91 protein-coding genes (2 of these 91 cut by a window edge) are annotated in these 114329 nt (G+C 71.2%); 34 read left to right on the forward strand and 57 right to left on the reverse strand.

What is annotated here, in order from left to right; all coding sequences use genetic code 11:
• A protein-coding gene (locus OV427_RS34760; RefSeq protein ID WP_267860514.1) for a serine/threonine-protein kinase crosses the window boundary here: on the forward strand, positions 1-3484 show its 3' portion. It extends 128 nt beyond the left edge of the window; the window shows 3484 of its 3612 coding nt (coding positions 129-3612); its start codon lies off the left edge, out of view; the stop codon is at positions 3482-3484.
• A 789-nt stretch (positions 3485-4273) separates the two neighbouring features.
• On the opposite strand, the gene OV427_RS34765 is transcribed toward OV427_RS34760, so the two are convergent.
• Both OV427_RS34765 and OV427_RS34770 read right to left on the reverse strand, forming a co-directional pair.
• A complete protein-coding gene (locus tag OV427_RS34765) occupies positions 4274-5872 on the reverse strand; it encodes a sigma 54-interacting transcriptional regulator (RefSeq protein ID WP_267860515.1) in 1599 nt (532 codons plus the stop codon).
• Between the two features lie 316 nt (positions 5873-6188).
• Positions 6189-6896, reverse strand: a complete 708-nt coding sequence (locus OV427_RS34770) for a hypothetical protein (RefSeq protein ID WP_267860516.1) — start codon at positions 6894-6896, stop codon at positions 6189-6191.
• A 249-nt stretch (positions 6897-7145) separates the two neighbouring features.
• Here OV427_RS34770 and OV427_RS34775 point away from each other — a divergent pair, with 249 nt between their 5' ends.
• Entirely contained in the window at positions 7146-7271 is a 126-nt protein-coding gene (locus OV427_RS34775; protein ID WP_267860517.1) for a hypothetical protein, read from the forward strand.
• Positions 7272-7290: 19 nt separating this feature from the next.
• Here the strand turns inward: OV427_RS34775 and OV427_RS34780 are convergent, their stop codons facing one another.
• Both OV427_RS34780 and OV427_RS34785 read right to left on the reverse strand, forming a co-directional pair.
• The gene (locus OV427_RS34780) at positions 7291-9087 is read right to left on the reverse strand and encodes a DUF885 domain-containing protein (protein WP_267860518.1); all 1797 of its coding nucleotides are present in this window, start codon (positions 9085-9087) and stop codon (positions 7291-7293) included.
• 92 nt (positions 9088-9179) lie between these two features.
• Entirely contained in the window at positions 9180-9887 is a 708-nt protein-coding gene (locus tag OV427_RS34785) for a sulfite exporter TauE/SafE family protein (RefSeq protein WP_267860519.1), read from the reverse strand.
• A 48-nt stretch (positions 9888-9935) separates the two neighbouring features.
• Between OV427_RS34785 and OV427_RS34790 the strand changes: the two genes are divergently transcribed.
• Genes OV427_RS34790 through ccoG form a run of 6 tightly spaced genes read left to right on the forward strand, consistent with a single transcriptional unit; the run spans position 9936 to position 17067 of the window.
• On the forward strand, positions 9936-12353 hold the full coding sequence (locus OV427_RS34790; RefSeq protein WP_267860520.1) for a heavy metal translocating P-type ATPase: 2418 nt from the start codon (positions 9936-9938) through the stop codon (positions 12351-12353).
• Positions 12350-12538, forward strand: a complete 189-nt coding sequence (locus tag OV427_RS34795) for a cytochrome oxidase (RefSeq protein ID WP_267860521.1) — start codon at positions 12350-12352, stop codon at positions 12536-12538. The genes OV427_RS34790 and OV427_RS34795 overlap by 4 nt, the downstream gene beginning before the upstream one ends.
• Before the next feature lie 4 nt (positions 12539-12542).
• Positions 12543-14906: a cytochrome-c oxidase, cbb3-type subunit I gene (gene ccoN / locus OV427_RS34800; protein WP_267860522.1), complete on the forward strand. Its 2364-nt coding sequence runs from the start codon at positions 12543-12545 to the stop codon at positions 14904-14906.
• Positions 14906-15085, forward strand: coding sequence for a CcoQ/FixQ family Cbb3-type cytochrome c oxidase assembly chaperone (locus OV427_RS34805; protein ID WP_267860523.1), 180 nt, complete (start codon positions 14906-14908; stop codon positions 15083-15085). Before ccoN ends, OV427_RS34805 begins: the two co-directional genes overlap by 1 nt.
• A complete protein-coding gene (locus tag OV427_RS34810) occupies positions 15078-15626 on the forward strand; it encodes a c-type cytochrome (protein ID WP_267860524.1) in 549 nt (182 codons plus the stop codon). The genes OV427_RS34805 and OV427_RS34810 overlap by 8 nt, the downstream gene beginning before the upstream one ends.
• A gap of 28 nt (positions 15627-15654) precedes the next feature.
• Positions 15655-17067 (forward strand): cytochrome c oxidase accessory protein CcoG, encoded by a 1413-nt coding sequence (ccoG, locus tag OV427_RS34815; RefSeq protein ID WP_267860525.1) that lies wholly within the window; start codon positions 15655-15657, stop codon positions 17065-17067.
• 707 nt (positions 17068-17774) lie between these two features.
• On the opposite strand, the gene OV427_RS34820 is transcribed toward ccoG, so the two are convergent.
• Genes OV427_RS34820 through OV427_RS34830 form a run of 3 tightly spaced genes read right to left on the reverse strand, consistent with a single transcriptional unit; the run spans position 17775 to position 25209 of the window.
• Positions 17775-18647, reverse strand: a complete 873-nt coding sequence (locus OV427_RS34820) for a hypothetical protein (RefSeq protein ID WP_267860526.1) — start codon at positions 18645-18647, stop codon at positions 17775-17777.
• Positions 18644-24055, reverse strand: a complete 5412-nt coding sequence (locus OV427_RS34825; RefSeq protein ID WP_267860527.1) for a FlgD immunoglobulin-like domain containing protein — start codon at positions 24053-24055, stop codon at positions 18644-18646. The genes OV427_RS34820 and OV427_RS34825 overlap by 4 nt, the downstream gene beginning before the upstream one ends.
• Entirely contained in the window at positions 24055-25209 is a 1155-nt protein-coding gene (locus OV427_RS34830) for a peptidylprolyl isomerase (protein WP_267860528.1), read from the reverse strand. Before OV427_RS34830 ends, OV427_RS34825 begins: the two co-directional genes overlap by 1 nt.
• 598 nt (positions 25210-25807) lie before the next feature.
• Here OV427_RS34830 and OV427_RS34835 point away from each other — a divergent pair.
• On the forward strand, positions 25808-27970 hold the full coding sequence (locus OV427_RS34835; protein WP_420718308.1) for a PA14 domain-containing protein: 2163 nt from the start codon (positions 25808-25810) through the stop codon (positions 27968-27970).
• A 77-nt stretch (positions 27971-28047) separates the two neighbouring features.
• Here the strand turns inward: OV427_RS34835 and OV427_RS34840 are convergent, their stop codons facing one another.
• The gene (locus OV427_RS34840; RefSeq protein ID WP_267860530.1) at positions 28048-28437 is read right to left on the reverse strand and encodes a hypothetical protein; all 390 of its coding nucleotides are present in this window, start codon (positions 28435-28437) and stop codon (positions 28048-28050) included.
• A 314-nt stretch (positions 28438-28751) separates the two neighbouring features.
• Between OV427_RS34840 and OV427_RS34845 the strand changes: the two genes are divergently transcribed.
• Positions 28752-29339 carry a tetratricopeptide repeat protein gene (locus OV427_RS34845; protein ID WP_267860531.1) on the forward strand — a complete coding sequence of 196 codons (588 nt, stop codon included), beginning with the start codon at positions 28752-28754 and terminating at the stop codon, positions 29337-29339.
• 15 nt (positions 29340-29354) lie between these two features.
• On the opposite strand, the gene OV427_RS34850 is transcribed toward OV427_RS34845, so the two are convergent.
• From OV427_RS34850 to OV427_RS34935, 18 genes are all read right to left on the reverse strand, one after another.
• Entirely contained in the window at positions 29355-30116 is a 762-nt protein-coding gene (locus OV427_RS34850) for a hypothetical protein (RefSeq protein WP_267860532.1), read from the reverse strand.
• Positions 30117-30129: 13 nt separating this feature from the next.
• Positions 30130-31815, reverse strand: coding sequence for a hypothetical protein (locus tag OV427_RS34855; RefSeq protein ID WP_267860533.1), 1686 nt, complete (start codon positions 31813-31815; stop codon positions 30130-30132).
• Positions 31816-31818: 3 nt separating this feature from the next.
• A complete protein-coding gene (locus OV427_RS34860; RefSeq protein WP_267860534.1) occupies positions 31819-32025 on the reverse strand; it encodes a hypothetical protein in 207 nt (68 codons plus the stop codon).
• Complete coding sequence (locus tag OV427_RS34865) at positions 32022-33458, reverse strand: tail fiber domain-containing protein (RefSeq protein WP_267860535.1); 1437 nt, start codon at positions 33456-33458, stop codon at positions 32022-32024. The genes OV427_RS34860 and OV427_RS34865 overlap by 4 nt, the downstream gene beginning before the upstream one ends.
• Positions 33455-34843: a hypothetical protein gene (locus OV427_RS34870; RefSeq protein ID WP_267860536.1), complete on the reverse strand. Its 1389-nt coding sequence runs from the start codon at positions 34841-34843 to the stop codon at positions 33455-33457. The genes OV427_RS34865 and OV427_RS34870 overlap by 4 nt, the downstream gene beginning before the upstream one ends.
• The gene (locus tag OV427_RS34875; protein ID WP_267860537.1) at positions 34840-36360 is read right to left on the reverse strand and encodes a baseplate J/gp47 family protein; all 1521 of its coding nucleotides are present in this window, start codon (positions 36358-36360) and stop codon (positions 34840-34842) included. Before OV427_RS34875 ends, OV427_RS34870 begins: the two co-directional genes overlap by 4 nt.
• Positions 36357-36839, reverse strand: coding sequence for a hypothetical protein (locus tag OV427_RS34880; RefSeq protein WP_267860538.1), 483 nt, complete (start codon positions 36837-36839; stop codon positions 36357-36359). The genes OV427_RS34875 and OV427_RS34880 overlap by 4 nt, the downstream gene beginning before the upstream one ends.
• 58 nt (positions 36840-36897) lie before the next feature.
• Positions 36898-37311 carry a DUF2634 domain-containing protein gene (locus OV427_RS34885; RefSeq protein ID WP_267860539.1) on the reverse strand — a complete coding sequence of 138 codons (414 nt, stop codon included), beginning with the start codon at positions 37309-37311 and terminating at the stop codon, positions 36898-36900.
• Positions 37311-37961 carry a hypothetical protein gene (locus OV427_RS34890; RefSeq protein ID WP_267860540.1) on the reverse strand — a complete coding sequence of 217 codons (651 nt, stop codon included), beginning with the start codon at positions 37959-37961 and terminating at the stop codon, positions 37311-37313. The genes OV427_RS34885 and OV427_RS34890 overlap by 1 nt, the downstream gene beginning before the upstream one ends.
• A gap of 3 nt (positions 37962-37964) precedes the next feature.
• Positions 37965-38600: a phage baseplate assembly protein V gene (locus OV427_RS34895; protein ID WP_267860541.1), complete on the reverse strand. Its 636-nt coding sequence runs from the start codon at positions 38598-38600 to the stop codon at positions 37965-37967.
• Positions 38597-39118, reverse strand: a complete 522-nt coding sequence (locus OV427_RS34900) for a hypothetical protein (RefSeq protein WP_267860542.1) — start codon at positions 39116-39118, stop codon at positions 38597-38599. Before OV427_RS34900 ends, OV427_RS34895 begins: the two co-directional genes overlap by 4 nt.
• Positions 39118-39999 (reverse strand): hypothetical protein, encoded by an 882-nt coding sequence (locus OV427_RS34905; RefSeq protein ID WP_267860543.1) that lies wholly within the window; start codon positions 39997-39999, stop codon positions 39118-39120. The genes OV427_RS34900 and OV427_RS34905 overlap by 1 nt, the downstream gene beginning before the upstream one ends.
• Position 40000: 1 nt before the next feature.
• A complete protein-coding gene (locus OV427_RS34910; RefSeq protein ID WP_267860544.1) occupies positions 40001-41029 on the reverse strand; it encodes a hypothetical protein in 1029 nt (342 codons plus the stop codon).
• Positions 41030-41033: 4 nt separating this feature from the next.
• Positions 41034-41450, reverse strand: coding sequence for a hypothetical protein (locus tag OV427_RS34915; RefSeq protein WP_267860545.1), 417 nt, complete (start codon positions 41448-41450; stop codon positions 41034-41036).
• Between the two features lie 896 nt (positions 41451-42346).
• Positions 42347-43210 carry a hypothetical protein gene (locus OV427_RS34920; RefSeq protein WP_267860546.1) on the reverse strand — a complete coding sequence of 288 codons (864 nt, stop codon included), beginning with the start codon at positions 43208-43210 and terminating at the stop codon, positions 42347-42349.
• Positions 43211-43213: 3 nt separating this feature from the next.
• On the reverse strand, positions 43214-43603 hold the full coding sequence (locus tag OV427_RS34925) for a hypothetical protein (RefSeq protein ID WP_267860547.1): 390 nt from the start codon (positions 43601-43603) through the stop codon (positions 43214-43216).
• Positions 43604-43618: 15 nt separating this feature from the next.
• Positions 43619-45205 carry a phage tail sheath protein gene (locus tag OV427_RS34930; RefSeq protein ID WP_267860548.1) on the reverse strand — a complete coding sequence of 529 codons (1587 nt, stop codon included), beginning with the start codon at positions 45203-45205 and terminating at the stop codon, positions 43619-43621.
• Between the two features lie 177 nt (positions 45206-45382).
• Positions 45383-45868 (reverse strand): hypothetical protein, encoded by a 486-nt coding sequence (locus tag OV427_RS34935; protein ID WP_164002678.1) that lies wholly within the window; start codon positions 45866-45868, stop codon positions 45383-45385.
• Between the two features lie 302 nt (positions 45869-46170).
• Here OV427_RS34935 and hemN point away from each other — a divergent pair, with 302 nt between their 5' ends.
• The 4 genes from hemN to OV427_RS34955 all read left to right on the forward strand — a co-directional run bounded on the left by hemN (position 46171) and on the right by OV427_RS34955 (position 49425).
• Positions 46171-47541, forward strand: a complete 1371-nt coding sequence (gene hemN / locus OV427_RS34940; protein WP_267860549.1) for an oxygen-independent coproporphyrinogen III oxidase — start codon at positions 46171-46173, stop codon at positions 47539-47541.
• 8 nt (positions 47542-47549) lie between these two features.
• Complete coding sequence (locus OV427_RS34945; protein ID WP_267860550.1) at positions 47550-48125, forward strand: hemerythrin domain-containing protein; 576 nt, start codon at positions 47550-47552, stop codon at positions 48123-48125.
• A gap of 117 nt (positions 48126-48242) precedes the next feature.
• Positions 48243-48779, forward strand: coding sequence for a peroxiredoxin family protein (locus OV427_RS34950; RefSeq protein WP_267860551.1), 537 nt, complete (start codon positions 48243-48245; stop codon positions 48777-48779).
• 91 nt (positions 48780-48870) lie between these two features.
• Positions 48871-49425, forward strand: a complete 555-nt coding sequence (locus OV427_RS34955) for a DUF2378 family protein (RefSeq protein WP_267860552.1) — start codon at positions 48871-48873, stop codon at positions 49423-49425.
• A 91-nt stretch (positions 49426-49516) separates the two neighbouring features.
• On the opposite strand, the gene OV427_RS34960 is transcribed toward OV427_RS34955, so the two are convergent.
• The 5 genes from OV427_RS34960 to OV427_RS34980 all read right to left on the reverse strand — a co-directional run bounded on the left by OV427_RS34960 (position 49517) and on the right by OV427_RS34980 (position 53495).
• Positions 49517-50176 carry a DUF4476 domain-containing protein gene (locus OV427_RS34960; RefSeq protein ID WP_267860553.1) on the reverse strand — a complete coding sequence of 220 codons (660 nt, stop codon included), beginning with the start codon at positions 50174-50176 and terminating at the stop codon, positions 49517-49519.
• A 55-nt stretch (positions 50177-50231) separates the two neighbouring features.
• Entirely contained in the window at positions 50232-51236 is a 1005-nt protein-coding gene (locus OV427_RS34965) for a M28 family peptidase (protein ID WP_267860554.1), read from the reverse strand.
• 87 nt (positions 51237-51323) lie between these two features.
• Positions 51324-51932: a 2,3-bisphosphoglycerate-dependent phosphoglycerate mutase gene (locus OV427_RS34970; RefSeq protein ID WP_267860555.1), complete on the reverse strand. Its 609-nt coding sequence runs from the start codon at positions 51930-51932 to the stop codon at positions 51324-51326.
• Positions 51933-52008: 76 nt separating this feature from the next.
• Positions 52009-52470, reverse strand: coding sequence for a YaiI/YqxD family protein (locus OV427_RS34975; RefSeq protein WP_164002756.1), 462 nt, complete (start codon positions 52468-52470; stop codon positions 52009-52011).
• A complete protein-coding gene (locus OV427_RS34980) occupies positions 52467-53495 on the reverse strand; it encodes a serine hydrolase domain-containing protein (protein ID WP_267860556.1) in 1029 nt (342 codons plus the stop codon). Before OV427_RS34980 ends, OV427_RS34975 begins: the two co-directional genes overlap by 4 nt.
• Positions 53496-53702: 207 nt before the next feature.
• Between OV427_RS34980 and OV427_RS34985 the strand changes: the two genes are divergently transcribed.
• A complete protein-coding gene (locus OV427_RS34985) occupies positions 53703-54035 on the forward strand; it encodes a hypothetical protein (protein ID WP_267860557.1) in 333 nt (110 codons plus the stop codon).
• Positions 54036-54042: 7 nt separating this feature from the next.
• Here the strand turns inward: OV427_RS34985 and OV427_RS34990 are convergent, their stop codons facing one another.
• The 6 genes from OV427_RS34990 to OV427_RS35015 all read right to left on the reverse strand — a co-directional run bounded on the left by OV427_RS34990 (position 54043) and on the right by OV427_RS35015 (position 61278).
• Positions 54043-55185 carry a LamG domain-containing protein gene (locus OV427_RS34990; protein WP_267860558.1) on the reverse strand — a complete coding sequence of 381 codons (1143 nt, stop codon included), beginning with the start codon at positions 55183-55185 and terminating at the stop codon, positions 54043-54045.
• Between the two features lie 198 nt (positions 55186-55383).
• Positions 55384-56715 carry a serine/threonine-protein kinase gene (locus OV427_RS34995; protein ID WP_267860559.1) on the reverse strand — a complete coding sequence of 444 codons (1332 nt, stop codon included), beginning with the start codon at positions 56713-56715 and terminating at the stop codon, positions 55384-55386.
• Positions 56712-58562: a sigma 54-interacting transcriptional regulator gene (locus tag OV427_RS35000; RefSeq protein ID WP_420718309.1), complete on the reverse strand. Its 1851-nt coding sequence runs from the start codon at positions 58560-58562 to the stop codon at positions 56712-56714. Before OV427_RS35000 ends, OV427_RS34995 begins: the two co-directional genes overlap by 4 nt.
• 51 nt (positions 58563-58613) lie before the next feature.
• Entirely contained in the window at positions 58614-59339 is a 726-nt protein-coding gene (locus OV427_RS35005) for a class I SAM-dependent methyltransferase (protein WP_267860561.1), read from the reverse strand.
• 50 nt (positions 59340-59389) lie between these two features.
• Complete coding sequence (locus tag OV427_RS35010; protein ID WP_267860562.1) at positions 59390-60346, reverse strand: ARPP-1 family domain-containing protein; 957 nt, start codon at positions 60344-60346, stop codon at positions 59390-59392.
• 125 nt (positions 60347-60471) lie between these two features.
• A complete protein-coding gene (locus OV427_RS35015; RefSeq protein ID WP_267860563.1) occupies positions 60472-61278 on the reverse strand; it encodes a phosphodiester glycosidase family protein in 807 nt (268 codons plus the stop codon).
• Between the two features lie 206 nt (positions 61279-61484).
• On the opposite strand from OV427_RS35015, the gene OV427_RS35020 reads away from it, so the two are divergent.
• The gene (locus OV427_RS35020) at positions 61485-63950 is read left to right on the forward strand and encodes an ABC transporter permease (RefSeq protein WP_267860564.1); all 2466 of its coding nucleotides are present in this window, start codon (positions 61485-61487) and stop codon (positions 63948-63950) included.
• Positions 63951-63986: 36 nt separating this feature from the next.
• A complete protein-coding gene (locus OV427_RS35025) occupies positions 63987-66449 on the forward strand; it encodes an ABC transporter permease (RefSeq protein WP_267860565.1) in 2463 nt (820 codons plus the stop codon).
• Positions 66450-66524: 75 nt separating this feature from the next.
• On the opposite strand, the gene OV427_RS35030 is transcribed toward OV427_RS35025, so the two are convergent.
• Positions 66525-67769, reverse strand: a complete 1245-nt coding sequence (locus tag OV427_RS35030; protein WP_267860566.1) for an acyltransferase family protein — start codon at positions 67767-67769, stop codon at positions 66525-66527.
• Between the two features lie 98 nt (positions 67770-67867).
• Between OV427_RS35030 and OV427_RS35035 the strand changes: the two genes are divergently transcribed.
• The 3 genes from OV427_RS35035 (at position 67868) to OV427_RS35045 (ending at position 72992) form a co-directional block, all read left to right on the forward strand.
• Entirely contained in the window at positions 67868-68785 is a 918-nt protein-coding gene (locus OV427_RS35035) for an RluA family pseudouridine synthase (RefSeq protein ID WP_267860567.1), read from the forward strand.
• A 77-nt stretch (positions 68786-68862) separates the two neighbouring features.
• Positions 68863-70188, forward strand: a complete 1326-nt coding sequence (locus OV427_RS35040; RefSeq protein ID WP_267860568.1) for a hypothetical protein — start codon at positions 68863-68865, stop codon at positions 70186-70188.
• Between the two features lie 260 nt (positions 70189-70448).
• A complete protein-coding gene (locus OV427_RS35045) occupies positions 70449-72992 on the forward strand; it encodes a hypothetical protein (protein WP_267860569.1) in 2544 nt (847 codons plus the stop codon).
• A gap of 62 nt (positions 72993-73054) precedes the next feature.
• Here OV427_RS35045 and OV427_RS35050 read toward each other — a convergent pair whose 3' ends face one another.
• The 7 genes from OV427_RS35050 to OV427_RS35080 form a co-directional block, all read right to left on the reverse strand.
• Positions 73055-73537: a hypothetical protein gene (locus tag OV427_RS35050; RefSeq protein WP_267860570.1), complete on the reverse strand. Its 483-nt coding sequence runs from the start codon at positions 73535-73537 to the stop codon at positions 73055-73057.
• A gap of 170 nt (positions 73538-73707) precedes the next feature.
• Positions 73708-75750, reverse strand: coding sequence for a hypothetical protein (locus OV427_RS35055; protein WP_267860571.1), 2043 nt, complete (start codon positions 75748-75750; stop codon positions 73708-73710).
• Positions 75737-76861, reverse strand: coding sequence for a DUF3142 domain-containing protein (locus OV427_RS35060; RefSeq protein ID WP_267860572.1), 1125 nt, complete (start codon positions 76859-76861; stop codon positions 75737-75739). The genes OV427_RS35055 and OV427_RS35060 overlap by 14 nt, the downstream gene beginning before the upstream one ends.
• Before the next feature lie 145 nt (positions 76862-77006).
• On the reverse strand, positions 77007-77627 hold the full coding sequence (locus OV427_RS35065) for a hypothetical protein (RefSeq protein ID WP_267860573.1): 621 nt from the start codon (positions 77625-77627) through the stop codon (positions 77007-77009).
• Between the two features lie 33 nt (positions 77628-77660).
• Positions 77661-78365, reverse strand: a complete 705-nt coding sequence (locus tag OV427_RS35070; protein ID WP_267860574.1) for a hypothetical protein — start codon at positions 78363-78365, stop codon at positions 77661-77663.
• Between the two features lie 39 nt (positions 78366-78404).
• Positions 78405-80447 carry a YgiQ family radical SAM protein gene (locus OV427_RS35075; protein ID WP_267860575.1) on the reverse strand — a complete coding sequence of 681 codons (2043 nt, stop codon included), beginning with the start codon at positions 80445-80447 and terminating at the stop codon, positions 78405-78407.
• Positions 80448-80565: 118 nt separating this feature from the next.
• Entirely contained in the window at positions 80566-81345 is a 780-nt protein-coding gene (locus OV427_RS35080) for an EcsC family protein (protein WP_267860576.1), read from the reverse strand.
• Positions 81346-81549: 204 nt separating this feature from the next.
• On the opposite strand from OV427_RS35080, the gene OV427_RS35085 reads away from it, so the two are divergent.
• Positions 81550-85020 (forward strand): AAA family ATPase, encoded by a 3471-nt coding sequence (locus OV427_RS35085; RefSeq protein WP_267860577.1) that lies wholly within the window; start codon positions 81550-81552, stop codon positions 85018-85020.
• 63 nt (positions 85021-85083) lie between these two features.
• On the opposite strand, the gene OV427_RS35090 is transcribed toward OV427_RS35085, so the two are convergent.
• The 4 genes from OV427_RS35090 to OV427_RS35105 all read right to left on the reverse strand — a co-directional run bounded on the left by OV427_RS35090 (position 85084) and on the right by OV427_RS35105 (position 90512).
• Positions 85084-85617, reverse strand: a complete 534-nt coding sequence (locus tag OV427_RS35090) for a hypothetical protein (protein ID WP_267860578.1) — start codon at positions 85615-85617, stop codon at positions 85084-85086.
• A gap of 29 nt (positions 85618-85646) precedes the next feature.
• Positions 85647-88598 (reverse strand): CHAT domain-containing protein, encoded by a 2952-nt coding sequence (locus tag OV427_RS35095; protein ID WP_267860579.1) that lies wholly within the window; start codon positions 88596-88598, stop codon positions 85647-85649.
• Complete coding sequence (locus OV427_RS35100) at positions 88595-89170, reverse strand: RNA polymerase sigma factor (RefSeq protein ID WP_267863522.1); 576 nt, start codon at positions 89168-89170, stop codon at positions 88595-88597. The genes OV427_RS35095 and OV427_RS35100 overlap by 4 nt, the downstream gene beginning before the upstream one ends.
• Before the next feature lie 139 nt (positions 89171-89309).
• Complete coding sequence (locus tag OV427_RS35105) at positions 89310-90512, reverse strand: alanyl-tRNA editing protein (protein WP_267860580.1); 1203 nt, start codon at positions 90510-90512, stop codon at positions 89310-89312.
• A 148-nt stretch (positions 90513-90660) separates the two neighbouring features.
• Here OV427_RS35105 and OV427_RS35110 point away from each other — a divergent pair, with 148 nt between their 5' ends.
• Positions 90661-91305 carry a DsbA family protein gene (locus OV427_RS35110; RefSeq protein ID WP_267860581.1) on the forward strand — a complete coding sequence of 215 codons (645 nt, stop codon included), beginning with the start codon at positions 90661-90663 and terminating at the stop codon, positions 91303-91305.
• 32 nt (positions 91306-91337) lie between these two features.
• Here the strand turns inward: OV427_RS35110 and OV427_RS35115 are convergent, their stop codons facing one another.
• The 3 genes from OV427_RS35115 to OV427_RS35125 are packed head-to-tail and all read right to left on the reverse strand — an operon-like array spanning position 91338 to position 94630.
• Positions 91338-92570 carry a cytochrome P450 gene (locus OV427_RS35115; protein ID WP_267860582.1) on the reverse strand — a complete coding sequence of 411 codons (1233 nt, stop codon included), beginning with the start codon at positions 92568-92570 and terminating at the stop codon, positions 91338-91340.
• A gap of 27 nt (positions 92571-92597) precedes the next feature.
• Positions 92598-93938 carry a sensor histidine kinase gene (locus OV427_RS35120; protein ID WP_267860583.1) on the reverse strand — a complete coding sequence of 447 codons (1341 nt, stop codon included), beginning with the start codon at positions 93936-93938 and terminating at the stop codon, positions 92598-92600.
• Positions 93935-94630, reverse strand: a complete 696-nt coding sequence (locus OV427_RS35125; RefSeq protein ID WP_267860584.1) for a response regulator — start codon at positions 94628-94630, stop codon at positions 93935-93937. The genes OV427_RS35120 and OV427_RS35125 overlap by 4 nt, the downstream gene beginning before the upstream one ends.
• Positions 94631-94898: 268 nt before the next feature.
• Between OV427_RS35125 and OV427_RS35130 the strand changes: the two genes are divergently transcribed.
• The 8 genes from OV427_RS35130 to OV427_RS35165 all read left to right on the forward strand — a co-directional run bounded on the left by OV427_RS35130 (position 94899) and on the right by OV427_RS35165 (position 104991).
• Entirely contained in the window at positions 94899-95129 is a 231-nt protein-coding gene (locus OV427_RS35130; protein WP_267860585.1) for a helix-turn-helix domain-containing protein, read from the forward strand.
• Positions 95130-95204: 75 nt separating this feature from the next.
• Positions 95205-96404, forward strand: coding sequence for a TolC family protein (locus tag OV427_RS35135; RefSeq protein WP_267860586.1), 1200 nt, complete (start codon positions 95205-95207; stop codon positions 96402-96404).
• Entirely contained in the window at positions 96394-97467 is a 1074-nt protein-coding gene (locus OV427_RS35140; protein WP_267860587.1) for an efflux RND transporter periplasmic adaptor subunit, read from the forward strand. The genes OV427_RS35135 and OV427_RS35140 overlap by 11 nt, the downstream gene beginning before the upstream one ends.
• 5 nt (positions 97468-97472) lie before the next feature.
• Complete coding sequence (locus OV427_RS35145) at positions 97473-100487, forward strand: efflux RND transporter permease subunit (protein WP_267863523.1); 3015 nt, start codon at positions 97473-97475, stop codon at positions 100485-100487.
• A 187-nt stretch (positions 100488-100674) separates the two neighbouring features.
• Complete coding sequence (locus tag OV427_RS35150) at positions 100675-102174, forward strand: ABC transporter substrate-binding protein/permease (RefSeq protein ID WP_267860588.1); 1500 nt, start codon at positions 100675-100677, stop codon at positions 102172-102174.
• Positions 102171-102935, forward strand: coding sequence for an amino acid ABC transporter ATP-binding protein (locus OV427_RS35155; RefSeq protein ID WP_267860589.1), 765 nt, complete (start codon positions 102171-102173; stop codon positions 102933-102935). The genes OV427_RS35150 and OV427_RS35155 overlap by 4 nt, the downstream gene beginning before the upstream one ends.
• Before the next feature lie 107 nt (positions 102936-103042).
• The gene (locus OV427_RS35160) at positions 103043-103831 is read left to right on the forward strand and encodes an alpha/beta fold hydrolase (protein WP_267860590.1); all 789 of its coding nucleotides are present in this window, start codon (positions 103043-103045) and stop codon (positions 103829-103831) included.
• A 344-nt stretch (positions 103832-104175) separates the two neighbouring features.
• On the forward strand, positions 104176-104991 hold the full coding sequence (locus OV427_RS35165) for a DUF459 domain-containing protein (RefSeq protein ID WP_267860591.1): 816 nt from the start codon (positions 104176-104178) through the stop codon (positions 104989-104991).
• A gap of 18 nt (positions 104992-105009) precedes the next feature.
• Here the strand turns inward: OV427_RS35165 and OV427_RS35170 are convergent, their stop codons facing one another.
• The 4 genes from OV427_RS35170 to OV427_RS35185 form a co-directional block, all read right to left on the reverse strand.
• Positions 105010-106185: a tetratricopeptide repeat protein gene (locus tag OV427_RS35170; protein ID WP_267860592.1), complete on the reverse strand. Its 1176-nt coding sequence runs from the start codon at positions 106183-106185 to the stop codon at positions 105010-105012.
• A gap of 60 nt (positions 106186-106245) precedes the next feature.
• A complete protein-coding gene (locus tag OV427_RS35175; protein WP_267860593.1) occupies positions 106246-107178 on the reverse strand; it encodes a Circumsporozoite protein in 933 nt (310 codons plus the stop codon).
• A gap of 148 nt (positions 107179-107326) precedes the next feature.
• The gene (locus OV427_RS35180; protein WP_267860594.1) at positions 107327-108208 is read right to left on the reverse strand and encodes a general secretion pathway protein GspE; all 882 of its coding nucleotides are present in this window, start codon (positions 108206-108208) and stop codon (positions 107327-107329) included.
• Positions 108209-108295: 87 nt separating this feature from the next.
• Positions 108296-108664: a Spx/MgsR family RNA polymerase-binding regulatory protein gene (locus OV427_RS35185; protein ID WP_267860595.1), complete on the reverse strand. Its 369-nt coding sequence runs from the start codon at positions 108662-108664 to the stop codon at positions 108296-108298.
• A 59-nt stretch (positions 108665-108723) separates the two neighbouring features.
• On the opposite strand from OV427_RS35185, the gene OV427_RS35190 reads away from it, so the two are divergent.
• Positions 108724-110130, forward strand: coding sequence for a right-handed parallel beta-helix repeat-containing protein (locus OV427_RS35190; protein ID WP_267860596.1), 1407 nt, complete (start codon positions 108724-108726; stop codon positions 110128-110130).
• A gap of 19 nt (positions 110131-110149) precedes the next feature.
• Here OV427_RS35190 and OV427_RS35195 read toward each other — a convergent pair whose 3' ends face one another.
• Positions 110150-111037 carry a LysR family transcriptional regulator gene (locus tag OV427_RS35195; protein WP_267860597.1) on the reverse strand — a complete coding sequence of 296 codons (888 nt, stop codon included), beginning with the start codon at positions 111035-111037 and terminating at the stop codon, positions 110150-110152.
• Between the two features lie 212 nt (positions 111038-111249).
• Here OV427_RS35195 and OV427_RS35200 point away from each other — a divergent pair, with 212 nt between their 5' ends.
• The 3 genes from OV427_RS35200 to OV427_RS35210 all read left to right on the forward strand — a co-directional run.
• Positions 111250-112008 carry an outer membrane beta-barrel protein gene (locus OV427_RS35200; protein WP_267860598.1) on the forward strand — a complete coding sequence of 253 codons (759 nt, stop codon included), beginning with the start codon at positions 111250-111252 and terminating at the stop codon, positions 112006-112008.
• A gap of 328 nt (positions 112009-112336) precedes the next feature.
• Positions 112337-113050: a ribose-5-phosphate isomerase RpiA gene (gene rpiA / locus OV427_RS35205; protein ID WP_267860599.1), complete on the forward strand. Its 714-nt coding sequence runs from the start codon at positions 112337-112339 to the stop codon at positions 113048-113050.
• Between the two features lie 382 nt (positions 113051-113432).
• Positions 113433-114329 carry the 5' portion of a DUF1592 domain-containing protein gene (locus OV427_RS35210; RefSeq protein WP_267860600.1) on the forward strand. It continues 711 nt past the right edge of the window, so the window shows 897 of its 1608 coding nt (coding positions 1-897); its start codon is at positions 113433-113435; the stop codon falls past the right edge of the window.

A 114329-nucleotide genomic window follows, 5' to 3' on the forward strand; every position in this document is an offset into this window, starting at 1 on the left:
CCAAGTCTCCGAGGCGGCGTTCGCACTGCTGCGGCCCGGTGCGGCTGCTACTCCCGAACAGGACGCCGCCGCGACGATGATGATCGAGGGAGGGCCCCAGCTCACGGAGCGTCCTGGCGCGGGCCCCGCCTTCCCGGTGCCCGGGTGGGAGCGCTACCAGCCGGTGCGCTTCCTGGGCCAGGGCGGCATGGGCCAGGTCTTCCTCGCGTATGAGCCCCGCCTGCGCCGCCAGGTCGCCCTCAAGTTCGTCCTCGGCGGCGCACCCGAGCTGGTGCGCCGCCTGCTGTCCGAGGCCTCTGCGCAGGCGCGCGTGGAGCATGAGCGCGTGTGCAAGGTGTACGAGGTGGGCGAGGTCCAGGGCCATCCCTTCATCTCCATGCAGTACGTGGACGGACAACCCCTCCACCTGCTGGCGCCCGAGCTCACCGTGGAGCAGAAGGCGTTGGTGCTGCGCGATGTCACCGAGGGCGTCCATGCGGCCCACCGCGCCGGGCTCATCCATCGGGACATCAAGCCCTCCAACATCCTGGTGGAGCGCGCCGAGGACGGCCGCCTCCGGCCCTACGTCATGGACTTCGGCCTGGCGCGGGACTGGAAGGAGGGCGTCACCGCTACCGGCTCGGTGCTGGGCACGCCGCACTACATGGCCCCCGAGCAGGCCCGGGGCGAGGTGTCGCGCCTGGACCGGCGCGCGGACGTCTACAGCCTGGGCGCCACGCTGTACCACCTGCTCACCGGCCAGGCCCCCATCTCCGGAGCCAACGCCCTGGAGGTTCTCGCCAACGTGGCCACCGTGGAGCCCCGCCCGCCGCGCGCGCTGGACGCGGACATCCCCGTGGACCTGGAGGCCATCGTCCTCAAGTGCCTGGAGAAGGAGCGCGGCGCCCGCTACGGCTCGGCGCGGGAGCTGGCCGAGGAACTGGAGCGCTTCCTCTCCGGAGAGCCCGTGCGCGCGTGCCCCGTCGGATGGGGCTACCGCCTGGGCAAGCGGCTGCGCAAGCACCGGGTGCTCGCCAGCGTCGTCACCGTGGCGCTGGTGCTGATTGGCGCCGCGCTGGGACAGTCCGTGTACACCCGCCAGGAGGCCGCCCGGCGCGAGCGCCTGGCCCGGCGCTTCACCGAGCAGGTGGAGCGCATCGAGGCGATGGCCCGCTACTCCGGCCTGGCCCGGCTGCACGACACGCGGAAGGACCGGGAGGAGCTGCGCGCGCGCCTGGAGGCGTTGGCGAGAGAGGTGCGCGACGCCGGGGAGCTGGCCGCGGGGCCGGGCCAGTACGCGCTGGGGCGCGGCTACCTGGCCATGGGAGACGAGGCCACGGCGCGCGGGCACCTGGAAGCCGCGTGGCGCGAGGGCTACCGCGAGCCTCGCGTCGCCTGGGCGCTGGCGCTGGTGCTGGGGCACCTGTACCGGGAGGCGCTGCTGGAGGTGGAGCGCCTGCCGGACGCCACCCAGCGCCAGGTGCGCCGCGAGGCCCTGGCGCGCGACTACCGCGAGCCGGCCCTGACCTGGCTGCGCGCCAGCGAGGGCGCGGAGGTGCCCTCCACGGACTATGTGGCGGCCCTGCTCGCCTTCTATGAGGACCGGCTGGATGAGGCGCTGGAGCGGCTGGAGTCCACGGGGCAGGGGCACGCGTGGTCTCACGAGGTGCTCCTGCTGCGCGGCGACATCCTGCAGACGCGAGCCGCCCGGCGGTGGAACACGGGGGACCGGGACGGGGCGCTGGCGGACCTGGAGGCCGGACGCCGGGCCTGCTCGGACGCGGCCTCCACCGCCGAGAGCGTGCCCGACATCCACTTCGCGCTCGCGAAGCTGGAGTACACGGCGATGGTGATGGAGCTGTATGGCCGGGGGGACGTGCTGCCCCCATACACCCGGGGCCTGGAGGCGGTGGCGCGGGCGCTCGCGGTCGATGCCGGCTTCGCTCGGGCGAAGGTGTTGGAGGCGCGCTTCCACAACCGCCTGGCGGAGCATCGGATGGGCCGGGGCGAGGATGTGGAGGAGCCACTCCAGAAGGCGATGGCCGCCGCGCGAGAGGCGCTGGAGCTCCGCCCCGAGCCCGTCAAGGCGCGCATGGAGCTGGGGCAGAGCCTGTGGCGACGTGCTCGTGCCATGCAGGGCCGCGGGCTGGACCCGAGCGAGCCGGTGCGCCAGGCCATCGAAGTGCTCGAGGGCATTCCCGAGAAGGCGCGGGACTATGAGTTGCACGCCACGCTCGGCCTGCTCTTTCGCGTCCAGGCAGACCACGCGGAGGCCACGGGGGGAGACCCGCTGCCCGCTCGCGGGCGTGCCATCGACGCCTACCGCGAAGCCATCCGCCTGAACGAGACACTGCCGGATGCCTGGCTCAACCTGGGGATGACCTACCTGGCGCGGGCCTCGCTTCCGCGTGCTCCGGACGAGGAGCGGGACCTGGAAGGTGCCCGCGTCGCGCTGGAGAAGGCGCTGGCGCTCAATCCGCGGAACTTCGTGCCGTACTTCCTGGGCGGTACGCTTCACGCGACGCTGGCCGCGCGTCGCGTGCGCCAGGGTGGTGATGGCCGGCCGGAGCTGGAGGCGGCCCTGGACCTGTACCAGCGCGGCATTGCCATCAACGCGCGCGTCCCCCAGCTCCACAATGGCGTGAGCGCGGTGCTGCTGGAGTTGGCGCGCGAGACGTGGGAGCGGGGAGGAGACCCCTTCCCGCTGCTGGAGCGTGCGCGGACCGCCTGCAAGCAGGCCATCGTCGTGGCTCCGAAGCAGGGGTACGGGCAGAACAACCTCGGCGAGATGCATGCGGCGGGCGCCCAGTACCTGTGGCTTCTGGGCAAGGACCCGGAGGCCGATGTCCGCGCCGCCGAGGCCGCCTACCGCGAGGCGCTCTCGCTGCTGCCGGGCATGGCCCGGCCCTGGGTCAACCTGGCCGGGGTGCACCACCTGCGGGCCGTCCTGTTGCTGGAGCGCGGGCGGGACCCGGGTCCCGCGGTGGCCAGGGCGGATGAGGCCCTCCGGGAGGCCTTCGCGCGCAATCCCGAGGAGGCCGAGGCCTGGCTCTACCGGGGCCGGGTCCACGAGGTGCTCGCCCGAGGGCTCACTTCACGGGGGCAGCGGGAGCGTGCACGAGAGGCCTTCGACAGGGCGGCACGGGCCTTTGAAAAGGCGCTCGAGTTGATGCCCGAGCGCCAGGACTTCCAACTGGCTTTCGGCCAGTACTGCCGCGAGCGCGCACGTGTCGCGCCCACCTTCGGGGAGGCTCCCGGGGCATGGCTGGAGCGAGGGGAGAAGGTGGCGGATGCACTGCTCGCCGCGCGCCCGGAGTGGGCGGACGCGCTGCTGCTGCGCGCGGGCCTGCGGCGGCTGCGCGAAGCAGGAGCGCTTTCCGCGGAGGGCCCGCGAGCATGGCGGGAGCAGGCCCCGGAGGACCTGGACGCGGCGCTCGCGCGAAACCCTCAGCTGAAGCACGAGTGGTCGCGGCAGCTGACGCAGGGGCCCGGCTCCGCGCCTTGAGCGGACCTCATCTTCGCCCGGCGTCCCCCTCCTCTTCCGAGCGGTCGATGGTCGTGGCGACTTCCACGGTTCCCGTGATGGGCAATTGTTTACGGATGGCAGGTTCGGAGTCCGCGGGTTGGCAGGCAGAATGTGCCGTCCAGGTGAAGCTGCCCCTCGCGTTCGGCGCGATGCCCAACTGGCAAGCGTCCCCCAGGTTGGGGAGGGTAATGGTGTAGGTGCCTCCGTCATTCGTCACCGAGCCGGCATCGCTCGGGGTGCACACGGTTCTGTCATTCGAGAACACACTCCCATCGGGGGGCGTAGGGAATGTGAATGTGACTGTCCCCGCGTCGCAGTCCGATATGAACATCACTGCCCCGTCAGGGTCGACGCACGCGGCATTCGCGCCGACCCAGCCGTTCCGAGTGGCATCCAGCGCATAGAGGCTCCTGTCAGGGCCTCCGTCCTGGCAGCGATAGGGGTCCGCGTCCAGGGGGCTCCGGCTCGTCCTGGCGTCAGCGTCGACCTCCGGCGAAGGCCTGGGCCTTGGCGAGGGACAGCCTGCCAGCCCCACCATCATCACCGTCATCACCCAGTAGCGGCTCCGCGCCCTGGACCCGTCCGACATCCTCGTCTCGTCCCTGCTCATGTCTGTCCAACCCTCCCGTGGTGATGCCATTGCAATGGACGAGCCCGTCCGAGGCCCGGCGACCTCCGGCGTGGGGCGGTGGCGGGACACTCCTTCCACGCGTCGGGCCGTGGGCTTCCACACGTGGCGCCACGCGCCGGTGACACGCCGCGCGCGCTTCAGCCCAACCCCAGCTCCTTGAGCCGGCGGCCCAGCGCGCGCCGGGAGACCTCGAGCTGACGCACCATGGCGTCCAGGTCTCCCTGGCACGCGTGGAAGCAGCGCGTAATCTCCTCCACGCTCAGGTCCCCGGCGGTGCGCAGGTGGGGCACGCGCTCGATGAGGTCGTAGACGGAGGTGCGGTGGATGCCGAGCCTGTCCGCGGCGGCCTGGAAGTCCCAGCCTCCCTCCCGCAGCGCGGTGAGCAGCTCCTCCGGGGAGACGTCCGAGGGCTTGCGGCGGGGCACGGCGGGAGCGGGGCCGGGCATGGCGGTGGTGGCGGGGCGGCCGGTCGACGGGGGCCCGTCCGCCGAGAGCTCCTGCTCGAGCTGGGCGTCGAGCCTCAGGCGCGGCTGGCCGCGGTTGCCGATGACGAGCTGCCGCGCCACGTTGCGCAGCTGCCGGATGTTGCCCGGCCAGCCGTGACGCAGCATGCGGACCGCCAGCGGCGCCGGGAGCCACGGCTCGGTGAAGGGGTCCTCGGGACTCAGCCGGTGCGCCTCGCCCAGCACCTCCAACTCCTCGCGGGCGAAGTGGTGGAAGAGCGGCCCCACGTCCTCGGGCCGCTCACGCAGGGCGGGGACCCGGATGGAGTAGCCGGCCAGCCGGTGCAGCAGCGGCGCCTTGAAGCGGCCGTCGCGAATCCGCTCTTCCAGGTGCGCGTCCGTGGCGGCCACCAGCCGCACGTCCACGGCGATGGGCGTGCGCGAGCCGACAGGGTACAGCTCTCCCGTCTCCAGCACGCGCAGCAGCATCACCTGGACCTCGGGGGGCGCCTCCCCCACCTCGTCGAGGAAGAGCGTCCCGCCGTGGGCCGCCTGGAAGTAGCCGTCCTGGTCCTTCACCGCCCCGGTGAAGGCCCCCTTGCGCGCGCCGAACAGCTCGGAGGCGGCCAGCTCCCGGGGGATGGCGCCCAGGTTGACGCTGACGAAGGGTCGCTCCCTCCGGGGACTGAGCTGGTGGATGGCGCGGGCGATGAGCTCCTTTCCGGAGCCCGTCTCGCCGCGGATGAGCACGGGCACCCCCAGGTCCGCCACCTGCTCGACGTGGCGGCGGACCCGCTGGATGCCCGCGCTGGCGCCTACCATGCCCAGCGAGTCCCCTGCCCGTGGGGGCGCGGAGTCCGCCAGGTGGAGCAGCAGCACCACACGGCCGGCCAGCACCAGTGGCACTCCGGCGGCCACCTCCTTGGAGGACAGCTCCCAGGGGCCCTGCAGCGGCTCGCCACTGAGGGAGACCCGGGTGTCCGCGGCGGGCGTCAAGCGGAGGCTGCCCCCCGGGCCGGGCGCGAGGACCAGCGGCTTGCGACTGATGAACGGGTCGGCCAGGTGCGAGCCCAGCGCTCCCCCGGGAGGGACGAAGACCGGGGCATTGCGCGAGAGCGCCACGTCGCGGCCCGCGGCGAGCCCCTCCAGCAAGAGGCGGTCTCCCACGCGGTGGGGCAGGGGATGCGAGACGACGGTCAGCGCCGGCAGCAGGGGCGTGTCGTGAGGGTGAGGCTCCTCGCCCGACTCGCGCACGTTGGCCGTGGAGAAGTCCTCGAGGGAGGGCTCGCGCATGAGGGGCACCTGGCTGGATGGCGTGGATGGCGCCGACTCTACCCCATGGGCCTTGCACGCACCTTCCGCCTCGTTGGGGTGTCATCCGACCCGGAGGGTCGATGTCTGTCGAATGCGTCCGGCGAAGGCAATCACAGACGTGCGGCGATGGCTCGCCGCATTCCTCGGGACGGCGTTCACGCGTCATGGTTGGCTTCGACCTCTCAAAATCCCATGGAGCGTGTTCAGGAGGCATGCAACAGGCGGCCCGTGTTCGCACTCCACGGGCCGTCCAGGTCGGCATCAACCGGGCTGGGAATGCAGGGCGAGCTGGCGCTCAGCGGGCCAGCGCCGCGACCTTGCCAGGCGTGGACAGGTCTCCCCAGCGCGCCAGGGGGTTACGCGCCCTGGCCTTGAGGAAGTGCGCGTTCGCCTGGCCGGTCGGCAGCACCGTCCAGGTGTTGTCACTGTTCAGGATGGCGGTCATGGCGTAGATGTTCTCCGGGAAGGTGATCTCCGCCGGGTTGGTCATGGACTCGACGTCCACCACTTCCCCCTGCGTGAAGGTGCCGAAGGTGATCCAGTAGTTCGGGTGGGGGGTGAACATCTCGTTGAAGTTGGGCTGGGCCTGCACGGCGAATGCTCCGTTCCCGGACATGCCGATGCCGACAGCGGCCTGCATGGCGGGAATGGTGCCATCCTGGACGATGGTGAGGCTGCCCGGGGTGCCCGGCCCCTGGTTCGTGAAGGTGTAGGCACCGTTCTCGTTGGTGAACGTCACCTTGTTGGTGCTCGTCAGGTCCGCCGGCAGGACCTGGGAGGCCGAGAACAGGACCCCGGGCGCCAGCGCGCCCGTCTGGGACCAGATGAACGAGTAGTCGATGGTCCAGTCGAAGCTGATCTGCGTGCTCGGGGCCGCCTCCTTCGAGAACCACGCCAGCGACATCACGTCGTGCACCGAGGTGTCGGGAGCCTTCTGGTAGATACAAACGCTGCCAAGGTTCGCGCTGTGGTTCACGAAGGTCAGGGTATAGACCTGGGACATGGACTTCTCCTGGATGGGATGTCTGCGTTTCGCGCGATGATGTCTGTCTTTGTGTTGTCGCGCTTGAGCCCATGCAGTGCAGTCCGTGTGCCAGGAATTGGAAGGTGCTCTCTCGGGCGGAGCCGCGACCGCGGGAGTTGTTGGAACCCTGTTCGACGCGTCGAGGCCCTCCCTTCCACGCGTGGAAAGCCGCTTGCCAGCGCTACGGCCCCTACACGGCCACGGTGTCCAACGCGACGAGCGGCAGCAATGGCTCGCCCGCTCGCCCTCAACCTGGCTTTCGGTGGACAGTGGGCCGGGAGGTACGGCATCGACGACTCGAAACTCCCACGGGGCCTCGAGGTCGACTCCGTGCGCGTCTACAGGAAGCCGTAGACGCGCACGGGAGCAGTGCTCAGCGGGACGCGGAGGGCGCCGCGTCCTCACCCAGCATCAGCCACCGGACGATGGGCACGGGAGGGTATCCGTACGAGACGACCTGGTCATGGAAGCGCTGGAGGGTGAAGTCCTTGCCCCACTTTGCCTTCGCGTCCTCGCGCAGCTCCATCAGCAGCTTCTTGCCCAGTACGTACACGAGGTACGTCGGGTCCGACGTGCCCCGGCGCGCCTCGCGCTCCGCGTTGACGTGCGTCATGTACGCCTCCTCCTCGAAGAGGCGCACTGCCTGCTCGTACGTCATGCCGCGCGTGTGCAGCGAAAGCCCCGCCATGTAGCGCGCCAGCCGCTGGAGGTAGAGCGCGAGCTGGTTCAGCCGCAGCCGGTCCGCCTGCGCGCCCGTGCCGCCGTAGCCCTCGTCGAGCATCATCTGCTCGGTGTAGAGACCCCAGCCCTCGCTGAACGAGCCCGAGCCGAACAGCCGGCGCACCTTCGACTGGATGCGGCTCGTCCAGAGGAACTGCACGTAGTGCCCCGGGTACGCCTCGTGGATGGAGACGAGGGGCAGTGCGTAGCGGTTGTAGAAGCTCATGTGCTGCAGCGTCTGCTCCGCGTTCCACGCCGGGTCTGGCGGCGTCACGTAGTAGTACGCCTCCGTCGCCTTCGTCTCGAACGGGCCCGGGGCGCTCATGCTCGCGAAGGACAGCGCCCGGTTGAAGGCCGGCGTCTCCGCCACCCGCGCGCGGACTTCGCTGGGCACGGTGATGATGCGGTGGTCGATGAGGAACTGGCGGATGTCCTCCAGCGTCGCCGTCGTCGTGGACACCAGCTCCGCGGGCGCGGGATGGTCCTTGCCCAAATCCCTGTACACGTCCATGGGCGCCTTGCCCGGCGCGAGCCGTCCCGCCACCTCGCGGAACTGCTCCTGCGTGCGCTTCATCTCCGAGCGGCCCCAGGCCAGGAGCGAGTCGATGCTCTCGGTGACGCCCTCCTCGTACTGGAGCTTCTTGCGGTACGTCTCCTCACCGATGGCGAAGGCCCCGTTCGAGCGCGGAAGCAGGTCCTCCTTCAGGAAGCGGATGTAGCCGTCGATGGCCTCCAGGCAGCGGGCCTGCTCCTTCTTGAAGGCGTCCTGGAGCGCGGCGTCCTGCACCGGCGCGAAGGCCAGGGGCAGCGTCTGCGCGTAGAGCGCGCGGGTGCCCTTCACCTGTTCGAGGGCAATCTCCGTCCACAGCTTCGGCGGGTTCTGGAGGTTCGCCCGGGCCGCCGCGAAGACCTCCGGCACCACCGTCATGCGCTTCACCGCCGAGCGCATCCGGTCCTCCAGCGGCGCGAAGTCCCGGTTGATGAGCTGGAACACGGAGTTCGAGGCGAAGCCCAGGTACTGGTTGGGATTGCGCTCCCACGAGCGCACCGTTTCCAGGTCCAGGATTTTCGCCCGGAAGTGGTTCTCCAGCATGTCGTAGTCGGCCCGGTCCTCGGGCGGCAGCGCGGCGCGGTCCACCGTCTTCGGCAGCGCCGCGAGCCGGTCCTTCAGGTACGCCAGATTCGACGCCCGCTCTTCGGGCCGGAAGCCGCGCAGCTCTCCGTCGTAGGTGTGGACGCCCGCGGACGTGGCCGACATCGGCGAGCGGCGGAAGTGCTCCTCGAAGTGCGCGTCCACGAAGGCGCGCAGCGCCACCTGGGCGGGGGCCAGCGCGGGCGTGGCGGCGTGGGCGGCAGGGGACTCCACCTGCGCGGGCGGCCGCGAGGTGGTGCAGCCAGGGGAGAGCAGCAGCAACGCGGCGAGGACGCTTGTGGGGCGCAGTGCGTTCATGGAGCCTCGGGGGAGGGGACGCGGAAGGAGCGCCGGGAGCGTCGCCGAAGGCCCCTGATACGACAAGCGTCAGCCCGCTTCCCGGGCCGGGCTCAGTGGCAGCGTGCCGGGGCCACCGCGCGGTAGACGAGCACCGCCGCCGCGAGCAGCGGCACTGCCCGCTGGAGGACGAAGGCCGCGGCGCGGGGCCGGTGCCTCCACAGCCCCGCCTGGAGCTGCGCGCCGAGCAACGCTGGCAGCCCGCCAAGCGAGAAGGCCCCCAGCACCAGCGCGCCGCCACCGAAGGAGCCGCTCGCCAGCGCCGCCGCGAAGACGCCATACAGCAGACCACAGGGCAGCAGCGGCGTTACCGCACCCATTGCACCCGCGCGGCCCGTCCACGAAAACTTTGCGCCCCAGCGTGAGACGTGACGCACGACGTGCGACAGGCCCGGAAGCGGACGCAGCCTCTTGCCCACCTCCAGCGCGGAGGCCACCAGCGCGGCCGCCATCAGCCAGGGCAGCCAGGGCCGCGTGGACACGGCCAGCGCCCGCGTCACTCCGCCACCGAGCACGCCCAGCGCCCCGCCCACCAGTGTGTACGCCGCCACGCGCGCGCCCTGATACGCGAGCACCGCCCGGCGCCGCTCGGGGCCCGGCACCGCGGGCAGCCCCGCGCAGGCCAGCGGCCCGCACATGAGGAGGCAGTGCACGCTCCCGGTGAGCCCCACCGTCAGCGCACCCAGTGCGCCAGCCGCCACCGCCGGTGAGGGCGAGAGCGCGGCGAGCAGCGAGGAAAGGGCGGTCATTTCGAGCGGCATGTCCCCCTGCTTCGCAACAGGCATGCCGTTCGCAAGGTGACACCGTGCATGCCTGCCTCCTCGCAAGTCGCACCCGCTTCGGACGCCTGCCTCCACTGCGGCAGTCCCGTCCCCGTGGGCGCGGCGTCGCGCGACTTCTGTTGCGCGGGGTGCGAGGCCGTGTACGGCCTGCTGCGAGAGCAGGGCCTTACCCGCTACTACCAGCTCACGCAGGGGAAGGCGGCGCCCGCGCCAGAGCCTCGAAAGGACCGGGGCTTCTCGTGGCTGGAGCCGCTGATGGCTCGCGCGGAGGCCGTCCCAGGCCCGGTGTGCGCGCTGGAACTGGACGTGCAGGGCATCCACTGCGCCGCGTGCGTGTGGCTGATGAACGAGCTGTTCCGCCGGCAGCAGGGCGGGGCGGGGCTCACGGTGGACCCGGCGCTCGGCAAGGTGCGCATGCAGTGGCGGCGCGGCGCCTTCGACGTGGGCGGCTTCCTGCGCGCGGTGGAGGGCTTCGGCTACCTCTTCGGCCCCAGCCGCAAGCACCCGGAGGCCGCCAGTCTCGATTTGCCCATCCGCCTGGGCATCTGCGCCGCGCTGGCGATGAACGTGATGCTGTTCTCAGTGAGCTTCTATGTCGGGCTCACTCCCGAGGATGGCGACGTCTTCCGACTCTTCACGCGGCTGAGCCTGGCGCTGTCCACCGGTGTCGTCCTGGTGGGCGGGTGGCCCTTCTTCCGCTCCGCCGTGCAAGGGCTGCGGCGCGGCGTGCTGCACCTGGACCTGCCGATTGCGCTGGGCATCCTCCTCGTGTTCGGCACCTCGCTGGTGCAGGCCCGGGGCGGCCGTGGCGACCTGGCCTACTTCGACACGCTCAACACCTTCGTCACCCTGATGCTGGTGGGGCGCTGGCTCCAGCAGCGTGTGCTGGAGCGCAACCGCCGCTTCCTCCTGGAGGATGACGGCGCGGAGGGGCTGTTCGTCCGCAGGCAGGAGGGTGAGCGGCTCGCGACCGTGCGCGCCGCCGAGGTGGGCGAGGGCGACGTGCTCGTGATTGCGCCGGGCGACCTGGTGCCCGTGGACGCCGTGTTGCTCGAGGCGGACGCGCGCGTGTCCACCGACTGGATTACGGGCGAGCCCGGGGAGCGCACCGTGGCCCGGGGGGACTCACTGCCCGCGGGCGCGTTCAACGCGGGACGCGAGGCGGTGCGGGTGCGTGCGGCGCAGGCCTTCACGGACTCGTCGCTGGTGGCGCTGTTGCGGAGGGCCCCGGCTGGGACGGGGGGCGCCGCGGTCCACACGCGATTCTGGGACCGGGTGTCGCGCCGGTGGGTGGTCACCGTGCTGGGGGTGGCCGGACTGGGGCTCGCGCTGTGGTGGCCGGCCGGCCCGGACAAGGCGCTCGAGGTGGCGGTGGCGCTGCTGGTGGTGACGTGCCCGTGCGCCATCGGCATCGCCACTCCGCTCGCGTACGAGCTGGTGCAGGCGCGCCTGCGTCGCGGTGGCTTCTTCGTGCGGAGCCCGGACCTGATGGACCGGCTGCCCCGCGTGCGGCAGGTGCTCTTCGACAAGACGGGGACGCTGACGCTCGGGCGGCTGGAGCTGGTGGACCGTGCGTCGGTGGAGGTGCTGGCACCCGAGGCCCGGGACGTGGCCTTCGACCTGACCTCGCGCAGCAACCACCCGGCGAGCCGCTGCCTCAGCGTGGCGCTGGCTCGCGCGGGGGCGCGGTTCTCCGCGGAGGCACGGGTGACGGAGCACGCGGGGCAGGGCGTGGAGCTCACCCGCGACGGCGTGTGCTGGCGGCTGGGCCGTGCGCAGTGGGCCGTGGCGGGGCAGGGCGTCGCTTCCGCCGCGGGCCCCGTGCTCACCCGGGACGGTGTGCTCGTGGCCACCTTCGCCCTGCGCGAGTCGGTCCGCTCGGACGCGCGGCGCGAAGTCCAGGCGCTCCAGGACGAGGGCCGCGCGGTGTGGCTCATCTCCGGCGACGCCCCGGCGCGCGTGAGGGACATGGCCGAGGCGCTGGGCATTCCCCTCACACACGCGCTGGGTGGCCAGCGTCCCGAGGACAAGGCCTCGACGGTGGCTGCGCTGGACGCGGCGGACACGCTGTACCTGGGCGACGGTGTCAACGACAGCCTCGCCTTCGAGCGCGCCCTCTGCGCGGGCACGCCCGCCATCGACCGGCCCGTCATGCCGGGCAAGAGCGACTTCTTCCTCCTGGGCGAGGGACTCGCCTCCATCCGCGAGGCCCTCCGCCTGTCGCTGCGGCTGCGCCAGGTGGTGCGCAGGCTGCTGACGCTCGCCGTGGCCTACAACGTCGTGGCCGTCACCGTGTGCCTCGCCGGGTGGATGACGCCGCTGCGTGCCGCGCTGGCCATGCCCGCCACCAGCCTCGCCACCGTCCTCTTCACCGTGTGGAGCCTGTCTGCCGCCCGCGAGCGCCCGGCCTCCACTCCCACGCAGCTGCGGGAGGTGCCCGCATGAACGTCCTCGTCCTCCAGGTCTTCGTCAGCCTGATGCTCGTCGCCAGCTCGGTGCTGCTGTTCGCCTACAGCGTGCGCCACAGGGACCACGAGCACGCCGACCGCCTCTCCCTCTTCCCGCTCGAGGACGACGGCGCCCCGCCGCCCGCCGCCCCCGAGCCCCCGCCTTCCGCTTCCCAGGAGTGATTCCGTGCAACAGCAGCGAATCATCTACGACGACACCACGGTCCGGCGCTTCATCATCGCGTCGGTGCTGTTCGGCATCGTGGGCATGGCGGTAGGGGCACTGGTGGCCAGCCAGCTCGCGTGGTGGCAGGCCAACCTGGGCATCCCCTACACGACGTACTCGCGCCTGCGCCCGCTCCACACCAACGCGGTCATCTTCGCCTTCGTCGGCAACATGATGTTCGCCGGCATCTACTACTCGTCCCAGCGCCTGCTGAAGACACGCATGGCGTCGGACCTGCTCTCGAAGATCCACTTCTGGGGCTGGCAGCTCATCATCGTCGCGGCGGCGGTGACGCTCCCGCTGGGCATCACCACCTCCAAGGAGTACGCGGAGCTGGAGTGGCCCATCGACCTGGCGATTGCCGTCATCTGGGTGGTCTTCGCCATCAACTTCTTCTGGACGCTGAAGAAGCGGAACGAGAAGAACCTCTACGTCGCCATCTGGTTCTACATCGCCACCATCGTCACCGTGGCGGTGCTCCACATCGTCAACAGCCTGGCGCTGCCGTTCTCTCCGCTGAAGAGCTACTCCGTCTACGCGGGCGTGCAGGACGCGCTGGTGCAGTGGTGGTACGGCCACAACGCCGTCGCCTTCTTCCTCACCACGCCCATCCTGGGCATCATGTACTACTTCCTGCCCAAGGCGGCGGAGCGCCCCGTCTACTCGTACCGGCTGTCCATCATCCACTTCTGGGCCCTGGTCTTCATCTACATCTGGGCCGGCCCGCACCACCTGCTCTACACCGCGCTGCCCGACTGGGCGCAGTCGCTGGGCATGATTTTCAGCGTCATGCTCTGGGCCCCGTCGTGGGGCGGCATGCTCAACGGCCTGCTCACGCTCAAGGGCGCGTGGCACAAGCTGCGCGAGGACCCCGTCCTCAAGTTCCTCATCGCCGGCGTCACCTTCTACGGCATGGCGACCTTCGAGGGGCCGCTGCTCTCCATCAAGTCGGTGAGCGCGCTGGGCCACTACACGGACTGGATTGTCGGCCACGTGCACAGCGGCGCGCTGGGGTGGAACGGCTTCATGGCCGCCGGCATGTTCTACTGGCTGGTGCCCAGGCTGTACGGCACGAAGCTGCACTCCACGAAGGCGGCGGACACGCACTTCTGGCTCGCGACGGTGGGCATCCTCCTCTACGCGGTGTCCATGTGGGTCAGCGGCATCACCCAGGGGTTGATGTGGCGCGCCACCAACGCCGACGGGACGCTGCTCTACCCGAACTTCGTGGAGACGCTGCTGGCCATCCGGCCCATGTACATCGTCCGCTTCACGGGCGGCTCCATGTACCTGGTGGGCTTCATCATGATGGCGTGGAACCTGTGGAAGACGGGCCGCGCCGGCCAGCCCGTCAACGGCGAGGCCACCGTCGTCGTGGAGACGCCGGCCCCCGCGCCCGTGCCTGTTGCCGCGCCCGCGCCCGGCTGGGTGCAGGTGGTGACGGGGCGGCCGCTCCTCTTCGCCCTCGCCATCCTCACGGTGACGATGTTCCTCGGCTGGGCGAGGCCGGTGCGCGCGCTGGTGCTGATGGGCGCCATCATCGCCCTGGGCGAGTTCGCCTGGATTGTCACCCGGCGCGAGCGCGAGGCGGGCAAGCCGTCCTGGTTCGGCCTCATCGAGGGCCGGCCGCTCGCCTTCACCGTGCTGACGCTGGTGGCCATCCTCATCGGCGGCGTCGCGGAGTTGCTGCCCACCATCATGCTCAAGCAGGCGGTGCCCGCGCACGGCGAGGCACAGCAGCCCTACTCGCCGCTGGAACTGCAGGGGCGTGATTTGTACGTCCGCGAGGGCTGCTACACGTGCCACTCGCAGATGATTCGCCCCTTCGTCGCGGAGACGCAGCGCTACGGCGACGTGTCCCGCGCGGAGGAGTTCATCTACGACCACCCCTTCCAGTGGGGGAGCAAGCGCACAGGCCCGGATTTGCACCGGCTGGGCGGCAAGTACCCGAACCTCTGGCACTACACGCACATGCTGGACCCGCGCGCGACGAGCCCCGGCTCCAACATGCCGCCGTACCCGTGGCTGGCCGAGAATCAGCTCAAGACGAAGGACGCGCCGAAGAAGCTGTCGCTGATGCAGAAGCTGGGCGTGCCGTACACCAACGCGGACATCGACACCGCGGAGGCCCGGCAGAAGTCGCAGGCGGAAGGCATCACCGCGGACCTGGCCACGCAGGGTATCCACTTGAAGTGGGACTCGGAGCTGGTGGCGCTCATCGCCTACCTGCAGCGCCTGGGGCGCGGGCCGCAGGACGTGCCCGTGCAGCAGCCCGGCGGTCCGCCCACCGCCTCCGCCGATGACAGCCAGGGAGGGACGCGCTGATGTACAAACAATTCTACGAGGGGATGGCGCTGACGGAGCTTCCGCTCTTCGCGCTCTGGCTGTTCATCGCGGTGTTCCTGGGCGTCTGCGTCTGGGTGTTCGGCGCCCGGCGCAGCCAGGACTTCGACGCGCTCGCGCAGATGCCACTCTCCGAGCAGGGGGAGGCGGGCCATGAGTGAGAAGGCGCCGCTGCACTCCATCTACGACGGCATCGAGGAGCACGACAACCTGCTGCCCAACTGGTGGTTGGCCATCCTCTGGACGTCCATCGTCTTCGCCGCGGGCTACTGGTTCTGGTACCACATCGCGGAGCTGTCGCCAGGGCAGCTCGGTGAGTACTCCGGCGAGGCCGCGGAGGTGGCGAAGCGCAACGCGGACAACAAGCCCGTGTCGGACGAGACGCTGCTGGCGCTGGTGCAGGACCCGACAGCGGTGGGCAACGGCAAGGCCGTGTTCCAGGCGAACTGCGCCTCCTGCCATGGCGCGCAGGGGCAGGGGCTCATCGGCCCCAACCTGACGGATGGCTTCTGGCTGCACGGCGCGAAGCCCGTGGCCATCCACAAGGTGGTGGCCGAGGGCGTGGTGGCCAGGGGCATGCCCGCGTGGGAGCGCACGCTGGGGGCCGAGCGCGTGCGCGCGGTCGCCGCGTACGTGCTGACGCTCAAGGGGACGAATGCACCCGGTGGCAAGGCGCCTCAGGGCGAGCCCGAGCAGCCGTAGCGCAAGGCCACGGAGAGGACGCGTCGTCATGGCAGTAGCACCGCGGCAGGACAGCCCCCGCATCGACCAGCTCAGCTCCATCCGGGCGGATGGCTCGCGTCTGGCCATCCACCCCTCGGACATCCATGGCCGGTTCATCACCCGGCGGCGGGTGCTGTTCGCGGTGCTGATGGCCTTCTACGTGGCGCTGCCGCTGGTGGAGGTGGGCGGCCACCCGGCCGTGCACCTGGACGTGGCGGCGCGCCGCTTCTACCTCTTCGGGGGCACGTACAACGCGCAGGACTTCTGGCGCGTCCTCTTCCTCGTCACGTCCGTGGGCTTCGGCCTGCTCTTCGTCACCGCCTGGCTGGGCCGCGTGTGGTGCGGCTGGGCGTGCCCGCAGACGGTGTTCCTGGAGGGCGTGTACCGGCCAATTGAGCGCTTCTTCGACGGGCCTCGCGAGCGGAGGTTGAAGCTGGCGGGCTCGCCTTGGACGCCAGCCCGCGTGGTGCGGGCAGGGCTGAAGCATGGCGCGTACGTGGGCGTGTCGCTGCTCATCTCCCACGCGGCGCTGAGCCTCTTCGTGTCCGCGGGCGGGCTGGTGTCCATGGTGGCCGAGGGCCCGGTCGTGTCTCCGGTGGCCTTTACGTGGGCCATGGCCGTCACCGGCGCGCTGTACTTCAACTTCGCCTGGTTCCGAGAGCAGCTCTGTGTGGTGGTGTGCCCCTACGGCCGGCTCCAGTCGGCCATGCAGGACCGGGACTCGCTCATCATCGGTTACGACGTGAAGCGCGGAGAGCCTCGCGGGCGGATGCTGAAGGCAAAGGCTGGCGAGGTGGCGCCGCCGCGCGGGGACTGCGTGGACTGCCGCAAGTGCGTCATGGCGTGTCCCACCGGCATCGACATCCGCAATGGCTTGCAGATGGACTGTCTGGCCTGCGCGCAGTGCGTGGATGCGTGCGACGACGTCATGGACAAGGTGGGCCGGCCGCGAGGGCTCATCCGGTATGACTCGCTCAACGGGCTGGATGGCAAGCCCCGCCGCGTGCTGAGGCCGCGGCTGGTGCTGTATGGCGCGCTGATGGTGGCGGCCTTCACCGGCCTCACGCTGAGCCTCGTGCAGCGCGTTCCCTTCGAAGCCAACCTGCTGCGCTTCCAGGGCACGCCGTACCTCATCGAAGCAGGCACGGTGCGCAACCAGTTCGAGCTGCACCTGGTGAACAAGAACCCCGGCGAGACGACCTTCACCATTCGGGTGGACAGCCCCGTGCCCGCGCAGGTGGTGGTGCCCCAGGCGGAGGTGAAGCTGGCCTCGCTGGAGAGCTTCCGCGTGCCGCTGTTCATCACCGTGCAGCGGGAGCACGTCCGTGGGCCCTTCGTCTTCACGGTGGAAGTGAAGGACTCGGCGTCCGGCGAGGTGAAGCGGATGGAGGCGCGGTTCCTGGGGCCGGCGGGCGGGTGATGGCTCGCGGAGGGATGGCAGAAGAAAACCCCGGGGCACCTTGCTGGCGCCACGGGGCTTTCGCTTTTCAGCTTCTTCTACATGAGAGAGCGCCGGGGCTCATTTGGGGACGCAGGACTGGAACTCGCACGTCTCCTTGGCGCCGCAGATGACGGGGCCGCTTCCTCCGGCGCCGGTGCCCTCCTTGCAGCACACCGAGCCCGGCTCCACGCAGCCGTCAGCGCCGGGACCGCAGTGGATGCACATCAAGCCAGGCTGGCAGATGACCGGGCCACTTCCGCCCGCTCCCGTCCCCGGGGCGCAGCACACCGTGCCTTTGGGCTGACAGGAGAACTCCGAACCACAACTCAGGCACTCCTCACCTTCCTGACATTGAATCTCGCCGCAGTGCGCATTGCCGGTGTCCGGGCCCTGGCCGGGGCCAGTCCCGGTCCCCGTGCACGTGCCGAAACAACCCGGGAGCGAGAGCACCACCGCTCCCAACGCCATCATCAGGTACCGTCGCATCCGCGTCTTCATGGTTCCCCCTCATGGGACAGGGCAACGGTCACCGTTCGCCCAGAGCCACCATGGCTCCCTGTCGATGTAACGAGGGGGGCTGAAGATCTTCCCGCGCGTGAGCGGAAGGATGGACAGGGATGCGTCCGCCGCACTCCGGGGGCCATGAGACGGGGCCCATGGCGCCACCGGAGTGCCTGGCGTCCCTGCTACTCGGTGGCACCCCCATCAGGTTCCGGCCGCGGGTCGCACGCCATCCCCGGGCAATTCTTCGTCGCCGAGCACGTGATGCCGTCGCAGCAGCGGTACGGCTCATTGGCGGGACAGGCACAGGGGCAGAACATCGTCCCCCCGCACCCGTCCGAAAGCGTGCCGCACTGGCCGCCCTGCTGCGCGCAGGTGGTCTTCGTGCAGCACAGGTTGTCCGGCATGCAGGTCTGGTTGAACGAGCAGTACCCGCAGTCCACCGGCCCGAGGCGGGACTCGAGGATGGTCCCACACTGCTTTCCGAGCTCCTGCTCGCATTGCGTGCGCGTCAGCGTCTGCCGCTGCTCCGCGAACTTCAGCTCGTTGAGGGTGGCGAACTGCCGGGTCGGCGCGGTGGCCGAGGGCGCCGTGAAGGTGTACCAGTACCCCGTCGTCGACACCGCGCGCTGCCGTTCCTGCTCCAGGGTGGTGGCATTCAGGCTCGTCGCCACCACTCCAGGCAGCGGCAGCCACACGGTGGCCTGGCTCCCGGCCGGAGGCAGCGGCGCGAGGACACGGGCCTCCCCCATCGTCGCCAGGGGATTGACCACCACCTTCCCGATGGACGTGCCGACGATGAAGTCGGGCCGCGTCATCGCGCGCGGCTCGAACATCGACGGGTCCAGGCCGCTCACCCGGATGAGCACCCCGTCGTTGACCACCTGTCGCTGCCCTTCGGTGATGACCTCGAAGCCCGCCGTGACGCGGACCTTCTCGATGTTGGTGACCGAGATGACGCTCTGCTGCCGGGTCGCCACGGCCGGGGCCTGCGCCTGCGCCTTGCCACGTTCGGAGCACCCCGCCAGCAGGAGTGCAAGGATGAGGAAGCGTTTCATGGGTATTCAATCTCCACGTCATCGACCGCCAGGGTGCCGGACGAGGCCTCGCCGGCCTCACCGAGCCGCAGGCGGACCTTGGTGATGTTTCCGAGGTTCAGGGCAGACACATCGAACGCGTCCAGGGGCAGACGGTAGGTCTGGAACGCGCCAGAAGTCGTGTCATGCCTCTGGGCCAACGGATTGGCGCTGCCGTCCTGCTTCAGTTGGCGAGGCGACCAGATGGCCGCCAACGACACCGGGGCCACGAAGTCCTTCAGGCGGACGGACACCGCCTGGGTGCGGCCCGAGGCATCCTCCAGCTCGACCTGGAAGCTGCTCTGACCGGGAGCGCCGCGCAGCGGCTGCTGGGCCACCCGGAGGTTGAGCGAGCGCGCCCAGCCCAGGTTCCTGTCGCCCGGGGCCAGCGTGAACTCGTACGCCGCCTGAGCTGCCCAGGAGAAGAGGACGCCCTGCGTCTCGTTGAAGAAGCGGTTCTCCACCTCCACCTCCGATGCCAGGTTGCGGTCCAGCAACAGGCGCTCCTGCGTGCCCGTCACCGTGAAGGACACCGGCTGGCCGGTGCTGGACAGCGTCTGGCTCGGATTGACCTCGTAGTTGTCGATGGTCCGCGACGTCGCGCCGGTGCGCAGCTGGGACTGGGAGAGGAGCCGGAGCGTCGAAGGCACCCCCGTGGGCCGCAGCTGGGAGGGCGGCTCCAGGAAGTACTCCAACGCGCCCGGGTCCGCGTCGTTCACCGCCGCGAGGAAGGCCGTCAGGTACGCCGTCGCGACGGTCCGCTGGTCCGCGGCGGGGACGAGCTCCGCGGTGGGCTGCACCGGCTCGGGGAGGGCCATCCTGACGAGGTTGGTCACGTCGCAGCCGGGCACCCCCATGCAGCCAATCATCTCGGTCGCGTCGCTGTAGCCCCAGCTGGTGTTGAAGGCGTTGTGATTGCCTCCCATCAGCCGCAGGGCGAAGCGGTTGCCCGTGGCCCGGTCATAGTGGCGGAATGGCATCACGGTGGGGAATGCTCCGTTGACGTCGCCGTCGGCGCTTCCATACAGCAGGAAGTAGGGCACATCCGGAGCCGCGAAGCCGCCGTTCTCCAGGACGAAGGTGACCGGCGACAGGCTCACGATGCCCTTGATGCCGGAGGGCTGCAGCGCGGCCATCAGCGTGCCGCCCGGCGGGACGATTCCAGGCTGGGACACCGTCCCCGCGAGGTGCTTGAGCTGCGAGAGCATCACCTGCACCGCCTCACCGCCGCGCGAGTGCCCGACGAGGTAGATGCGGCTGAGGTCGATGCGGCCGCTCAGGCTCCCCGTGCCCAGCGACGCGGCGTGGGTGACGAGGTACTCGATGTTCTTCAGGGTGACCCAGGCGCGCAGGAGGATGCCGGGGCTCAATATCTCCGGGTACGGGTCTCCGGCGCCCGACATCTCGTCCTGGTCCACGCTCAGCGTCACGTAGCCGCGCTTCGCCAGGTGCTCCTGGAGGTAGGCATAGCCCCGGTAGTTCTCGTCGGACGTCAACGTCGCCGCGACGCGGACCAGCACGAGGTTGCCGGCGCTGTCCAGCTCGCCCAGGTGCAGCGGAGTGTGGTTGCCGTGCACGAAGACGACGAGGGGGCGGCTCACGCTCATGTCGGTGGGGTGGACGACCCGGCCCCGCAGCCGGAAGGGCTGGGGCGCTCCCACGTTGAGCCCGTCATAGCCGTTCGGCACCGTCACCGTCGGAGGCGGGGCCACCGCCGTGCCGTACTCGAAGGTGCTGATGGGCATGGGCCCGGCCGCCACGAGAGAGGCCTTCACCACGGCGGCGGGCGCTCCCCGCGGGCTCACGAGCACGTCACCCGGGTCCAGGCGACCGTCGTGTGTGAACCCGCCACTGTCGCGGGAGAAGTTCCCGAAGTCGTAGACCACGTCGTACGTCCCCTCGGGCAGCGAGATACCCAGGTCCGTGATGTTCACCCCGCCAGACGAGCCTCCGAGCGTCACGAGCCGCGGCCCACCCGCCACGTCGACGAGGCTCGGGTTCGCGGCCCACTGCGCCTGCGTCCGGTGCGCCACGACGTACACGCGGGCAGAGGCACCCTGCCGCTCGGCGTACGCGCGGGTGTCGAAGCCGGCGCGCACCGGCTCGCCGGTGTTGAACGTCCGCTCGGGGAAGAAGTACGGCGCCGCCGTGAGGGTCGCCACACCCGCGCTGGCGGGAGGCCGGGCGACCTGGTAGCGCACGGTGTCCTCGGCGAGGGTCCGCCCACCCACCGTGTACGCGAGCTTCAGCAGAGCATCGCCCGAGGGCCCGTTGCCGTAGGCCAGCATCCGGACGCCCGTCGCCGTCGTGCTGCCCACGCTCCAGCTCTTCGGACGGGCCACGGGGATGGGCCCGGCCGAGTCCTCGAACAGCTCGATGCTCGCGGCATTGCCCCGCACGTCCGACGTGGCGTCGGACACCGCGAGCGTCAGCGTACCTCCCGCCTCGGCAGGGCTGAGCTTCACGCGCACCGGCGTCATGCGCAGCCGGGCCGTCGCGAAGTTGCCAGCGGTGACGGCCGCCGCCGAGGGGCTGCCTTCCAGGTGGACCCAGCCCGTGGTCCCGGGCTCGGAGGGAAGCGCCACCACCGGGTCGAGCGCCAGGGAGTAGACGTAGAACGTGTATCCCGGCGTGGAGGTGACGGTGGCCCCGTTCCGGATGCAGTCGACCCGGAGCGTGTAGACGCCCGCGGGCACCGCGGTGCCGCCGTTCCTGCCATTCCAGGTGAAGGTGTACTGGGAAGCGCTGCCGCCCGGGGCGGTGCCGCTGGCGACGGAGGTTCCCGCCGCGTTCTTCACCTGCCAGCGCAGCTCCTGGAGCGACGCCAGCGTGCCGGACACGTCCACCTTGAAGGTGGCCTGCGCCCCCGCCGACTGCTGGACGGACTCGAGTCGCAGGTGTGTGTCGCTGGCGGAGGAGACCTGCGCCGCCGCCGCCTCGACGGTGATGACGCGCGGCCAGGCGTTGCTGGCCATCAGCGTGCCGTTGGCGTCGAAGATGCTCAGCACCAGGTCATAGCGGCCCGAGCCGCGCACCCCCGCATTGGACCGCCCATCCCACGTGGTCAGGAGGACCTGCCCGCGCCCGGGCTGGGTGATGGCGCCGATGTCCTGCATGTAGAAGACGCTGGTCGTTCCCGTCGGCAGCAGGGCCATCCGGACGAAGCCCCCGTCGGCGACCTGCGGCACGTCGTAGAGCGCCGAGTCGATGTGGAAGCCGATGAGCGGACCCACCGTCTGCTCCCCGTAGATGGTATCGGGGAACAGCGTCGACGGGGCGTCCAGGCAGACATTCGAGGCGCAGTTGCCCACGGCGACCTGGATGTTCGCCGAGGCACTCTTCGGCGTGGGGTCGTCATCGACCACGGTCAGCTGGACCGTCCAGATGCCCTGGCACGCGGGCGGAATGACGGTGCCGGCCGGGAACAGGGCGACGGCGCTGCTGTGCGGGAGCGTGGGCGGCGTGCACGCCAGGGACGGGGGAATGGCGGTCCACTGGTAGTCGGTGATGCCCGCGCCGAACGGAGCCGGGCTCCACCGCGTTCCGTTGTCCGCATCGCGGCTCTGCGAGGCGCTCAGCCAGAGGTCCTGTGTGGCCACGCGCTGGTTGACGTCCACCTCGATGCGCGGCACCGGCGCGGAGACGCGCGCCTCCGGAGGGATGAACGGGGGAAGGATGTCGATGCTCACCATGCGGCGGGCCTCATGGCCCTCGCCGTCGCGCACGCGCAGCTCGAAGTCCCACTGACCGTCGGGAAGGACGGTGTTCAGGAAGCTGAGGGTCGGGTTGAAGTCCAAATCGTAGGGGAACACGGTGCTCGCCTTGGACAGCGGCACGTCGTTGACGGTGCTCCCCACCCACCACTCGTACGTCAGGCCCGGCGAGAGCACCACCGGCTGCCCCGCGGTGAGGTGGCAGCCCAGGGGCTGGTCGGGGCACGGTGAGTCGGGGTCGACGGAGGCGGTGCCGTCGATGCGCAGCACGCCCTCGCCGTTGCGGTAGGTGGCCGGGGTGGAGGCGATGGACGCGACGGGCTGCCCGTCCACGAGCACCCGGGCCTCGCGCTGGATGCTCTCGCCCTCGTCATCCGTCGCCGTCAGGCGGAACACCCAGGTGCCCGCCTTCGCGGTCGAAGGGCCGAGGTCCAGCGCCGCGGACTGGGAAAGGATGACGGGGACGGACATCCCCGCCGAGGCCGGCGCCTGGAGGGCCTCCCACTTGAGCTGGAGCGCGCCGCCGTCGTCGTCTTCCGTCACGGCCGTGGTCAGGTGGAGGGCCGTGCCCTCGGGTACCTGCGTGGGCGCGCTGAGCTCGATGCGCGGCTTCGAGTTGATGACCTCGACGACGATTTCCTGGGAGAGCTCCGCCCCCTCGTTGTCGCGCCCCGTCACCTTGAACCGCCAGGTGCCGATGTCTGCGCGCGCCGTGGGCAGCGAGATGCTCGAGGCCGTGGAGTAGCCATTCCGAGGCTGCTGGGAGGCGCCCGTCGGCGCCACGAGGATGTCCCAGGTGAAGGTCAGGTTGCCGCCGTCCGTGTCCTGGGTGCTGGAGACACCGAGCGGGATGGGCTGGTTCACCACCACCTGCGTGGGGCCGGTGATGGTGAAGCCAGGCGGGACGTTGGGCACGGTGAAGCCGTGCAGGAACGTCTTCATCTCGCCCTCGTTGTCGTCCACCTCCAGCTTGAACTCCCAGGCCCCGATGTCCTTGTCGCTGGTGAAGGTGATGGTGGGCGTCGCCGAGGACGCGTTCACCAGCTGGGAGGTGGAGCCCGCCGGACGCTTCGACACGCTCCAGCGGTGGGTGATGGAGCCGGAGTCCGGGTCCGAGGCGTTGGACCTCAGCGTCACCAGCGAGTTCCAGGCGGGAGACGTCGGCGTGCGTGTGATGTTGGCGGTCGGCGCGCTGTTGACCGTGAAGTAGGTGGTCGTCGCGTGATACACCGTGTATCGGGGGGCCAACGAGTTGCACATGACGTTGCACGGGGGGTAGTTCGCCGACCAGCAGTTCGCGAAGTCCACCCAGATGGTCTCGCACTCCACGGTGCGGCGCCCCAGGTCCATCAGCGAGTTCGCGCCGACGTCCTGATACACCTCGTAGCGTCCGTCTCCGTCGGAGTCACCGAAGCCACATCCGCTGATGGGGCGCAGGAAGCCCTGGCTTTGGGTCACCGTCCGTGGGTCGTTGCTCGCGGGCGAGATGACGGCGGCGGGGCTCGACGGGCTGAAGGAGCTCACCGCGCAGCTTCCGCCCACGGGAATCCGGTACTGGACGACGTCTTCCCAGTAGAAGACGTTCCGGGTCTTCACCAGTTGGTTATAGGGACCCGAGGACTGCGCCTGGGCCGTGCTCCCCAGGAGCACGAGCAGCATCACGATTACACGGCGCATCACGGCACCACCTCCCCCACCAGCGTCCAGTTGCCACACTGTTTCGGAAGCGCATCCGCCCGGCGCAGCGAGGCAGGCGCGGGCATGAGGACGGGAGGTTGTGTCGCGGCCCCCGGCCGGGGGGCGTCACCCACCGTCGCGAGCTGCCCGAGCGCGTCCGGGCGAACGTCCGGCGAGGCCTTCAGCGAAGTGGTCTGGCGGGCGCCCGCTGCATCCTGGATGTCCGCGCCCTTGCGCAGCGCCTCCATGAACTCCCGCGCCCGCGCCTTCTGGGACAGGCGCTGGAGCTCTTCGACGAGCCCCTCGCGCACGGCGGCATAGGCGGGCCGCACGGCGGGGTGCCGCTTCACCAGCCGGACCACCGTGAAGCCCTCGGCGGTCCGGAGGACTGGCGTGAGCGCGCCCTCCTGGGCGTCCCTCAGCGCGTCGCGGAGCTCGGGTGTGAGCTCCGCCTCCGACACCCGTCGCACCCGTGGCGAGGCCGCGCCCTGGCCGGCCCGCTTCCCACCGGCCAACGCCTCGCGCGTCGCGGTGGCCTGGGACTGCTTGCGCGCCACGGCGTCCGCATCATCCGAGGCCTGGAGCTGAATCGTCGTCTCCTCGAGGGTGAACTCGGGGACCGCGAACGCGCCCACGGTCCGCTCGTAGAGCTCCTGCACCGCGGACTCCGGCAGCTCCGCCTGGGACTGCACGCCGGCCGTGCGCTCGAAGAGGAGCGCGATTCGCAGCTGGGTCCGCAGCTCGGCGATGTCCGAGAATCGGGCATCAATCAGCGTGCGCAGGCCGGAGGGCCCGCCCAGGTGTCGCGAGCACGCATCCAGCGCGGCGTCGACTTCCTGCTCCGTCACCCCCACGCCGGCCTTCTGGGCGGCGTTCTCGATGAGCTGCTCGTCCACCAACTGGGAGGAGACCTGCGCGCTCAGCGCCAGGTCCGCCGCCGTCCCAGGCTCCACGCTTCCGCCATGCTCCGCCCTGCGCGCGGTGAGCAACCGCTGGAAGCGGCTCCGGGACACCGCGTGGCCATCCACCGTGGCCACCGCATCCGAAGATGTCTGGGCCCGAGGCTCCGCCTCCGCGGCAGCCACCCAGGCCGCGAGCGAGAGACCCGCGACCGTGCCTCCCAGCCCCAACTGCAGTTGCGATAAGGGCCACACGCCCCGCGTCGCTCGTCTCACAAAGACCTCCAAATGGGAAGGCCAGACATTTCCGGGCGCCGGCGTCTGGCATTCGAAAGGGTCCGGCCAGCGCCTGTCAGTGAATTGGGTCGTGCGGGTTCGCGTGCAGCCTGTGCGCGCCGCGCGAATCGGGGCCAGACGGCACACGGGTGCAATGGCCTGGCGCAGCCTGGCGCAGCCACTGCCAGCGACTCCATGGAGCCGCCCGCCGCCCCGCAAGAGGGCTTCCATTCCGCCGACAAATACTTCTCGCAGGCAACGGGCGGACCCGTGCCTGTGCGCCTCGCGCCCTCAAACTGCCTCCGTGATGTGCGGGTGCGCGCGGAGCCCCCTGGGATGGTGGGTGGACGCGCCCCATTTGTCGGGGCGGGTCCGTTCCCGGGCTGCACCCGTAATTCATACGGAAAATGGATTGGAGTCTGGTCGTCCGGAGGCGCGTTCCCCTTCGGACCGTGCGTGCGCAGGCCAGACTTGTGCTGCTCGTACGCCTTCGACGCGCACCTTCCGTGCACGTCCCCGGGGCGCAGCACACCGCGCCGTTGGGTTGACAGGAGAACTCCGAACCACAGCAACACGGATGCCGTGCCTATGCTCCCGGGTCGTTCCCCCGAGGAGGTCTATCTTGGCAACAGCCGTTGCGAGGTGTTGGTCCCGCGGTCTGTCCTTAGGCGTCTGTCTTGCGGCGCTCTCCACCGGGCCCGCGCTGGCTGGCGCACCGGAGGCCGCGAGAGCGGAGGCCCCCGCGGTGCCGGGGCAGTTCCTCATCAAGTTCCGGGCAGGCTCACGTGCCGCCGACAAGGCGGCGCTGCTCCGGGAGAACGGCGGTGCGTTCTTCCACCGCAGCGAGGCGCTGGACATCGACGCCGCCGAGTTCCCCGCGCTGAAGGCAGCGTCCCCGCGCGCGGCGGAGGCCCTGCTGAACGCACTGCGGCGCCATCCGTCCGTGGAGGCAGTGGAGCCGAACTACATCTATCAGCTCGCCTATACGCCGAATGACCCGTACGCCAATCCGGCGACGCAGGGGAACGTCGACTACCAGTGGAACCTGGCGACGGTGCAGGCGTACAGCGCCTGGGACATCACGCAGGGCAGCTCCAGCGTCATCATCGCCATCGTGGACACCGGCATCCAGCTCAACCACCCGGACCTCGCGGCGAAGATGCTGGCCGGCTACGACTTCATCGCGCCGGGCACGCCGCCGAGCAATGACAGTCAGAGCGAGGACCATGGCACGCGTGTGGCGGGCGTGGCCGCCGCGGTGACGAACAACGGCACGGGTGTGGCGGGCATGTGCCCGCAGTGCCTCATCCTTCCGGTGCGTGTCTTTTCGACTTCTGGGGCCACCGCCACCAGCATCAGCGACGGCATCATCTGGGCGGCCAACCAGGGTGCCAGGGTGATGAACCTGAGCTTCGCTGGCCCGTCCAACTCCTTCGCCATCGAGAACGCCATCAACTACGCGTGGGGAAAGGGCGCCTTCATGGCGTGCGCGGCTGGCAACGACAACACCTCGGTGAAGATGTACCCGGCCGCGTCCGCCAACTGCTTCGCGGTGACGGCCAGCAAGGGCGATGACAGCCGCTACACCTGGAATGGCGGCGGTGTTACCTACGGCACGTGGGTGCACGTGGCGGCACCGGGGGACTACCTGCGCACCACGGACGTGGGCAGCGGCTATGCGAATCAGAGCTGGTCTTCCATCTCTGCACCCAACGTGGCGGGCCTGGCGGGACTGCTTGCCTCACAGGGGCTCACCAACCAGCAGATCAAGGACCGCATCTGTGCCACCGCGGACCGCACGGCCACCACCGGCACGGACTGGAGCTGCGGGCGCATCAACGCCGCGCGCGCCGTCAGTGCCGGTGGGAGTGGCACCGGGCTGAGGGGCGAGTACTTCGCCGACCCGTATCTCTCCACGCAGAACCTGAGGGTGACGCGCACGGATGCCACGGTGAACTTCGACTGGGGTGGCGGCTCTCCGGATGCGTCCCTGGGGGATGTCTTCTCCGCGCGGTGGACGGGGCAGGTGCTGACGACGGGCAGCGGCGGGGCGTACAACTTCTGTACCGTGGCCGATGACGGCGTGCGTCTGTGGGTGAATGGCGCGCTCGTCATCGACCGATGGTTCTATCGGTCCCCGATTGAAGACTGCGTGAATGTCACGCTCAACGCGGGCCAGCGCTACGACGTGAAGATGGAGTTCTACGACGCGGGTGGGCTGGCCCAGGCGAAGCTGCTGTGGACGCCGCCAGGTGGGGCCAAGGCCGCCATTCCGCAGAGCCAGCTCTTCCCTGCCACCAGCACCGTGGGGTCGGGACTGAAGGGCCAGTACTACGCGGACCAGTCCCTGGACAATGCGAACCTGAAGGTGACGCGCACGGATGCCACGGTGAACTTCGACTGGGGCGGTGGCTCTCCGGACGCGTCCCTGGGGGATGTCTTCTCCGCACGGTGGACGGGGCAGGTGCTGACGACGGGCAGCGGCGGGACGTACACGTTCTGCACCGTGGCCGATGACGGCGTGCGTCTGTGGGTGAACGGCGCGCTCGTCGTCGACCGATGGTTCTATCGGTCCCCGATTGAAGACTGCGTGAATGTCACGCTCAACGCGAGCCAGCGCTACGACGTGAAGATGGAGTTCTACGACGCGGGCGGGCAGTCCCAGGCGAAGCTGCTGTGGACGCCGCCAGGTGGGGCCAAGGCCGCCATCCCGCAGAGCCAGCTCTTCCCGGCGCCGTAGGTCCTGGCGGAGGGAGACGCGCCGGCTGTCGCCTCCTCAGGACGGCGGCCGGCGCGGTCGCCGCACCGTGAAGGGCGTCAGCGGCCCGGGCGAATCCATCTGACGGCGAGCCAGGTGGCCCCCACTCCCAGCGGAATGAAGAGCAGCGAGAACAGCGCCGCGGTCTCCAGCGCCCTGGCGACCGACTCGCCAAGAACGACACTCAAGAAGATGATGCCCGTGAGGACGTAGATGAGGACCATCGCGAGCTGTGCCCGCCACACCGCGCCGGGATGGTACGCGCCGGTGAGCACGGCCGCGGCTCCCACCAGTGCACCCGCGGGCACCGCGCACGCTGCGACCATGGGGAGCAGGAAGCCCACCGCCTCGAGGCGCTGGAATTGGAACAACGCGAATAGCGGCCCGGCGATGGCCGTATACAGAATCCCGAGTGCCGCGCCCTTGGCTGTCCCCAACCCGATGAACATGTGTCCTCCCCGTGTGAGCGGAAGGATGGACCTGGATGCGTCTGCCGTGAGGCTCGCGACGCTGAACGGCGCGTTTCCGCGGGTGAGCGGTCGCCTGGGGTAGCACGGTGCTCCTGCACCGGGTGGGGGTCTCCGGCTACGATTCGGGCGCCATGTCTCCTCAATGGACCCGTTTCGTGCTGTCGTGCGCCGTGCTCCTGGCCGGCTGCGCACGCAGTCCCCCGGTCCTGGCCTGTCCCAGGGAGGACCACGAAGCGCTGTGCGCCGGGGCGCTCGCCGAAGGGAACCTGCAACAAGCGGAGCCCCATTGCGCAATGGCGCTGGAGTTCGCGCCCGAGCGCGCGGACGCGTGGGCCAATTGGGGCATCGTCGCGCTCCTGCAGAAGGACACCGCGAAGGCGAAGCAGCGCCTCCTCCATGCGCTGCGGTACAACCCAGACCACCTGCGGGCGCATGCAAACCTGGGCATGACCTACCTGGAGGAGGGCGACTACGCGCAGGCGCGGGAGAGCTTCCGGAAGGCTCTGCGGGTGGACCCTGACAACCTCCACGCGCACTACCACCTGGGGTTGACCCTCTTGAAGCAGGACAAGGCAGCGGAGGCTCGGAAGGAATTCGACGCCGTGCTGGCCGCCAACCCCGACGTGGCCAGTGCCCACCAGGCCCTGGGCGTCCTGGACCATGCGGAGCGGAACCTGGAGGGCGCCTTCCAGCACCTCTCCCGGGCCACGCAGCTCACGCCGGATGCGAGTGACGCCTGGATGGAGCTGGGCACGGTGCTGTTGGACCTGCGCCGCTTCAGCGAGGCGGAAGCGGCCTTTGGCAGCTGCGTGCGTTTGCAGGAGACGGACATCGGCTGCCGCGACGGCCTGGAGAAGGCACGGAGCGCGGCGGCTCCGTGAGCGTGTGTCGAGCGGCTATTTCGCCCGCCGCACCTCGCGGATGATGCCCGTGGGCTCGGGCTCTCCCACCGCGACGAGCTGCTCGAGCTCCCCACGGATGAGGAACTCGGCCTGGGCGCGGAAGAATTGCTTCTCGTGGAGCAGCTCGGCGCCGCGCGCGAGCCCGACGAGCACCATGCTCGGCCGCAAGAGCCGGATGCGGACCCCGGAATCGTCCGAGGCCGGGTCGTCGAAGTTGCCCATGCCCGAGGACGCAATCAGCGCCGCGTTCAGCGCGCTCGCCAGCAGCGCGTCCGCGGCCCCGTTTTCCTGACTCCAGGCACGGATGATGAGCGGGATGTCACAGGGTGACCGCTCGAGGAACCCGGGCGCGCTCGCCCCACGCAGGAGCGCCACCACGGCGACATCCGCCTGCGCGGGAGGACGGTAGAAGCGCACGGTGCGGCCCTCCACCAGGTAGTCATCGCCCCGGCGCAGCGGGCGGCCGGGAGGTGACTCGACCTCCACCACCTGTCCCAGGGCGCCTTCCGGCAGGACGAAGTCCACCTGCTTCCCGTTCGCGCGCCAGCGGTGCACCCCGAAGTGGAAGGCGGGCTCGCGGCGGGCCGTCAGGTCAGCTCCCTCGGGCAGCGCCAGCTTCAGGCTCGCGGCAGTCACTTCCACGAGCTGGGTGACGTCGGCCTTGGGACCGGGTGAAGGGCCCGTGGCCACGTCGATATCGTCCGGCAGCGCGGACCTGAGCGCGTCATGGAAGAAGGTTTCGACGGAGACCAGCATGGCGGGCGCAACCTCACGACGGTTGGAAGAGCGGGTAGGTGTCGCTCCGGGGGCTCGTCACGCGAAGCTCGGAGAGGGTGAGCTCCCCGGCGACCCGGGAGCGGACGACGACCTCGAGCGCGGGCGCGGGGCCCGTCGCGGGGACACCGGGAGGGGGCAGCTCCGCGAGCGCCCGCTCGTCCAGGCTGACGCGCCCCTGGGCATCGGGCTTCACGACGAGCTGGCGCGAGCCCCAGCGCAGCAGCACCTGCGGCGGGGAGGGCGGCTCGGTGGGTGAGGCGAGCAGTCGCGGGCGACTGTAGGCCCAGGGGACACCGCTCGTGCCTCCCGTCGAGGGCACCTCACGCTCCAGCCAGGGGCCGGTGTCCTCGGCGCGGTAGAGCGCGGCGCGCGGCGCCAGTCCTCCATTCCCGGTCGCGGTCGCCGCGTCCCCGAGGCTCCAGAGCACGCTCCCCTCGGTGACGGCGAGCACCGCCCACCAGTGCGTCTTCTCGTCGAGCGCAAGGGGCCTGGGCAGCTCGAAGGAGACCCAGCGCGCGCCCCAGGGCGCGTTGCCCCGCTCCTCGAGCGAGAACTCCACGGCGGCGTCCAGGGGCACCTTGCCCGGCCGGCCAAACTCATCCGGGAAGAGGGTCAGCGTGCCCTGGACGGAGCGGGTGAGGGGACGCAGATGGAGGTCGATGCCGGCGAGCGCGCCACCTCCCTCGGGAGGGGAGAACGCCTGTGCCGCGGCGTAGCCCCCGCCGCACCGGTGCGCCTGCGCGGGTTGGGCGGGCGGCTGGGGCGCGAGCGGGATGCGCTCTTCGCGCGGCTGGTATTGCGAGAGGAAGCGGACCTCTCGCAGGGGCCTGTCCGCCGGCACCTCGATGCGGCCCACGCCCTCACCATCCGTGGAGAGTTGGAAGGTGAGCGAGTCACCGCCGGGGCTCCACAGCCGGGTGATGACGGCGGTGTCCAGGGTGAGGGCGAGCCTCCGGAGCCGCGAGGGCGCGGAGGAGCGGAGCGTGAGGTTGACGGGGCCTCCGCGCAGGTTGGCGGGCCAGGCCCGCTGGAGCGCGGCGCGCAGCTCGTCCCGAAGCGTCAGCTCTTGAAGGGGCTGGAGCGGCATCGCGTGGTGGAAGAAGAGCTGCTCCGGCTCGACGAGGGCCGTCAGGTCCGGAGGCCGCGCGGAGGCCTTCACCACGAGCTCCGTCACCACGGTGGCGGAGGTCTTCTTGGTGGGGTCCGGAGGCATGGGATTGGCTGGAGTCGTGAAGAACTCCACCATCAGCCGGCTGGCCATGATTGCGGGCAGGGCCTGCCCATTGCCCCCCAGCGCGGCGGTGGCGCCGGGCGTGGGAGGAAACCACGGGCCTCCCTCGGCGACGCTGACGCGGCCCTCCTTGCCCGACTCGGCGGTCTTGACCTGGAGGAACGTCAACGGACGGCGCGCGCCCCAGTCGAGGCTGATCCAGTGGATGGCCGTGTTGGCGGGCGCGGGCCCTGGACCGAGGCTGGTGGCGACGGTGGCCGTCGGCGGGATGTCCACCAGCACGTCATCCCCCGGGGCCTGGAGGGTGAGCGAGGCGCGCAAGAGCTCCACGTCGGCGGGCACGTCGAGCGCCACGGAGAGGCCGGAGGGGTCCACCGGCGCGGTGGGGCCCGCGGGCACCGCCTTGCCGCCATACTTCAACGTGGCTCCGACGCGCGCGTCGCCCATGGTTCAGCGGACCGCCTTCGGGAGGTCCGTCACGTTGTCCGCGGGCTGCTCCTGCGCCAGCACCTCCTGGAGGACCTGCATGGCGCCCTCGATGCGCAGCAGCGTGGTGGTGAGCTGGTTCCGCTTCGCATCCAGCTCCGCGAGCATCTTCTGTCCGGACTCGTACTCGGACTTGAGGGCATTGAGGCGCTGCTCGAGGGTGTTCTTCATGCGGGGTTCTCCTTCGTGGCGGCCCGCAGCGCGGCGCGCAATGCGTCGAGTTGGTGCTGCTGGGCCTTGATGGCCTCGATGAGCGGGGCGACGAGTCGAGCGTAGTTGATGCCTTTCATCCCGCCCGGCCCCTCGTCGATGACCTCGGGGAAGACTTCCTCCACCTCCTGGGCGATGAGGCCGATTTGCGGGGACTCGTCCCTGGACTCCACCATCCGGAAGCATGTCGCGCGCAGCTTCAGGACCTTCTCCAGCGCGCCTTCCATCGGGGTGATGTCTCGCTTGAGGCGGAGATCCGAGCCTTCGTATCCGCCACTCGAATAGGTCTTGCCGATGACTTCCAGGCGGTCCCAGAGCTTGACGATGCGGCCGCTGGGGGTCGTGCGGCCCAGGATCATCAGGGCACCGTAGTTGCTGGCGTTCTCGATGGCCGCGTAACCCTGGGTGTTGCCGATGCCGCTGTGTTCGTGGTCCGTCTTGGTGAAATACATGGCCGAGTTGGCGGCGTAGAGGTCGCCCTGGACCTGGAGGTTCCTGGTGGCGAACACCGTGCCACCCGTATCGATGTGCAGCGGGGTCATCACCCAGCCTCTCGCGTCCGAGAGCATGCGGATCGCGAAGCCACCTCCTCCTTGCGCGGCGAGGTTCCAATTCCTCTGATTCGCCGTGCCGAACGTGCTGTAGAGGTCGAGCTCGGCCCAGCCTCCCGCGCCGCCCGCCTCGATGCGGGCCAGGACGCTGGTCGTCGAGACGATATGGAGCATGCTCTGGGGGGAGGTCGTCCCGATGCCGACGTTGCCTCCCGCGCTGATGTGGAGCCGGGGGGTTCCGTATCCCTGGCCGTACTCGATGTCCCCGCCATTCTCCGTGATCTGGAACCCGGTGGCGGTGGCTCCTGACTCGCCACGCAGCTGCCAGCTCTTCTCGCGGCTGCGGAGCAGGATGGCCGCGCCGTCGACGCTGCCCGTGGTCCGCACCACGAGCCCGACTCCCCAGACGGCGTTCCCGGGCCCCCGCACCTCCATGGGGGCGTGGTTGTCGCCCCGGGTATAGTTGACGGTGAGCTGCTTGTTGGGAGTCGCCGTCCCGACCCCGACGTTGCCCGTCACCGACAACGCGCCGGAGACGGTGCCTCCCGTGACGTTGAGCTTCTCAGTCCCCAGGCCGGTGAGCCTGTCGGCCACGTTGATGCCCTTCACCGTCAACGCGGACGAGACGGTGAGCTGGCTCGCCGCGAGGGTGGTCGAGACGTTGACCTGCTTCACCGACAGCGTGGTCTCCGGGTCGATGCTGCCGCCGCCCAGCTTCTTGCCGTCATCCCCTCCCAGGTGGGTGTGCGTGCGGAGCGCTTCAATCGTCCGCACCTGCACGGTGTTCCAGTGCTCGGAGAGGATGGGGTCTCCGGGTTCGGCCTTGATGTACGGGTCGGTCATTTCTTGAACCTCGAGGTTTCGAAGCGGGTGCCGTCGAAGACACCGGACCAGGAGAGCCGGTCATCGGGCTCGGGGAGCTGCTCCTCGAACTTGATGGCCTGCCCGAAAGACGTCAGCGCGTCCTTGACGCCAGTTGGCTCCGGGAACGTCGTGGTGAGCGCCATGCTTGCCGGGCTCTCGTCCACGGAGACCTCCTCGGGTGGCAGCGTCAGCATGAACTCGATGCGCGCGCGGACGCCCGAGGCCCGGCCGTAGTTGAGAGTGGCCGTCAGCTCCCGGACCAGGTCGGGCAGGCCCCTGGCCTGGGGGGGGATGTAGTCGACCGGGATGCGCAGGACGAAGGTCGCGGGGGTGACCTCCGTCCAGCGGAACTGGAGGTCGATGCGCGGCGACTGCTTGGGCTCCAGCGCCAGCTCCAGGGCCTTCAGCCGGGCCTGCTCCAGCTCCGGATTCCGCCCGGCCGGCAGATAGTTCTGCAGCTCCTTCTTGCTCAGCGTGCCGTGGCTCCAGTGATTCTCACCGGGTGCGAGCTCCGGCAGCCCCTGGCCCTGGTTGAACACCGAGAAGCGCGCCGCGTCCGTGTCGAAGCGGAATGGCTGGTTCCCGTCGTCGAAGCGCGAGGGATGCGCGAGGAGCACCGGCTCCTTCGCCGGGCTGCCGTCAATCAGGGGGACACGTTGGTGACGCAGCGTGAGCGTCTTGCCCCGGGGCACCCTCCCCAGGAAGAGCACGTCCAGCCCGGACTCGTGGTGGTGCAGGATGGGAATGGAGATGTCCGCGTCCCCGGGTGCGGTCAGGGAGACCTCCGGGCGGGCTGAATCCAGGCCCTGATTGAGGGTGAGGAGCCGCTGGTCGGCGGGCATGCCCTGGAAGCGCGCCAACGCAGGGGTCGGCGGGTTGTCGTCGAGCTCGACGCGGAGCCTCCGCGTGCCCGGAGTGCCATCCTCCCCGGGAGGCCCGGGGACGGTGAAGAGGCCCACGGCCGTGTCTCCATCCCAGGAGAACTCCGGCGGTTGCTCGGCCCTGTACACCAGCGACACCAGCCGCAGGAGGGCCGGGGCGGTGTTCATCCCCGTGCGGTGCAGCTCCACGAGCGAGGTGAGACGCTGGCGGAAGTAGACGTCGTCCTCGTCCGGGCCAGGCTGGAGCCCGTAGAGCGCGCCCAGCTGGCCCAGCTCGGAGCCCGCCTTCGTGGCGAGTGAGTCGTCCGCCCGGAAGCCCTGGGCGAGCGTGTACCAGCGCGAGCGCATGAGGCGGGTGATGCCGCCCTCCATCACGCCCAGCTCCTGGGCGATGACGTCGAAGAGGAGGGTGATCTTCCCGCCGCTCTGGAGGAGCGGGGGGAGGTACCCCACCATGCGGCGTGCGCGCTGGACCGGGTTCATCCGAGCCCCACCAGTTCCACGTTACCGAGCGCCAGCTGGATGCTCAGGGGCACGGGGCGGGTGGACAGGGTTCCGGTCTTCTCCAGGGAGAGGGAGAGCCCGCTGTCCGTGGTGAGCGTCGCGGACAGCAACTCCTGGACGCCGGACTCCTTGCTCAGCGCCGCGCGGAGCGCGTCCCAGGCGAGCTCCGCCTGGGGCTTCTTCGTCGCCTGCGCATCCGCGGCGATGCGTGCCGAGTACATCTCCACCGCGCCGCGGAGCGACTGGCGCACCTGCTCGGGCGTGCGCCGGTCCGAGCTCGGGAGCGACACGACCAGCTCCAGGCGGTAGACGAGCGCTCGCGAGCGGGAGATGTCGGGCGGCATCTTCGCGACGTCGAGCGTCGGCTTCTCGTCGGGCTTGAACTTCCAGTCGGGCCCGAGCTCCCGGCGCGGCCCATCCACGAGCACCTTCTGCTGGGTGTCCCAGACGTAGGTGCGCACGGTGATGTCGCTGACGTGGCGCACGGCCGGGTTGGAGAAGAGGACGGCCTCGAGCTTGCGGCGGCTCAGCAGCTCACCCGCGGGCACGCTCTCGACGAAGCGGACCAGGGCCTGCTGGAGCTCGCGGCGGAGCCGGTCGAACGCGGCCTCGTCGAGGTCCGGGTCCACGGGCTCCACCTGGAAGCCGGGCCGCAGATAGAGGGTGCGCGCGTAGCTGAGCCGGACGCGGATGCCGGCGGCCTTGGAGTCGCGGATGGCCCGCTCCACCCGCTGCACGCCGTCCGGCTGATGCTCGAAGTCGGGGTCTCCCACCAGCACCTCGATGACCCCCGGAGGCGCATCCGGGGGCTCGCGCACGGTGACCTGCTGAACACCCTGCTGGCGCACGGCGGCGGCGATGGCCTCGAGCGTGCCCATCTCCCCATCCCGCAGGGCGGTGCGGGCCCGCGCGCGCAGGCTCGCGTCCGTCTCGTCCTGGCCGGTGCGGCGGATGGGGGCCCGGTTGGTGACGGCCTCGATGCCGAGCACGGGGCGGGGCATCACGTTGAGCTTGCCGGGGTCGATGGTGGGGGGCGCGTTCTTGGAGGCGTCCGAGTCGTCCTGCACCTCCTGCATGGGGATGACGACCCGGGTCTCCCCCCGGCGGAGCACCGCGTCCTCCATCGTCTCGAAGAGGGGCAAGGGCTCGTTCTCCGCGAGCACGCCCGTCACCTGGCGACCCGCGGGGATGCCGATGTCCTCCGGAGCGGGCGAGTTGCGGCTGAACTCCACGTCGCCGGTGAGCCGGCCCGCGCGGGCGCGCGAGATGCCCAGCACGGCCACCACGTTGTCCAGCGCCGCGCCCTCGGCCGTGTCGAGGTAGCCCGAGCGGTGCGCCAGCTCGAGCATGGCGTAGAAGGTGGCCATCTCCCGGCCGTAGGACTCCGCCAGCGTGCGGGCCATGCTGCCCGCGTTCTTGTCGATGCCCGGCCCGAGGTTCCCGAGCAGCCGGTCGACAATGGCGCTGAAGGAGGTGTCGAGCGGCGTGAGGCTCAAAAGGAGATCTCCCAGCTCAGCGTCATGACCATGTTCGCTCCCCGGTTGACCGGAGGGAACTGCACGCGGTTGAAGAGGATCTTCTCGGTGCCCACGGTGATCTGGATGCCCGCCTCGGTCAACGGCTGCACGGTGCCCGTCGGGGGCGCGGCGAGGGTGGCCGACACCGTGCCCTGCACGACCGTGGCGTTCGCGCGCGAGACGATGGCCACGTCGGGGTCGCGGTCCTCCGCCTGCTCGGCGATGGGCGCCTTCAGCGCGATGTCCGCCACGTTGGCGGGGTCCGTCCCGGTGCCCACCACGATGGCCCAGCTCGTGGGCAGGGCGTTCTTCTTCCCCAGCAGGAGGTCCGCCAGCAGTTGCTTGCCGCGGGTGGTGATGAGGTTGTGGTGCTGGTACCGCTCCACGAGCGCTCCGCTCAGGTCGCGGAGCTCGATGGTCAGCACCCCTTTCAATCCCGGCTTCTCACTGAGGTCCATGGTGCTCTCCCGAAATCGTGTCGTGTGCTGAGAATCCGTTTGCCGACTGCCGCGTGTCTCACCCCAGGTCGAGCGCCAGCCCGAGCTCCACCTCGTCTCCCGTGGTGGCGAGGATGCTGGCCCGGACATCCACCGCTCCGGGCAGGTCGGGACGGGCGCTGACCGTCAGGCTCGTCACGTCCTCGACGCGGGGGTCTTCCTTGATGGCCTGACGCACGTAGCGGCGCAGCAGGTCCAGGTTCTGGCGGTCCAACGGCTCGCCGATGAGCTCCGCCACCTTGCTGCCGTAGCGCACATGGCCGAGCTGCTCCAGGTGCCCCCGGTAGATCATCAGCCGCAGCGTGAGGGCCTGGACGAGGTTGTCCTTGCCACTCACCGTCCTGGCGCCGCCCGCGTCGGTGGACCAGTCGAGGTCCACCTCGCCGGTGTCCTTGAAGGCGAGCCGCAAATCCGTCCTCAGCTCGTCGGCCATTACATCAACCTCCCGGGCCCGGCGGTGGCCCCGGGCGAGGCGGGAATGCCCGGGGTGACCTTGAGCCGCGACATCATCTGGGTGAGCGCGTTGGAGAGCGTCTCGGCCATGGCGCCGGCCAGGTCCGGGATGTTCTCTCCGCGTAAGCCCTCGGCCTGGAGGAAGCCCAGGACGAGGGGTTGGAGCATGGGCTTGGCGGGAGCTGCTCCCACCAGCGAGCCGGGGGAGGACGTGGTGAAGCCCGCGATGGCCATGCCCGGCGCGACCTGGACCTGGAGGCAGAAGAGCGTGAGGGCCTGCGCGATGGACTGGGCGATGGCCTTGGCCAGCGCGGGCTTCTGCTCGCCGTTGAGCTTGTTGGAGGACAGCGCCCCCAGGGCCATGGGCTCCAGCTGCGAGGCACCCGGGCCACCGGCCGGCGGGGGCAGCAGCATGCCCGGTCCCGCCGTGCTCCCCGAGCCGGGCGGAGGCGGCGCCGCCGCCGGGATTCCGGGGGCCACCATGGCCATGGACACGAAGAGGGTGAAGGCCTGTCCGCAGACCTGCCCCAGGGCCTTGGCGAGGTCGGGCGCATTCTCCCCCCGCAGGCCCGCCGACTGGAGGGCGCTGCTGGCGAGGTTCTCGATTTCGGATGCGCTCGGAGCCGGCATGGGTCAACCCTTGGCCTTCACCTTCTGCGAGCCCTTGAGTGGGGCCCCGGTGAAGTAGCACTTGTGGCTTCCCTCGGTGATGACGCCGGTGCCGCCCGTGCCCAGGTCGATGTTGCCCGAGGCGTCCACCGTGGCGTCCTTGCACTTGAGCTGCACGTTGCCGTCGACCTCGATGCTCAGGTCCTTCTTGCCCACGATGGAGATGGTGTCGTCCTGCTTCACCGTCACCACCGTCTCGCCGGCGGTGATGACCACCGACTGGTCCTTGTCGATGGCGATGGACGTCTTCCCGCCGGGAGGGGAGACGACGCGCCACTCGTCCTCGGCGTGCTCGGGCGGGTTGGTCTCGTCCGAGTAGAGCCGTCCCACCACGATGGGGCGGTTGGAGTCCCCCCCGACGTAGGAGATGAGGACCAGGTCGCCCACGCGCGGCGCGCTCACCATGCCCACGTGCGGGGTGGTGATGGGCACGCGCCGCAGTTCCAGCCCTCCCTCGCGCAACTTCACGTTGCACTCGTGGTTGTGCGCGTCTCCCTCGGCGTGGGGGAAGGCGCTCGTCACCACGCCGATGTCGCCCAGGCGCAGCGAGGCGAGCTCGTCGCGGATGATGGCCCGCATCACGGCCATGAGGTCGCTCATGAGGTTGCTCCCGCCAGTGCGGGCTTGGACGCGCCCGGGGCCACGAGGCGCTGCTCGTACGACTTCAGCGTGGCCGCGAAGTTCACGACGGACTGGCGCAACCCGGCCAGGGCCTCTTGCGGCAGCAGCCCCTTCAAGATGGCCTCCGCGCCCTTGCGGACCTTGTTCATGACCTCGAGCATGGACCGGGCCGCCTTGGTCAGGGGCGCGAGCGAATCGAGGCCGGCCTGCCGCAGGTCGTCCTCGGAGGTCGCCGCGAGGCCCTGGACCTGTTCCAGCGTGGGGTCCAACGACTCCAGCAGCTTCGGGATGGCCGCCACCTTCTCCAGCTTGGCAATCCACTCGACGAGCTGGCCCAGCACCGTGCCGAGTGCCTGCAGGCCCGTCCTCACCGGCCCGCCGATGCCGAGCTGTCGGACCAGGTCCACCAGCGCCTCGACCGTCTGGGTCTGGAACAGCTCGTCCAGCGCCTGGATGAGTCGGGAGATGGCGCCGACGATGTCGCTCGCGCTGCTCATCACTTCACCCCCAGGTCCTGGAAGGGGGCCATCACATCGAAGTCCTTGATCTGCATCCCCAGCCCCTGCGCCTCGTCCACCACGCGCTTCAACTTGGCGAGGAAGTCGCTCGCCCCGGCGATGCCCTTCACGATGCTGAGCGCCGCGCCGAGGTCGATGCCGGTCAGCGACTCGAGCACGTTGATGCCCTCGGTGGCGAGCTTCTCGATGAACGACCCCAGGTTGCCGCCGTTCTTCAAGACATCGATGAAGTCGCCGATGATTTGAGGATTCACCTTGCCCAGCGCGCCGAGCAGGGAGCCGAAGTTCTTGCCGCTCAGCGTGCCCTGGCCCTTCGTGACGACGGAGCCGAGCTCGTCCGCGCTCAGGTGTCCGAGCAGGCCGGGGTTCTTGTCGACGGCCGACATCAACGAGTCGGGGTTCTGCAGCACCCCGGCGGCATCCACGGCGCCCGCGGCCCACGACTCGGCATCGTTGGCCACGGCGTCATTCACGGCGGCGACGCCCGCGTCGGCGGGCTGGGGCGGCTCCTGATGCTCGCGGACCTTCAGGTAGAAGCTGAACCGGTTCTGGTGACCGGCGAGCTGCTTCACCTGGAAGTCGGCGATGATGACCTCGGTGAGGTCGGCCCCGGCGACGGCGTCCGCGGCGAACGACATCGGCTGGGCCTTCATCTGCGCCTGGCGCAGCTCCTCGAGGGCGGCCTGCGTGTCCTCGCCCAGGAGGATGCCCTCCATCACCACCGTGACGGGCTCGCGGCCCAGGTCCTGGAAGACGCTGCCGGACTGACCGGGGACGCGCTGCTGCACGAGGTTGCGCGCGTCCTCGGTGTAGATGTTCGTCAGTCCGACGAGCTCTATCTTTCCGATGCGTACGGGCATCTCAAAACTCCATCCGGGTGACGAAGCCGGTCTGCAGGCTCAGCGTATGCCGCACCGTGCGCACGCGCAGCACCTTGCCGGAGGCCAGCGCATTCACCGGGTGCTCGGCGGGAATGTCGTCGAGCTTCACCAGCTCGCCCGGCTTCACCTTCGGGCTGCCCAGCACCTCGATGAACCCACGAAGGGGACGGGAGGCCAACAGCGTCATCCTCGCCTTGGCCTGGGTGGCCGCGTCGTCTCCCGTCCTCACCGTTCCGTCCCGCACCTCCCGCATCAGCTTGCCCGCGCTGGCGGGCTTCACGGTGAACGTGTCGTCCATGGAGGCCTTGCCGCTCACCGAGGCCAGGTCCTTGACGAGCCAGTGGGCCTTGTCGGAGCCCTTGGCGCTCGCCGCGCCCTCGCCCCACACCTGCACGCCGTCGTAGGTCGGGGAGACCTGGTCGAGCCCGGTGCGCAGCACCTGCTCCGGATAGGTGAAGGTGTGGTCCGCTCCGCCCTGCTTCGGCGCGGCGAAGTGCACCTTGCCGTCTCCATCCGTGAACACGTCGAAGCCGCACTGCTCGGCCAGCCGCTGGAGGTGGCGGAGCGCTCGCGGTCCGCGGTGGAGCACGTAGCTGGGGAACTTGGGGCCGTCCTCGATCTTCCCCGCGGTGGCTCCGGCCTTCTGCACCAGCTCCTTCGCAATCGCTCCGGCCGACATCTGTTCGTACGCCCCTTCCAGGTCGAACCGGGCGAGCTTCGCCAGCCCATCGGCGCCCACGACGATGGCCGTGTCGGGTGCGGCCTTCGTCTCCTGGACCTCGCCGGTGAAGACGGTGGCGCCGCCGTTTCCGTCATCGAGGTTGATGGTCGTCTTGTCCCCGGGCTTGGGAGGCGCCGAGCCCGCGGCGACCAGCTCCAGGTAGCAGTGGCCCCCGGCGCCATCCATGGTCAGCGCGCAGGAGATGGAGCGCACCTGTCCATTGCTCCCGCGGGGCTGGCTCGAGGCCTTGAAGGAGCCAATCTTCACCTCGTAGGCGATGCCCGCCATTGGCTCACACCTCCAAGCCGTGGCGGCGAGCCGTGTCGCGGAGGATGTCGACGAGGGCCTCTTCCAGCGCGCGTCGATCCACGCCGGACGGGGCGCCGGACGGCTCCAGGTGGACGTTGACGTTGAACGTGTTGCGCACGGCCTCGCCCGGAGGTGTCGCGGCCGCCTGGGCGCTCATGGACCGCTCCGGAGGAGAGGCGGCACGTGTGAGCTGGTGGGCCCGCTCCAGGACGGGCGCCATTCCACTCGTGACCTGCTCGGCGAGCCGCGGGGCGACAGGGCTCGGTGGACGCGTGGACGCCGGTGCGGCTGTGAGCTCGGGGGCCGGGAGGAACGTGAGCCGGCGCTCCGGGCGCGGCGCGCCATCCTGGCTGGAGGACGGGCCGGAACGCTCCGCGCGCTCCTCGACGGGCGGGCTCACCGTGGCCTGCTCGGGGCGGGGGAGGAGCCGGACTCGACGATTGTCAGGTGCGCGTGCGCCGCCGGGAGCGGTGGCTCCCCTCGGGCTCGCGAAAGGTGGCGGCTCCGGGAGGGAGGAAGTCTCGCCCCGGCTCGCCTGGAGTGGCGGAGCGGGAGGGCTCGCGAGCAGCGCGCGGGTGGCTTCCACCGCGCTCACGGTGTGTGGCGGCTCCGCCAGGGCGGCGACAGGGACATTGCCCTGAACAGGGGCCCGTTCGGCGGGCCCGGACGAGGAACCGTCCATGGGACTCGTGGCCGCCGCGGCGGATGGGCGCGTGGGGCGCGGTCCGGTGCTCCGGGCCTCGGCCCGTTCGGCGTCGGTCGGGAGCGAATGTACCGGGGCTCGCGACGGGGTCGGCGCCGTCGAGCGGGGCTCGAGCTGGGAGATGAGCCGCACGAGACGTCTGTCTCGCGGGCGGGCCTCGCTGGGGGAGGGGGACGTGGGGACCGCGCCGTGGACCTCCGCCCGCGCGCCGGGTGGCGGGGGCGCGGAGACACTCGAGGCCCGCTCCCCGGCCACGGAGTCGCCGTGAGGGGCTTCACCCCGGGCGACGAGCGGCGAGGCGCCTCGCGTCTCGGCGCGCGGGGCCGTGGCTTCGGAAGACGGGCGGGGTGCCGCTCCGTGGGCCGGAGCCGGCGAGCGTGCGAGGTTGGCGGGCAGGAGGGGACTGGCCGTGGCCTCCCCGGGGCCGGACACGGAGGCTGCCGGGGCGGGCTGCTCCGAAGCTTCGGAGGACTCCTGCCGGGAGGGCGCTGGAAGCCGGACGCCCAGCTGCTTCGCGACGGACTCCAGCGCACGGAAGGCCGGGCGCGCGAGGAGCGCGGAAAGCTCTCGGGTCGTGGTGGATGAGCGCATCGTCAGTCCTCCACCTGGATGATCACCGCATCGGGATGGTCCGCGAGGCTCGGCGCCCGACGCACGGGAGCGGAGACCGGTGCCGACGGCTCCGCCACCTCCAGCAGTGCGAGCAGCCGGTCGACCTCGGCCGCTGGCGTCTCCCAGACCTGGGATGGAGTCCAGCCGAGCGCCTTGCACAGGCGCAGGGTCGTTCGCGCCAGCTTCTGGCCGTCCGCGTCCGCGGCCTTCATCCTCCGGTCCTCGTCGCGCTCCCCGGAGTCGTTGAGCGCGACGGCCACCTCGAGCAGCGCGGCCGTGGTGGCCCCATCGAGCATCATCAGCTCCAGCCCGGGTGGCTCCAGGGCCACGACGGAGGCGGAGAGCATGGCGCGCAGGTACCGCTCCAGGCTGAGCTCCTGGCCGCCACCGGTTCTCGGGGTGAGGCTCTCGCTCAGGGCCCTGGAGCGCTCCGCGAAGGTCCACGGACGCAGCCGGGCCCGTACGGAGCCCGCCCGCACCCACCCGTCCGCCTGCACTCCGGAGCCTGGCGCGTAGCCACCGGTGGTGGCCCACCAGAGCGCCACGGGGGCCAGCTCCTCGTCGAGGGGCGCCGGCACTCCCGAGTCCCTCAGCACGTCGCGAGCGAAGCCCCCGGCATCGAACCGGAGCCCCTGCTCATCGGCGCTGGCGTGACGGTCCAGCGCCCGCAGGTGCTCCTCGAAGCTCCAGCTGCGGAGCCGGACGCGCTCGCCCGTGGAGGTGTCCACCTCCAGCGCCCCGCCCGGGTTGCCCACCTGCACGGAGAAGCGCCGGCCGTCCACCTCGATGGAGGAGGGGACGGCGGAGCCGGACTCCCGAGCCGTGCGCGTGGGCACCTCTGGCACGTGTTACTCCTCGCGAACCCGCGTGGCGGTGAAGGCGTAGGTCGTGGCCGCGCTGCCGTGCGCATCAATCTGGAAGGCCTTGCCTTCCACGAAGCAGTCATCGAACGACACCGTGCGCGTGTCGTCGGTGCCTTCGGTGCGCTTCATGCTCGCCACGAGCTGGAACTTCGCGCGGTCCTGCAGCAGCGTGTCGAGCGCGAAGCTGGCCGAGCGGATGACGAGCTCGCCCTGCACGGTGCGCAGGCCGAAGATGACGTCCACCCGCTCGTTCGAGCCGATGGCACGGATGTCCTCGCGCTCGGTGACGATGCGGAAGACGAGGGACTGGAGTCCTTCGACGGGATTTCCGTCGACGAGGACGCTGCTACGGTTGGCGGAGAAGACCGTGGGCATCAGCGTGTTTCCTCATCAAACCTGGACCGTGATGGTCGCGTAGATGTAGTCGATGGCGCGCACGGGCCTCACGGCCATGTTCACGCGGACGATGCCCAGTGCGAAGTCGGCCTGCGAGGAGTAGACCTCCACCTTGAAGGAAGGGTCCTTGCCGTCCGTGGACGGGACGATGGCCCCGTCCTTCTCCATCTGCACCAGGGCCTCGACCAGCTTCTGCTTGAGGGCGGTGCGTCCGTCGGCGTTGTTCAACAGGCCGATGAACAGGTCGCCAATCATCTTCAGCATGCGCACGGACCGGTCCGCCACGCGCCGGACGTTGATCTGATCTCCGTCGGTGGTGAGCCCCCGGAGCACGATGGTGCCGCGTCCACGCTCCAGCACCACGGGGACCACGTTGCCCCGCAGCAGGGCCTTCTGGTCCTCCGTGGAGATGGGGGGCAGGTCGGCCAGCCCCGAGAGCCGCTTGAAGGTGGGCGAGTGGAAGTAGGGGAGGTTGCCCACCACTCCCGTCACCGCGCCCACGACACCGTTGGGCGCCACCAGCACGAACCGGTCGCTCACCAGGTTGCTCGCGAGCTGCGCGTGCGTGTCCGGGGCGCCCGTTTTCGGCACCTGGCCAAACCCGATGCGGCCCTTGCACTCGTCGCTCATGGCGTTGCAGTGGCTGATGACGGCGCCGTAGACGCGGGCCACCTTCGTCAGGTCCGAGAAGTCCTGGACGGCGGCGAGCACCATGTCCACGTCCGCCTCGTCGCGGAGTCGCTCCAGCGCGGCGGTGTAGTCAGCGGCGCTCGCGTCCTGCCCGCCCCCGAGGGTGTACTCCTCCGCCTTGGGCCAGCCGGTGGCCTTCGACTCATCCACCTTCACGAAGGACGAGCCCTTCAGCGTGGAGACGAACGAGGCGAGCGTCTGGCCGCGGTACATCTCCAGAATCTCCTCGCTGCCCGCGACCCTGCGCAGCACCTGCAGGTCGAAGGAGATGGACTGGTCGATGTTGTCCCGGTACGCGACGCGGACGATGAGGCCGTTGGCCCAAGGCCCCGGCGCGCGCGCCATGAGCGTGAGTCCGGCCTTGTCGTTCGTGATGTCCGAGCCCGCCGTCTGGGCGGCGGTGGCCTGGTCCAGGCGCGCCTTGGCCTCCGTGTACGTGTCTTCCGCGGCCTTGACCACCACGGGGTCTGCCCCCGCGTTCGCCTTGAGCGCGTCCCGCTTCCTCTTGGCGTCTTCCGCCGCGGCCGTGGTGTCGCGGACGGCCTTGTCCAGCAGGGCCCGGAAGGCCTTGGCCTTGCTCTCGTCTCCGGCGAGGGCCGTGCGCGCGATGGCTCCCGCATTCGCGGGGAGCGGCGAGATGACCAGCTCGGAGACGCCGTTGTCGAGCGCCTGCCGTGCCTCGGGCAGGCTGTAGGCGCTGCCGCGGCCCAGGACCTCGACGTAGCGGGACCAGCTCCCCGCCCGGGTGACCTTGAGCGTGTTCTGCTCGGTCTGCTCGGCCCTCTCGGTGAAGCCGATGAGCCCCAGCACTCCGGACGGCGCAAGCTGCTGGGGCAGCACTTCCTTGACCACCGTTACCTGGACACCAGGAATGATGAGGCCACTGGCCATACGCTCTCCGTTCCCTCGTAGACGAGGGGTGGATGCCCCTGCTCAGGGTGCAGGTTCCCCGGACCGCGCGCACAGGCGGTGCTCACGCACCGTCTGGGGACACGGTCCTCTTCAAATCTCGTGGGAGGATCGGGAGTCCCGCGGCACTGACGCGGAGCTCCCGGCGGCCCCGTACGCTCAGGCGGTGAGCGCCAGACCCGACTTCTTCAATGCGGCGATCGTCTCGGCCGCCAGGGCCTCGACCTTGCCCGCGAGCGCGCCGACGACCTTCATGAGCAGGTCGACGATGGCCACGATGTGCTCGATGCCCGCGTTCACGAAGTCGACGATGACGTTGAGGAAGCGCTTCGCCGTCTCCGCGAAGCCCTGGGCGCTCGACGGCAGCAGATCCAGCGTGGAGGAGACCACGTCCCGGCCCGCCGTGATGACGTCCTTGATGCCGTTGAGCACCTTCGGGTCGGTCAACTGCTTCACGACGCCCGCGACAGAGTCGAGCACGTTGCTCAGCGTGGTCTGCACCGCGTTCAGGATGACGGTGGGCAGCTGCTTGAGAACGTCCTTGAAGCTCTGGCTGGAAACGGCCGTGTACAGCTTGTACAGCGCCTGCTCGATCTTGATCGCGGTGTTGTCGACTGTGGCGAGCACTGCGGAAGCATCCGGCATACGACCCCCTCATTCGATGACGAAACGGGACTGACGTCGGACTGGCCCGGATATCCGCCTGCTTGGAAATCCGTGAGAGAACGGTGCTGTTGAAAGACGGACACACAGTACGGTCCCCTCTACTTGCTGTGCAAGTGGGTCAACGCCTTTCGGGTCCGAATGGCCGAACCGTGGACCCGCAACGAATCGGCCTCGCGCGCGGATTGCGGCCCACCGGGTACGGGGCGCAGAAGTTGCGCACCCACTCAGTGGGTTCCCCCGCGCACGAGCTGGCATGAGGCTTGGAACAGGGCAGGGATGTCATGGAACCCCGCCTCGACGTCCCCACGCCCTCCGAGGAACTGCTCAGCCGGTACAACGTCGCCGGTCCCCGCTACACCAGCTATCCCACCGCCCCCGAGTGGCGGGGTGACTTCGGCTCCGACGCCCTCTCCGAGCGGCTGAGCATCGCCGGCACCCGGGATGGCGCGGAGCCGCTCTCGCTCTACGTCCACCTGCCGTTCTGCCGCAGCCTCTGCTGGTACTGCGGCTGCAACGTGGTCATCAGCAAGGACGCGGGCGCGGCGGACCGGTACATCGACCACCTGGTGATGGAGCTGGACCTGGTGGCGGAGCGGCTCGGCGCCCGGCGCGGCCTGTCGCAAATCCACTGGGGCGGCGGCACGCCCACCTTCCTCTCCGAGGCGCAGCTCGAGCGGCTGTGGACGGAGCTCACCCGCCGCTTCACACCGCAGCCGGACGCGGAGGTGGCCATTGAAGTCCACCCCGCGCTGACGACACCGGGACAGCTCTCGCTCTTGCGGCGGCTGGGCTTCAACCGCGTGTCCATGGGCCTGCAGGACTTCGACCCGTTGGTGCAGCAGGTGACGAACCGGCTCCAGACGCCAGAGCAGACGCGGGCCCTGCTGGAGCACGCGCGCGCGCTGGGCTTCACCGGCGTGAACTTCGACCTCATCTACGGCCTGCCTCACCAAACCGCGGCGCGCTGGGCCACCACGCTGGAGACGGTGCTTGCCATGCGTCCGGACCGGCTGGCCGTCTACTCCTTCGCGTTCATGCCGGACGTGCTGAAGCACCAGAAGCGCATGCCCGCGGACGCGCTGCCCGGTGCCCGCGCGAAGCTGGACCTGTTCCGCGCTGCCTACGAGGCCTTCGTGAAGGCGGGCTACCACCCCATCGGCATGGACCACTTCGCGGTGCCCGAGGACGAGCTGGCGCGTGCCCAGTCCGAGCGCCGGCTGGGCCGCAACTTCCAGGGCTACACCGTGAAGGCCGCGTCGGACGTGGTGGCGCTGGGCAGCACCGGCATCAGCGACGTGGGCGGCGCATATGCCCAGAACGTGCGGCCGCTGCCCGCCTATTACGCGCGCGTGGCCGGGGGGCGGCTGGCCACCGAGCGAGGCATCGCCCTCACCGACGATGACCGGCGGCGCCGCGCCGTCATCACCCAGCTCATGTGCAACTTCTGGACGGACCTGGGCGACGACGGCGCGCGGTACTTCGCACCCGAGCTGGAGCGGCTGCGCCCCTTCGAGGACGACGGGCTGGTGGTCCGCTCCGGCACGCAACTCGAGTTGACGGCGCTGGGCCGCCTCTTCGTGCGCAACGTGGCGATGGTGTTCGACGCCTATCTCTCCCGGGCCGCCAGGCCCCGCTTCTCCCGGACGGTATGAGGACCGCGATGGATGCGTTGGATGTGTTGAACCAGGAGCACCGGCAGATACAGCACGTGCTGGACGTGCTGACCCTCGCGGTGGAGCGCGGACGCAGGGGCGAGTTCGTCTCCGCGTCGCTCTTCCTGCGGGCCGCGAACTTCTTCCGCACGTACGTGGATGGAAGCCACCACGCGAAGGAGATGGTGCTCTTCCAGACGATGCTCGTGCACCGGCTGCCGCTGTCCCCGGGGCTGCTGTCGCAGGTGACGGGCGAGCACGGCACGGGCAGCGAGCAGGCCCTGGCGCTCCAGCGCGCGGCGGAGGTGACGCTGCGCGAAGGCGTGGACCCGGGGGGGATGCTCGACGCGGCCGACGCGTACCTCCAATTGCAGCGGGGCCACACCACCGCGGAGGAGACGCAGGTGTTTCCCCTCGCACGCCGGCTGCTCCCCGCCGCCGTGCTGGAGCGCATGCGCACGCGCTTCGCCCGCATCGAGGCCTCGCATGGCCCGATGTCCGAGGCCGTGGAGGCACTGGAGCGCGCCTTCGCTCCGGCCCGTCCCTCCTGGCCGGGGTTGCTGGCTGGCGTGCGCTCGTTCTGAGCGGGCCTTGCCAGCCCCAGGGAGCAGGCAGCCACGCGCTGGCCGGGCCCGCTCCCCTGGAGTCACACCCGGTGAGTGGCCACATCTAATCGCGTGGATACGGAGCCGGGGGCGCGCATGGGACGACGAGAGAGAATCACGGGGACGACGCTGAGGCGCTGGGTGCTGGCGGGCGCGCTGCTCGCCGCCACTGCCGTGGGAGCCATGCCCGGGCCCGGCGAGACGCTGCCCGACTTCACCACCAAGGACCTCCTGAACGCGCCCCACCGGAGCAGCGAATTGAAGGGGCGGCCCACGCTGCTGGTCGTCATCACCGACAAGGACGGTGGCGATGCGATGCAGAAGTGGTTCGACACCGCGGGGACACGCGTACCCGACTCGGTCCACCGCGCGTCCATCCTCACCTTCAAGCTCCCCTTCTTCGTGGGCACCGGCACCGCGCAGGGCAAGGCCCGGCAGAAGGTGCCCCAGCAGTTCTGGGGGGACACGTGGCTGGACAAGAACGGCGACATGGCGAAGGCCCTGGGGCTGGACTCCAGCCGCACGCCCTACGCCTTCGCGCTCGATGCCCAGGGACGCGTGGTGGCCGCCGTCCACGGCGACGCCGATGCGCCGGAAGCACAGTCCGTGTGGAAGGCCCTCACCGGAGGCTGAACCCACCCGGCCCGGTGGGATTTCAAGAACGCACCGCCGCCATAATGCAGCGACACTGCCTCAATGATGCGGCGCTCCTCGAGATTCCACCATGGCAGCAGAGCAGAAGGTCGTATTCGCACACACCGTTGAAGGCCTCTTCGTCCAGGCGCTGGCGGACCAGCTGACCCCCGCCGCGAAGGAGCGGCTGAAGGCCGCGGGGCTGGATTTGAGCCAGGCCTTCGCGCCCGCCTACCCCGAGGAGCAGTTCCACCGCTGGGTGCGAATCGCCGCGGAGGAGGTGCACCCCGGCGTGCCGTCCGACGAGGCCCTGCAGCGGGTGGGCGAGTCGCTGGTGACGGGCTACGAGAAGACGCTGATGGGCAAGGCCGTCATGGCCACGGTGCGCATCCTCGGCCCGAAGCGGGCGCTGGAGCGCACGACGCACAACTTCCGCTCGGCGACGAACTACCTGGAGGCGAAGCTGAAGCAGGTGGAGGGCAGCCCCGACACCTACGAGATGGTCATCAACGAGACGAGCGGCGTGCCCCGCTACTTCAGCGGCATCATGCTCCAGGCGCTGCGCGTCGCGGGCGCCACGGCCGGCCGCGTGGACATCGTCCACGAGGACGGTGGCGCCTGCACCTACCGCATCCAGTGGACCTGAGCGTCGTGTCACCCTGAAAAGACCACGGGCGCCTCGGGGAGTGTCCCGAGGCGCCCGCGGTGCTCCAGTCACGCTCGCGTCGTCCGGCCCGTCAACGCTGCGCGAGGATTTCCTGGAGGCGCTTCTTGTCGCTGGAGAAGGAGAAGGCGCCGTAGAGCTGGTAGCCGTTCTCCGGGTCGAGGATGCGCGGCTTCAGCTCGCGCACCACGGTGAGCTTGTCCTGCGAGAAGGGGAAGAACTCGATGAGCTGCCCCACGTGGGAGATGAGGAAGTAGTTGTCACCGGCGGCCATCTTGAGCACGCGCATCTTGTCCTCGGCGAAGTTCTCCTTGGCCACCGCCTCGCTCAGGCGCTTGAACTGGCCGTCCGGAATGGGGCGGACCACCGGCGCGGGCGGGGGCGGGGGCTGCGGGGCCGGCGACGGCGTGGGGTAGACGGCGCCCACGGGCGGGGCCTCGGCGACGAACTGCTGCATCGAGTCCAGCGTCTCCTGCGCGCGGCGCAGCTTGTTGCGGCCGTCGCCGCGGTTGTCGATGCGGCCCTCGAGCTCCTCCAGCAGCTTCTCCAGGCGGGCCATGCGGGCGGTGAGCTCCTCGCGGTCCACCGCGGCCAGGTTGCGCGCGGGCGGAGGAGGCTGCGGCATGGGGCGGCCCGGGGGCGGGGAGCGGCGCAGCTCGGTGGACTGCGGCTCGTTTGCGGCGAACGCGGACGAAGCGGTGAGGATGGCGACGGCGATGGCGAGGGCCTTCATTGGGGAGCGTCCTTTCGTGTGCTCGACACTACCGACGCGCCCGGCCCCCCTGCATTCAATTCCCGGGGAGCGGGCCCGAGGCCAGCGTCCTGACCGCGGCATACACCCCCTGGACGGCTTGGGCCATACGCGCGTAGTCAAGCGTGTCCCACGTATCGTCCGCGGTGTGGTAGCGCGGGTTCCGGAAGAAGGCCGTGTCCGTCACCATGACGGCCCGGTAGCCCTGCTCCCAGAAGCTGGCGTGGTCCGAGAGGGCCACCCCTGGCAGCCCGGCGGGCGCGCTGAGGCTCTCCACCGGCAGGGGGCTGCCCGCGCGCATCGCCTCCGCCACCCGCTCGTTGAGTCCGCCGTCCCCTGGCAGGCCCACCACGCCGATGAAGTGGCCCGTGTCCGGGTAGCGCAGCCGGAGCACGGGGAGGGGGTAGTCCTGGCTGTCCGGCGCGTCGCTGTAGACGCCCAGCATCTCCAGCGCGAGCATGCCGCGCACCTTCACGCCGGCCTCCTTCAGCGAGCGCGCGTGTACAGCGCTGCCCATCTGCCCGGTGCTGAAGTACGGCGGCTCCTCCAGCGTGTAGGCCACCAGGTCCACGCGCAGGGGCGGCGCCTGCTGGCCCAGCAGCACGGCCAGTCCCAGCAGCGCGGCCACGCCGCTGGCGTTGTCGTCCGCGCCGGGCGTGCCGTGGACGGAGTCGTAGTGCGCGCCGACGACGAGCCGCTCGCCGCCTTCCGGCCCGAAGCGGGCGATGACGTTGCGGTAGGCGCGCCCGTCCACGCGGAAGGGCTGGGACGCCACCTGCCCGCCCGCCTGAGCCAGGTGCTCCGCGATGTAGTCCGCGGCGCGCTCCAGGTTCTCCGGGTGACGTGAGTCGCGCGGGTGGAAGGTCTCCGAGAGCATGCGCACGTGGGCCCTCAGCGTCCCCGCCTCCACCGCGGAACTGGCCCGCGTGGGCGGGACGACGGGGGCGGGCTCACGTGTGCCACCGCCTCCCCACGCCCGTGCCAGCCCCACCGCCGCGAGCACCGCGACTGCGATTCCGGTCCACAGCCGACCGCGTCCCATGCACCCTCCCTGTCCGGCCGCCTCACGCGTCCGGGCTGTCCTCTCTCCTTGGACTCCCGGGAGGGAGGCACCGTTCCCGCGGGCGGCTCAGGGCACGGGCAGGCGCTTGGACAGCACCTCGCCCGCGGGGGAGATTTCGTAGACGAGGGGGACGCCGGTGGCCAGCTCCAGCCCCACCACCTGCTCGCCGGTGAGCGCGTCCAGCTTCATCACCAGCGAGCGGTTGGAGTTGCCGTGCGCCACCACCAGCACGTGCTTGCCCAGGCGCAAATCCCCGGCGATGGCGCGGTCGTAGAAGGGCAGCACGCGCTTCGCCGTCATCGCCAGTGACTCGCCGTTGGGCGGGGGAATGTCGTAGGAGCGGCGCCACAGCTTCACCTGCTGCTCGCCGAACTCCTTCGCCGCGTCGGCCTTGTTGAGCCCCTGCAGGTCACCGTAGTGGCGCTCGTTGAGGGCGGCGTCGCGGATGACGGGGATGCGCTGGCCGAGCGCGTCCAGGATGATGGCGAGCGTCTCCTGCGCGCGGGTGAGGACGGAGGTGTAGGCGACGTCGAACTTCAGTCCCTGGAGCGCCTTGGCCGCGAGCCGGGCCTCGTCGCGCCCCTGGTCGGTGAGGGGCACGTCCACGAAGCCGGTGAAGCGGTTCTCATGGTTCCAGAGGGACTGACCGTGTCGGACGAGGGCGAGGGTGGGCATGGCCTGCCCAGGTAGCGCATGCCGGGCGGGGCGGCCAGTGCGGGTGCGACGTTCCGGGCCGCGTGCGTTTCGCGCTCTACACTGGCGGCTTGCGCAGCAGCCGCGTCAGCTCCCGGTCCAGGGCCGAGGCGAACTGCTGGCGGTCCTGCGCGTTGAAGCCGCTGGGGCCTCCCGTCTGCACCCCGCTCTCGCGCAGCTCCTGCATGAAGTTCCGCACGGACAGGCGCTCGGAGATGTTCTCCTCGGTGAACAGCTCCCCGCGCGGGTCCAGCACCACCACGCCCCGGGGCACCAGCAGCGCGGCCAGGGGAATGTCCTGCGTGACGGCCAGGTCCCCCTTCTGCGCCGAGGCGGCGATGTGCTGGTCCGCCACGTCCAGCCCGGCGCCCACCTGCACCGTGGAGACCAGCTCCGAGCGCGGCAGCGACAGGGCGCGGTTGGCCACGAACACGGTGGGGACCTTGAGGCGCTGTGACGCGCGCAGCAGGATGTCCCGGACGGGCCCGGGGCAGGCATCGGCATCGACCCAGATTTTCATGTGTGACTCATCCTGGTGAGGAGCGCGAGCCCCGGAGCTTCCAGCGGCACCCGGCCCCGCAGCGCGGCGAACAGCGACCACCCATGGTCCGCCAGCAGCACGACGCCCGCGTCCGCCTTCGGCGCGAAGCCGAGGAAGCCCGTGTAGCCGCCCATCACGGACGAGCGCCACACCACGTCGTGCCCGCGCACGGTGGACACCGTCCAGCCTGGCGCCATCCGCGCGGGGCCGGCGTCCACGCGCGGCGCATGGGACAGGCGCAGGGCACGGACGAGGCCCGCGTCGGCGCGTCCGAGGTGCGCATCGAGGAAGCGGAGCAGGTCCGGCGCGGTGGAGTGGAGCGCGCCCGCGCCGGGGAGCGCCGGGAAGGTCCACGCGGGCAGCGGCTTGCCGCGCGCGGTGTGGCCGGGCGTCAGTCGCGGCTGCTGCTCGTCCGTGACTCGCGCCGTGGTGTCCGTCAGGCCCAGGGGCTTGAAGAGCAAATCCCTCAGCGCGTGCCCGTAGTTGAGCCCCGCGCGCCGCGACAGCGCATGGCCGAGCACGCCCATCCCGAGGAGGGACTCGGCGTAGGGACGCGGCGGGGGATGCGCGGGCTGGTAGCTCCGGAGGAAGTCCCCGAAGAGGCCCGCGGAGTAGTGGCCGAAGGGGTCCTCCGGCTTCTGTGCCTCCGTCTCCAGGTTGGGCGGCAGGTGCGGCAGGCCGGAGGTGTGCGTGGCGAGCTGCTCCACGGTGATGCGGCCCGCCGTCGCGTCGGGCAGCAGCGGCCGGGGGATGAGCTCGGAGAGCGGCGTGTCCAGCCGCAGCTCGCCCCGGTCCACCAGCAGCGCGAGGAGCGCGCCCGTGAAGACCTGGGTGAGCTCGCCCAGCGCGAAGATGGCGTCGGAGGGCGGCGGGGGGCCCCGGCCCCGGAGGCCGTGCACCTGGTGCTCGCCCCGCCAGGTGATGCCCGCGCACAGGGACGCCGAGCGATAGCCGCGCAGGTAGCGACGGGTCTCCTCGTGGATGAGCTCGGAAGGGGAGGGCATGGGGCGTGGCGGCTGTCTCACGTCGCTCGGGGGAGCGTCAACCCGGGCTTCGAGCCCTGGCGACGGCGCCTTGCTGTCACGCGCTCGGGCCGGAATTGACGGATTGTCGCGCGGGCCGGCTCGCGGCGCGGCCCAAGTCCCCGGAATCCGGAGCGCGCCAGGTTGGAACGCCGTGTGTAGAGGCAGGACCGGCCAGGAGGTCCCGCCATGAGCTGTCCGGTCCAACCCCGTGCATTCTCCCTGACCCGCCACTTCCTCGAGCGCCGCGCGAGCCGCCAGCTTCGAGACGACGTCCTCGACTTCATCCTCGAGTTCGGCGCCCGCGCCCGCGCCGCGGGGATGACGCATGTCACGGTGCTGGAGCGTGATTTGCCCGCCGCATGGAGGACCTCCGCGCTGGCGAGGCAGGCGCGCGGTTGGATTGTCCTCTTGAGCGACGAGGAGCGGCTCGTCACCTGCTACCGGCGCGGCGACGCGAGCCGCTTCATCCGCCGCAAGCCCAAGCGCCGCATGTCCGAGGCCCAGGTGCAGCGGGCCTGACGCCCCGTCATGGCGGCGCCCACTGCGCGTCGTGGATGAAGCCGTGGGCCTCGTTGCCGCTGTGGTCCTTGATGCGGCTGGCGCGTCCCTCGTCCAGCGGCCAGTAGCCCGCCAGCCCTTCCGCGTCCTTGTCGGGAGGCTCCTTCATGTCCTCGCCAATCTGCTCCTGGGTGCGGGCGACGCTCCAGATGCGCACGTCCCGGATGTTGCCGTTGAAGGAGCGGTCTCCGCCGGCGCCCTTGGCGCCGATGGCCCAGCGCGCGTCGATGGGGAAGCCGCCGCCCTGGGCCTGGGGGGCTTCGGCGAGCAATTCGCCGTTGCGGTAGAGCTTCCATTTCTCGCCGTCATAGACGCCGGCCACGTGGACCCATTTGTTCACGTCCTGCAAGGGCATGGAGGCCGACGTGACGCCGGAGCTCCTTCCCTCCATGTATGAGCCGGCCTGGTAGTTACCGAACACGATGCGCAGGAAGACCTCGCCGCTGGGGCTGGAGATGTAGCCCCGGGCCACGATGTTCTGGATGGTGGTGGAGTTCACCGGGCGGATCCACGCCTCCAGCGTGATGGGGCCGGTGATTTCCAGGGACAGGGGCTGTCCCAGGTCCACGTAGGACGTGGTGCCGTTGAAGGTCAGCACCGGCGCTGGAGGGGGTGGCTCGGCCTCCGTCACGCCGCCGGAGCCGCCCGTTGCGGGCTCCTCCTTCTTGTCCCGGCCCAGCAGGACACCCACCAGCACGATGAGCAGCAAGGCCGCCACGGCGGACACGGGAATCCACCAGGGAATCTTCCGGCGCGGGGCGACCACCGGGGCCGGCACCTTGAAGGCCACCGGGGAGCTCTCGGCGAAGTACTCGTCGGGGTTGGACTGGTCCGCGACGAGCAGATGGAAGGCATGATCGCCCGCAGCCTGCGAGGGCGGGACAGCCACCTGGACCTGGAAGACGTGCGTGCCATTGGGGGGGAAGTCCCGCTCGGCGTCGCCGTTGAGGGAGAGCCACTCCGGAGGCGTCGCTCCTTCGGAGACGATGACGGCCCGGCCCCTGACGGGCTGGCCGAATGAGTTGGTGACGGTGAATGCCACCTCGCCCTTGCGATTGCCCCCCAGCTTCAGGGTGGGCGAAGTCGTGGTGATGTCGAACGCCCGGGCCATGCAGGACCTCCAATCACGGACGGCAGGGCAGGGTTCGCGGCCCCTTCATGATGGAGTGTGGGCACCATCGACGTGACGAGCGTTGTGTACCCGCACCTCCTGCCTGGAGCCGGAGCGAGGCTGCGCGGCATCCTCCGCTCGGGTCGTCCAGAAGTCCCAGCCCCGTGGGGAGGCACGGGCAGCGCACCAGGCTCCTGGCTACTCCTTCAGCGGTGACGCCTTCTGCTTCAACTCTTGCAGCCGCGTGCGCTTGAGGGAGGCCGTGTCCGGCTTCTTCGTCGCGGTGCCCGGGGCGAAGAGGCCCGCCTTTCCGCGAGGAGACGTCTTGGCGCCGGCCTTCGCTGGGGACGAGGGCTGGAGTGCTCCCGTGCCCAGGGCCCGCGCCGGGCGTTCCGGAGTCGCTTGCGGTTGCACCGGTTCGTCCAGGGACTGTGGCTGGGGCACGCTGTCGGGCAGGGGCGGGCTCTCCTGCTGGAGCGCCGTGGCCTGGGGGGCGGGTTGTGTCGGGGCGGCGTCCTTCGTCACGACCGAGGCGTCCTTCTTCGCGACCGGAGGCTCCTGCCTCGCGGACGCCGGGCCCAGGAACAGGAACGCCGCGAGCGCCATCACCGCCGAGGTGCCCACGGCCAGTGCGCCCACCGGCACGCGCCGCTCCAGCAGCCTCCGCGCGGACTCCGCGCTGTCGGGCCGGTCCTCGATGCGCTCCGAGAGCAGCCGCGCCAGCAGCCGTCGCAGGCGGGACGGCACGCCCGCCGGCAGCGGCTTCTCCCCGGGGAAGCCTCCCGCGAGCGACTCGTACAACACCAGCCCCAGCGCGAAGAGGTCCGACTGCGCCACCGCGCGGCCCAGCCGCTGCTGCTCGGGCGCCATGTAGCGCAGCGAGCCGATGAGCGCGGCGGACTCCGTCAGCGTCGTCGCTCCGTCCAGCCGGGCGATGCCGAAGTCGCAGAGCTTCGCGCCGTCGGCCGCGAGCAGGATGTTTCCCGGCTTCACGTCGCGGTGGATGAAGCCCTTCTCGTGCGCGGCGCCCAGCGCCTCCAGCATCCTCCGCGCCAGCCCCTCCACCTCTGGCCAGGGCAGGGGGCCGTCCTTCGTCAGCTTCGCCCGCAGGTCCGGCCCGTCCACGCGCTCCATGGCGTACCAGCAGAAGCCCCGCTCCTCACCGTCCGCGAGCACGCGCACCACCGCCGGGTGCTGCACCTGGCGGAGCGCCTCGGCCTCGCGGCGGAAGCGCGCCCGCACCGCCGGGTCCGCCGCCACCAGCGTGGACAGCACCTTCACCGCACAGGCTCCCGGGTAGCCCTCCGCCGCGTACACCGTGCCCATGCCGCCCGCGCCCAGCCGGCTCAGCAGCCGGAAGCCCCCGAGCGACTCGCCCGTGAGGTCCACCTCCGGCGACAGGCGCGCGGTGCCGGGCGCCGTCTCCGCGCGGGCCAGGTCCACCTGCACGCCACACGCGGAGCAGGACACCACCAGCGCTGGACGAGCGCCGGGAAGGGGAGTGCGGCACGCGGGGCAGAGGAAGTTCATGCGTAGAGGTCGATTCCGTACTCTTCCAGCTTCCTGTCCAACGTCGGCCGGGAGATGCCGAGCACCTCCGCCGCCGCGCTCTTCACCCCCCGCGCCCGCTTGAGCGCGAGGACGATGTGCTCCCGCTCCACCGCCCGCAGGGCCTCCGCCAGCGTGCCTTGGACACCGCTGGCGGGGGCCGCGGTTCCCGGGCGGATTTCCGGACGGAGTTCGGGGCCGCCGGGACGCTCGGGAGACACCACCTCCGGCGGCAGGTCCCCGGGCTCCACCCGGTCTCCCGGCCCCTTGAGCACCAGTGCCCGTTCAATGGCATTGGCGAGCTGCCGCACGTTGCCCGGCCACGGACAGGCGCACAGGGCGGCACAGGCCTCGGGCGTGAAGCCCGACGCGCGGCGGCCGAGCTGGGTGCCCAGCTTCGCGAGGAACCGCTCCGCCAGGGGCAGCACGTCCTCGGGGCGCTCGCGCAGCGGGGCCAGGTGGATGCGCACCACGTTGAGGCGCCAGTAGAGGTCCTCGCGGAAGGCGCCCGTGCGCGCCGCTTCCTTCAAGTCCCGGTGCGTGGCCGCGACGACGCGCACGTCCACCGGCACGCCCGAGCGCCCACCCACGCGCTGGACGATGCGGTCCTGCAGCACGCGCAGCAGCTTGACCTGGAGCGGCGCGGGCAGGTCTCCGACTTCATCCAGGAAGAGGGTGCCGCCGTCGGCCTGTTCGAAGACGCCCTCTCGCGCGGACTGTGCTCCGGTGAAGGCGCCCTTCTCGTGGCCGAACAGCTCGCTCTCCGCCAGCTCCGCGGGGATGGCGCCGCAATTCACCGCGATGAACGGGCCCTTCGCGCGGGGGCCCAGGGCATGGAGCGCGCGCGCGACCTCCTCCTTGCCCGTGCCGCTCTCGCCGGTGATGAGGACGGTGGACTGCACGGGGGCCGCGGCGTCCGCCACCCGCATCGCCTCGCGCATGCTCGCGCTCTGTGCGACGGGAGGCTGGAAGCCCGGGGTGGCCCGGGGCTCGGGTGGGCAGAGTGAAGGGCCCACGGCCAGCGCCAGCGCGCCCGCCAGGGACACCTCCTCGTCGTGGAAGGGCTGCTCGCGCAGGATGCACAGCGCGCCCGCGGGCTGGCCGGCGGCGTAGAGCGGGGCACAGAGGACGTGGGCGTCCGCGCGGCGCACGCGGGTGGTGTGCGCGTCGTGCTCCGCGCGGGCCTGGGCCTCTGGCATCGCCTGGGCCCGGCCCGTCCGGAGGGCGGTGTCCACCAGCTCGCGGCTCACGGTGAGGTGTGCGCCGTGAGGGCGCGTGTGCCGGGGCCGCGGGCCCTGGGGACCGAGGCGCAGCAGGACGAGCGCGGAGGGCTGCAGCGCGGACTCCAGCGCTTCGAAGACGAGCCCCACGGCGGCGTCGGGCGAAGTCGTGGTGGCGGCGCGCAGGGCCAGCTCTCCGGCGCGGGCGAGGGTGTCCGGACCGGGAGCACCGCCGCCTCGCATGCGCTCCACACGGGTGCGGGTGAGGACCAGCGTGGACTCGCCGTCGCGGGCGCGCAGGGCGTCGAAGGACGGCTCGTACACGAGCACGCTCTCCCCCACGGAGACATGGTCCCCGGGGCGCAGGCTCGTGGCCTGCTGTGCGGGGAGGCGCTGCCCGTTGAGCCAGGTGCCGTTTCGCGAGCCCAGGTCCTTCAGCGTGTGCCCGGCGCCGTCGGGTGAGAAGACGCAGTGCTCTCGGCTGACCTTCTCGTCGAGGAGCTGGAGGCCATCCTCGGCGGCACGTCCCACCACCAGCGGCGCGTCGAGCTCGCGCGCCACGCCCCTGCACGGACCGAACATCGCCACGAGTCTCGCCACGGTGTGCATAGTAGCGGAAGGCGCCGGCTCCCGTGCGGGTGGCCCGGCGCCCTCATCCAGTCATGAACGCTGGCAGAGGAAGATGTCGTCGAAGACGTCGTCGCCCACGGGGCGCTGGAGCGTCGCGACTCGGAAGCCCGCCTGGGTGAGCACCCGGTGCCAGGTCTCCCGGGAGAACAGCCCCTCGACGTGCCTGTCATGCACGGCCCGGACGGTGTCCCCTTCACGGAGCAGGAAGGCGTACTCGGTGACATAGGTGCTGTCGTCCGGGTGCGGGTCCCACGACCACATGAGGCCCCGGAGCGAGCGGCGCCCGTCGTCCGCCGTCAGCGTGTCCGTGCTGTCCTCGAAGGTCTCCCGGTAGCAGTCCGGCGCGAAGATGGCCGCGCCGCCGGGCCGCGTGTGGACGAAGGCCGTCCGGGCGGCGGCGAGGAGGTCCTCCTCGGTGAGCATGTACATGATGGCGTCGTGGACCAGCACCGCGTCGAACGTCCGGCCGAGCCGCAGCGTGCGCATGTCCGCGAGCACGTGCTCACAGTCGGGGTTCTGCTGGCGGCTCAGCGTGAGCATGTCCTCGGAGAGGTCCGTGAGGGTGCAGGTGAAGTGGCGCTTCAGGTGAAACGCCGCGTTCCCCGCACCCGCGCCGAGCTCCAGCAGCGTCCGCGGGCGCGGTGAGACGGCGCGCTCGAAGGCTTCCTGGAAGCAGGTGGCTTCGTCTTCATGGTCCGCCACCGGGTCGATGAGGTGGTACCAGGGGACGAGCTCGCCGTAGAGGAGGGGTTGCATTCGCGGCGGTTCTAGCATCCCCGGGAGCACCGCTTCGCTCGCGGCGGGGCCTACTTCTTCGTCCCGAAGAACGTTCCGTGCACGGTCTTGCCCTTGGAGCGGAACATCTTCTTCTCTCCTCCGTCCTTGGTGGTGCCGCCCACGAACTTGTCGATGTGCTCCTTTTTCAGCTCCCGCGCCTTGGCGCGGCCCTGCTCCTCGTCGCCCGCGCGGCCCGGCTGCTTCTCCAGCGCGGCGAGCACGTACGACGCCAGCAGCTTGCGCTCCAGCTTCGCGTACAGCTTCGGGCTGTCGAAGACGTCCACCACCTCGATGTCTCCGTTGATGGCCACCGCCAGCCCCGCGAGTCGCTCGTCGCGCGGCAGCTTCCCCTGGATTTCGTCGAGGTACCGGCCGATGCGCTGGCGCAGCGCCGCGTCCTGGAACACGCGTCGGTACGTGCCCGTCGGGCTCGAGACACCCGACACGTTGGACTTGCGCGCCACCTCGCCCCAGACGGCGCCCTGCTCCGAGAACAGGGCCGCGCGCCGCAGGTCCGGGTGCGCCACCGCGAGCCCCGGCTGGAAGGCCAGGCTCTGTCCCTCCCACCGTCCCTGCTCCACGCAGAACACCGGCACCCGCTGGCGCTCGCCCGCGTCCACCACCACGTCACTGCCCACCATGCGGTCCTGCTTGCCGCCCAGCAGCAGCTCCCCGCCCACCAGGTACAGCGGCCGCTCGTCCCGGTTGTGCACCCGCAGCGCCTCCACCGTGCCGTCGCTGTCCAGCTCGCGGACGGAGACCTTCTTCGCCGCCTGGGCCTCCTCCAGCACCGTGTAGTCGTCGTACGGCGGGCCCTTGCGCGTGTGCAGCGGCACCACCGCCAGGTTGTAGGCGAGCACGGGCTGGCCGACCTCGTAGTCGCCCAGGTCCAGGTCCGGGGCCGGCGGGGACTTCTCCTGCGCCAGGGCCAGGGGTGCGGTGAGCAGGGCCACGAGGGCCGAGACGGCGGGCATGCGGAACTTCATGGGTGGGACGCCTCCTGTGTGTGCGGCGTCTCATTGCAAGCCCGCGTGCCAGGGCCCTTCCCCCGAGGGGCTCCAGGCCGGACGTCACACGGCGTTACGAAGTGCAAAGCCGTGTGACACGGCCCTCAGGGCCGGGGAGCCTCCACGCCGAGCACGTTGGGCAGCGCCCAGTAGCGCGTGTTGTCGTCGTTCTCGTTGAAGCCCGTCTCGTAGCTGCCCACCCGGCGCACGGTGCGCCCCGGCGCGGCGACGTGGAGCGACGCCTCCGGCCCACCCTCCAGGTACATCAGCCGCTTCAGCCCCAGGGGAAGCCGCCGGAGGACCTCGATGAAGTCATGCGTGCGGTAGGGCGAGCGCGCATGGAACATCAGCAGCCGGCCCTGCCCGTCGATGCCGAGCGCGGCGGTGCTCCACTCGCGCGGCTGGGATTGCCACGTGTTGCGCCCCTTGCAGTCCACCATGCGCAGGGACTGGAGCACCGTGCCGTAGCGCGGCAGCAGGGACTTCACGTCGTCACAGGCCGCATCGAGGAGCTGCACCGGCGGCAGTCCCTTCTCCCGGGGATGCAGCACCAGGAAGGTGCGGTAGTCCTTGCGGGGGGTGGGGCTGAGCTCGCGTCCCTCCGTGCGCGCCTGTCCCACGGGACGGCCGCCCGGATGGAACATGCCCGCGTTGGTGACGGCGATGAGGCCGTGCAGGGCCGCCCACTGCTCCGCCGTCGGCTCTGGCGCGTGGCCTTCCAGCGAGGCACTGAGGAGTCGCACCGGTCGACGCGCCACGTCCACCCGCACCACGGTGACACGTGAGTCGCCCACCGACGACTTGAGATGTGCGTCGAATTCCGCCAGCTCCAGCCCGGGTGCGAGCGTCTCCCACGGGGCGGCGAGGGCAGGCAGGGACAGGCACAGGAGGAGGGGAAGGAGTCGGCTCATGACGTTCACCGGGAGGCGAGAGGGGATGGGTGTTCCCCGGCGCGGTTGCAAGCCGCGAGCCCCACGTGTCCGGGAATGGGAAGCGGCTTCCCAGGGGTGAACACGGGGCCCGGGCGCTTCCATCTGTTCCCGAGGGGTTGGCACACTGGACGGCGGTGGCTCGGTCATTGCTATTCAGGAGTCCGCCCCAACCCCCCGGAGCGTGAATGCAGGATTTCATCCAGGAACTTCGCCACGCGGCGCGGATGCTCGCCAGGCATCCCGGCTTCACCGCCGTGGCGCTGTTCACGCTCGCGCTGGGCATCGCCGCCAACACCGCCATCTTCAGCGTCGCGGACGCGGTGCTCTTCTCACCGCTGCCCTATGCGACGCCGGACCGGCTGGTGATGGTGTGGGGGATGAGCCCGAACCGGGACCGGCAGACGGTGTCGCCCGCGAACTTCCTCGACTGGCGCGCGCAGACCGAATCCTTCGAGGGGATGGCCGCCTTCTCCCACGTCCCCTTCAACCTCGCGGGGGACGGCACGCCCGAGGTCGTCCGGGGCGCCAGCGTGTCCGCCAACTTCTTCCAGGTGCTCGGTACCCCGGCGGCGCTCGGGACGACGTTCCTCGCGTCCGCGGAAGGCGCGGGGGCACCGAACACGGTGGTGCTCGGCCACGGCCTGTGGAAGCGGCGCTTCGGCGGAGACCCGCGTGTGCTCGGCCGCATGCTGCGCCTCAATGACGTGAGCTACGAAGTCGTCGGCGTCATGCCGGAGCGCTTCGAGTGGCCGACCGTCGTCCCCACGCACGTCTCCGCCGCCGACGCTCCGCAGCTCTTCGTGCCCGCTGTCCACCGGGACATCCCTCAGCTGGGGACGGACACCACGCAGGACACGAGTGCGTGGCGCGACGGCAACTACCTGCGGGTGGTGGGGCGGCTGAAGCCCGGTGTCACGCTGGAGGGCGCGTCGCGGGAGCTGGACACCATCGCCGCGCGGCTCGCCCAGGAGTACCCGGAGTCGAACGCGAGGTCGGGCATCGGCCTGGTGCCCCTGCGGGAGCAGCTCGTCGGCAACGTGCGCTCGGCGTTGTGGGTGCTGCTGGCGGCGGTGGGGCTGGTGCTGGTGATTGCGTGCGCCAACGTCGCCAACCTGTTCCTCGCGCGGGCGTCCGCGCGGAGGCAGGAGCTGACGGTGCGCCTGGCGTTGGGGGCCCGCCGGAGCCAGTTGGTGCGGCAGCTCCTCACGGAGAGCGTGCTGCTGGCGCTGGCGGCGGGGGCGCTCGGGTTGCTGCTGGCGCTGTGGGGTATGGACGCGCTGCTCGCGCTCGTGCCTCCGGAGCTGCCTCGGCTCGGCGCCGTGGGGCTGGATGGGCGGGTGTTGGCCTTCACGCTGCTGACGTCGCTGGCCACGGGTGTGCTGTTCGGGCTCGTCCCGGCGCTGCAGGCCTCGAGGCCGGATCTCAATGGCGTGCTCCGGCAGGGCGGAGGGGGGCGCTTCTCCGGCGCGGGCCAGCGCTCTCGCGGCGCGCTGGTGGTGGGCGAGGTGGCGCTGGCGGTGGTGCTGCTCATCAGCGCCGGGCTGCTCTTGCGCAGCCTCTGGAGCATGCAGGCGGTGGAGCTGGGCTTCCGCGCCGACGGAGTGCTCACGTGGCGCGTGTCGCTGCCCGCCGCGGAGTACCCGGACGACGCCCGGCAGGCGGCCTTCTTCCAGCGGCTCCAGGAACGGGTGGAAGCGCTGCCCGGCGTGAAGAGCGTGGGCGCGGTGTCGGACCTGCCCCTCGGCGGCGACAACATCTGGCGGGTCATGGACATCGAAGGGCAGCCACGCCCCGAGGCCGGCGACGAGCGCTCCGTGGGTTTCCAGGTCGTCACGCCCGGCTACTTCCGCACGCTGGGCATTCCGCTGAAGCGCGGGCGCGACGTCGCGTCCTCGGACCGCGCCGACACGCAGCTGGTGGTCCTGGTCAACGAGTCCACCGCGCGCCAGTACTGGCCGGGGCAGGAGCCGCTGGGACAGCGCATCCGCCTGGGCTCCGATTCGGATGCCCCGTGGCGCACCGTCGTCGGCGTGGTGGGGGACGTGCGGCAGGGCGGCGCCCTCAAGGAGCCGCGGCCGGAGGTCTACGTCGCGGCGCTCCAGGACACGTTCCACTTCATCCTGTTCACCGCCCGCACGGAGGGAGACCCGGCGCGACTGGTGTCCGGGGTGCGCGAGGCCGTGGCCGCGCTGGACCCGAACCTGGCCATCGCCCAGGTGCGGACGATGGAGGAGGTCATTGCCTCGGCGATGGCGCGCCCGCGCTTCCTCTCCACGCTGGTGGCGCTGTTCGCCGTGCTGGCGCTGCTGCTGGCGGGCGTGGGCCTGTCCGGCGTCATCGCGTACATGGCCCGGCAGCGGACGCAGGAGATTGGCATCCGCATGGCCCTGGGCGCGCGGCCCGTGGACGTGCTGCGGCTGGTGCTGGGCCGCGGCATGCGGCTGGCGCTGGCGGGCGTGGGGCTGGGACTGGTGGGGGCGTGGGCGGCCACGCGGGGCATGGCGAGCCAGCTCTACGGCGTGAGCGCCACGGACCCGCTCACCTTCGGCGGACTGGCGCTGGTGGTGATGGCGGTGACGCTGGTGGCCACCTGGCTGCCGGCGCGGCGGGCCACGCGGGTGGACCCGCTGGTGGCCATGCGGAGTGGGTGAGGCACACTGCTTTCTCGCAGTCCCGGGGGTGATGCGATGACGGAGTTGGTCCATGAGCTGCGGCAGGCCCTGCGCATGTTGTGGAAGCATCCCGGCTTCACGGTGGTGGCGGTGCTCACGCTCGCACTGGGCATCGCCGCCAACACCGCCATCTTCAGCGTCGTCAACGCGGTGCTGCTGGCACCCCTCCCGTTCGCCGAGCCGGAGCGGCTCGCCTTCCTGTGGGTGCAGCGCGAGGAGGGCACCCGGGAGCCGGTGTCGGCGCCGGACTTCCTCGCGTGGCGCGAGGGGAGCAGGGACGCCTTCGAGGCGCTCGCCGCCGTGGCCTCGGTGCCCTTCAACCTGGCGGGGGAGGGGACTCCGGAGCGGCTGCGCGGCGCCAGCGTCTCCACCAACTTCTTCGACGTGCTGGGCGTGGAGGCGGCGCTTGGCACCACGTTCCGTTCGGACCCGGCGGGCCAGTCCCCGTGGCAGGTGGTGGTGCTCAGCCACGAGCTGTGGCAGCGCCGCTTCGGTGGAGACACCCGCCTCATCGGCCGGTCGGTGCGGCTGAACGACAGGAGCTACGAGGTCATCGGGGTGATGCCCGAGCGCTTCATGTGGCCGTCGATTACGCCCGTGCAGGCGCTCACCCAGGACCGGGCGGAGCTGTGGGTGCCGGCGGTGAAGCACGACGTGCCGCTGTTCGGGCCGGACGTGGAGCAGGACTTCTCCCAGGAGCGCAACCTCCACTTCCTGCGCGTGGTGGGGCGGCTGAAGGAGGGCGTGGCCCTGGAGGCGGCCGCGCGCGCCGTGGGCCTGGTGGCCGAGCGGCGGGCCCGTGAGTTCCCGGACACGAATGCGAAGGCGGGAGTCCAGGCGGTGCCCCTGCGCGAGCAGCTCGTGGGCAACGTGAGGGACATCCTCTGGGTGCTGCTGGGGGCGGTGGGACTGGTGTTGGCGATTGCGTGCGCCAACGTGGCCAACCTGTTCCTCGCGCGGGCCACGGCGCGGCAGCGGGAGCTGGCCGTCCGCGTGGCGCTGGGAGCGAGCCGTGGACGGGTGATGCGGCTGTTGCTGCTGGAGAGCCTGGTGCTGGCGCTCGCGGCCGGGTGTGTGGGGCTGCTGGGCGCGGTCTGGGGCGTGGACGTGCTGCTGGGGATGAGCACCAGCGAGCTGCCACGCATCACCGAGGTGGGCCTGGATGGGCGTGTGCTCGCCTTCACGCTGTTCGTGTCCGTGCTCACGGGGGTGTTGTTCGGCCTGGTGCCGGCGCTCCAGTCCTCCGCGCCGGACCTGCACTTCGCGCTCAAGGACGCGGGGGGCCGGGCCTCGCCGGGCGGAGGACGCTCGCGCGGGGCGCTGGTGGTGGGCGAGGTCGCGCTGGCGGTGGTGCTGCTCATTGGCGCGGGGCTGCTGTTGCGCAGCCTGTGGCGCCTGCAGGCCGTGGAGCCGGGCTTCCAGACGGACCACGCGCTCACCTGGAGCCTATCCCTGCCTCCCGGGGACTACCCCGACGAGCGGCGGCAGGCGGCCTTCTTCCAGGACGTCGTGGCGCGGGTGGAGGCGCTGCCCGGGGTGAAGAGCGCCGCCGCGGTGGTGACGCTCCCGTTCGACGGGAACGACATCTCCCTGGCGCTGTTCATCGAGGGACGGCCCGCCGCCGAGCCCGGCCCGCAGCGGACGCTGGGCTTGCAGATGGTGACGCCCGGCTACTTCCGCACGCTGGGGATTCCGCTGCGCCAGGGCCGGGACTTCGCCTCCACGGACACGGCGGACACGGGGCCGGTGGTGCTCGTCAACGCGGCGGCGGTGCGGAAGTTCTGGCCGGGCCAGGACCCGCTGGGCCAGCGCGTGCGCATCGGCTCGCCGGAGGACGGGTGGCGCACCGTCGTGGGCGTGGTGGACGACGTGCGGCACGGTGGACCCACGGCGGAGCCTCGCGCGGAGCTCTACGTGCCCATCATGCAGAGCACCTTCCCTTCCATGCAGTTCGTGGCGCGCACCGAGGGCGAGCCCCTGGCGCTGGCCGCCGCGGTGCGCTCGGCGGTGGCGGAGCTGGATGCGGACCTTCCCGTGTCGCAGGTCCGCACGCTGGATGCGGTGGTGGCGTCCGCCACGGCGCGCCCGCGCTTCCTCTCCGCGTTGGTGGGGGTCTTCGCGGCGCTGGCGTTGCTGCTGGCGGGCGTGGGTCTCTACGGAGTGATTGCGTACATGGCGCGGCAGCGGACGCAGGAGATTGGCATCCGCATGGCGCTCGGGGCCCGGCCGGAGGATGTGCTGCGGCTGGTGCTGGGCCGTGGCATGCGGCTGGCCGTGCTCGGCGTGGGGCTGGGACTGCTGGCGGCCTGGGCGGCCACCCGCGTGCTGGGGAGCATGCTCCACGGGGTGAGCGCGACGGACCCGCTCACCTTCGGCAGCCTGGCGTTGCTGGTGCTGGGCGTGACGATGGTGGCCACCTGGCTGCCCGCGCGACGGGCCACGCGGGTGGACCCGCTGGTGGCGCTGCGGAGCGAATAGTCCTCCGCCGGTGGGCTTCGCGGATGGGCGTGCTTCCGCGTGGGGTGGGCGCCGCGGAAGGCGCGCCGCGTGCCGTCACGCCGCCTTCGTCAGGGCATCCGGTGGCTTCGCCGCCTCTGTCGCGTCCTTCGTGAGCCGGTTCTTCATCCGCAGGAATCGCCGCTCGACGGCGTAGTACGAGATCGACGAGAACGCGACGGCCAGGCCGAGCTTGACGGCACTCAAGAGCAGCCATCCGGACCAGGACGCCGTGGCGGTGTCCGCGGCCCTCCCGAGGAGCGTCGCTGGCGTGTAGAACGCGAAGCTGTGCCAGAGGTAGAGGCTGTACGAGCGCTTGCCGACCCAGGCGAGCGGCGCGACGCTCACGATGCGGCTCGCGAGCCCCCGGGCGTTCGCCAGCATGTAGAGAATCAGGCACGCCGAAGCGAGGGCCACCACCGTGAAGCCGCCGTGGAAGAGCACGTCGAGCCGGAGGTCCGGCACCGGGCGCCTGAGGGTCAGGCGGATGTCCTCCCCGCCGCAAGCCACGGCAATCAGCACCACCGAGGCGATGGCCAACCCATCCCAGACGACCGTCCGTTTCGGCAGTCCCCTCCACGCGGCCCACAGCGCGGCGATGCAGCCGATGAGCGGCGCGTCGAGGCGCGTGTCCGTGCGTTGGTAGCCCTGCGTGAAGGCGGCCATCACGCCCTCGCTCGCGACTTGCGAACTCCACAGCGCGAGCCTCCACCCGCCAACGAGCGCGACGACCAGCACCAGCCCCCCGAGGATGACCGGAAGCCGGACGCCCCGCCGCAGCAGCAGGAAGAGGGTGGGGGGCCACAGGATGTAGAACTGCTCCTCGACGCTGAGGGACCACGTAATCGAGAGCCCACCGATGTCCTGAATCCAGTTCGAGAAGTAGAACAGCGTGGACCCGATTGAGAGCCAGGGCTTCGGACCGAGAGTCGCTTTCCAGCCGAAGACCGCTGCCACGATGCAGAGGATGGCGACGAAGAAGTACAGCGCCGGCAGGAGCCGCAGCGCGCGCCGCAGGTAGAAGTGCTTGAAGGAGAGGGTCCCCGTGCGCGACCACTCCTGGAGCAGCAGCGAGGTGATGAGGAACCCGCTCAGGACGAAGAAGACATCCACGCCGAGGAAGCCATTCGGCAGCACGCCAGGCATCTGCCTCGCGCCGAGCGCACTGAGGTGCACCCCCATCACCATCAAGCAGGCGATACCACGGACACCGTCGAGGACGGGCTCGTGTCCGAGCTCATACGCGAGCGTTGCTCGCGAGGTGGGCGGCGCGGCGACGGGGGCGATGGCAGGGCGGGTCATCGCCAGGAATGGTACTCGCGGCCCCTGGTGGCGCCAATGAGGGGACCGGACCGGCTCGTGGACGTTGACTCGCCGGCCGCGTTGGGGGACGGGGGGGCATGGCGCAGCAAAAGGTCCAGGTTCCCCGGGAGGCCGCGGGCGAGCGGCTCGACCGCTTCCTCTCCAAGCATGTGCCGGGCTTCACGCCGGAGCGGGCCCGCGCGCTCATCGACTCGGGGGCGGTGCGCATCCGGGGCAAGAAGTGTCAGCCCACGCGCAAGCTGTGGGGCGGGGAGGAGATCGAAATCGAGCGGCCGGAGCCTCGGGCCGCGCCTGTTGCCTCCGCCGAGGGGCCCCTGCTTCCGGTGCTCCATGACGATGCGGCCCTCGTCATCGTGAACAAGCCGCCCGGGCTCGTCGTGGAGCCGGAGGGGCGCATGGCTTCGGTGGTGGGATTGCTCGCCGCGCAGCAGCCTCCGTTCGACGTGGAGGGGCTGGCGCAGCCCGGCGTGGTGCATCGGTTGGACCGCGAGACGAGCGGCTGTCTGGCCTTCGCGCGCACGGACGTGGCCGCCGCGGCGATGCTGCGCGCGTTCCAGGAGAAGCAGGTGGACAAGCGCTACCGGACGCTCGTCCTGGGGCACCCGCCCGAGCAGGGCCGGTTGGAGGGGCCGTACTCGAGGGACCCGAAGGACCCGCGCCGCTTCACCACCCGCGTGCCGTCCGCGCGCCGCGCCGCGCTCTCGTTCGAGGTACGGGAGAGGTTTCCTGGCGCCGCGCTGCTGGAGGTGGACCTGGACACGGGGCGCACGCACCAGATTCGCGTGCAGCTTTCCGAAGCGGGCTTCCCCGTGCTCGGGGATTCGCTCTATGGCACCGAGGAGGCTCGCACGCATCCTGCCGCGCTGGCCCTGGGGCGGCAGGCGCTGCATGCGTTCCGCCTGGAGATACCGAGCCCCACCTCGGGACGGATGGTGCGCGTGGAGGCTCCGCTGCCCGAGGACTTCGAGCGGGCGCTGACGGTGCTGCGCGGGTGAACGCCGCTTCTCCATCAGGACCTTCCCTGGCGCGGTTTTTCCCGCGCCCGTGCCACGCTTAGAGTGCGTTTCACGCAATGACCGAGCGCAGCCGGACCCGCATCGCCCCACGGGAAGAGCACTCGCCCGAGGACGTCCGCCGCCGCCTGGAGGGTGGGGCGGAGGTGCTCGACGCCGCCCGTGCGCGCCATGTCGCGCTGGAGACGGTGCTGCGCAGCCGCCGGTGGATGCGCCGCCTGCGCGCGCGCCCGGAGCTGGTGTCCGAGTGGCGCAAGCACGAGCCGGAGGTGGCCGAGGCGCTGGAGCGCGCGAAGCGGCGAGCGCGGGCGGAAGACTGGCCGGAGGACACGCCAGTGCGGAGGACCCTCCGCGAGCTGGAGGCGTGCAGGACCCGGCTCGAAGCCCTGGTGCGGCGGCGGCTGATGGCCCTCGCGCCCGTGCCCGAGCCCCCCTCCTTGGAGGCCGGCCTCGTGCGCCTGGATGCACTCGCGCGGCGGAAGGTGTCACGCACCCTGGCGCCCGGTGAGGTGCTCGTCCTCAAGGGCTGGCAGATCGGGCGGGCCCTCCCCCGGGACTCGCGGCCGTGGACGCTCCCCCTCTTCCTCCTGGCCTACGTCCTGTATCTCGTCTTGATGTTCCCGCTCGGGCTCGTGATTGGGGAATGGGCGTTGCTGGGGATTGCGGCATTCCTGGTCCTCCCCATGCTCTGGCGGGCGCTCCGCATCCTGTCGAGGCTCGGACGCTTCTGGCTGACGCGTGAGCGGCTGGTGTGGAGGCCCGTGTTCGGCGCGGCTGAGTCGGTGTCCCTGAGCAGCATTCCCCCGGGAGGCGTCCACCTGGAGCTGGCCACGGACAGCGTCCGCGTGGACGGGGAGGTCCGGGTCCACATGCACGACCTGCGCGATGCGACCCGTCTGGCGGTGCTCCTCGAGCTGCACCGTCAGCTACCGCTGCCCGGAGCCGCCCGGGCCGCGAGCCCGGGGCCGACCCTCATCCTCCCGGGGTCTCTGCAGGGCACGGGTGAATCGAGGGAGAGCGGCCAGGCCATCCTGCGCCCGGAGGGGGTTTCCTTCATCCCTGGTAGCAGCGGTGCCGCGGCGCTCCAGGCCCTCTCGGGGCAGCACGTGGGCCTGCCCGTGATGCTGGACCAGGTGCTGGAGCATCTGCGAGCGCTGCCGGAGGCGGAGTTCGACGCCCGCGTGGCACGCCTCGCGGATGCCCTGGACGGGGTGCACTGGCCCGCAACGGAGGCGTCTCCTCGGGATGTGAGGTGGGAATGGAACAAGCTCCACGTCACCCGTGACGGGCGCTCGCTGGTGGTCTCCGTGGACCTGTCGCTGCAGGCCACCGTGGAGCGCGTGCTGCGCGCCTGGGGCCGCTTCCCCGGCGCAGGTGATGCCTAGGAAGCACGGAGGCAACGAAGGACGTATGCATCACGCCCTTCACTCCGCCACAGCGCCGCCTCCGCGTGCCATCCCTTTTGCCCGCCAGGGGTCGCCCCCGGACGCCCCGGTGTCCGAGGCAACTGTCATCGGGAAGCGGTGCGGGCGGACGGACGTCGAGCCCACGGCCGAAGGGAGGAAACGCGCCCACCCTCGCGGGGGGATTGTCGTCCGACGCTGCTCGCCTGACCTTGCGGCAGTCGTTCCTGAGGGGGAGCCGTATGCATCAGACGGGTGGAGGGGCCGCGCGGGTCGCGCGGTGGGGAGGCGTGTTGCTCGGGGCACTGCTGTTCGCGTGCGGGCCCGCGCCAGAGGACAGGGACGATGCGCGGGAGGCGACAGTTCCCAGGCCGGCGGTAGACGAAGCGCTCCCGCTGGCGCCGCACGAGAAGCCAGACGACCCGCGAGACGCAGCGGCAAAGAGCTCCGGCGTCTCCAACCCCTTCGACCTGAGCCGGCCCTCCCTGAGAACGCAGCCCACCGCCAATGCGGGCGTGGGCGTGGCCTTCGACGGGAAGCAGTACTTCGTCGTCTGGGAGGACGACCGCGACGGCGGGGTCTTCGGCTCCCGCGTCAAGAATGGAAGGCTCCTGGACCCGGCCGGCATCCCCCTCAACCAGGGCACCGGGCTGGAGGGCGGCGAGCCTCGCGTGGCCTGGGACGGCAAGCAGTTCGTCGTCGTCTGGGTGAGCGGCAGCGGCGTATTCGGCGCGCACGTGGAGTCGGATGGCGACGTGAAGCGCCACTTCATCCTCGCCTCCTCCGACGAGGTGTTCGGTCCCCCGGGCATCGCCTGCACGAAGGGCCTGTGTCTCGTGGCCTATGTCGTCTCCGGTGACGAGGAGGACCTCGTCGTCTTCGACCGGGTGGAGTCCGACGGCGACGTGAGGGACGGCGAAATCCTCTCCGAGCTGCCCGGCTTCGCCTTCCGCCCCGCGGTGGCCTGGGACGGCAAGCAGTTCGCAGTCGTCTGGCAGGACAGGCGGGGAGGCGAGGACGCGGAGGACCTCTACGGCGCCCGCGTGAAGAAGGATGGCACCGTGCTCGACGCGGCCGGCGGCGTGCCCGTCATCACCCTGCCCGGCGCACAGCGGAACCCCGACCTGACGTGGACTGGAGACCGCTTCCTCCTCGTGTGGCAGGACGACCGCGGCGGCACCGAGGATATTTACGGCGCCCGCGTCCGCAGGGAGCTGACACTCTACGGGCCCGAGGGCTTCCCCATCTCCACCGGCCCCGGCGACCAGACGCTGCCCCATGTGGCGCCCAGTGGCAGCAAGTCGCTCGTCGTCTGGGACGACACCCGCCTGGGGCCCCACCGCGTGCGAGGCGCCCGCGTGGGGGATGACGGCGTCGTGTGGGACGTCGCGGGCTTCACCATCTCCTCCAGCGACCAGGAGGAGGAGCTCCAGCCGGCGGTGGCGGTGGGAGACCACCAGTTCTTCGTCGCCTACGCGGGCGCGGAGTCGGGCACGCCGCTCTTCGGGCCGCACCACATCCTGGGCACCCGCGTGCAGCACGACAAGACGGTGAAGGACTCACCCGCGCTGCTCTTCACCCGCTCCGCGTTTCCCCAGGACCAGGTTGCCGCGGCGGAAGGTGGGGGCGTCTACCTGACGGTCTGGCGCGAGGTGCGCGACGGCGTGTCACGGCTGCTGGGCGCCCGCGTGCGCCCCGACGGCCGTGTGCTCGACGTGCCCTTCTCCTTCCCGGCGGGCCCGGATGCGCGAGAGCCCGCGGTGGCGTGGGACGGCGACATCTGGATGGTGGTCTGGGAGGAGGGGGACGAGTTCGGCGGCGGCACGGGCGTCGACATCCGAGGCGCCCGGGTGAGCGGCGCGGGCGTGGTGCTGGACGCCGCCAGCCTGGACATCGCTGGCCTGCCGGATGACCAGTACCAGCCCGCGATTGCCTCCAACATGGATGACTTCTTCGTCGTCTGGACGGACCGGCGCGGCGCCTTCTTCGGAAACGACTCCGACATTGTCGGCACGCGGGTGAGCTCCGGCGGCGTGGTACTGGACCCCGGCGGCATCCCCATCTCCAGCGTCCCCTTCACCCAGCGGGCTCCCTCCGTGGTGGCCACCGGGGACCTGCGCTACCTCGTCGCGTGGGTGCACATCGATTTCATCTCCGTGCCCGCCGAGACGGAGCGCAGCATCCGCGGCGCTCGCGTGGACGCGGATGGCAACGTGCTGGACGCGCCGGAGCGCCTCTTCGCGGAAGGGCCGGCCTTCACCGCGCCGCCCGGGCTCGCGTGGAACGGGACGAACACGTTGGTGGCCTGGACGAGCGAGTCGGAGGGGAGCTTCGGCGCCCCGGGGCCGGCGGTGCTGGCCGTCCGGGTGGACGCGGACGGAGACGTTCTGGAAGCCATGCCCCGTGTCGTCGCCACCGGCGGTGGCAGCAACCGCCTCAACGTCACCGCCACCTTCGACGGGACGGACTTCTGGCTGGCGTGGGAGCAGCAGACCGACGCGCCGTTCTTCCCGGCGCTGGTGTTCCGCACCGACGTGTACGGCGCGCGCGTGCGTGCCAACGGCACTGTGAGGGACGCGGGCGGAAGGGTCATCGCCGCGCACCAGCCCGAGCCCGAGTCCGCGCCCGCCCTCGTCTCCGCCCTGGGCGGCCGCGTGGCCGTCTTCTACACGGAGTTCGTCACCGAGGAGGACGTGATGAACCTGCGCATCCAGGGGCGAGTGCTCACCGGGTTGGGCGCGTCCGCCACGGAGGTGGGGACACCGGCGCCCGCCGCGGCGCGCTGACGGCGTGAAACCCCGGCCCCACCGCGCGACGTGGGGCCGGGACACCCAGGGGTGCGTGCGGACTACTTCGCGTCCACCACCAGCACCGTCCACCGGTCCGTGGCGTGGTCGATGCGCACGTTGGCGGCACCGGCCTCCTGGAGCTGCTGCACGATGCTCTCCAGGAAGGTGAGGTGCTCCTTGGGCGCGTCCACGAAGATGTGCTTCGAGCCGGTGCCCTTCGCCTTCGGCTTCTTCGCCGGAGCGCCGGCAGCGCCGTTGAGCGCCTCCGGGGTGGCGACGGCCTTGAGGCGGGACGCGGCGTCCTCCTCGGTGGCCTCGGGCGCGCTCTCCGGCTCCTCGGCGGCCGGCGCGGGCGCGGCGGACTCGGCCTCCTCTTCGGCCTGCTCGCGAAGCTGGTTGAAGGTCTTCAGGTTGATGGCTGCCCCGAACTTCGACTTGAAGGACTCCAGCGCCTCCTTGGTGCTGATGTCCGGCTGCTGGCGGAAGAGTTCGAGCAGGTAGGCGTGGCGCTCCTGGGTCTGCTCCTGGGAAGTCCTCGGCATCGTCTTCAATCTCCTGAGAGTGTTGCGAAACGGAAAGGCGGCGCACCCTATAGCCGAGCGTTCAGATGGACGAAAGGTGGGGCCGTGTCGGCCGCCTGACCGATGGATGCTTCAGGGTGTGTCAGGTCCGCTGCCGGAGCCGCCCGGAACGGGCGGTGAGGGGCAGCGGCTCAGGCCGGCTTGCGCTTGCGGCGCCGCAGGAGCGCGGCCCCCAGCGCCACCGGCACCAGCACCCCGCCGCCCAGTGCCGCCAGCGTGCGGCGGCGCAGCCCCTTCCAGTTGAAGGTCAGCTTCGGCTGCTGCGCTCGCGCCCGCTCGAAGTCCGGCTCCGGGCACTCCTGGCCGAAGGTCATCCATTCCCCGTCCTTGAGGTTGGCGCCGTTCTTCACATAGGTGCGCCACAGGCGCTGGACCCGCTCCGGCTCGGTGCTCGCGGTGTAGCGCGCCGCACGGCAGAGCAGCACCGCGTAGGCCTGGCTGCGCTTCGGCAACAGCTCCGCGGCCTGCTCGGCGAGGTCCGCCGCCGTGGAGCGATAGTGGAAGCGCACCGCGTGCGGTGGCGCGTGGGCCTTCAGCCGCTGCTGCTCGGCTTCCGTGACGAGGGGCAGCTCCGCCATCTTCTTCCGCGCTTCCTCCTTCTCGGGCGGCAGCTCGTTGGAGTCGAGGAAGCTGTCCAGGTCATAGAATCCGTCCACCTGGGCCCAGTCCGGCGCGGCCTCGGTGCCCAGCACCTCCATGCCCGCCGTGCGCGCCAGCCGCGCGGCGTCGTAGAGCGCCCGGGCCCGGTCCACCGCGTCGCTCGTCGACTCCGCGCGCTCGCGGGCCTCCACGTACTGCCGCGCGGGCAGTTCGAACTTCGTGCCCTGGAAGTACTCCAGCGACTTCGCGCCCGCGCCGTCGCGCAGCAGTCGCCGGCCGAGCAGCAGCCGCAGGCGCGCCTTCACGCTGTTCGTCCCCTCGCGGGCATCGTCATCCCAGAGATGAGCCAGCTCGGGTGTGCACCGTTCCTCGGGAGCGGAGGCGACGAACCGCTGGAGCTCCTCCACCGTGAGCACGCGCTCGGCCACGTAGGCGAGGTCCGGCCAGGAGCAGCTCGCCAGCAGGCGCTCCGCGGACTGCGAGAAGTCGCCGCGCGTCAACGCGAGCAGGGCGCGCTCGCCTTCCGCGCGCATGTGGGGACGCAGGGGGCCGAGCTGTGACTCACCGACCCAGTCCTCTGCTTCCGGGAGTCCCTCCACGGCCTGCGCGAGGTACTGCTCCGCCGCCGTCCGGTCTCCCCGGCGCAGCGCGAGCTTCGCCTTCACCCAGGCGGAGAGCGGCGTGGCCTCCTGCCCGGCGAAGCGCTCGGCCAGGTCGAAGCGGCCCATGCTCCACGCCGCCGCCGCGAGCCGGTCCGCGCCTTCGGGCCCGGGCACGGCCGCGAGCGACTCCAGCACGTGCCGCATCTGGCCTTCGCCTTCCTCCTCGTACCAAGCCCACTCCCGCCCGCGCGTCCAGACGTAGGTCGCCATCAGCCGCCAGGCCAGCGGATCCTTCAGGGCCTCGCGCAACCGGGCGTCGTCCCTCCGGAGTGCCCGCGCCACCAGGAGCAGGGACGTGTTTCCGTTGGAGCTGCCGTGTGCCGCCTGCTCCGCGTAGAGCCGGATGGCGCCCGCGTCATCGCCCTGCTGGAGCAGCAGGCGCGCCTCTTCACCGAGGCTCGCCACCGCCAGCCCCAGTGGGTCGTCGAAGCCCTGGCGGGCCAGCTCGCGCACCTCCGCGAAGCGGGGTCGCGCCTCGTGCTCCAGGCCCGCACCCGCCGTGCGCGCCAGCATGAACGCGGCGAAGGTGGAGAAGTGGTGGCGCTCCTCCGCGGGCAGCGCGAGCACGTCCTGGAAGCGGGCGCGTGCCTTCGCGTAGTCCCCGGCGTGGAAGGCCTTCGCGCCCGCGGCGTACAGCGCCGTCTCCCGGGCCCCGCCGCCCTCGCGCGCGCCCTTCGGGTCACCATTCTCGTCGGCGTCCTCGACGACTTCCACCACCTGGAACGTGTCTACGGGCTTCGGCAGCAGCCGCGCGGCTTCGAGCGAGAAGGCGCCCTCCGGCAGTTGCGCGAGGGTACCGGCCCTGTCGCTCAGCAGCTCGGGTGGGAAGTCGGGGCCGCACGCGCGCGCATCCCGCAGGGGCGCGAGCAGCATCAGGACGACCAGGGACGCGAAGAGGCTACGGCACGACAAGGGACACCTCGGTTCCCCGCACGAAGCCGACGACACGGCGTTCTCCGGCGCGCAGGCGGGGAGGCGTGCGCGCCACGAGGGAAGTCCCGTGCGGGGCATAGCCGCCCACGCCGTCCAGGACCTCCAGGTTTCCAGAAAGGGTGAGGCGCATGGGCGCATCCGCGTCCACGCGGCCGGTGTTCTCGATGACGATGTCCCGCGTCCCGCCACCCACGTCCACCAGCCGGGGCGTGAGGCTCGGAGTCAACGGCTCGCCGCGCACCACGGCCTCCAGCGTGGACGGGCTCCACGCATCCGGGTCTCCCCGGTGGCCGAGCCGGAACCAGATGACCCCCGTGACGCCGCGCACGGGCCGCTCGCGCAGGAGGGCCACGAAGCGGGCGACGTCGCGGGGCTCCGCGGACAGGCGCGTCCCGTCCTTCAGCCGCACGCGGTAGGTGGGCAGCGCGACGCGGAAGGCGCGGCCCGTGGCCTCGGCCCAGGACTCGACGAAGCCCCGGGCCTCCTCCGGCGTGAAGAGTGTGGGCGCGCGCACCGCGTGGACCTGGAGGACGACGTCGTCGGGGATGGAGGCCAGCCGCTCCACGTCCGGCGACGCGGCCCAGGTGGGCAGGGCGGTGATGGAGAGCTTCCAGTCGGGCACGAGGGCCCGCTCGCGCTCCAGCCAGTCCGCGTAGCCGGCCAGCGCGGAGGTGGCGCAGTCGTGGTCCACCTCGAGGCCACGGACGCGAACGCCCCGGGCCTTCCAGGCACGGGCAAGCGTGGCGACCTCTTCGAGGGAGATGCCGTCGAGCGGCGCCGTGCCGTCCACGCGCAGCACCGCCACCACCTCCCGGCCGGAGCGGACCAATGCGTCCACGTCCACCGCCACGTCCACCGGCGTGCGCCTGGGGCCGGAGCGCTCACGCGCGAGGACGCGCAGGGCTCCGAATTCCGCGGGCGCCCGGGTGAGGGCGTCGCTCAGCTCCGGGCTCCAGTCCCGCTGCCACACATAGGCTTCGTGGGTGAGGGGGGCCGGAGTCCCGCGCGAGCAGGCGAGGCCGAGCGCGAGCAGCAGCACGCAGGCCCAGGCCTGGGAGTGGTGCCGCCGGAAATGCTCGCGAGAGGTCATGGCCAGAAGGCCGCCCACCGTGGCGCGGAGAGCGCGTCACGGGAGCGGGAGGTGCGGTGCCATGGTGCCACACTGCGGTGACTTCTGTTCCCCCATGGAGGTGCCTGCCCGGCCGCTCCGGCCACGGCGGGGCGGGGCGCTGCTTTCAGTTCGGGGGCGGCGCCGCGCTGTGGTCGCAGTGCAGCAGCGGCGCCGGGTCGAAGCAGGTGAAGACGTCGTTGTCATCGATGCGGCACACGCCGTCGGGCGTGCTGGCGCACCTCACCTCGGTGCGCGTGGACTTGCAGTCATAGCCGCAGCTCACCGCCTCGGAGGCATTGAGGCAGCGGGGCCGGGCCGTGTCCGCGCCGTACTGGTGGATGACGCTCTCCGGCGGGTCCCAGCAGACGAGCCTGGCGAAGTGCGTGGTGCACACGCCATAGGGCGTGCTGTTGCAGGCCACCTCGCCCTGGAAGAGTCGGCAGTTGTAGCCACATGCCACCTGGCCCCGGCTCTCCTTGCACTCGGGCTTCGCGCCCGAGTCCGGCGGGTGGTGGATGACGACGAGCGGCGGGTCCCAGCAGCGCACCCGGCCGGCCAGGACCTGGCACACCCCATAGGGTGTCCGGGCACAGGCCGTGCCCGAGGTGCTGGTCTTGCACTGGTATCCGCACACCGTCCGACCCTGGGAAGACACACACTCGGGCGGTGGCGCGCGGGGAGGGGACGCCTTGGGAGTCTCCACGGGGGTGGAGGCCAACCACAACATCGCGAGCAGGGAGAGCATGGTGAGCCCCCGACGAAATGGCCGGGAATTTATTCACCTGTTGGGCGGAATGACGAAGCGCCCGTCCTTCCCGAGAAGGAGCCGGGTGACGCGGCGCTGCTGGATGTCGAGGTACAGGTCCTTCCCCTTCGGAAAGAGCGCTACCGACGGGACGATGAGCTGGTGCTCCGGGGGGCTGCCCAATGCAATCCACATGCGATTGCCATCCGTGCCCAGTGTCACCCAACGCGTCTGCGGCCCGTCGGGCGTCACCGCCATCTCCATCCGCACCAGGAGGATGGCCAGCTTCCCATCCGGGGACGTCCACGTATTGGCGAGCGACAGGCCCACCGGCGACGACTGCCAGGTGGACCAGGTGTTCACCACGCAGAAGCCTCCCGCGTGTGGGCGCGCCACCACCAGCGAGCCACCTCCCTCCGGGCCCTTGGTGCTGTGCTCCATCAGACCGAAGACCTGCACCGGCCCCGTCGCGAGCGCCAGCTCCTGCTGGAAGGCGGGCTTCACCGCGTCACCCGGATGGAAGCCGAGGTGCTCGAAGGTGTGCGCGGGCACCCAGGTCCGGGCGGCCAGCTCCGGCCGGAAGCCCAGCTCCAGGTTCAGCTCGTCGGGGATGCTGTCCGGACACGTGGGCTTCGGTGCCTCGGCCTGCTTCGACGCCGCGGTGTTCGACAGCGCGGCGCACCCGCTCATCAACCCCAGCACGGAACCCAGGACCCACACCCTGCTCGCGTGACGCATCCGCCCTCCTGAAAGAGGGCGGCGAGCATGCCACTGCCGTCAGCGGGTACCAGGGCCCGGGCCCCCGGGTCGGCGCGCACCGGGACGTCCGGGGCCGCTGCCTCCAGGACGGGGGCCGGAGTGCTGCCGGGGCGCTGGAGCCTTCGGCTCGCGCGGGCCGTCCTCGTCGTCCCGCTGCTCGGCGCGCTGGCGGCGGGCGGCCTCGGCGGGCGTCTCCGGCGGCACCAGCGCCTGCGGGCCCCGGCCGATGAGGTCGTCGCGGCCGGCCTGCTTCAGCGCCTCGCGCGCCAGCGGCCACTGCTCCGGGTTCCAGTAGAGCAGCAGCGCCTTCTGCAGCTTCTTCTCGCGCAGGCCCTGGGCCGTGTACACGGGCTCCATCTTCAGCGGGTCCATGCCCGAGTAGTACATGGCGGTGGCCATGGCCATGGGCGTGGGGATGAAGTCCTGCACCTGGCGGGGCCGCTTCCCGTTCTTCTTCAGCCACAGCGCCAGCTCCACCATGTCCTCCAGCGTGGAGCCCGGGTGGCCGCTGATGAAGTAGGGGATGTCGTACTGCTCCTTGCCGGCCTCCTCGCTCGCGCAGGCGAACATGTTCTGGAAGCGCTCGAAGCTTTCGATGCCCGGCTTCTTCATCTTCTCCAGCACGCGCTTGGACACGTGCTCGGGCGCCACCGACAACTGCCCGCCCACGTGGTGCGCGGCCAGCTCCTTCACGTACTCCGGCGAGCGCTCCGCCAGGTCGTACCGCACGCCGCTGGCGATGAAGACGTGCTTGACGCCGTCCTCCTTGCGCACGTCCTGCATCAGGCTGATGAGCGGCCCGTGGTCCGTCTGGAGGTTTTCACACACGCCCGGGTGGACGCAGGACAGCTTGCGGCACTTCTTCTCGATGTCCTCGCTCTTGCACTTGAGCTTGTACATGTTGGCCGTGGGGCCACCGAGGTCCGTAATCGTCCCGCGGAAGTCGCCCATGCGCCGCAGCGCGCGGACCTCGCGCAGCACGCTCTCCGCCGAGCGGCTCTGGATGACGCGGCCCTCGTGCTCCGTAATCGAGCAGAAGGTGCAGCCGCCGAAGCACCCGCGCATCAGCACGATGGAGTGCTTCACCGTCTCGTACGCGGGGATGCCCTCGTCCTTGTAGATGGGGTGCGGGACGCGGTTGAAGGGCAGGTCGTACAGCTCGTCCATCGCCACCGAGCGCCCCTCGGTGCCGGCCTCGCCCACGCCGTCCTCCAGCGGGAGCGCGGGCGGGTTCATGTAGATGGCGCGGTTGCCGTGGCGCTGCGCGAGCGGCCGCGCGTTGCCCGGGTTGGTCTCCATCTGGAAGTCGCGGCTCATCACCGCGAAGGCCTGCTTGTCCGCGATGACCGTCTCGTAGGGGGGCAGCACCACCGTCTTGCGGTCCGCGGCGCGCTTCGCCGGGTCCGCCTCGTGGGCGCGCATCTCCTCGTCGCTGATGGTGTACGCGGTGCCGCGCACGTCGCGGATGTCCTGGATGCGCTCGCCGCGGCGCATCCGGTCCGCCACCTCCATGATGGGGCGCTCGCCCATGCCGAAGACGAGCAGGTCCGCCTTGGAGTCGAAGAGGATGGAGCGGCGCACCTTGTCGCTCCAGTAGTCGTAGTGGGCGATGCGACGGAGGCTGGCCTCGATGCCGCCCAGGATGATGGGCACGTCGGGGTACGCCTCGCGGCAGCGCTGCGCGTAGACGATGGTGGCGCGGTCCGGCCGGCAGTTGGTGCGGCCGCCGGGGCTGTACTGGTCCTCGGAGCGGTTCTTCTTCTGGGCCGTCAGCCGGTTGAGCATCGAGTCCAGGTTGCCGGCGGCCACCCCGAAGAAGAGGCGCGGCGGGCCCAGGGCCTTGAAGGGCTCGGCCGAGTGCCAGTCCGGCTGGGAGATGAGCCCCACCTTGAAGCCCCGGCCTTCGAGGAAGCGGGCGATGAGCACCGGCCCGAAGGCCGGGTGGTCCACGTACGCGTCACCCGAGACGATGATGATGTCGCACTGCTCCCAGCCCCGGGCCTGCATGTCGGCTCGGGTGATGGGCAGGAAGGGGTGGGCGTAGCGAGTCGGAGGGGGCATGGCGGTCAATCGGCTGCGAGTGGCTCCCCCCTAAACACTCCCGGGCCGCGGAAGCAAACCCGGCGTGGATGTGGGTGTGCACGGCAGCGGACGCCATGCCCCTTTGCCGGGCAGCCGGTCAGGCCGCGCCGGACTTGCGGGTCCTGGGCTTCGCCGGGGCCTTGGCGGCCTTCGCCGGGGCCTTCTTCGGAGTCTTGGCGGTCTTCGGGGGCTTCGCGCTCCGGGGAGGGGCCAGCTCGCGGCGCTTCTTCAGCTCGCCCATGCAGCGCTCCCCCACGCGGTTGGTGAGCACCTTGTTCATGGACGAGCCCACGGCGATGCCCACCAGCGGCAGCGCGCGCAGCAGGCCCTTGGACACGGACAGGAGGGCAATCTTCGTCATCACGCCCACGAGCACCTTGGAGGCCTCGCGCGGGGCGTACTTCCAGAAGGCGATGCCCTGCGTCTCCGCGAGGTCGGCCACCGTGCTGCGGTCCCGCTCCCGCTTCGCGTCGTAGGTGCTCACCGAGGCGAGGAGGAACGCGAGCTGCCGCTCGTGCTCGTGGGTGATGTCGTAGCCGTAGAGGTGGCTGAGCACGAGCGCCATCTCCACCTCGAACTTGAGCATGAAGCACATGTCCGCGAGCGTCCCGCCCAGCGCGGCCACCATCGTGCCGGCGCCCGGTACGATGCCGGGGAGGGCGGCCAGTCCTCCCGAGATGGCGGAGCGGTTGGAGAAGTGACGCACCACCTCGAGCGCCGCGGCGTCGCGCGTGGCGTCCTCGTCGGGCAGGCCCTTCAGCCGCGCCTTCTCCTGCTGCAGCGTCGACAGCGCGATGAGACTGTCGGTGTCCGCGAGAATGCGCTCGACGGCCGTGAGGAGCTTGCGTCCCTGCTCCTGGTCCTCGGCTTCCTTCATGGGAGTCCCCCTGTGTGCATGACGGTCCGGGCTGCACACCCGGGCTCGCACACGACGCTGGCGGAGGCCCGTCTCGGCTGTCAAGTCACGCGCCGTGTGCACGGAGTGTGCCCGGGGGCGGACGCATTGACGTGGATCCATGCCTCCCCTACCTTCGCGCCCCCTGTGCCCGGCGAAGGGCCGAGGGAGTCCGAAGCCTTCCCGATGACGCACCGGATGCACGAGGCCGCCGAGGAGCGCGAAGCGCCGTCGACGGGCGACCCCAGCCGCGAGCTGCACGTCGAGTACGACGATGCACCCGTGGACGGCGGGACCGCGCACTCCCGTGGCGCATTCCGCAACCGGCTCTCGGGCGCGAAGGCGCCAGCGACGGTGGACCCCGAAGGCGTGCCCTCGGTGGACCTCGCCGCGCCGACGGAGGCGACGAAGGCCGAGCGCGAGGCCATGCAGGCCGCGGTGTCCGCGGGCAAGCGCCGCGAGGCGTGGACGCCGCCCGCGTACCTGCCGGAAGACCTGCGCGAGGCGCTGATGTCCGAGCGCAGCCAGTACCGCGCGCAGCGGCTGCAGGACGTGCGCGAGGTGAGCCTCCAGTCGCCCGGTGTCCTGTCGCTCATCCCCCGGCCGGCGGCGGACCCGGACTGGTCGGGCGGCTCCATTCTCGGCTTCCACGGTGAGGACTGCGTCTTCGGCGGAGACGTCGTCCACCTGGACTTCGAGTCGGGTCGCGTCTTCGCCGCCCCCGAGCACGGCGACGACGTGGACCGCCGCGCCCTCTCCGCGGAGCGTTGGTGCTACCGGCCCTATGACTTCGCGGAGGCGCTGTGCAAGGCCGCCTCGGCGTACGAGGAGCGGCAGCCCGCGCTCACCCAGGCCCTGCGCCGCGCCAGCGGTGAGGAGGCTCCGCCCCAGCTCCAGCCGAAGGACGCGGAGCGGCTGCCGGTGGACCGACTGTGGAGCCAGCCCTGGGGCTGCGTCTGGGGCCCGCCGGGCACGGGCAAGACGACGGCCATCGCGGACCTCATCGCCCGCAGCCTCCGCGCCTTCCCCAACGAGCGCATCCTCGCGGTGGCGCCCACCAACCGCGCCGCGGACGAATTGGTGATGCGCGTCAGCGCGCTGCTGGAGCGCGAGCCGATTCCGCTGCGCCCCCTGCGCAGCATCTTCCGCGGCGGCACCGGCGCGAGCGACGCGCTGGCGAAGCTGCCCACCGTCATCGTCGAAGACAGCCAGAAGGGCGGGAAGCTCCGCGCCAGCATCGACGAGCGCGAGCGGGAGCTGATGCTCCAGCGCGTGCGGGGCGGCCCCGCGCACGAGTTGGCGAAGCTCCAGGCGGAGCTGCGCGGCCTGCGCGGCAAGGTGAAGGACCCCACGCTCAAGGAGGCGGAGAAGGGCGACTGCCCGCTGATGGTGCTCACCGTGCACCGCGCGCTGCGGTTGGTGTCGGAGCTGGAGGGAAAGCAGACCTTCTCCCGGCTGGTGGTGGACGAGGCCGGCATGGTGACCCGGGCCGCCACCGCGCTGATGGCGCCGCTGGCGGAGCGGGTGACGCTCGCCGGAGACCCGAAGCAGATTGGCCCGGTGAGCCGCGCCGCGGAGGGCGCCGGGAAGGACACGCAGAAGTGGCTGCGCGCCAGCGGCCTGTCGCACCTGGAGGACGCGGTGAAGGACGCGGCGCGGCCGGACGTGCTGCTCCTGCGCACCCAGCACCGCATGCACCCCGACATTGCCCGGGTGGTGAGCCATTTCTGCTACGGCGGCGCGCTGGAGGATGGTGACATCGTCAAGGCCCGCGCGGAGCGGCCGGCCCCGGTGGCCGCCTTCGCCAGCACGCGCGCCGGCTGGGTGGTGCTGGACAGCCTCACGAGAGACGCGCGCCGGCTGACGCACGGGCGAGGGGAGACGGGCTCCGGCTACCAGCGCGAGCTGTCGGCGAATCTCGCCGTGTCCCTCGCGCGCGAGGCAGTGCGCTCGGGCTTGAGCGTGCTGTGTGTCACGCCGTACCGCGCCCAGGCCGCGCTGCTGCGCCGGCTGGGGAACTCCGCCGGCCTGCGCGGGGACGTGTTCAGCGCGTCCACCATCCACCGCCAGCAGGGCACCCAGTACGACGTGGTGCTGGTGGACACCGTGGCGGGAGGCCGGCCGTTTCCTCCGCACACGCTGGTGCCCATGCTCAACGTGGCCGCCAGCCGCGCGCGGGACTACCTGCTCGTGTTGTCCTCGCGCGACGAGGCGCGGGCCGCCACCATTCCGCAGCGCTTCCTCTCGCTGCTGCCCCGCCTGCGAGTGCTCTCCAGCGAGCCCCTGCGCCTGGAGCCGCTGCCGCTGCCGCAGAAACCGCCGTCGCCTCCGCCTCCGGCGCCCGCCCCTCCGGCCAACCTGGGCGGTGAAATCGAGGGTGCACGCCCGGCCCGGCCGCTCTTCTCACACGAGCAGGTGTCCCTCTTCGAGCGGCGCTTCGACGACGGGCACCATCTGGTGCGCGGCGTGGCGGGCAGCGGCAAGACGTACGTGCTGGCGCACTGGGTGGCGCGCTACCTGCTGGAGCACGAGGAGGCGCAGGTGCTGGTCTCCTTCTTCAACCGGGCGCTGGTGCCGCTGGTGGACAAGCTGCTCACGGAGGCGCTGGTGCAGCGCGCGGGCCGTGAGCGGGTGCGTGCGCTGCGCTCGCGGGTGACGGTGCGGCACGTGGGCGCGCTGCGCCGCCCGGAGCCCGGCAGCTTCGACGCCGTCTTCGTGGACGAGGCGCAGGACATGGACGCGAAGGCGCTGGCCACGCTCTACGGCCTCGTGCGCCCGTACCCGCTGCCGGACGGCCGGCAGGTGCGCTGCTTCCAGTTGTTCATGGACGACTCGCAGAACGTCTACGGGCAGATTCCCATCGACGCGCTGAAGGAGCAGCTCCCGGAGGGGCTTTCCTTCCGTGGCCGCACCCGCGTGCTCAAGGAGACGTTCCGCGCCACGCGCGACATCCTCGACGTGGCCTTCAACGTGGTGCTGGACCCGCTGCGCCAGCACCAGGCCGGCGAGCCCGGCATGCGCGAGTACATGAAGGTGGGCGAGCTGGCCCGCGAGGGGCTCCTCTGGCTCCCGGAGGAGACGCTGGAGGGGCTGTTCCGTGTCCAGTCCACCGAGCGCGGCGGCGTGCTGCCCTCGGTGCGCGGCTTCGCCTCGGGCGCCAGTGAGGCGCGGCAGGTGGCGAAGGAGATTGCGCGGCTCATCCGCGAGGAGGGCGTGCACCCGGGAGACATCCTGGTGGTGGCGCCCGTCATGCCCTCGCAATACACGGAGGCGCTCCAGCGCGCGGGAGTGCCCGCGGAGGCGTACGGCGGCAAGGGTGGCCGGGACGTGACGGACTTCCGCGTGAGTGGCGTGGACCACGTGCGCGCCACCACCGTCTTCTCGTGCAAGGGGCACGAGTGCCCCATCGTCTTCTTCGCGGGGCTGGACGCGCTGGACACGGTGGAGAACTGGATGGCCGGGGCGAAGGAGCGCGCGCCCCGGGAGCTCGAGCGCATCCGCCGCGCCATGTTCTACGTGGGCTCCACGCGCGCCATGAAGCGGCAGTACCTCACGGGCGTGCGCGGCGCGCGCTTCCTCCGCGTGGCCGCGCACTACGTGACGACGCTCGCGGGGCTCGTCCCCTCCGCGCCCGGTGGAGAGGGCGCGAAGGAGTAGGGGAGCGGCTTCGGCAGGGCGGGGACATGAGGTTCCACCGCCCTGCCAGGGCTCAGCGACTTCCTACTGGCCGCGGGTCGGCGTCGGCATGGTCACCTGCTTCTGGGTGACGGGAATCCCCACCTGCCGGATGGACCAGAAGGACAGTGCAGCCACTCGCAGCGCCATCCGGTCCGGGTCGTGGCCCGTGGGGTCACCGCCACCACCGGAACCTCCATGGGGGTCGCCATTCACCGCGCCCGGGCTCGTGGTGCAACCCGGCTCGGTCTCCGGGTTCTTGCAGTCGGTGTACACATTGACGTTCGAAATCAGGAAGCTCTTCGTTCCCGCCGACGCACTCTTCATGGAAGAGGAGCCCAGGGACTCCATCTCCTCGCGCGTCGAGCCATCGACCTTGTTGACAATCTGGTTACGGCTCACGTCCACCAGATAGCTGGTGAAGCGGTTGGGCTGCGTCGCGTCGTGCAGTGTGACCCGGACGAGCCCTCCGGTAGGCGCCTCCCGCTGGATTTCCTCCTGGCTGGGAGCCCGGGCGGGGATGTGCCGGCAGGCCGCGAGAGTCAGCAGAATGGGGAGCAACAGGATGCGATTCTTCATGGTGTAGAGGCTCGGGGTGGGAGAGACGACTATTGGAAGAGGAGGACCTGCCGCACCCAGGTTCCGCCGTGGCCGCGCAGCCAGTCCTGGCGAGCGTCGCGGAGGACGAGGGCGGCAGGAACTCCCTCTCGGATGCGGGCGAGCACGGGCTCGAAGAACGCAGAGACCTCCGAGTCGGGGATCTCCTGCGTGGCGGCGAGGACGGCCCGCGCGCCTGCTTCAATGAAGGCAACGGGCAGGCCGAAAGTCTCGTGGAAGTACTCCTGGCTATAGGCCGCATGGCAGGCAGCGAGCAGCACCACGGGCCGGCCCTGGAGTTGTTGTCCCTGGAGGTCCGAGGCTGTCAGCGCGAATCGCCCGCTCTCCGCTTCGGGTGAGAGCACCAGCATGGAGCCGTCGGCCTCGTCCGGAGCGATGATGCCGTGAGCGTGTATCTGCACCTCGGTCGTGTCTCGCAGGGCCTCCAGCACGTGGGACGGCGTCGCCGAGATGCCCTTCAGGAGGGTGATGTCTCCGGTCTCCGACTCCAGCGGACTCCACGTGCGAAGCGCGGGGAGGTGCATTTCCGGAGGAGGGACGACATCGGCGACCACCAGCCGGCGCGCCGGGCTCGTGGCTTCATGCGCGCGGAAGCCACCGACCCGGTACGTCCAGGCAATTTCGGGCGGAAGCAGTCCCGCCTGTCCCTGGACGGGAGGGCGCGCCAGCACATCCACGCTGGGACATGCGCGCAGCGCTTCCACCAGGTTCGAGGGGACCAGTCCCTCCACCGTCGTCAGGGGCTCCCGTCGGCCCGTGCTGTAGCCCCCCATGAGTCGTCCGCCTGTATCCCGAACCACGACCGCCGTGCGCTCATCGTCCACGGTGACGCCCAGCGTGCATCGCTCCGGCACGGGAAGGCCGCGTTCCTCGGCGAAGAGATTCAGGGCGAGCTCCAGCTCGCCATGCCTGGCGGCGTCGAGAATGAGCGACGTGTAGCTGTAGGCGCGCGCCTTCCGGGCATCCCCGTCCGAGCCGAGCAGGGGGGCGGCATCCGTGATGGCCTGGCGTAGCAGCGCCTGCCCCCTTCGGCGATCCTGTTCAATGACGAAGCGGCCTTCGATGTGCTTCAGCAGCGGCTGCTCGCCAGCCTCTTTCGAGAGCGAGGTTCGCAGCACTTCCAGGCCGCGCGAGAGCAGCTCCGCGTCGCCTTCGCGTCGGTACTCCGTGTGGGCCAGATCAGCGATGACGAAGGCTCGCGGCAGCTCGGGCGGTTGGCCACAACGCGCCACGCGGTCTATCTGCTCGCGGGCACTGGCGAAGTCGTGGATTCGATAGAACGCGAGCGCGAGATTGGTATGGGCCAGCTCTGTCAGCTTCGGGTCCGAGCAGGGCACCGGCATCCGGAGCAGTGCATCCTCCAAGTACGCGCGCGCCAGGTAGAGTCTTCCATGGTAGCGGGCAATCTGACCCAGCTCCTGCACCACGCGCAGTTCCTTGGCCCACTCGTTTCCACGTCGCGCGCGCTCCAGGCCCGCCAGGGCCTGTATGCGTGCCTCGACCGGGTGGTGGAGGACAACCTCCACCTCGGCCAGCTGCCGGTGCAGCTCCAGGCAGCGGTAGTTCCACTGCCCATCCCCGCCGCATGCTCGCAGCGCGGTGCCCAGCCGCTCCTTCGCCCGCGTCGCCTGTCCGCGCAGCACGTCCGCCCGGGCCTGCTGCTCCTCCGCCAGGAGCGCGAACCACGGGTCTCTCGTCGCCAGCGCCAGCTCGCGGTACTCCTGCTCGTACTTCCGCGCGTCCTTCACGAACAGCAGCGCGCCCAGGAGGATGTCCTCCTGCCTGGCATCACGCAGCCGCGTGAGGAAGGACTCCAGCTCCTCCGGCTTCAGCTGTCCCCGGGTGAGGCGGGCGTACTCCGCCGCCAGGGGCGCCCGCACCCGAAAGTCACGCCGCGCGGCACGGCGCACGGCGTCCTCCAGGTGGGTGCCGCCATCCTTCCGGTCGAGCAGGACGGCGAGGGGACGCAGTGCCTCCACGCGCTCGGCGGAGGCCGCCGCCCGCATGGCGTCATAGAGGCACAGCCGCGACAGCCCCGGGCGCGCCTGCACCTGCTGCTCGGTGAGGAGCGTCTGCCCGGACACCATCTCATCGCAGTCCTGCTTCGTGCCCTTCCAGTCCTTGCGCTCCTGCTCCGCCTTCTCCCGAAGCTGCCGGGCCCGCTGCTCCGCCTCCTGGCTCCAGCCCGGCTCCTTCAGCGCCGCCACCTGCTCGAAGGACTCCGCCGCCTTCAACCACAGCCCGAGCCCCTGTAGCGCGAGCCCCCGGTTCCACAGCGCCTGCGGGTGCTGGGGCTTCGCCTTCAGCGCGTGCTCCAGCAGCGTCAGCGCCCCTTCCCAGTCCTTGCGCTGCAGGGCCAGCACCGCCTGGTCCGAGTCCAGGTCCGGAGAAGGCGGCAGCGTGCCCAGGTGCGCGGAGGCCTGACCCACGTCCCCCCGCAGCAGGAAGGCCATGGCGACGCCGCGGCTGTCCCCGGCCTTCTCCAACTGCGCCATCTCCCGCATCGGCAGCGGCCGCGGCGCCGAGCCCTCGCTGCGCATCACCTCATGGGGCCGGTACCGGTCGGCGCCCGGGTGCGTCAGCCGGGCCTCCATCGAGCGCGTCGGCGCCTGGGCGAGCCACAGCGCATTCGCATCCGGCTGCGAGTCCACGCGCGACACCAGCACCAGCGTGGCCAGGCCCGCGGCCAGCGCCAGGGGCACCATCATCAGCCACGTCTTGCGGCGCCAGGCGGGCGGTCCAGGAATGACGACGGGGCCCGTCGCGGGCGCCTCACCGGCGACATTCAGCGCGTCGTCGGCGAGCAGCTCCATGGCGAGGAGCTCCTTCATCTTCGACTCGCACGTGGCACAGCGGGTGAGGTGGTGGCGGAAGTTCTCCGCGTCCACGGGCGGCAGCTCCCCGTCGACGAAGTGCTCCAGCCTCGCGCAGAGCTCGCTCATGACTCGGCCCTGTCCTCACGCGGCGCATCGCCGGGCGTCAGCAGCTCCCGCAGCGCCTGCCGGGCCTCGGAGAGCCACCGGCCCACCGTCCCCTCGGGGGTGCTCAGTTTCTGGGCAATGGCCCGGTAGCGCAGCCCCGAGGCATGCAGCCGGTAGGCCTCGCGAAGCTGCGGAGGCCGGAGCTGCTCAATCGCCCGCAGGAAGTCGGCGGTCGTCACGCGCTCCCACAGCTCGGCCGGCTCCGGCTCTCCCGTCGCGTCGTCCTGCACCACGCGCAGGGCCGGCGCGCCCAGGACTTCGGTGCGCTTCCGCCGGCAATGGTCCAGGAAGCGGTTGCTCAGCGTGGTGCTCAGCCACACGCTCACCGCACCTGCATTCTCGCCCACCAGCTTGTCGAAGTGGCGGTACGCGCGCTCCAGCGTTTCCTGCACGAGGTCCTCCGGATCAATGCCTCCCCCCGCACAGAGACGCCGGGCCACCCTCACCAGGCCCGGACGCCGCGCGCGCGCGAACTCTTCGAACTGGCGGTGCTGCCCTGCGTCCATCTTCGCGCCGCCCCCTACTCCCCTCATCATCTGTCGTTCCACGCGTGGAGCGCCCCCTGCGCACGGGGGAGAACGTGCGCAGGCAATTCCCTTCGGAGGAATCGTATAGCACGGCGTGTCAGGGGGCGGGGCTGTCCTGACTCACCGGGAAGGCGGGGAGGTGGGCTCAGGTCGGCAGGGAGGCCACGAGGGCCGGCCAGTCGGTGCCGGGCGGGAGGCGTCCCTCGGCGTGCTCGGGGCGGCCGCCGCCCCGGCCTCCGGCGGCCTCGGCGGCGCGCTTGAGGAAGGCGCCGCACCCGAAGGTGGAGCTGGCGCCGCGGGCGATGAGGACGGGCATTCCCTCCGGGAGGCGGCCGGCCAGCAGCACCACCGCCTCCGGCCGGGACGTGAGGCGCGCGGCCACGGCGCGCAGCTGCTCGGGCCCGGCGCCGTCGAGCACCGCCACCACACGCTTGTCCGCGGACGCGTCCAGGGCGGCGGCGAGCTCTCCGGCGGTGTGCTCGGCCAGCTTCGCGCGCGCTGCGCCCAGGGCCTCGCGGGCCTCGGTCAGCTCCCGGCGCAGCTTGTCCACCGCGGTGGGCACCTCCGGCACGCCACAGGTGAAGGCCCGGGCCATGGTGCGCAGGGTGCCGGCCTCCTCCCACAGCTCGCGCCGGGCGCGAGGGCCCGCGGAGAAGAGGACGCGGCCCTTGCCCTTGTAGCGCTCCACGCCCAGCACCCGCACCATGCCCACCTGCCCGGTGCGCGTGCAGTGCGTGCCGCCGCAGGGGGACACGTCGAAGTCGCCAATCTGGATGACGCGGATGTTGTCCGTCACCTTGGGGGCCCGGCGCAGGGGCAGCGCGGCCAGCTCCTCCGGCGTGGGGAAGAAGGCGCGGATGGGCAGGTCGTCGTCGATGATGGCGTTGACGCGCGCCTCCGCCTCGGCCACCTGCCGCTCGTCCAGGACGTCCTGGTCGGTGTCGATGGTGCACAGCGACTCGCCCAGGCGGGAGGACACGGTGGCGGCGCCGGCCACGTCCACCAGCGCGCGCGACAGCATGTGCTGGCCGGTGTGCAGCGCCATGTTCACACGGCGGCGCTCCTTGTCCACCTCGCCCGCCAGCTCGGTGCCGGGCACGGGGAGCGCGGTGCCCGCGGGGACGTCCATCAGGTGGTGGACGGTGCCGGCGTCATCCACCTGCACGTCCTTCACGGGCAGGCCGCCGAGCACTCCCCGGTCGCCCATCTGCCCGCCGGCCTCCGGGTAGAAGGCGGTGCGCTCGAGCACGAGGGAGGGGGCGCCGCCCCAGTTCCCGTGCGCGACGACGCGGGCGGTGAAGCGGTGGAGGAAGGGGTCTGCGTAGTAGAGGCGCTCGGTGGTGGACATGACGCCGGAAGGGATAACACGGGCGTGCTGAAACTCCCGCCGCGCTCCCGTCACTCCTTGGGCGCGCGGGCCACGAAGCCCCGCGCCGCCGGCCTCCCCAGCGGGAGGCCCGGCGCCCATTTCCCAACCATCCGAAAGAGGTCCTCCCATGAAGCTCGTGGTCACCACCGCCATGGCCGCTGGCGCCCTGCTGGCGCTCTCCCTCCCCGCGTTCGCCGACGACAAGCCCTGTGACAAGGAGTGCCCGAAGGCGCATGCCCACGCCGAGAGCAAGCCCATCGCCGCCACGCCCCGCGCGGATGCTCCGTCCATTGGCGCCCGCGACGCGCGGGTGACGGTGGAGGTGTGGTCGGACTTCCAGTGCCCCTACTGCGCGAGGGGCGCCACCATCATCGACGGGCTGCGCGAGAAGTACGGCAATCAGGTGCGCATCGTCTTCCGCCACCAGCCGCTGCCCATGCACGCCAACGCGAAGCTCGCGGCCGTGGCCTCCATGGCCGCGCACGAGCAGGGGAAGTTCTGGGAGATGCACGACGTGCTCTTCGACAACCAGCGCTCGCTGGATCGTGCGTCGCTGGAGGGCTACGCCAAGGGGTTGGGCCTGGACCTCGGCCGCTTCCGCCAGGCGCTCGACAGCGCCACGCTGGCCAACTACGTCGACGCGGACACGGTGGAGGCGCAGAAGCGCGGCATCGCCGGCACGCCCACCTTCTTCATCAACGGCAAGTCGGTGATGGGCGCTCGCCCGCTGGCGGACTTCACCCAGCTCGTCGACGCCGAATTGAAGCGCTGAGCACGGCGCGTCGAGGGAGCAGGGCCCGGACTTCAGGCCGGGTCCCACTCCACGAGCAGCCGCCGCGGGCCGCGGTGCAGGAAGTTGGGCACGTACAGGAGCGGGTTGCCCGGGGCCAGGCGCAGTCCGGGAAGCCGCTCCAGCAGCAGCTCCAGGGCGATGCGCACCTCCATTCGCGCCAGCGGCGCGCCGATGCAGTGGTGGATGCCCAGCCCGAAGCCCAGGTGCCGTCCCACGTCGGAGCGGCGCGGCTGTGCCCGGTCCGGCTCGTGGAAGGCGGCGGCGTCCCGGTTGGCGGAGGCGTAGAGGACGAGCAGCCGCGCGCCCTCGGGCACCTCCACGCCGCCCAGCGTCACCGCGCGCCGCGTGGTGCGCATCATGCCCTGCACGGGCGCGTCGAAGCGCAGCGCCTCCTCGATGGCGGCGGGGATGCGGCTCGCGTCCCGCCGCAGGGCCACCAGCAGCTCCGGCGACTGGAGGAGCATCACCACCGCGTTGCCGAGCAGGTTGGCCGTCGTCTCGTGTCCGGCGAAGTGCAGCATGGACAGCAGGCTGATGAGCTCCACGTCGCTCAGCGGGGGCGTGTCCTCGTGGCGGGCCTCGATGAGCGCGCTGATGAGGTCGTCCTTCGGTGCGCGGCGCCGCTCCGCGATGTGGCCCGCGAGGTACTTCTGGATGGCCACCAGTCCCCGGGCGCACTCCACCTGCCGGGGCACGGGCGCGTTGCCCGCCGACAGGGTGGACAGGTCCTCCGTCCAGGACTTGAGCCGCTCCAGGTCCGAGTCCGGCAGCCCCATGATGGCGCCAATGACTCGCGCGGGCAGGGGGAAGGCGAGCCGCCCGACGAGGTCCGCCCGGCCTTCCCGCGCGAAGGCGTCCACCAGCTCCGCGGCGATGGCGCGCACGCGCGGCTCCATGGCGGAGACGCGGTGGGGCGCCAGGGCCTTGGTGACGATGACGCGCATGCGCGTGTGGTTGGGCGGGTCATCGTCCACGAGCGCCGGCACCTGCGGGTAGCCCTCGGCCAGCGCCGCCAGTACCTCGGGCGCGGGCGGCACGGGGTTGCGGAAGGCGTTGGCGGACAGGAAGTCGCCCGGGTTGAGCAGCACCGTCTTCACGTCCTCGTAGCGGGACACCACCCACAGGTGCATGTCCTCGCTGAACTGGACGGGCGCCTCCTGGCGCAGGCGTGCATAGAGCGGGTACGGGTCGTCCACGTACCGGGGCTCGAAGCGGCTGGAGAAGGCAGGGGGCGGCGTCGACATGCCGCACAGCTTAAGCCGCGCGCGGCCTCAGGCGGTGTCCGGGCGGGCCCTGGTGAATCCGTCGGGGGCGGAGAGCCCCAGCTCCAGCGGAGGAATCCGCGGCAGGTGGATGATGAACGTCGTGCCCTTGCCGGGGGCGGTGTCCACGTGGATGCGCCCGTGGTGCGAGGTGACGATGCCGTGCACCACGGCCATGCCCATGCCCGTGCCCTCACCCGCGGGCTTGGTGGTGAAGAAGGGCTCGAACATCTTCGCGCGCACGTCGGGCGTCATGCCCACGCCGCTGTCGCGCACCTCCAGCACGGCCTCCTCGCCCTCCATCCGCGTGGACAGGAAGATGCGCCCGCCGTCCGGCATGGCCTGGGTCGCGTTCATCAGGAGGTTGACCACCACCTGGGTGACCTGTCCCGGATGGCCGAACAGGTGCGGCAGGTCCTTGAGCTCCACGGCGACGTCACACTGCGGGCCCAGCTGTCCGCGGGCGATGCGCAGCGCGACGGCCACTTCCTGGTTGAGGTCGTACTCCACCATGGCCTCGGGGTCCCCGCGCGCGAAGCGGCGCAGGTCCGCGACGATGGCCGTCACCCGGCGGATGCCGTCCAGCGTGGCGGGCAGCACGTCCTCCACGTACTCCTGCAGCTCCGGCGGCAGCTGCTGGCACGCGCGCAGGTCCAGCATGAGCGAGTTGACGTTGCTCTTCACGTAGCTCAGCGGGTTGTTGATTTCATGAGCCACGCCGGCCGCCATCATGCCCAGGCTGGAGAGCCGCTCCTGCTCGCGAGAGCGCTGGTGGGCCCGGTCGAGCTGCAGGTGCGCCTGCGCCAGCTCCTCGTGCTGTTGCGCCAGGCTGCGCAGCGCCTGGTGGGTGAGGAAGACGCGGCCCTCGGAGATGAAATAGACGAGCAGCGACGCGAGCACGAAGCAGGCGGGCACCAGGGGCGGGCACCCATCCAGCAGGGCCACGCCCGCCACCAGCGCCAGCATCCACCCCAGGCGCCGGCGTGCACCCGGGTCCGCGAAGCGGTCCACCCAGAGGGCGTTGAGGGGCAGGTACAGCCACATGGGCAGCGCCCAGTCGCTGGCGAGGCCATAGACGATGTTGGCCCCCATGTTCATCACGAACCGCACGGACTCCGCGGTGCGGGTGTGCTGGGAGAAGAAGCGCTGTGCCAGCACCATGTTGGTGCCCGTCACCATCGCGAACACCGCTGTCACCACGGCGATGGGCCGCCACTGGCCCCAGAGCGCGTGGACGAGCAGCAGGTGGATGACGATGCAGGCCCCCAGGGTGACGTGCTTGAGGCGGGCGTTCACCCACTTCGCATCGGCCTCGGGGTCGACGGGTTTGAGGTCCAGCCTCCGCTTCATGCGTTGCCTACACCGGGCCGTTCCGACGGCTGCGCCTCCTCCGCGCGCACCGGCAGCTCCAGGCGCAGCCGCTGGGGACCTCCCACCTCGGCGACGAAGGACAGCCGTCCGCCGTAGCGCTCCAGCAGGCCGCCCACCACCTTCAGGCTGTCCGCCGCCAGCACACCGGCGAAGCGCTCGATGATGGAGAGGGCCTGCTCCGCGGGGAAGGCCGGGTCCGACATCTGCACCTTCAGCACCATGGAGGCGTCGGACATGCCCACCTCCGCGCTCACGTTCTGCGGGGCCGCGCGGAAGGGCGCGTACAGCTGCGCCATCGTCTCACGCTGGCGGAGCAGGGCCTTGAGGTACGTCACCAGCTCCGCGTCGTCCCACGGCTTGCTGATGAAGCGGCAGATTTCTCCGTCGTTCACCGACGCCACCACCGACTTGAAGTCCGCGTAGCCGGAGATGATGAGGCGCAAGGCGAGGGGATGGCTGCGCTTGACGCGCTGGAGCAGCTCGCTGCCGGTCATCCCCGGCATCCGGAAGTCCGTCAGGACGATGTCCGGACTGAACTCCTTGAGTCGCTCCAGGGCCTCGCTCCCGTTGAAGGCGACCTGGACCTCGAAGCCCTCTCTCCGGAACAGTCGCCGCAGCGCGTGTGCCACCTGCGGTTCGTCATCCACCACCAGCAGCTTGAAAGCTTCCATGACAGCGTCGGCTCCTCTGCGGCGCACTGTAACGGAGGCCCGCGCGAATTGCCCTGGGTCCGTGACGGTGTCGCCGGGTCACTCTTGCATCTGCGACAGGGTGGGAGGCGTCTCGCGTCTTCTCGCCTGTCCGGGTGGAGGGGAAGCAGGGGGGCGCGGGGCGTTCCAGGCCCACGGTGCGGGTGCCCCTTTGCGAGAAGACCTTCGAGGGTGCCTGACAGGTGGAGGACCTCTGAGGTAGAAGTTGTGAATTCAAAGGAGGGTGCGGATGGACGAGACAGTGGGGATTCAGGTCGGGAGCGGGCTGCGCACCGCGCGGCTGCGAGCGGGACTGACCCCGGCGGAGGTGGCGCGGGCGGCCTTCCTCTCGCAGGAGGCCTACGTGCGCATGGAGCGAGGGAAGCTGCTTCCCTCCGTCCACACGCTCGTCGCGCTGTGCCGCGCACTGCGCCTCAGTGCCGGGTGGCTGCGGACGAACAGCTGTCGGGTTCCCGCCTGATGGGACTCCAGCCCCGGCGGGGCTCTCATTTTCGAATGCTAGCGTCCCACGCGCTCATTGCCTGGAAGCGAGGGGATGCTCCACGTCACGTTGACATTGCTCGTCGTCCTGTCGGGGGGCGCGACCGCCCGGGCCGGAGCGGGACTGCCCTTGCGCGCGGCCCTGACGGAGGCTCGGGGGCGGGCGCCTGGAATCGCGGAGTCGCGAGCCCGGGAGTCCATCGCCCTCGGCGAAGTCGGCGTGGCCCGCTCCGTCACGCCGCTCACGCTGTCGGTGGCCGGCGGGGGGAATGACCCGCGCTGGTCGGTCGGCGCCTCCCAGCGGCTGCCGCCTCCGGGGGCTCGCTCCGCGCGCATCCTCGCCGCCGAGCTGGGGGCCCGGAGCGCCGGGGACGAGCGGCGCGCGAGCGAGGCCACCACCCGTGCGGATGCGCGCCGGGCCTACTTCTCACTCGTCCGGGCGAGACAGCTTGCCACCGCGGGTGCACGGGCCCTGTCGCTCGCGCGCGAGTCCGAGGCGGCGGCGCGCCTCCGCTTCGAGACGGGTGCCGCCCCGGAGCTGGACTTCGTGCAGGCGGACTTGGCTCGCGCCACCGCGGAGGCGCAGCTCCTGACGCAGCAGGGCGAGGTGGCGGCGCTCTCCGCGGAGCTGGCCCTCCTCCTGGGCAGGGACCCCCGCCTGCCGCTGGAGCCCGCCGAGGAGCCTCCGCCTTCGCTGCCCTCCCTGGAGGAGGTCCTGGCGCGGGCCGCGGGGGCGCCACTCGCACGGGCGCGGGTGTCGGACGTCGCGGCGGCGGAGGCGTCGCTTCGCGCGGCAAGCCGGGAGCTCTGGCCGGCGCCCACCCTGGGTGTCTCGGTGGAGGGCGAGGGGCCTCGCGGCGCGAGCGCCTTCCTGCGGGGCGCGCTCGACCTGGACGTCCCGACCCTGGGCCGGGGCGAGGTGGACCGGGCGGAGGCCTCGCTCGGGCTGGCCCGGGTCCTCGCGGAGCAGGACCGCCAGCGGAGGACTTCGGAGATTGTCGCGGCACACCAGCGCCTCACCGCGGCGCTCGCCACGCTCGAGCGGTTCACGAAGCAGATCCTTCCCGCCGTGGAGAGGACGGAGCGGATGGCGCTGGAGTCGTACCGAACGGGGCGCAGCCCCCTGGTGTCGCTGAATGATGCCCTGCGCGCGGCAACGGACACGCGGGCCCAGTCCGCCGAGGCCGCCTTCGCCGCGCAGTCCGCCTTCGCCGCGCTGGAGCTCGCCGTGGGGGTGGCGCTGGATGAGAACTAGGCTCGCGTTGCTCCTGTGTCTCGTCACCTCCGTGAATGCCTGCAAGCAGGCGCCCCCGGCCGAGGCCGCGCTCCCGCTCCCCCGCGTGCGCGTGGCCCCCGCGCGGACGGGACAGGCCGTGCGGACGCTGCGAGTCTCGGGAGCGCTCTCGGCGCCGCCCGGGCGCGAGGTGAAGCTGGCGCCGCTGGTGCCGGGCCGGCTCGCCGTGCTGCGGGTGGCGGAGGGCGACGCCGTCAAGACGGGTCAGGTGCTCGGCGAGGTGGAGACGGGCCCCGTGTCCGCGGAGCTCCAGCAGGCGGAGGCGACCGCGCGGGAAGCGGCGGCGGCGGCGCGCGCCGCGGAGGCGAAGCGCGCGCGCACCGAGGTGCTCGTGCAGCACGGCGTGGCCGCGCGCCAGGAGGCGGAGCAGGACCTCAGCGCCGAAGCGGCCGCGGTGGCCGCCGAGCAGCGCGCCAGGGCCGCGGTCGACGTGGCCCGTCGCAACGTCGGCCGCAGCGAGCTCAAGGCGCCCTTCGACGGCATCGTGACGGCGGTGTTCATCCGGCAGGGCGAGGCGGTGGATGGGACGGGGCAGCCCGTCCTCCAGGTCTCCGCGGTCGACCCGGTGGAGCTGCGCGCCTTCGTGCCCCAGGAGGACGCCGCGCGAGTCCAGGCCGGCATGCGCGCGTCCCTGTCCGTGGAGGGACAGGCGGGTGCGCGCCCTGGCGAGGTCGTCGCGGTCTCCCCCTCCATCGACCCGACGAGCGGCAACGTGCTGGTCCGCCTCCGCTTCCCCAACCCCGCCGGAGCGCTGCGCCTCGGCGCCTTCGGGCGCGCCGGCATCCTCCTGGGAGAGCAGGGCACCGCCATCACCCTCCCGTCCTCCGCGCTCCTGCCCCTCGAGGATGGCGGGCTCGGCGTGGCCGTCGTCCGCGAGGGGAAGGTGCGGGGCGTGCCGGTGACGGTGTGGTCCGAGGAGGGGGGACAGGCGGTGGTCCAGGGGCCGCTCCAGGACGGCCAGGACGTCATCGTGGAGGGTGGCTACTCGCTGCCGGACGGCGCCGGGGTGGAGGTCGTGCGGTGACCTGGATGGGGCTGCTGCGGCGCAACGTGCCGGGGCTGCTGGCCCTGATGGTGGCGCTCTGCGCGTTCGGCTTCGCCACGGGGATGCGGCTCCCCGGAGGCCTCTACCCGGAGGTGACCTTCCCGCGCATCGTCATCGCGGCGACGCTGCCCGGGGCCAGCGCGCGAAGCATGCAGCTGACGGTGACGCGTCCGGTGGAGGAGGCGCTGTCCACCGTCATCGGCGTGCGCCGGGTGCGCTCGAGGACCATCCGGGCCGCGGCCGAGGTGTCGCTCTGGTTCGAGCCGAACGCCGACATGGACCGCGCCCTGGGGCTCGTGAACGCGCGGCTCGGAGAGCTCCGCGGCGCGCTGCCGGCGGACGTGGACCTCATCGCCGAGCGGCTGACACCCTCCTCCTTCCCCATCCAGACGCTCGCCGTCACGGGCACGGTGGACCCGGCCCGGCTTCGCGACTTCGCCCTCTACACGCTCCGCCCCCGGCTGGCGGGCCTGTCTGGCGTGGGCCGCGTGGACGTCATCGGTGGTGACGTGCGCGAGGTGGCCATCGCCGTGGACCCGCGGCGGCTGGAGCAGGCGAAGCTCGACCTGCCCACGGTGGCCACCGCCGTGGGCAATGCCCTCAAGCTGGAGCCCGCGGGGCGCGTGGACGTCCACTACCGGCAGGAGTTGGTGGTGGTGCGGGGGCCGGTGGAAGACCTGGCCCCGCTGCCCACCCTCGTGGTGGGGGGCACGCCGGAGGCGCCCGTCCGCCTCGGGGACGTGGCGCGCGTGGTGGAGGGGCATGCCGACCGGCTGACCCGCACCTACGCGAATGGCAGGCCCGCCGCGCTCGTCAACGTCGGCCGACGGCCGGAAGCCGACGCCATCCGCCTGGCCCGGGACATCCAGGCGGAGCTGGAGCAGGTGCGCGCGGCGCTGCCCCCGGGCATCGAGGTGCACGTCTCCTATGACCAGGCGGGGCTCATCGCCCGGTCGGTGAAGCATGTCCGCAACGAGGTCGCCGTGGGCGGCCTCCTCACGCTGCTGGTGGTGGGCTTCTTCCTGCGCTCTTGGCGGGCCGTGGTGGCCGCCGCCGCGGCGCTCCCGGCCACGTTGCTGATGACGTTCGGCGCGCTCTGGCTGTCGGGCGGGACGCTGAACCTCATGTCGCTGGGCGGGCTCGCCGTCGCCATCGGCCTCGTGGTGGATGACGCCGTGGTGGTGGTGGAAGCGGTGTACCGCCGCGTCTCGGAGGGGCGGGAGCGGTGGGCCGCGACGGCGGAGGCGCTCCAGGAAATCGCCTGGCCGGTGACGAACTCCACGCTCACCACCGTCGTGGTCTTCGCGCCGCTGTCCCTGCTGTCCGGCGTCTCCGGCCAGTTCTTCTCCGCGCTCGCCTTCACCCTCTGCGCCGCGGTGCTGCTCTCCCTCGCGGTGGCCGTCACCCTGACGCCGCTGCTGTGTGGCTGGCTGCTCCGTCCGGAAGGCACGCACCCGGCGCCGGGTGGGGGGCTCTACCGGGGGTGGCTGGCGCGCTCGGGCGGCTGGCCGGGGTGGACCGTGGGCGCGGTGGGGCTCGTCACCGTGCTGCTCGCGGCGCTCGCGAGCGGCGTGGGGACGGGCTTCCTGCCGGAGCTCGACGAGGGCGCCTTCGTGGTGGACTACTTCACGCCGGCCGGGACGTCGGTGGACGAGGCGGACCGGCTGGGCCGGCAGCTCGAGGCCGCGCTCGCGCCGCTGCCGGAGGTGGAAGGCACGAGCCGGCGCCTGGGCGCGGAGCTGGGTCCGCCCGCGGCCACCGAGTCCTTCCTGGGCGACATGACGGTGGCCCTGAAGCCGGACCGGGCGCGCTCCGGGCCACAGGTCATCGAGGACGCGCGCGCTCGCGTGGAGTCCGCGGTCCCCGGCGTGCGGGTGGAGTTCATCGAGCTGCTCCAGGACGTGCTGTCCGATTTGGAGGGGAACCCGGACCCCGTCGAGGTGAAGCTCCAGGGCGCGGACGTGCATGCGCTCCAGGCCTTCGCCCCGCTCGTGGCGGAGCGCCTGCGCGACGTCCCGGGCCTGGTGGACCTGTACGACGGCGTCGCGAGCTGCACGCCGGAGCTGCACCTGGACGTGGACCTCGCTGTGGCCGGCCGCCTGGGACTCACCGCGCAGGACGTGGCCGCCCAGGTGCGTACCGCGCTGCTGGGCGAGGTGGTGGGCACCGTGGTGCGCGAGGACCGGCTGGTGGACGTGCGCGTGCGCCTGCGCGACGCGGACCGGCTGGAGCCACGGGTGGTGGAGGACCTGCGGCTACGGACCCCCTCGGGGGCCTCCGTCCCGCTGACGCAGGTGGCGCGCGTTCGCCGCGAGTGCCTGCCCTCGGAGCTGCTCTCCGACAACCTGCGACCGCTCGTGGCGGTGACGGGGCGGCTGGAGGCACGGGACCTGGGCAGCGTGACGGCGGACGTGCAGCAGCGCCTCGCGGGGTTGAAGCCACCTACGGGCGTGGAGGTCCGCCTGGGAGGACAGCGCGAGAGTCAGCGGGAGTCCTTCCAGTCCCTCGCGCTCGTGCTCACGCTCGCCGCGCTTGGCGTCTTCCTCGTCCTGGCGTTCCACTTCCGCAGCTTCGTGTTGCCGCTGCTCATCCTGGGCGCGGCCCCCATCGCGCTCGTCGCGGGGATGGCGTGCCTGCGCGTGACGGGCATTCCCCTCAACGTCTCCTCGCTGATGGGCTGCATCCTGCTCGTGGGTCTGGTGGTGAAGAACGGCATCCTCCTGCTGGACCGCGCCGAGGCGGGGCTCACGGAGGGGCTCGGGCCCAGGGAGGCCGTCGAGCACGCGGCCGACGTGCGCCTGCGTCCCATCCTCATGACGACGCTGGCGACGCTGCTGGGGCTCGTGCCGCTGGCTCTCGGTTGGGGGGAGGGTGGGGAGCTGCAGCGCCCGCTGGCCATCACCGTCCTTGGCGGATTGCTCATCTCCACGTTGCTCGTCCTGTTGGGACTGCCCGCGGCCTACGTGCTGGCGCGGAGGGCGAAGATGAAAGCGGGATGAGAAGTCTCTCACCCGCGAGGCCGCGAAGCCCGCGGACAGCAGCGCGTAGAACCACCATGTCGTCATGCGGAGCTCCCTGGGCTGACACCGGCGAAGCCCTTCCCCCGGTGAACGTCCCCAGCTTGCCCGGGCGGGGTGGAACTGGAAGGCGGAGACCACTTCGCCTATGTCGGAACCCGACACGTCCATGCGAGAACTCCCGTCCCGCGAGCGAAGGCCCGCCTTCCTTTCCACCTGTGGGGTGGCGTTGCTGGCGCTCACCCTGCTGTCCTGCGCCGCGAAGGAGGCCCCGGGGCTGGAGCGCGTCCGGCGCGCGGGCGTGCTGCGGTGGGGCGCGGACGCGCAGGGCGGAGAGCCCTACGCCATGGAGGACCCGGACGTGCCGGGCCGCATGCGCGGCTTCGAGGTGGAGCTGGCGGAGGCCCTCGCGCGCGAGCTGGGAGTGCGCGCGCAGTTCGTCCAGAACGACTGGTCCAGCCTCATCCCCTCGCTGGAGCGGGGCTCTTTCGACGTGGCGCTGAACGGGATTGAAATCACCCCCGCCCGCGCCGGCCGCGTCCTCTTCACGCGCCCCTACTTCGTCTTCAACCTGCGGCTGCTGGCGCGCAAGGACGACGCGAGCGTCACCCAGTTGGAGTCGCTGAAGGGCCGGCGCGTGGGCACGCTCGCCAACTCCCAGGCGTGGGACCTGCTCCTGCGCGGCGGCGCGCAGGCGGTGCCGTACGAGGGCGTGGAGGAGCCCTACATCGACCTGGATCAGGGGCGGGTGGAGGGCGTGCTGATGGACGACCTCATCGCCCAGCGCTACGGCCAGCCGCGTCCCGGCCTTCGCGTGGTGGGCGACTTCGGCGAGGGCTACTACGCCATCGCCGTGAGGCCCGGCGAGGACGACCTCCGCGCGGCGCTGGATGAGGCGCTCGTGCGCATCGCCCGTTCGGGTGAGCTGCGCGCCATCTTCCGGCGCTGGGGCATCGACAGCGCCGCGCAGCAGCGCATGGTGGACTGGACGGACGCGCAGACGCACGAGGTGCTCTCGGACACGCGCACCGCGCACCTGGGCTGGGGGCAGCTCGTGCTGTTCCTCCAGGCCTCCCTCGTCACGCTGCTGGTGTCCGTGGGGGCCATGGCGCTCGCGATTCCCCTGGGCGTGGGGCTGGCGCTGGTGCGGCTGTACGGGCCCGCGTGGGCCGGCCGGCTGGCCACCGCGTACGTGGAGCTGTTCCGGGGAACTCCGGTGCTGTTGCAACTGTATGTCCTCTACTACGGGCTCGCGGGTGTGCTGCGGCTGGACGCGCTCTCCGCCGCGGTGCTCGGGCTGGGGTTGAACTACGCGGCCTACGAGGCGGAGGTGTACCGCGCGGGCGTGCTGGCGGTGCCCAAGGGGCAGCTCGAGGCGGCCCTGTCGCTGGGCATGCCCATGCGGCTGGCGCTGCGGCGGGTCATCATGCCGCAGGCGTTCCGGGTGGCGCTGCCGGGCGTCACCAACGACTTCATCGCGCTGCTCAAGGACAGCTCGCTGGTGTCGGTCATCTCCGTGGTGGAGCTGACCAAGCGGATGACGATTACCGCGGTGGACGTGCGCAGCTGGTTGCTGCCCGGAGCGCTGTGCGCGCTGCTGTACCTGGCGATGAGCTACCCCCTGTCCCGCCTGGCCCGGCGGCTGGAAGCGAGGCTTGCGCGCGGATGATTGAAGTGAAGGACCTGTGCAAGCGCTACGAGGGCCGCACCGTGCTGGACGGCATCAGCGCGGCCTTCGGCCCCGGCGAGGTCGTGGCGCTCGTGGGCCCCTCGGGCGGTGGCAAGAGCACGCTCTTGCGGTGCCTCAACGGGCTGGAGCCCTTCGACAGCGGCACCGTGCGCGTGGGCGACGACGTGCTGGAGCCGGGTGACGCGCGCGCGCAGGGCGAGCGGTTGTGGCGCATCCGCCGCCGCGTGGGCTTCGTCTTCCAGCAGTGGCACCTGTTCGCGCACCGCACGGCCCTGGGCAACGTGACGGAGGCGCCCGTCTACGTGAAGGGCCTGGGCCGCGCGGAGGCCGCCGAGCAGGGCAGGGCGCTGCTGGCGAAGGTGGGCCTGTCCCACCGGGAGAATGCCTACCCCTCCGAGCTGTCCGGCGGTGAGCAGCAGCGGGTGGCCATCGCCCGCGCGCTGGCGATGGCGCCGGAGGTGCTGCTGCTGGACGAGCCCACCAGCGCGCTGGACCCGGAGCGCGTCGGTGAATTGGTGGACCTGCTGGCGCGGCTGCGCGGGGATGGGCTCACGCTGGTGGCGGTGACGCACGAGATGCGCTTCGCGCGCGAACTGGCCTCGCGGATGCTGGTGTTGCATGGCGGGCGCATCATCGAGGAGGGCCCGCCCTCCCGGGTGCTCGCCAGTCCACAACACGCGCGCACCCGGGCCTTTCTCGGCCTGGACCGCGTGGCCGGCCTTCCCCCCCTCGGGTCCTGAGGCCGGCGGACGGGTTGCGCCTGCCCGCCAGCGGTGCATGCTGACGGGTGGGTCGGGCAGAACCGGCGCGCTCGCGGTGTTCCTGGCCGCGTCCGCGAGGGAATGACATGCGTCGAGAGGTGCAGCTCACCGAGTTGGGATGGGGCAGGGGGCCGAGGGTGCTCCTGCTGCCCGGGCTGGGGGCTCGAGGCTCCGGCTTCCGCGCGCTCGCCCATCAGCTCGCTCCCACGGCCCGTCCGGTCCTGGTCGAGTACCCGGAGGGCGGGCATGCGGCCTGTGGCGCGGGCGCCCTGGCGCGGCAGGTCCTCCAGGCCGCGGAGCACTTCGACGCGGTGGTGGCCAGCTCCTTCGGGGGCATGGTGGCGGCGCACCTGGCGGCGGCCGGCGCGGCGCGGGGCGTGGCCTTCCTGGGCTCCTTCACCCGGCCTTCCCAGCTGGGCGTGCGCGGGCGCGTCATCGGGATGATGGGGCCCATCGCCATGTGGGGCCGGCCCGGCATCGTCGCGGCGGGGCTCGCCGCGTGGAAGCCGGTGCCCTTCGACAGGGTCGCCGAGGTGGTGCCCACCACGAAGGTGGAGCGCAGCACGACGTGGCACCGCGCCCTGGCCATTGGCGACGAGGCGCCGCCGCCGGAGCTGCGCAGGCTTCCTGTCTCCTGCGTGTGCATCCAGGGGGACCGCGACGTGCTGGTGCCTCCGTCCACGCTGGAGCGGCTGGCCGCGTCGCTCCCGTCGGGGACGCCCCGGCACCTGCTGCGCGGGGCGGGCCACGTGCCCTACTTCACCCACCCCGAGGAGTGCGCCCGACTGTTGCGCCCCTGGCTGGAGGCGCTGACCGCCGCCGAGCCCCGCACTGCGCCCGAGTGGCCGCGCGTGGTGGCCAACGGCGCTGCCTGATTCGGGACGCGGCCCGCACGGAGTGACGTGACGGGGCCACCCCGCCGGTGGCCGGCGGTCCTGGAAGGAACCTTCCTTCCACGAGTCCACGGCCCCGCCGGTGGCCGGAGGTCCCGGAAGGAACCTTCCTTCCACGAGTCCACGGCCCCGCCGGTGGCCGGAGGTCCTGGAAGGAACCTTCCTTCCACGAGTCCACTGTCCGAAGGGGTGGGGCGAAGTGCGGGGTCTACTGCGTCATGGCTGAGTCCAGCCCGCCCGGCCCTTCACCCACCGTGTGCCACCCGCGCCACGCACCGGAAGGGGGATGTACCTCACCGCGTCCGGCCGGTAGCGTTCGGCCGGCAATGCGGAACCGTCTCGCTCGCGCGCTCACCCTCGTCCCCCTGCTCTCCGCTGCTCCCGTGCTGGCCGCGTCCGAACCGGATGCCGGCGCGCCACCCGCGGCGCTGCACGCCGCGCCCGTGTTGCCGGCTCCTCCTCCCGCGGTGAGCCCGTCGCCTCCGGCGGCGGAGCGCTCGCACACCGTGCTGCTGCTGGGAGACAGCCTCATCGCCACCGGCTTCGGTGAGTACCTGCAGGCGCGACTGGAGGCGCACCCGCGCATCCGCACCGCCCGGCGCGCGAAGTCTTCCACCGGGCTGGCCCGTCCGGACTTCTTCGACTGGATGACGGTGGGACAGCAGGAGGTGCAGCGCCACAACCCGGACGTGGTGGTGGTCATCATCGGCGGCAACGACGGGCAGTCGCTCAAGGATGCGAAGGGCGGCAAGCCCATCCACTGGGGCCGCCCCGAGTGGGAGGATGCCTACCGTCAGCGACTTGAGGACTTCGTGAAGGTCCTCTCCGCGCCGGGCCGGAAGATTGTCTGGCTGGAGCTGCCGGCCACCGGGCGCAAGCGCTTCGAGCAGAAGCTGGAGCTCATCCGCGGCCTCCAGCGCGAGGTCATCTCCTCCCACCAGGATGCGCTGCACGTGGAGACGCGCCCCTTCTTCACGGACGCAAAGGGACGCGCCCTCGTCCAGACCCGCGTCGAGGGCTTCCGCAAGCCGATGCGCCTGCGCATGGAGGACGGCGTCCACTTCACCGTCGCGGGAGGCCGCTATTTCGCCAGCAAGGTGTACCCCGAAGTGCTGGGCCTGCTGGGGCTCGCGCCGGGGTAGCGCTTCACGCGCCTGGCGTCACCGCGAGCCGAGCGCCGCGACGAGCCGGTCCGCCTGCTCGCGGATGTGGCGATCTCCACTGGCCTGGGCGCGCTGCGCGTGTGTGCGCGCCCGGGCCGCGTCGCTGTCCGCGAGGGCGAGGGCCAGGTTGAGGTGGAGGCCCGCGTCTTCAGGGTGCGCCTTCAGGGCCTCCGTGAGCACGGCACGGGCGCTGGCTGCGCCACCCGGCTTCGACAGGTGCAGCACGGCGAGGTCATTGGCCGCCCCCACGTCGGAGGGCTCGGCGGCGAGGGCCGCTTCCAGGAGCTTCTGCGCCTCCGCGTCGTCTCCCAGCCGGCGCCGCACCTTGGCCAGCGCCACCCGCACCGGAGTGGAGTCCGGGGCCTTCACCAGCGCCTCGCGGAGGATGCGGTCGGCGTCCTCGTTCTTCCCGGCCACGAAGGCGGAGAGGCCGTGGAGGTAGATGGCGTCCGCGCTCTCGGGCAGTTGCAGGCGCAGCTCGATGGCCGCGCGCATGGCCGCGTCGGGGGCGCCGGCGAAGAGGCACAGCGAGGCGAACTCGCGGAACAGCGAGGCCTCCTTGGGCGCGCGGAGGATGGCCTGCCGCAGCGTCACCAGCGCCGCGCCCACATGACCCTGGAGCACCTGTACGCGCGAGGCGAGCAGAAGCGGCAGGTGCTCGGTGCGGGTGGCCTCGGAGGCCTCCTGGTAGCGCTTCAGCGCCGCGTCCAGGTGCTTCTCGCCCTGGAGCGCCTGGCCCAGGTACGTCAGCGTCTGCGCGTTGCCGGGCTGCAGGGACAGGGCTCGCTCCAGCGCGGGCACCGCGGCGGCATACTGCTCGCGCGCGAGCAGGGCCCGGCCGTGGTTGAGCACCTCGAAGTAGCCGGCCTTCGGCTGGGCGGCGAGCGCGTTGAGCAGCTCCAGCGCCCGAGCATCCCCCTTCTCGGCGTCGAGCCGGGCCACGTGGCTGAGCGCCTCGGGGTGGGTGGGGTGCAGGGCGATGAGCTGCTGGAGCACGGCGCGCGCGGCGGGCTCGTCATGCTGCGCGAGGCGCAGGCGAGCGAGCCCCAGCAGCGCGCTGGCATCCTTCGGGTCCTGGGAGATTGCGCGCTCGAACTCGCGGGCCGCCTCCTTGAGGAGGCCCTGCTTCATGAGTCGCGCGGCGGAGGATGCCAGCTTGGAGACGGCGGCCATGTGTCCACGGAGTCTAGCCCAGCCCCGTGAGGGGCCGGGCCTTTCCCGCCGGGGCGCTTGTTAGAAGACGGAGTTCCAGGCGTCGCTGGCCGCGTTGCCGATGCCGCTGGCCACGTCGCCCAGGGCGCCGACCGCGCCGGAGAACACGTCGCCGGCCGCGTCCACCACGGCGCCGCCCGCGTTGATGGCGCCCTCGGCCACGTTCTCCAGAATCTCGCCGCCCGCCGCGGCGGCCGTCTCACCCACGGCCTTGAGCACGTTGCCCGGGTTGACGGAGCCCTCGACTTCCACGCCGAGGCCCAGACCCGCGGTGGCCTCCACGCCGACGTCGAACTCCAGGTTGCCACCATCCAGGCCGATGTTGGCGTGGGCGTCCCCGCTGACACCCGCGCTGGCGCTGGCGGTGATGCTGCCGGACGCGAGGGTGTCGCCCTCATGCTTCAGCTCGATGGAGCCCGTGAGGCTCGCCTGCGCGCCGGCGAAGCCCGAGGCCGCGGCGCTGATGGACACGTTTCCATCCGTGCCCACGTGCAGGTCCAGGTTGATGTGCCCGTCGGCACCGATGCGGCCCATCGCCTCCACGTCGAGCTCCACCGAGTACTGCTCGCCGGCAATCTCGAACTCCACCGTCTTGCTGGCCCCGGCGCCCGCCTCCACCGCCGTGGCGTCGATGTCCACGTCGAGGCTCACGTCGATGCCGGACAGGCCGATGTCCGCGTCCACCCGCGCGTCCGCCGTCAGCGACGGCCCCTGCGCGTAGGCCCGCGTCTCGATGCCACCGGGGCCCGTGCCGCTCGTCTCCGCGCGGGCGCCGCCGGCCTGGAAGCTGGACTGGCCGCTCACGAGGTTGCCGCGAGGCCCCTCCACCGAGCCCTGCGCCTGCGTGTCCACGCGCGGGTTGCGCGCACCCTGCGGCTGGGCCGGGGGCTCGCGGCGCACCGGCGGCGGCGGGGGCGGAGGCGGGCGGCGGGTTCCGATGGGCGAGTAGGACATGGGGGGCTCCGGGATGACACGCGATGCCCAGGTGGGCACCCTTTGGTTCTCATTCTCCGAGAGCGCGGACAGGAGTTGCCTGATCCCCCCACTTTTTTGTGAGTTTCGAGCTGCGGGCCTGGGTGGATGTGGGAATTGGCTCAGCGCGTCAGTGGGATTGGGGCGCGGAGTCGGGCCCCCCGGGCAGGCCGGAGGTGCTTCCGTCCGGGCGGAGCCGGCGGATGGCGCGCAGCAGGAGCTGCTCGTCGCGGGGGTTGGCCAGGAATCCACGGGCCCCGAGCTGCCGCGCCCGCTCGAAGCCCTCGTCGTCCGAAGTACCGTGGACGATGAGCGAGCCGGCGATGTGGACCTCTCCGGCCAGCAGTCCTTCCATGGCCTGGATGGGCGCGAGCACGACGTCGTTCGGCGCGGTGTGCAGCACCTCCAGCGGCGTGGCCACCTTGGCGGGGATGCCGTGTCGCGCGAGCTGCCGGGAGATGAGGACGGCGGTGACGGGCGGCCAGCCGTAGAGCAGCAGCGGGCCACCGGGGGCGGGGGTGGGGCCGGCGGGTGGCTGGGTGGGCTCTTCGATGCCGTAGAGCTCCGCCAGCGCGCGCGCAATCGCCGGGTCCGACGCGACATGTGCCTCGACGCGGGGCTTGCCGGACACGGCGCGCACGGCGTCCACCGCCTCGAGCGACACCGGGGCGGGCAGGGCGATGTGGAGCACCTCGCGCTCCGCCTGCTCCAACTGCACCAGCTCCACGCGGAGTGGGACGGCGCGGTACTGCCGGGCGATTCGGGCGGGGATGAGCGAGGCCACGGCGCGCTCGGGCAGCGCGTGCTCCAGGTCCACCGCCTCCACGCCGAGCTGGGCGGCCAGGCCCCGGAGGACGTCGGCCTCGGTGCAGACGCCCTCGCGCACCAGCGCGCGGCCCAGCGGCACGTGGGTCTCGAAATGATGTACCAGGCCCACCCGGAGCTGGGCGCGGTTGAGCACTCCCAACTCCAGGAGGATTTCTCCGAGCGGACGTCGCGCGCCGGTCTCCATGAAGGAAAGGAGTCTTCACTCCAGGTGCCAACGTGCGAGGGACGGCACGCCGGGCGCCCGCTCCCTCGCCTGCTTCCGGGGCATGCCTCAGCGGGCGCCGTCGAACACCCGCGCGTACGCGTCCGGCTGGAAGCCGACGAGGACGGTGCTCCCGGTGACGAGCACCGGCCGCTTGACGAGCTTTCCGTCGGCGGCCAGCCAGGACACCAGCTCCGCGTCGGACGCGGCGTCCACCTTCGCCTTCCCGAGCGCGCGGTAGCTCTGGCCGCTGGTGTTGAGCCACTTGCGGACGGACACGCCGCTGCGGGGAATCCACTGTCCCAATTCAGTCACGGTGGGCGGCGCCTCGACGATGGGGCGCACCTGATGCGCTACACCGTGCGCCTCCAACCACTTCAGCGCCTTCCTGCACGTGTCACAGCCGGAGTACGTCAGGACGAGGACTTCGTTCGTCATGGGGCGCTGCTTCTAACAGAGGTTGGCGGGCTGCGAGCGGCGTGTTAGCGCGGCGGGACATGAACACCTTCGTTCCGCTCCGCTGGAAGCCGTCCCTCCCGCTCCTCGTCGTGGGATTGCTCGCCGGACTGCTCGCCGCCGCGTGTTCGTCCAGTCCGGAAGCGAAGCCGCCGACAGTGGTGCAGGAAGAGGAGGACGCGGGCTCCACGGACGGAGGCGTGGATTCGGGCACGGTGGACGCGGGAGGTGACGCGGGCTCCGTCACTCCGGGGACGGACGGAGGCGGTGACGCGGGGCCGACGGACGGCGGCTCGGACGCGGGCACGTCGGATGGTGGCTCGGACGCGGGGCCCGTCATCCCCGTGCCGGCGGATGGCGGCACCACCGTCACCAGCACGCTGTCGGGCCGGCTCACGGAGGCGGGCTCTCCATACCGCGTCGTCGGGGATGCGAATGGCGTCGTCACCATTCCCAAGGGCCAGGTCCTCACGGTGGAGCCGGGCGTCATCCTGGACTTCCGCGGCCGCCCGGACGTGACGGAGGCGGACGTTGACTCCTCCGCGCCGGAAAGCGTGATGAACCACCAGAAGGGCCGGGTGGAGGTGCGCGTCTACGGCGCCATCCACGTCCAGGGCACGGCGCAGAAGCCGGTGCTGCTCACGTCCACCAATCCCTACGGCTGGTGGGGGGTGAACTTCTACGGGCAGGGCTCCGTGGGCGACGGCCACCCCAGCTTCGAGCACATGGTCTTCGAGAAGGTGCGCAAGAATCAGTACAACGGCGACCGCGACTGGACGCGCGGCGCGCTGTGGGCCTACTACCCGGGGCCGGTGACGATTTCCCACTCGGTGTTCCGCGACAACGTGGCGTCCGCGCACTGCGCCGCGCTGGACCTGATGTACACGGACGGCTCGCGAATCGAGGACACGCTCTTCGAGGACAACCGCGTCATCGACATCGACCGCTTCGGGCAGCCCGGCACCTATGCCATGTCCGGTGGCGGGTCCGTGTGCATCACCCACGGCCGCAACTCGGTGGTGCGCGGCAGCACCTTCCGCGACAACGGCGTGGAGGCGTACCGCGGCTACCTCACCACTGCGCTGGAGCCCCGGCCGCTGCTCACGTATCCCAACCCGCAGAACATCATCGACCTGGGCGGCGGTGGCGCCATCCACTACTTCCAGCCCGACAACGACTTGCTGGAGAACAACCTCTTCGAGGGCAACTTCGTGGCCCAGGGACCCGGGTCGGCCCTCTACCTGGAGCAACTGGGCGCGCGGGCCGTCACGCTGAAGGGCAACCGCTTCGTGAACAACCGGGGCGGCGCGGGAGGCGTCATCGTCTGCAACCGGGGCTCCGGCACCGCGGACCTGGTGCTGGCCACCAACAACGTCTTCACGGGCAACACGCTCAACGGGCAGCCCGCGTCCAACCTGACGGGCGACTGCGGCACCGTCGCGCAGTAGCGCGCCCGTCACGCGGCGCTCACGCCTCCGGCTCCGAGCCCGTGAGGACCTGCACCACGCGCCGGGCCGCGCGACCCGGCTTCACGCCGGCGCGGTGGTACAGCTGCGGGTGGAACACGTGTGTGGCGCCCCGGGCCAGCTTCAGCGCCTTCAGCTCGCCCCGGCGCAGCTCGCGCGCGGCCAGGTGCTCCGGCAGCCAGCCGTAGCCCAGTCCCTCCAGGATGGCGGCCTTCTTCGCGGCGAAGTCGTTGAGGTGCACCGTGGAGCGCACCTCCAGCAGGCCGGTGCTCAGCTGCAGCCGCGGGTCCGAGCCGCGCACGGTGATGACCAGGTGCTCCGCCAGCTCCTCGTCCTTCAAGAGCCCGCGCCGCTTCGCCAGTGGGTGCCCGCGGTGGGCCACCAGCACCGCCTTCAGCTCCGGCAGCTTGTAGCCGCGCAGGCCCGGCAGCGTGGGCGGCAGCACGGACACCATCAGGTCCGCCTCCTCCCGCACGAAGGCCGCCTCCACGCCGGCGAGGAACTCCGCGGACACGTGGAAGCGCGTGCTGGCCCCTTCCGTGCGCAGCTCCTTCACCACGCGCAGCAGCGGCTCCGCGGGGAAGACTCCGTCGAAGACGATGCGCAGCGAGGGCTCCCAGCCCGCGCGAATCTCCGCGCACGCGGCCTCCAGCTCCCGCTCCGCCGCCAGCAGCTTCCGGCAGTGCTCCAGCACCCGCTCACCCGCGGGCGTCAGCCGGGTGCGGTAGCCGCGCCTGTCCAGCAGCGTCAGCTCCGTCTGCTCCTCCAGCGTGCGCAGCGCGTACAGCACCGCGGTGTGTCCCTTGTGCAGGGCCTCCGCCGCCGCCGCGAAGGTGCCATGGCGGGCGAGGGCATCCAGCGCGCGGGCCTGCTCCAGGGTGACGTTCATGCAGACATTGTCTGCGCCCCTGACCGCCACGGGCACCGGTTTGTCAATTTTCCATTCAGGGTCGAATACATCGCGCAAAGGCGGAAATCCGAGACAATTGCCACCGAATTGCCCCCAGGTCCTGAATGACCGCTCATGTCACGACGCAGCGCACCTTACGTGTTCAGTGCAGGCTGTCATAAAGTGAAAGCTCACTTGTTGGGAGGGGATATATGACGGGAAGGCTGTTCAAGGCCCTTGCGGTAGCGACCTCGCTCGTTTCCTCGGCTGCGATGGCGGAGGAGGTCGCGACGACGGGCTCCAGCGTCAAGAGCGGACTGGAGCTCACCGTGGGCGTCGGCTTCCAGGCCGGCGCGGGCTACGTCTACAAGAACGGCCCGCGAGCGGACGGGACGGTCGGCGATGTGAAGCTCAGTGACGTCGCCAACGGTGGTCTCGCGGTCCTGCTGGATGTCGGTTACCGCGTCAACCCGAGCTGGTACGTCGGTGTCTTCGGCCAGTACACGAAGGTGCTGACCAAGAACAACCCGTACTCGTGCCCCGACACCTTCGACTGCTCGACCAACGCGCTTCGCCTTGGTCCGAACGTGCAGTACCACTTCTCGCCCGAGGCCACCTTCGACCCCTTCGTGGGCCTGGGCTTCGGCATCGTCCTCCTGAACTCCACCATCGATGGCTCGGTCCCCACGCCCGTGCCCGGCGCCAATGTGGCACTGCATATCGACAGCAAGATCCGCGGCCCGGAGTTCGTGAACGTCACCGTCGGCGGCAAGTGGCGGCTGAGCAACTCCCTGTCCTTCGGCCCGTACCTCACCGGCACCTACGCCCGCTACACCGTGCGCGCTGGCACCACGACCACGACGCTGCCCCCCGCGCTCGGTGGAACCACCACCGAGACGGATCTGGCCCCCGTGGATGACGGCCCGTACGGCCTCATCATCCTGGGCGTTCGCGGCACCTTCAACCTGTAGTCGTTCCGACCGGGGCCGCGCCCTCCTGCGCGCGGCCCCGGCGTGACACGCAAGGCCCTCGCTTTGCGTGTCACCCCCGACGGGCTCCGAACCCGCGCTCCTGGTCCCGCCAGTCCCGAGCGCTTCGAAGTCGCAACGGAGTTGCAATCCTCTCCAGATGGCATGACGGCCCGGTGACCTGCGCTGGCTGACGGCTCGTGCGTGGACCTGCGCGACCTGGCGGCCCGGGGCCACACCTCCCTGGACATGCCGAGTGTCGGGCCCTTCACTTGGCGATGCCCTGCCTGGCGTCTCCCTCCCGCCGCGGGGAGGAGTAGCCTCCCGCGGCATGAGCCACTCGGCGGCCGACGACACCCCCCGGTTCAAGCGCGAGGCCGCCACGTGGGCGGTGGATGCCTTCTTCCGCGCGGGCATGCGGGTGGGCCTGGGCACGGGCAGCACCGCCGTGTTCGCCGTGCACCGGCTGGCGGAGCTGCGCGCGCAGGGCCAGCTCCTGGACGTGCTCGGCGTGCCCACCTCGCGCGAGACGGAAGCGCTGGCGCGCACGCTGGGCGTGCCCCTCACCACGCTGGAGGAGCACCCGGAGCTGGACGTCACCGTGGACGGCGCGGACGAGGTGGCCCCGGACCTGTCCCTCATCAAGGGCGGGGGCGGAGCGCTGCTGCGGGAGAAGATTGTCGCGCAGGCCAGCCGGCGCGTGGTCATCGTCGTGGACGCGGCCAAGCTGTCGCCCACGCTGGGCACGCGCTGGCCCCTGCCGGTGGAGGTGCTTCCCTTCGGCTGGCGCTCACAGGCGCTCTTCCTGGAGTCGCTCGGCGCGAGCGTCACCGTGCGGCGGGACGCGCGCGGCGAGCCCTTCCTCACGGACCAGGGCAACCGCGTGCTCGACTGCCGCTTCGGCCCCATCGAACGTCCCGAGGACCTGGCCGCGCGCCTGGGCTCGCGCGCGGGCGTGGTGGGCCACGGCCTGTTCCTCGGGCTGACGACGGACCTGGTGGTGGCCGGCGCTCACGGCGTGGAGCACCGCGCCCGCCCGGACTGACGCCGGGGCCCGGCGGCGCATTCGTGCTCGCCCTCCTGCCCACCGAGCCAGTGGTCCGCGCGCGCCTCCGGATGCGCGGAGCCTGGTGGTAGTTTCGCGCGCGTCGTGGCCGTGCGCGGGTGCTTCGCCTGCTGCCACTTCGCGGGTGGAAGTGGGTGGCTGTGGGGCGCAGGAGATCCGCAAATCTTGGACTCCAAGAAGAAGCCCCGGGCGCTCTCGTCAGCTGAGGCGAAATGCGCCAGTGAAACTGCAAAGCGAGTGGCATTTGCAAGCGGACACGAAATCCTCACCAGCCGCGACAGGGTGCGCGGTTAAAGTTGTCAACGCGCCAGCACTCCAGAGGGGGTTTTCTGGGAGTCGCTGGTACGAGGGTGCCTTTCGTATGCGAATCATCCGTTTCTGCATTCCCGCGGTGCTGCTGCTGGCGGCCGCATCCTGCTCCGGCGACAAACCTGGAACCGACAAGGAGCCTCCGGAAGTATCGGAAGCGTCTTCGGCGCGCGTGCGCCGCCTGACGCGCGTGGAGTACGACAACAGCCTCGCCGCCGTCGTACCGGGGATGCCTTCGCTGAGTGGCACCTTCGCCCCGGAAGACACCATCCTCGGCTTCAGCACGCACGACCGGCTCCAGGTGACGTCGCTGCTGGCGGACCAGGTGGACAACGCCGCGCTGAACGCGGCCCTGTTCGCGAAGAACCAGCTGAAGATCCACGAGAAGTGCCCGGCGGACGCGAACGAGGAGAAGTGCACGACGGACATCCTGTACGGCGTGGCCAGCCGCGCCTTCCGCCGGCCCCTCTCGACGGAGGACAAGGCGGACCTGCTCGCCTTCTGGCAGGACGCCCGGAAGACGGCGGACCCGCAGACCGCGCACCGCATCTTCCTGCAGGGCCTCTTCGCGTCGGCCTCCTTCCTCTACCGCACGGAGCTGGGCGAGCAGGGCGAGGCCGGCAACCAGGTGGCGCGGATGACGCCGCACGAGGTCGCCTCGGCGCTCTCCTTCGCCATCACCGCCGCCCCGCCCGACGCGGAGCTGCTCGCGGCCGCGGAGGCCGGGGAGCTCAAGACGGCGGACCAGCGCGAGGCGCACGCGCGCCGCCTGCTGGCCACCCCCGCCGCGCAGAAGCGCCTGGCCCACTTCATCCGCGAGTGGCTGGGCATCACCGGCCTGGCCAACCTCAACAAGAACAACCAGGTCTTCCCGGCCTTCAGCGCGGCGTTCAAGGACTCCAGCCAGGCCGAGACGCGGGCCTTCATCGACCACGTGCTGGCCAACGAG

Source organism: Pyxidicoccus sp. MSG2 (assembly GCF_026626705.1).
In the GTDB taxonomy this organism is placed as follows: Bacteria; Myxococcota; Myxococcia; order Myxococcales; family Myxococcaceae; genus Myxococcus.

Bases quoted from the DNA above. Each gene is read 5' to 3' on its own strand.
- OV427_RS34765 (WP_267860515.1), bottom strand. From the start codon at position 5,872: ATGCGCGAGCCCTCCCTCGAGGACTTCTCCACGGCCAACGTGCGCGAG.
- OV427_RS34770 (WP_267860516.1), bottom strand. From the start codon at position 6,896: ATGTCCCAGGTCTATACCCTGACCTTCGTGAACCACAGCGCGAACCTT.
- OV427_RS34775 (WP_267860517.1), top strand. From the start codon at position 7,146: ATGGCTCGCCCGCTCGCCCTCAACCTGGCTTTCGGTGGACAGTGGGCC.
- OV427_RS34780 (WP_267860518.1), bottom strand. From the start codon at position 9,087: ATGAACGCACTGCGCCCCACAAGCGTCCTCGCCGCGTTGCTGCTGCTC.
- OV427_RS34785 (WP_267860519.1), bottom strand. From the start codon at position 9,887: ATGCCGCTCGAAATGACCGCCCTTTCCTCGCTGCTCGCCGCGCTCTCG.
- OV427_RS34790 (WP_267860520.1), top strand. From the start codon at position 9,936: ATGCCTGCCTCCTCGCAAGTCGCACCCGCTTCGGACGCCTGCCTCCAC.
- OV427_RS34795 (WP_267860521.1), top strand. From the start codon at position 12,350: ATGAACGTCCTCGTCCTCCAGGTCTTCGTCAGCCTGATGCTCGTCGCC.
- OV427_RS34805 (WP_267860523.1), top strand. From the start codon at position 14,906: ATGTACAAACAATTCTACGAGGGGATGGCGCTGACGGAGCTTCCGCTC.
- OV427_RS34810 (WP_267860524.1), top strand. From the start codon at position 15,078: ATGAGTGAGAAGGCGCCGCTGCACTCCATCTACGACGGCATCGAGGAG.
- ccoG (WP_267860525.1), top strand. From the start codon at position 15,655: ATGGCAGTAGCACCGCGGCAGGACAGCCCCCGCATCGACCAGCTCAGC.
- OV427_RS34820 (WP_267860526.1), bottom strand. From the start codon at position 18,647: ATGAAACGCTTCCTCATCCTTGCACTCCTGCTGGCGGGGTGCTCCGAA.
- OV427_RS34825 (WP_267860527.1), bottom strand. From the start codon at position 24,055: ATGCGCCGTGTAATCGTGATGCTGCTCGTGCTCCTGGGGAGCACGGCC.
- OV427_RS34835 (WP_420718308.1), top strand. From the start codon at position 25,808: ATGCCGTGCCTATGCTCCCGGGTCGTTCCCCCGAGGAGGTCTATCTTG.
- OV427_RS34840 (WP_267860530.1), bottom strand. From the start codon at position 28,437: ATGTTCATCGGGTTGGGGACAGCCAAGGGCGCGGCACTCGGGATTCTG.
- OV427_RS34845 (WP_267860531.1), top strand. From the start codon at position 28,752: ATGGCGCTGGAGTTCGCGCCCGAGCGCGCGGACGCGTGGGCCAATTGG.
- OV427_RS34850 (WP_267860532.1), bottom strand. From the start codon at position 30,116: ATGCTGGTCTCCGTCGAAACCTTCTTCCATGACGCGCTCAGGTCCGCG.
- OV427_RS34855 (WP_267860533.1), bottom strand. From the start codon at position 31,815: ATGGGCGACGCGCGCGTCGGAGCCACGTTGAAGTATGGCGGCAAGGCG.
- OV427_RS34860 (WP_267860534.1), bottom strand. From the start codon at position 32,025: ATGAAGAACACCCTCGAGCAGCGCCTCAATGCCCTCAAGTCCGAGTAC.
- OV427_RS34865 (WP_267860535.1), bottom strand. From the start codon at position 33,458: ATGACCGACCCGTACATCAAGGCCGAACCCGGAGACCCCATCCTCTCC.
- OV427_RS34870 (WP_267860536.1), bottom strand. From the start codon at position 34,843: ATGAACCCGGTCCAGCGCGCACGCCGCATGGTGGGGTACCTCCCCCCG.
- OV427_RS34880 (WP_267860538.1), bottom strand. From the start codon at position 36,839: ATGGACCTCAGTGAGAAGCCGGGATTGAAAGGGGTGCTGACCATCGAG.
- OV427_RS34885 (WP_267860539.1), bottom strand. From the start codon at position 37,311: ATGGCCGACGAGCTGAGGACGGATTTGCGGCTCGCCTTCAAGGACACC.
- OV427_RS34890 (WP_267860540.1), bottom strand. From the start codon at position 37,961: ATGCCGGCTCCGAGCGCATCCGAAATCGAGAACCTCGCCAGCAGCGCC.
- OV427_RS34895 (WP_267860541.1), bottom strand. From the start codon at position 38,600: ATGAGCGACCTCATGGCCGTGATGCGGGCCATCATCCGCGACGAGCTC.
- OV427_RS34900 (WP_267860542.1), bottom strand. From the start codon at position 39,118: ATGAGCAGCGCGAGCGACATCGTCGGCGCCATCTCCCGACTCATCCAG.
- OV427_RS34905 (WP_267860543.1), bottom strand. From the start codon at position 39,999: ATGCCCGTACGCATCGGAAAGATAGAGCTCGTCGGACTGACGAACATC.
- OV427_RS34910 (WP_267860544.1), bottom strand. From the start codon at position 41,029: ATGGCGGGCATCGCCTACGAGGTGAAGATTGGCTCCTTCAAGGCCTCG.
- OV427_RS34925 (WP_267860547.1), bottom strand. From the start codon at position 43,603: ATGCCCACGGTCTTCTCCGCCAACCGTAGCAGCGTCCTCGTCGACGGA.
- OV427_RS34930 (WP_267860548.1), bottom strand. From the start codon at position 45,205: ATGGCCAGTGGCCTCATCATTCCTGGTGTCCAGGTAACGGTGGTCAAG.
- OV427_RS34935 (WP_164002678.1), bottom strand. From the start codon at position 45,868: ATGCCGGATGCTTCCGCAGTGCTCGCCACAGTCGACAACACCGCGATC.
- hemN (WP_267860549.1), top strand. From the start codon at position 46,171: ATGGAACCCCGCCTCGACGTCCCCACGCCCTCCGAGGAACTGCTCAGC.
- OV427_RS34945 (WP_267860550.1), top strand. From the start codon at position 47,550: ATGGATGCGTTGGATGTGTTGAACCAGGAGCACCGGCAGATACAGCAC.
- OV427_RS34950 (WP_267860551.1), top strand. From the start codon at position 48,243: ATGGGACGACGAGAGAGAATCACGGGGACGACGCTGAGGCGCTGGGTG.
- OV427_RS34955 (WP_267860552.1), top strand. From the start codon at position 48,871: ATGGCAGCAGAGCAGAAGGTCGTATTCGCACACACCGTTGAAGGCCTC.
- OV427_RS34960 (WP_267860553.1), bottom strand. From the start codon at position 50,176: ATGAAGGCCCTCGCCATCGCCGTCGCCATCCTCACCGCTTCGTCCGCG.
- OV427_RS34965 (WP_267860554.1), bottom strand. From the start codon at position 51,236: ATGGGACGCGGTCGGCTGTGGACCGGAATCGCAGTCGCGGTGCTCGCG.
- OV427_RS34970 (WP_267860555.1), bottom strand. From the start codon at position 51,932: ATGCCCACCCTCGCCCTCGTCCGACACGGTCAGTCCCTCTGGAACCAT.
- OV427_RS34975 (WP_164002756.1), bottom strand. From the start codon at position 52,470: ATGAAAATCTGGGTCGATGCCGATGCCTGCCCCGGGCCCGTCCGGGAC.
- OV427_RS34980 (WP_267860556.1), bottom strand. From the start codon at position 53,495: ATGCCCTCCCCTTCCGAGCTCATCCACGAGGAGACCCGTCGCTACCTG.
- OV427_RS34985 (WP_267860557.1), top strand. From the start codon at position 53,703: ATGAGCTGTCCGGTCCAACCCCGTGCATTCTCCCTGACCCGCCACTTC.
- OV427_RS34990 (WP_267860558.1), bottom strand. From the start codon at position 55,185: ATGGCCCGGGCGTTCGACATCACCACGACTTCGCCCACCCTGAAGCTG.
- OV427_RS34995 (WP_267860559.1), bottom strand. From the start codon at position 56,715: ATGAACTTCCTCTGCCCCGCGTGCCGCACTCCCCTTCCCGGCGCTCGT.
- OV427_RS35000 (WP_420718309.1), bottom strand. From the start codon at position 58,562: ATGCACACCGTGGCGAGACTCGTGGCGATGTTCGGTCCGTGCAGGGGC.
- OV427_RS35005 (WP_267860561.1), bottom strand. From the start codon at position 59,339: ATGCAACCCCTCCTCTACGGCGAGCTCGTCCCCTGGTACCACCTCATC.
- OV427_RS35010 (WP_267860562.1), bottom strand. From the start codon at position 60,346: ATGAAGTTCCGCATGCCCGCCGTCTCGGCCCTCGTGGCCCTGCTCACC.
- OV427_RS35015 (WP_267860563.1), bottom strand. From the start codon at position 61,278: ATGAGCCGACTCCTTCCCCTCCTCCTGTGCCTGTCCCTGCCTGCCCTC.
- OV427_RS35020 (WP_267860564.1), top strand. From the start codon at position 61,485: ATGCAGGATTTCATCCAGGAACTTCGCCACGCGGCGCGGATGCTCGCC.
- OV427_RS35025 (WP_267860565.1), top strand. From the start codon at position 63,987: ATGACGGAGTTGGTCCATGAGCTGCGGCAGGCCCTGCGCATGTTGTGG.
- OV427_RS35030 (WP_267860566.1), bottom strand. From the start codon at position 67,769: ATGACCCGCCCTGCCATCGCCCCCGTCGCCGCGCCGCCCACCTCGCGA.
- OV427_RS35035 (WP_267860567.1), top strand. From the start codon at position 67,868: ATGGCGCAGCAAAAGGTCCAGGTTCCCCGGGAGGCCGCGGGCGAGCGG.
- OV427_RS35040 (WP_267860568.1), top strand. From the start codon at position 68,863: ATGACCGAGCGCAGCCGGACCCGCATCGCCCCACGGGAAGAGCACTCG.
- OV427_RS35045 (WP_267860569.1), top strand. From the start codon at position 70,449: ATGCATCAGACGGGTGGAGGGGCCGCGCGGGTCGCGCGGTGGGGAGGC.
- OV427_RS35050 (WP_267860570.1), bottom strand. From the start codon at position 73,537: ATGCCGAGGACTTCCCAGGAGCAGACCCAGGAGCGCCACGCCTACCTG.
- OV427_RS35060 (WP_267860572.1), bottom strand. From the start codon at position 76,861: ATGACCTCTCGCGAGCATTTCCGGCGGCACCACTCCCAGGCCTGGGCC.
- OV427_RS35065 (WP_267860573.1), bottom strand. From the start codon at position 77,627: ATGCTCTCCCTGCTCGCGATGTTGTGGTTGGCCTCCACCCCCGTGGAG.
- OV427_RS35070 (WP_267860574.1), bottom strand. From the start codon at position 78,365: ATGCGTCACGCGAGCAGGGTGTGGGTCCTGGGTTCCGTGCTGGGGTTG.
- OV427_RS35075 (WP_267860575.1), bottom strand. From the start codon at position 80,447: ATGCCCCCTCCGACTCGCTACGCCCACCCCTTCCTGCCCATCACCCGA.
- OV427_RS35080 (WP_267860576.1), bottom strand. From the start codon at position 81,345: ATGAAGGAAGCCGAGGACCAGGAGCAGGGACGCAAGCTCCTCACGGCC.
- OV427_RS35085 (WP_267860577.1), top strand. From the start codon at position 81,550: ATGACGCACCGGATGCACGAGGCCGCCGAGGAGCGCGAAGCGCCGTCG.
- OV427_RS35090 (WP_267860578.1), bottom strand. From the start codon at position 85,617: ATGAAGAATCGCATCCTGTTGCTCCCCATTCTGCTGACTCTCGCGGCC.
- OV427_RS35095 (WP_267860579.1), bottom strand. From the start codon at position 88,598: ATGAGCGAGCTCTGCGCGAGGCTGGAGCACTTCGTCGACGGGGAGCTG.
- OV427_RS35100 (WP_267863522.1), bottom strand. From the start codon at position 89,170: ATGAGGGGAGTAGGGGGCGGCGCGAAGATGGACGCAGGGCAGCACCGC.
- OV427_RS35105 (WP_267860580.1), bottom strand. From the start codon at position 90,512: ATGTCCACCACCGAGCGCCTCTACTACGCAGACCCCTTCCTCCACCGC.
- OV427_RS35110 (WP_267860581.1), top strand. From the start codon at position 90,661: ATGAAGCTCGTGGTCACCACCGCCATGGCCGCTGGCGCCCTGCTGGCG.
- OV427_RS35115 (WP_267860582.1), bottom strand. From the start codon at position 92,570: ATGTCGACGCCGCCCCCTGCCTTCTCCAGCCGCTTCGAGCCCCGGTAC.
- OV427_RS35120 (WP_267860583.1), bottom strand. From the start codon at position 93,938: ATGAAGCGGAGGCTGGACCTCAAACCCGTCGACCCCGAGGCCGATGCG.
- OV427_RS35125 (WP_267860584.1), bottom strand. From the start codon at position 94,630: ATGGAAGCTTTCAAGCTGCTGGTGGTGGATGACGAACCGCAGGTGGCA.
- OV427_RS35130 (WP_267860585.1), top strand. From the start codon at position 94,899: ATGGACGAGACAGTGGGGATTCAGGTCGGGAGCGGGCTGCGCACCGCG.
- OV427_RS35135 (WP_267860586.1), top strand. From the start codon at position 95,205: ATGCTCCACGTCACGTTGACATTGCTCGTCGTCCTGTCGGGGGGCGCG.
- OV427_RS35140 (WP_267860587.1), top strand. From the start codon at position 96,394: ATGAGAACTAGGCTCGCGTTGCTCCTGTGTCTCGTCACCTCCGTGAAT.
- OV427_RS35145 (WP_267863523.1), top strand. From the start codon at position 97,473: ATGGGGCTGCTGCGGCGCAACGTGCCGGGGCTGCTGGCCCTGATGGTG.
- OV427_RS35150 (WP_267860588.1), top strand. From the start codon at position 100,675: ATGCGAGAACTCCCGTCCCGCGAGCGAAGGCCCGCCTTCCTTTCCACC.
- OV427_RS35155 (WP_267860589.1), top strand. From the start codon at position 102,171: ATGATTGAAGTGAAGGACCTGTGCAAGCGCTACGAGGGCCGCACCGTG.
- OV427_RS35160 (WP_267860590.1), top strand. From the start codon at position 103,043: ATGCGTCGAGAGGTGCAGCTCACCGAGTTGGGATGGGGCAGGGGGCCG.
- OV427_RS35165 (WP_267860591.1), top strand. From the start codon at position 104,176: ATGCGGAACCGTCTCGCTCGCGCGCTCACCCTCGTCCCCCTGCTCTCC.
- OV427_RS35170 (WP_267860592.1), bottom strand. From the start codon at position 106,185: ATGGCCGCCGTCTCCAAGCTGGCATCCTCCGCCGCGCGACTCATGAAG.
- OV427_RS35175 (WP_267860593.1), bottom strand. From the start codon at position 107,178: ATGTCCTACTCGCCCATCGGAACCCGCCGCCCGCCTCCGCCCCCGCCG.
- OV427_RS35180 (WP_267860594.1), bottom strand. From the start codon at position 108,208: ATGGAGACCGGCGCGCGACGTCCGCTCGGAGAAATCCTCCTGGAGTTG.
- OV427_RS35185 (WP_267860595.1), bottom strand. From the start codon at position 108,664: ATGACGAACGAAGTCCTCGTCCTGACGTACTCCGGCTGTGACACGTGC.
- OV427_RS35190 (WP_267860596.1), top strand. From the start codon at position 108,724: ATGAACACCTTCGTTCCGCTCCGCTGGAAGCCGTCCCTCCCGCTCCTC.
- OV427_RS35195 (WP_267860597.1), bottom strand. From the start codon at position 111,037: ATGAACGTCACCCTGGAGCAGGCCCGCGCGCTGGATGCCCTCGCCCGC.
- OV427_RS35200 (WP_267860598.1), top strand. From the start codon at position 111,250: ATGACGGGAAGGCTGTTCAAGGCCCTTGCGGTAGCGACCTCGCTCGTT.
- rpiA (WP_267860599.1), top strand. From the start codon at position 112,337: ATGAGCCACTCGGCGGCCGACGACACCCCCCGGTTCAAGCGCGAGGCC.